This window comes from Thermoactinomyces sp. CICC 10523 (genome assembly GCF_016055105.1).
In the GTDB taxonomy this organism is placed as follows: domain Bacteria; phylum Bacillota; class Bacilli; order Thermoactinomycetales; family Thermoactinomycetaceae; genus Thermoactinomyces_A; species Thermoactinomyces_A daqus.
Map to the genome: position 1 here is coordinate 115,344 of NZ_JAECVX010000003.1, position 115,343 is coordinate 230,686.

Here is a 115,343-nt window from a genome sequence, read left to right on the forward strand (position 1 = left end):
TCAATCTGTTGCTGGCAACGTTCTTCACCCCGAAAATGCCCACAGTCTTACCGGAACTGGAGCGGCCGGTGCAAATCGCGCATCAGGGCGGGGCATCACTCGCTCCGTCCAATACGATGACAGCCTTTGATCTGGCACATGCGCTTGGCACACCGGTGCTGGATCTGGATCTTCATATGACGAAAGACGGGCATCTGGTAGCCATTCACGATCCGACCGTCAACCGGACGACAAACGGAACGGGTTCGATTAGCAACCATACCCTGAAAGAACTCAAAAATCTGGATGCCGGCTACAAGTTTACCGATTTGCGCGGGGAACATGCCTATCGCGGAATGGGTGTCACGATCCCGACATTGGAAGAGATTTTTCAAACCTACGGCCCCGATTCCTTTTTCAATATCGAGATTAAAGATGATAATCCCGCCGGACAGATTCCGCAAATCGAGCATAAGCTGTGGATGCTCATTCAAAAATATCATCTCGAGCATAAAGTGATCATCAATTCGTTTGATGATGACATCATCCGCTCTTTTAAACAAATATCGCACAGACAGGTCGCACTTGGCGCCAGCCGGGCCGAAGTGAAGCGTTTTGTGATTCTCAGCAAATTGCACTTGTCCGGTTTTTACCGACCGCAAGCCAATGTTCTGGAGATTCCCGTGGAAAACAGCGGCGTCAATTTGCGGGACAAACACTTGATCGAGACGGCACATCGCTTCAACATGCAGGTTTATTATTGGACCATCGACGATAAAAAAACAATGCGGGAATTGCTGAATTTGGGAGCAGACGGCATTTTGACCAACCGTCCGGATCTGTTAAAAGAAGTGGTTGAGGAACAAAAGAAAAAAAGACAGGGGGGCAATGCTGTTGTCAAATGATTTCTTGGCGGCGATGGGAAACTAACGCCGCCAAATCCATATTTCCCCGCGCTCCCATTTGGCGTAAAGCCATCGCTTCAGCAAAAAAGCCACTATTCGGCGCGTATAGGGAAAAATGAGGAAGAAACCGAGAATATCGGAAAAAAATCCGGGCGTCATCATCAGAACGGCTCCGGCAAGGATCGACGCTCCTTCCAGCAGTGTTTCCCCGGGTGGTTCTCCATTTTGCAGTTGCTTCTTCAACAACTGAATCGTCGCCCATCCTTCCCTCTTGGCCAAATATCCCCCGATGATCGCTGTCGCGATCACGCACAGCACGGTCGGAAATGCACCGATCCACTCCCCCACTTTGATCAGTCCCCACAATTCGATGACAGGCACAAGTATGATGGCAAGCACAATGAACCAAAACACCATTCCTCATCCTTTTTTCGGATTGTGCATCTGAACCAGCAGCTCATAAATCTCCGGAAATGCACGTTTTATGTTTACTCTTTTCATCTCTTTATTCACCCACAGGTGTGTCGTCGTCCCCTTCGCCAGCTTTACACCGGTCTCCTTATTTGAGATCTCGTACGAGAAAACGACTTTGGGACCGGATAACTCCTTCATCTCGGTACGGATCAAAACCAGGTCATCATACTTGGCTGAATGCATATACTTACAATGGATGTCCACCACGGGCAAGAGCAGACCGTTTTCTTCCAGCTTACGGTAAGAGGAACCGAATTGGCGGATCAGTTCCGTTCGGCCGATCTCAAACCACACGAGATAGTTCGTATGGTACACGACACCCATTTGATCCGTCTCCTGATAGCGAACCCGCAGAACGGTTTCATTACAAGGTACATTTGCATACTCTTCCATTAAGTATTCCCTCCAACCAAATGAAGTATCAGACAAAAGCATTCACAGAAAAAAGGAATTGGTTTGTGAGCGAAGCATTCCAGCCATTGCCATCAGTTTTTTTCCAATTATGACTTTTGTCTTATTGCCCCAGATCGCCACTCTTTTTATAATAGTCAATAGCCGATGGGTTAAAACCGGGTTGTACACATATTTGCCCGCCCGACTTCACATAATGAGAACAGCCAATTCCTTTTTTACAGATAAAATCAATTCTGAAAAAAGTGCAACCTAAGAAAGAAAGGAGCATCGTCATCATGAAACTCAGAAAGAGAAAACAACGGCGCAAAAGACTCCGTTGGTGGATCTACCCCCGTTTAGGACTGCTGTAAACCCCATTGATTCCGCACTTATTCGAAAAGCGCTGGATGTCTCCAGCGCTTTTTTTATTATAGCACGTTGGCTTTACCGGAATAGATTTGACCGCGATCCGCATCCACCGTGACCATGGTCTCGGCAGCCAACAGGCTGGTTGCATTTTCCACGCCCACGACCACCGGAATTCCGAGGCTGACACCCACAACCGCCGCATGGGAGGTCAATCCACCTTCTTCCGTAATAATCGCGGCGGCCCGTTTGATTGAATCAATCATGTCCTTATCCGTGGCGCAAGTAACCAGTATCGCCCCATCGACCATTTTTCCCTTCAGTTCTTCAGCCGTATTGCCAACGACGACCGGCCCGGTGACCACTTGCTTGCCGATCCCTTGTCCGCTGGCGAGCACTCCGCCGATCACATGCACTTTCATCAAGTTGGTTGTACCGGATTTCCCGACCGGCACGCCGGCGGTGATCACCACCAGATCCCCTTGTTTTACACACCGGTTTTCCAGGGAAGCGGATATGGCGGTGGCAAACATTTCGTCCGTTGTCGGCGCTTCCTTGCCCAAAACAGGGTATACGCCCCAGACGAGAGAAAGTTTTCGGATAATATCTTCATTTGGCGTAACAGCGATAATCGGGGCCAACGGCCGGTATTTGGAAACCATCCGTGCAGTGAAACCCGTTTCCGTCGCAGTGATGATAGCCGAACAATCCAAGGTATGAGAAGTATGTACAACCGCCTGGCTGATCGATTCGGTGATCGTATTGCCGATTTCTCTCGTCCGCTGCCGGAACAGTTCCCGGTAACGAAGGGAGGATTCGGTGCGCAGAGCAATTCGTGCCATCGTTGTTACCGCTTCAACCGGGTATTTTCCGGCAGCCGTTTCACCCGAAAGCATAATGGCATCCGTACCGTCCAAAATGGCGTTGGCGACATCGCTCGCCTCAGCCCGGGTGGGTCTGGGGTTGCGCTGCATCGAATCCAGCATCTGCGTGGCCGTGATCACCGGTTTGCCCAGCTGATTGCATTTGCGAATCATCTCTTTTTGCACGACCGGCACTTCTTCAACCGGGATTTCCACTCCCAAATCCCCGCGCGCCACCATCAGCCCGTCGCTCACTTCCAGGATGGCATCGAGGTTTTCGATTCCTTCCTGATTTTCGATCTTGGAAATGATCGGGATGTTCGCACCATGCTCTTCCAGTATCCGGCGAATCTCCAGGACATCTTGCGGTTTGCGCACAAAAGAGGCTGCTATAAAGTCTACTCCCTGTTCGATTCCAAATAAAATGTCTTCTGCATCCTTTTGCGTAATTCCCGGCAGATTGATTTTGACCCCCGGGATATTTACGCCTTTGCGGCTTTTTAACGTGCCACCGTTTTGGATCGTGCAGTGAATTTCCGTTCCCTCTACAGCATCCACGGTCAATCCGATCAAACCGTCATCGATCAAGATCAATGAACCGACTGCGACATCCTGCGGCAAACCTTCATAAGAGACGGAAATCCGGCTTTGATCTCCCAAAATATTCTCTGTGGTCAAAGTGATTTTTTCGCCGGCGACCAGCTCGACTGCAGGTACCCTCAGATCGCCGGTCCGAATCTCCGGACCTTTCGTATCCAGGAGGATGGCCACATTTTTCCCTTCTGCTTTGGCCGCTTCGCGGATATTTCTGATCCGTTTTCCATGTTCTTCGTGCGATCCGTGTGAAAAATTGAGGCGTGCGACATTGAGGCCGCTCGAAATCAGCTTGCGCAGAATTCCAATCTCTTCACTGGCCGGGCCAATCGTACAAACAATTTTCGTCTTTCGCATCATCCTTTTTCATCCCCTACTCACTAAATGGATAAAATTTTGGCTAAATCATACAATTGCAAATCAGGCTTGTGTTTCATGGAAAAGGCTTTGTCAAAGTCGATTCCCACAACCTCATTATTCCGGATCGACACCATTTTGTCTTTTTTCCCTTCCAACAGAAGCTCAACGGCTTTTGCTCCCATCCTGCTGGCCAAAACCCGGTCAAATGCCGTCGGGGAACCGCCTCGCTGCACATGGCCCAATACGGTTACCCGCGTTTCACATCCGGTGATTTCTTTGATCTTCTCTCCAATCTCGATGCCGCTTCCAACCCCTTCCGCCACAATGATAATGCTGTGTTTTTTCCCGCGTTCATTGCTGTGCTTCAAACGCTCCACAATCTCGTTCAAATCATAAGGTGCTTCAGGAATCAAAATCGATTCCGCTCCGTCGGCAAGCCCCGCCCAAAGAGCGATATCACCGGCATCCCGGCCCATCACTTCAACCACATAAGTCCGCTCATGCGAATAAGCCGTATCACGAATTTTATCGATACAGTCAATCACGGTATTAATCGCCGTATCAAATCCGATCGTAAAATCCGTTCCAGGAATGTCATTATCAATCGTTCCCGGAACTCCGATGGTGGGAAATCCGAGAGCTGTCAATTTTTTCGCTCCCTGAAAACTCCCGTCCCCGCCGATGACAACCAATCCGTCAATCTTGTTCTTGCGCAACTGTTCAACCGCTTTTTTGCGCCCTTCCTCGGTTTTAAATTCTTCACAGCGGGCACTGTATAAAATCGTTCCTCCACGATGGATAATATCACCGACATCCCCGAGCGAGAGAAGTTTCAGATCACCTTGAATTAGTCCCGTATAACCACGATAAACCCCAAAAACTTCCACACCGTGATAAGCCCCGCTTCGTACAACCGCCCGAATCGCGGCATTCATTCCGGGGGCATCGCCACCGCTGGTCAAAACAGCAATCCGTTTCATGATGTATCACCTCTATTAAAAGAATATCCCATCCCTAAGGGACAAAAAATGTCCATGCGGGACAAAAAGAAAAACCGCTGATCGGTTTTTCAACTGGTGAACAAAGTTCCAAAACAGGAGTCCGTCAGGTCTTGGTGCTTCTCTTTGCTCCGGTTTCTTTTTTCACAAAGGTCGCTGCAGAAAAGCACCAATCCCCTCCCGTTCCAAACTTGTCCACAGCCTCTGTTTTTTACTTTGCCACCAAGGAAGTGAATTCTCCCATACCAGCGTATTTTTTATAACGATCCTCCAACAGTTCGTCCGGCGTCAATTGCAAAAGCGACTGCAAATGTTCATTTAACGCCTGTTTGATATAGTTTGATTGTAACATGGGATCTTTATGAGCTCCACCTTTTGGTTCGGGAATAATCTCATCGATTACCCCCAACTCTTTCAAGTCTCCTGCCGTGATCTTGAGGGCTTCGGCGGCTTCCTGGGCTTTGGCGGAATCCCTCCACAGGATCGCGGCTGCTCCTTCCGGGGAAATGACAGAATAATAGGCATGCTCCAGCATTAGCAGGCGATTTCCCACTCCGATCCCCAGAGCTCCGCCGCTGCCTCCTTCCCCGGTAACCACGCAGATGATCGGAACGGTGAAGCCGGCCATCTCCCGGAGATTGCGGGCAATCGCTTCACTTTGTCCGCGCTCTTCCGCCTCCACCCCGGGGTGAGCGCCCTGAGTGTCAATGAAACAGATAATCGGGCGTCCAAACTTGTTGGCCTGCTGCATGAGGCGAAGCGCCTTGCGATACCCTTCCGGATGCGGCAAGCCAAAATTGCGGGCGATCTTGTCTTTGGTATCCGTTCCCCGTTCATGTCCGATCACGGTCACCGGTCTCCCGTTGAACTTGGCGATTCCTCCGACAATCGCCGGGTCGTCCCCGTACAGCCGGTCCCCGTGCAACTCGATAAAATCGGTAAAAATCGTATGGATATAGTGCAATGTCGTGGGACGGCTCGATTGCCGGGCGATCTGCACTTTTTGCCAGACCGTCAGGTTCCCGTAAATCTCATCTTCCAGCCGCTGCGCTTTGGCTTCAAGCGTGTTGATCTCTTCCGACATATCCAGTTGTTTTTCGGAAGCAAACTTTTTCAGTTCCGCAATCTTGTCACGCAACTCCACCAACGGCTTTTCAAAATCCAAGTAGCCATTTTTCATTTCGCTTCCCTCCCATATGCGTGAAGCTCCAGAATTTTCATGAGCGTATCACGCATCTGGTGGCGCTCCACGACCAGATCTAATTGTCCGTGTTTAAGCAAAAATTCGGCTGTCTGAAAGTCCTCCGGCAACTTCTGGCGCACCGTCTGTTCGATGACGCGCCGCCCGGCAAACCCGATCAGCGCCCCCGGTTCAGCAATATTGATATCCCCCAGCGAGGCAAAGCTGGCAGATACTCCTCCGGTCGTCGGATTGGTCAACACGGAAATGTACAAACCCTTTTCCCGATGCAAACGCTCCAGCGCCGCACTTGTTTTGGCCATCTGCATCAAGGAAAGGACCCCTTCTTGCATCCGGGCACCACCTGAAGCGCAAAACAGAATAAACGGATAGCGTTTCGTCGCCGCACGATCCGCCGCACGCGCAATTTTCTCGCCGACAACCGATCCCATGCTGCCCATGCGAAAGCGTGAATCCATCACACCGATCACGGCCGGATAACCGCCAATCGTCCCTTCTCCCGTAACAACTGCTTCATTCAGATTGGTTTTTTCCATATCTTTTTTCAGTTTGCTCATATAATTGGGGAACTGAAGCGGATCTTTGGATAACAAATCCCGATCATACTCAATGAAATGCCCTTCATCAACCAGGGAGGCGATTCGCTCCGGAGCGGAAAGCGAAAAGTGATAACCGCACGCTTTGCATACCTTCAAGTTCTTTTCCAGTTCCTTGGTGATCAGAATGGTGCTGCACCGCGGGCATTTTTGCATAATCCCTTCGGGGACCGCCTTTTTGACTTGCTCAGAAGGGATGGTTGCGTATTTCTTTTGCTTTCTGAATAAATCTCTTAACACAATAACACCTCATCTGAGTTTGAACTTAACCGATCATTTCAAGCACAGCTTCGCCTTTCAAATCCCGATTCTTTTATGCTCCCGTCATTATATCTCATTCCCTTGATCCGATTCAACGGAGCCATAAAAGACGTTAATGCGCGCATTCCATCAAGGAAAAAATCCGTTCAAACAGCATCATCGCTTCAAGCTCCTGCCGTTTTTTGAAAGCCAGGACAATTTCATGATAGTATCTTAACATTTTGTGCGCAAAATACTCCTGTTCCATCCACCCTTTTTGCCCGATTGCTTCTTCAAAATGAACAATCGGATACCAGATCCGGGTCAGCAAATAATTGTTAGCCATCCTGATAATCTGCGCATGAAAATCCCGTACTTCTTTTTTCGGATTGTTTTGCTTTTCAAGCAAGTGCTCAATTCGAGCCAATATTTTTTCCAGTTTGTCGATCTGCTCTTTCGTCGCTTTCCTCACCGCCATCCGAACCGCGCCGGTTTCGATCAGCATTCTCGTTTCCGTCAGATCCCCTTTTGACCGCTGGTCGCGCAAGATGAACCCGGCCAGCAAATCGACGAGGTGATGGGCATGATAAGGCTCCAAAAAAGTTCCTTCCCCCCGTTTGGTGCTGATGAGTCCCAACAGTTCAAGCGAGCGCAGTACCTCGCGCACAGTTGAACGGCCGGCGCCAAGGCGTTCGGACAACTCACGTTCGGATAGCAAACGATCACCAGGCTGAAGCCCGTCCTCTTCGATCAGTTGCTGAATTCCTTTGAAAATCTCCTTGAATTTGTTTGATCCGGTTTCTTGTTTCCTCACTTGGAACTTTCACCCTTATGATACAAAAGAACTTGTCAGGCGTATCGTTTTTCTGTAGATTTCCTCAGGATCCACCTGAATCCGGGCTTCTCCCGTCTCCATTGCCACCCTGGCCACTTCGGCAGCCACTTTGGCCGCCACACGCGGATCAAATGGCTTCGGAATCACGTAATGGGGAGACAATTCATGTTCTTCAATCAAATCAGCAATGGCGTAAGCAGCCGCAATCTTCATCTCTTCATTAATGCCTTTGGCTCTCACATCGAGAGCACCTCGAAAAATACCCGGAAAAGCCAGCACATTGTTAACCTGATTGGCGTAGTCCGAACGGCCGGTTCCAACTACCGCAGCGCCCGCTTCCATTGCTTCTTCCGGCATGATCTCGGGAACCGGGTTGGCCATCGCGAAGATAATCGGATCATTGTTCATCGAGCGGACCATTTCCGGGGTGACGGCCCCTGCCACGGATACCCCGATAAAGACGTCGCTTCCTTTAATCGCTTCCGCCAGATCACCGGTAATCCTCGTGCGGTTGGTTACTTTTGCGATCTCTTCCTTGATCGGATTCATCCCGAAGGATCGTCCTTCATAGATGGCTCCCTTGCTGTCGCACATGATCACGTCTTTGACGCCCATGCGCCGCAGCAACTTGATGATCGCAATCCCCGCTGCACCGGCTCCGCTCATGACAACGCGAATCTCATCCATCTTTTTGCCCACGACTTTCAGGGCATTGATCAATCCGGCCAATGTGACGATCGCCGTACCGTGCTGGTCATCATGAAAGACAGGGATATCGAGTTCCTTTTTCAGCCGTTCTTCGATCATGAAACAAGCCGGAGCGGCAATATCTTCCAGATTGATCCCCCCAAATGTCGGGGAAAGCAACTTTACAGTCTCCACAATTTTATCGATATCGGTTGTATCCAGACAGAGCGGAAAGGCATCGACACCTGCAAACGCTTTAAATAATACGGCTTTGCCTTCCATCACCGGAATGGCTGCGTGCGGACCGATATTTCCCAGCCCCAGTACTGCGGTTCCGTCCGACACAACTGCCACCAGATTTCCTTTCGCTGTGTAATCGTAAACGGTTTGAGGGTTGGTATGAATCTCCCGGCAAGGCTCAGCCACTCCCGGAGAATAAGCCAGGCTCAAATCGTGGGCCGATCCCACCGGAACTTTGGATTGAACGGTGAGTTTTCCGCGCTTCTCACCATGCAGCTTCAAAGCTTCTTCCCGCAAACTTGACAAAAAAATCGCTCCCTTTCCCGACTGTTGGTGGTCAGACCACCAGCATGTCCCATTATATCAAATTTAGGCAACTTAAAAAACGGAACGAACATGCGCTTTTTCGCTTTCTACATACGATTCCTCCGTCCGATGCCGGATCCCTGCTTCGTTCACTTTATCTTCCAAAAAAAAGAACACAGCGAAACCGGCTGTGTTCTGTCGAGGAGCAAGCTTATTTCAGAGTCACGGTCTCCGTTTGGTTGTTCCATTCCAGCTGCAGCTTCAACTCCTGAGGCTTGTCCTCCGCTTGTTGCGCAAAACTGACCGCTTCATATTGCCCGTTATCCCCCAAGACAAAATTTCTTGTATCGGCCACTTTTCCATTTTTCAATAGTTTGTATGTAACATTGCCAACCATCACCGCGTCGGAGCCCAGATAGCGAATGATCAGTTTCTTCTCAAAGACGGAGTCCTTCATCTGATATTGGAATACGGCAGACCAATGCTCACTTTTTCCGGACAAACTCCCCTTGCCCCCCTGTCCGGAACAAGCGTTCAACAACATGAAACAAAAGATCAACAGGAACCAAGCCACTCTCCATCGTAATATCATGTCATCAACCTCTGCTTTCCCATTAGCCGCCTTAATCCAAATTCCGGTTATATTAGCAAATCCTTAATTAAATTTATCATCTCCGCCAGATCGGTTCTATCATTTCTTCTCAAACTTCCATACGGCAAATTTTGCCACCCGCCCGATCGGTCGACGCTATTGTTCCGGTACAGGGCTCGTCCAACGATAGTTCTGACGCGCTGGAGATTATTTTTTCATCATGGCGACCATGGCATCATGGAATTTCATCAATTCCTTTTCCAGCCAGGAGTCAAATTCGAATATAAGTCCGCGAACATAGGCCGCTGCCTCTTCCTCGTCCCGGGTACGAAAACCCAGATCTTGATCCATCCAGATTTCCCACGCGCCGTCGGCCCATTTTACGGAGATCTGCACTCCATAGGCAACATCAAAAAAACGCCAAACCCCTCCTTCCTTGCGCACATGCTCCAGATAAGAAGAGAGCCGGGTGCGAAAGCGTTCATATACTTCTTCCAGAACCTGTTTCATTTTTGCTTCCTCTTCAATACGCTCTTCCATCTCCTCTTCCCCGCCTGAGATGATGAGATCGCTCTTTTCCTTCGCAAACCGCACCAGATACCGGCAACCTCCAAGCGGATCAACCAGTTCCCGCTTTCCTTCTTTTCGCATCAGCGATGACCATGCTCCATTCATGATGCAATCCTCCTCTTTCTATTTTCAGATAATAAGGAATGATACAAAATTAATCAATCCTCTTTATTATAAACAAGTAAGGATCACGAAAAAACAGACATCTTCTTGCACTTGGTTTAAAAACAAGTCGTTTTCAATTGAGTTGATCTCAATCTTCCCGCCTTTGATCTCTGCTGTTCTCCGCATCTTTTTTCTTCAGCAGCAAACTGGCATCGTACCTTTTGATATTCGGATTCTGGTGCGCAATCCGGGCTGCGGCAGCAGCGGCGATCCCTGCAACCAGATCATCGAGAAAGACATGAATCTGCTCCCCGTGATTATTCAGCTTTTTCATAATGCCGACCTTATTTTTATCAAGGTATCCGAAACTGGTCAAGCCGATTGTTCCATAAACATTGGTAATGCTTAAAGCCAGAATTTCATCGATTCCGTAAAGAGGTTCGTCCGCTTCCATAATCGTTTGAAACGGTTCGGGCAGCTGCTTTTGCTCTGCCAGCATATCAAGGGAAACCCCGGTGATAATCGCATGCTGAACTTCTCTTTTGTGCAAAACGGCATCAACATTATCCACGCATTCGTCCAATGTCAGGTTCTTATTGTATGGCCGCTGCAAATCGTAGACGATCCGTGCGATATCTTCCGTCGTCACTCCGCGTTTTTCCAGCAATACAACTGAGTGTTCATAAAACACAGTTTCTCACCTTCTCAGAAAAAGGCCCTTTGTCTCCTTGAAGAGCCGGTTTAAACCAATATATGCAGGCCGGATTTGGAACTTGCCCGGACAATTCCTTCCCTGACCGGCTGTCTGATGACCTTTTTTACCTCCGACCGTTTTTTCGCAGAATCAGGTCGTGGTGCCTCCCGGATCCCTCCTGCATTTCCAACCGTCGCTCCGCGGGGCACCACTTCCCTTCATCGCTCGCTTAACTTTCATCCCTTTTCGCGATGCGGACGCTTCCTTCTCCCAAAAGCTGTTCCAACTTGGCCAGGCTCCCCTTGTTCACCGAAAGGCCATAGCGATCCGGTGGCAATGACAAAACCTTTTTGCTCCGCTCATAATACAAATAGACAGGCATTGTCCCGCGATACTGGCCAAGGATCTTTTTCAACTGATGAAGTGACTGCGGATCTTCCCTTTCTTGAGAAATCCTGAGATAAACGACCTGCTGCTTCGGCAGGCGACCGTCAGACAAATCTGCGATTTTAGCGGCGATCACTTTGACAGACTCATCCTGGCGGTCAACGCTTCCCCACACCAAAACCGGCTGATCTTCCTTCAGCCAGGAGCGCCATTCGGCAAACCGCTGCGGAAAAATAACGATCTCCGCCCTGCCGCTGCGATCTTCCACTGTGAGGAAAGCCATCATCTCTTTCCGTTTGGTCTGGACCAGCTTCAGATGTGTAATCCATCCGGCCACTGTCACTGATTGGCGATCCCGGCATTCCGGCAATTCATTTAAACGATGGGTGATCGTCCGTTCAATCATCGGTTGCCAGCGGTCAAGCGGATGGCCTGACAGATAGATTCCGAGCAGTTCGCGTTCCGCCTCCAGCTTTTCTTTTTCCGTGTAGGGAGAAACGGACTGAACCTCCGACAGCAATTGCTCGAAGGTAATCTGATTCCCATCCTGAAACAAGCTGATCTGATCCTTGCCCTGCCTCTTTCCGTCACGGCTGGCTATTTCGATCACATCATCCAGTGCCGCCAGTTTGTGCGCGCGGTCACCAGGCAGGCAATCGAGCGCACCGCAACGGATCAGCGCATCCATCACCCGTCGGTTGCATAAGCGCAAATCGACCCGGCGGCAAAGATCGAGCAAATCGGCAAATGGCTTTTCTTCCCGTTCCTTCAAGATATTCTCGATCGCCAGCGTCCCCACGTTTTTGACGGCCGCTAGTCCGAAGCGAATCGCCCCGTTTTCCACGGTAAACGAAACGCCGCTTTTCTGTATGTCCGGCGGCAAAACGGGAATGCCCATTCTCCGGGTCTCATCGATGTATTCTGCCAGCTTGCTCTGATTCCCGACGACTGTCGCCAACAGCGCCGCCATAAATTCGAGCGGATAGTGCCTTTTTAAATAAGCCGTCTGATAAGCCAATACGCCATAGGCGGCGGAGTGGCTGCGGTTAAACCCGTAATCGGCAAAGCGGACGATCAGGTCATAAACGCGATGACCGACTTCTTCGCTGTATCCCCGATTGATACAGCCTTCGACAAATGCCTTTCGCTGCGCGGCCAGGAGATCTTTCTTTTTCTTGGAGACAGCCCGGCGCAAAAGATCGGCCTGCCCCAGGGAAAATCCGGCCATCTTGGCGGCAATTTGCATAATTTGCTCCTGATACACAATAATCCCGTACGTATTTTTGAGAATCGCTTCCAGATCCGGGTGAGGGTAATCCACTTTTTCCAGTCCTTGTTTGGCACGGATAAAGCGCGGAATCTGCTCCATCGGACCCGGCCGGTACAGTGCCAAAACAGCGATCAGGTCTTCAAAGTTGGACGGTTTCAGTTCCCGGAGCACTTTGCGCATGCCGGCCGATTCCAATTGGAAAACACCGGTGGTCTCCCCGCTGGCCAGCAATTCATAGGTTGCCGGGTCATCATATTCCGTTTGCGCGAAATTCACCTCTGTCCCGCGACCGGTCCGAATCAGCTGCAACGCTTTTTCAATGACCGTCAGATTGCGCAGCCCCAGAAAATCCACTTTCAACAGCCCGATCCCTTCGAGGACTTCCATCGGATACTGGGTCAGCGGGATGCCGTCCGTTCCTTCCTGCAAGGGAACATGGTTGGTTAACGGCTCATTGGAAATCACCACTCCCGCGGCATGAGTGGAGACATGCCGGGGCATTCCTTCAATTTTGCGCACGACAGAAAAAAGCTCGCGTATTTCGGACTGCTGTACCATTCGCTTTAACTCCGGCTCCATGGCAAACGCGCGCTTCAGCGTCATGCCCGGTTGGGCGGGGATCAGCTTGGCAGCCTGATCGACCGCCTTGTACGGCAACCCCATCACCCGTCCCGCATCGCGTACTGCTGCCCTCGGTGCCATCGTTCCAAAGGTGATGATCTGCGCCACCCGGTCAGCTCCGTATTTGTCGACAACATAGCGAATGACCTCATCGCGGCGTTCATAATTAAAGTCGAGGTCAATATCCGGCATCGTCACCCGCTCCGGATTGAGAAAACGCTCAAACAGCAACTGATACCGGATCGGATCGATATCTGTAATTCTCAGCACATAGGCTACCAGGCTGCCCGCCGCCGAACCGCGCCCCGGCCCGACAGCTATTCCCGCTTCATGCGCAAACCGGACGAAATCCCACACGACCAGAAAGTAGTCATTAAATCCCATCCGGTCGATGATCTCCAGCTCATAATCCAGTCTCGCTTTCGCTTCCTCCGTAACCTCCCCATACCGCTCACGCAATCCGTCGAGACAAAGCATCCGCAAATAGTCTTTTGCCGTCATGTCCCCGGGTACTGGAAAACGCGGCACCAGGCGCATTCCCAGTGGAATTTCCACCTGACAGCGTTCGGCGATCCGGGCCGTGTTTTCCAGCGCTTCCGGTACATGAGAGAAAAAGCGTTTCATTTCTTCTCCTGATTTCAAATAAAAGGAATCACTGGGAAACCGCAACCGGGATTCATCGGCCAATTTCCGTCCGGTGCCGATGCAGAGCAAACAATCGTGCATGGCATGATCTTCCCGGCGGACATAATGGACATCATTGGTGGCAACGAGCGGAATCCCCATTTCCCTTGACCAGGCGATCAATTGCCGGTTTACTTTCTGCTGTTCCGGCAGTCCGTGATCTTGAAGTTCAAAGAAAAAGCGGTCCCGGCCAAAAATATCCACATACTCCTCGATCAGAAGACGTGCTTTTGTCAGGTCTCCCTCCAAAATCGCCCGGGGAATTTCCCCGCTCAGGCAGGAACTGGTGGCAATCAGTCCCTCGGAAAACCGGCGCAACAATTTTTTATCGATTCGCGGTTTATAATGAAATCCATGCAGATGAGCCTCCGTGGTCAAACGTAAAAGATTGCGGTAACCCTCCGTCGTTTCCGCCAGCAACAGCTGGTGACAGATTTTTTGTTCCCGCGGCGAAGGACGATCGCGATAGTCTCCGGATGCCATGTACATCTCACAACCGATAATCGGCTTGATTCCTTGGTTGAGACACGCTTGATAGAAAGGAACCACTCCGTACATCGCACCATGATCCGTAATCGCCAGTGCGCTCATTCCCAATTTTTTCGCTTCGCCGACCAGTTCCTCGATCCGTCCGGCACCGTCCAGCAAGCTGTATTCCGTATGAACGTGCAAATGCACAAATGGATCCATTGCCCCGACCTCCCATCTTCCTTCTATTATAATGGATCTCCATCTGCGAACGTATGTTTTATTCCTCCCATATTGAACCCGGTCAGAGTCATCAATCTCCAACTCTCCTCATACGATTTTAAAAGAATCCAGAGAAGGACGGGTTGCTTATGGAACAGGAATTTTGGGCCACCACGATACTCGATTTCCTGATTGCCCTCGGAGTCGTGCTCGGCGGCGTGATCCTTGGGGGGATCGGCGCCTTTATCACCGACGAATATCCGATGTTTCGAATGGTCCGCCTGGCTGAACAGCTGAAAATCTGGGCGATGGTGGCGGCAATCGGCGGAACGTTTGATACGATCAAAAACTTTGAGATCACGATTATGGGCGGTCAGCTCAACCTCGCTTTTCAACAATTAATCTTCATCATCAGTGCTTTTTTGGGCGCACATGCCGGCACGCTCCTGGTGCGTTGGCTGATTCAGGGCTGATGGGTGAGTGAGACAATGGCACGCGAAATCTATCGCGGAATTGTCAAAAACAAACGTTCATGGGTGATGTTTTTCATCGGTATCATCTTTGGCGGAAGTATTTTTCTTTTCCTCTACGGACAGAAAATCGACAGTCTGTTATCCGAACGCAATGCCATCTACTATGCCAACAATCAAAAATACAAAGAAATCCTGAAGCTGCAGGAAGAGATCGAGAATCTGACACGAAAAGGCGAAAAAAGGGAGGAAAAAGAAGACCGCATTGAAAAAATCATCGTCGAAGTCAACAGCGATCAGCCCTATATCACCGATGCCGTCAAGACACAGGTGGAGGAAAAACTTTCTCCGTTTCTCAATAAATCAATGCAATGGATCAGCAACAATCCGGACATCATCGAGCTGATTCTGGACAAACAGCCGATCGTGATCGATGGCGCCCAGAAAAGCAAAGTGGAAATTCACTTGAAATATATCTCTTTTTACCGCTCTACGTTGAAGATATGGATTACTGCTTCGGATCTTTCCGGAGAAGAGATCCCGGAAACGGACGGTTGATACCATGCGGGTCTTCCCCCTTCAGTCGTCCGGCCTGTTCAAAATCTTTTTTTTGCGGTAATATTAAATGACAGGAAAGGGGGGGACCACCATGATCATAAGTCCAAAAGCGCTCGCCAGAGCCAAAGCGGAAAAGCTGAAAAAAGGCTACACTGCATTTGTTGAAACCGAAACCGTTGCACATTTCCTCAAAAAAGAAATCGAAAAACAAAACCTCCGTGTCGTTGTCGATCGAACCCCTCATGGATGCTGGTTTACCCCGCTTGAGCGAGAAGAGTAACACCGGTCACTGCTTATGGGGCGCATGAGCAGTTGCCATGCTCCCCAAACTGTTTTTCCATACGCTTTTTTGGGAGGTTATCCTCATGCAAGTAGTCGGAATTTTGCTCATTTGCCTGATCCTCATCACGATTTTCGGCACTTTTTTCAACAGCATCCTGCAACGGCGCAATGAAGGAATGATCAAGCGCCTGTACCAAGCACGCATGAATATCAACATGGGTGTCATGTTCATCTCCATCGCCGCGTTGCAATTAACATTGCCCGGCTCTTCCTTCCTACGTTATTTCCTGCTTTTTCTTGTCATCGCAGCAGGCCTGATCAACCTCTACTACGGAATCAAATACCGCCGCTACTATACCGAAATGATCAACAAGCAATCCGAAGCCGCTCAATGAAAAAGCGCAAAAAGAAAAGCCGCTCTCAAGCAGCCTGAGAAGCCGGCTTATTTTATCTTTCAATCGTATGGGCCGTAATCAGCGCTTTGGCGACGATCTGGTGATCCAAAACCATTTCCACATCGAGTTTGGCCTGTTTTCTCCCCAAATCGAGGATGCGCGGCACCAGTTCAACTATGCTGTCGATCTGTACTGGTTTGAGAAAATACAAGGTGAGATTGTGAACAGACAAGTCCCCCCGCCTCTGTTTGCGCAGGGTCCGAAGCGCCGTTTCCGTAATGAGGGCAGTGCAAACCCCCGAGCTCAAGGTTCCCAGCGAATCGGTCATCTGCGGGGTGATTTTCCCCCGATACACCGGCTGGCCGTTTTTCATCAGTTCCTCAAACGAACGAAAGCTGAGTTCCTGAAATGTTTCACCCACCTGCGGCTGTTTTTGCATATATTGGAGCGATTTGATCACATCCTGGCGGCTGATCACACCCAAGAGACGACGCTGATCATTCACCACCGGCAACAGTTCGATCCCTTCCCACACCATTTCATGTGCGGCCGAAGCGAGCGATGTCTTTGGATTGGCCACAATCGGGTTCCGGGTCATCACTTTTTCCACTTTATCATCTGAAACAAAACCCATCACATCTTTGGCCGTGACCATACCGACCACACGCATCGATTCATCGACCACGGGGTAACGGCTGTGACCGGTTTCCCGCACCAACTGATGAAACCGTTCAACATTGTCATGCACCGTCAGGTAAACCGGAGACGGCTCTTTGCTCATAACATCCTCGACCACCAGGATCTCCTTTTTGATCAGCCGGTCGTAAATGGCCCGATTAATCATCGCAGCCACCGTAAACGTGTCATAACTGCTGGATATGACCGGAAGTTCCAGTTTATCGGCCAATGCTTTCACTTCATCCGTGGCATCAAAACCGCCGGTGATGAGAACGGCTGCTCCGCGTTCCAGGGAAATGCGATGAACGTTATCCCGGTTTCCCACGATTAACAGATTGCCCGATTCCACATACCGCATCATTGCTTCCAGCTTCATCGCCCCGATGACAAAGCGGTTCAGTGTTTTGTGGAGTCCGGCTCTCCCTCCCACAACCGTGCCGTCAACGATGTTCACCACTTCTGCAAACGTGAGTCGTTCAATGTCGGAGCGCTGCTTTTTTTCAATTCGCACCGTCCCGACCCGTTCGATTGTATTGACCAATCCCTGCGCCTCGGCATCCTTGATCGCTCTGTAAGCAGTTCCGTCGCTTACGCCCAAATCCTTGGCGATGCTTCGCACCGAGATTTTTTCCCCGACTTCCAAATTGGCAATGTATTGCAAAATCTGCTCATGCTTGGTCGTCACATTCTCCCCTTCTTTCCTCCGCCTTCGTTGGTCTGTTATACCATATTATATAACAAACGGAGGGACAGGAAAAAGAAAAGGAGCTGACCCGTTGGTCACTCCCGATAATTCTTTTTAAAACAGATGTTTTTATTGTAAAGAAACAGATTTGACCCGCCTCATTTTCATCTGCTCCTTTTTCCACTTCCGCTCCGCAGCCAGCCATTCCAACCGTCTCTCCGCTTCCATCCTCTTCCTTCTTTGTTCTTGCATCCTGCGCATCTGCCGGGCATTGGCTATGATATAGAAAAGCATTAAAATAACCCATGTCAACGCAAATGCATCCGCCAGCGGCGATCCGGACCCCATGGTCAATTGGGAAATGCCGAACAAAAGCAGCAGAATCCCGCTCACCACAAGCACGCCGTGCTTCATAACCACCCTTTCCTCCTCCCTTGTGACAAGCTCTTTTTAAACATGTACGCAGGAAACTTCTGTTTCATGCAAAAAATGGCTGCAATTGCAGATATGATTACTAAAAACCACAATGCCGATGAAACACATGCGGCATTGTGGAGTGGAAAAACTGAACAAGAATAGAAGGATTCAGGATTGACCGGTCTTTTTCAAATATGCTTACAAAAAAGCCCTGTCGTCCTCATCCTCGGGAACCAGTCTTAAATACTGATACTCCCAAATAATTTGCTGTTGATGCGGATTTGCTCCCGAAAGATCGGTATAGTCAAAATCAATCTTGAATTTTCCGGAGTTATCAAGGATGAAGGTCAGATTGGTCCATGGTTCATGTCCTTGTGACTGATATTCAGTCCACAGTTCTTCCAATTCATCAAGCAACTGATGTTTTAATTCGGCAAATTTCTCTTCAGACACGTGAAAAAGCTCCGGGATATCCAGACTATAAACCGGTTCCCTGCGTTCACTCGGATAGTAGAAGAAAAACGATTTGCTGAATCCATCTGCGACTTCCCCGTACAAATAAACCTTTTCCCATTCCTCCGGGATCATTTCGATTACCGTTTCCGCCATTTGCTGATATAATTTCCCCAAACGGGTGTCATCCATCTCATTTTCCTCCCGGTGTATTTTTAAACCTGGCTTCAACCCATCTGCCAATCAGTCCATAAATTATCCATTTTTTTCATTCTGCTTATTCAATCATTCATTGGAACCGCTTTATCAACACTGTCGGAACTTCTGAGGATTCGCCGGCGATGCACGCCTCGCACAGGCCGGGCAATCCGCCGGTGTTGTTGCACTTTGTTAAATAAAAAATGACCCCGAAAGCGCCGGACAGGTTCATGCCCTTCTCCCTGCCCAGGCACTTTGAGGTCGTGAGCGAAGCTAAATCCGGCTCAAAATTTCCGACCGCTTGATCTTTTTGTCACTGCCTGCCGGATAATTTTCGAGCAAATGCTTTTTCAACCGTTCAGCCCACTCTTCTTGATATCCATCCACTTCTCTTATTCTTTCCATAAACTGATCAATGGATTGATCACTTTCGCTTTCCAAGAGTTGGGGAACATACTCTGTCTTTTCATATTGATAAGCTTGCCAGATCACGTAACATACCGCTTCAATGATCGAAAACAGGACGGATTTGGCTTGCGGATTTTCTTTTACCCCGGGATATCCTTCAATCAAAATTAATCCGTCATCTTCATCATCAAATCTCTCATAAAGGTCATCTGCACCGTACTTCTTCTCTTCAACCCATTCCCAGCACATGTCTGTCATTTCTCTTACCAGAGGGTACCATTCGTATTTTTTGGTTTGATCAATGATTTTTTCAGTCAAGGTCAATACATAAGCAGCTTTGGCATCTTCATTGATCTTCTCGTACCACCCCATCATAACTCCCCCTTTACTACGGCTTGTACGGATATTGTTTACCATTTTTCACTATAAAGAAATGCTTTTTTGTCACTTTTGCTCCTTGATTAACTTCACTTGAAACAACAATCTCAAGATTTGGATACCGCTTGCTGAGTTGACTCAGAATTCCGTCCATCGCATTCGGATTCTTCCCGAGTCCCGATTTGCACGAAGAGCATACTCCCGTTGGATTGGATTGATGAATATAGAGTTTCCCTTTCACATCAAGCCGATTTGGAAACTTCGCATCAACCTTTTGAACAAAATCATTGATGACCATCTCTTCAGCATGATTTTTGGCCTTATCCAGTCCAAACGGTGATTTAATCGGTCGGTTTGGCATTAACGTATCCAGATCCGGCAAACCAGCCTCTTTCAGTACTTGAGGAGAAGCACCTTCAAATACTTCTTTTTCCAATCCTTTAATATCGGTTCTGCCTACTGCGACGGTCTCTGTTTTAGGCACATTTAATTTGTTTCGATAGGCGGCCAGATCATTTTCCAGCAGTTTCGTATTAATGCATGATGTTGCTACGGCAAAATAGCCACGCTCCTGATTCAGTGCCACACAATTGGTCGCACTTTTAAAGAGGTTTTTTACAATCGGCGTTTTGGCCAGCAATGGTTCCAGTGAGGAGGCCGCCTTATTGACCGCCGGTTCGGCAAAATGGAAAAGTCCCAGCATTCCGGCTCCGAAGACCCCGGAGAAGATCATCATTTTCCAGTTGATCTTCCGGCCGTGCAGGAGATCGTCGGCCATACTGGTTCCTGCACCTTCAACTGCATTGACAAATCCGGCCCGGGTAAAGATTTTTTGCATCGGCCCGGGAAGTTTCCCGATCAGTTTGCTTCCCCCGCGCATCAGCGGACCCATAAATCGGGATTCAGCCAGTCCGGTCAGCAGTTTCTGCCCAACTCCTGTGGCCAGGGCTCTTGATGCTCCGCCGGCGATGCCCGCCCCGCACAGTCCAAGCAATCCGCCGATGGCCGCATCCATAAAAGTGTGTTTATCGATTTTCCCGCCATTCAGCCCGGCGCTGATCAAAAATGATAAAGCTGCACCGCTCAATACGGCAGCTCCCAGCGGCGGGGCGACAAAGCACAAGACCACCCCGACAATCACCACGGCCGCACAAGCGATGTACTCTTTATACTTGACAATCCAATTCCAGGTGGCGGATAACGCATCCACTACAACTTTGGCGATCTTGTCACACACCTTGCAAATCCAGTCCCAAAGCTGTGAGGCCTTGTCTTTCGTCCAGTTCCAGGCATCGGAAGCCTTGTCCGAGGCCCAATTCCACGCGCTCTTAAAAGGTTTGGTCACCGAATGCCAAAATCCTCCCTCATCTTTCTTTTCAGGCTGGGGAGGCAGCTGCGTCTTCGACGGCGGCGGATCTTCCTTTCCTTTATCAAAATGGTCATTTACCTGCGGAACCTGAAAGCTTCCGGCGGCATATGCCTGACTGCTGTAACATCCTGCACCGACAATGAAGACCAGAAGGAGCAGCAGGAACCCGTAAAAAAATTTACTCCTTCTGATGTAATTAACATTTTTCAAAATGATATCCACCACCTGAAGGGTTATTTATTTATATGAATATATTATGTCAACAGCCAATTGATGGAAAGGTCTAATAATATGATAAAATAATAAATTTCTATCCTCTTTGAACAAAAATACTTTTTCACCCATCATTCCAGGGATTCAATTCAGGAAAGCTCATTTTTCATCCTTAAATTTCTGTTCACATATGGCAAAAATCCTCGCTATTCTGCGCCAAGTGTTAAATACAAAATAACCCCGAAAAGCGCCGGACAGGTTTATGCTCTCCCTGCCTCGTCTCTTTTCGGGGATCATGATCGAAATTAAATCTGACTCAAGAGTTCCGACCGCTTGATCTTTTTGTCACTGCCTGCCGGAACATTTTCGAGCAAATACTTTTTCAACCGTTCAGCCCACTCTTCCCGATATCCGTCCACTTCTCTTATTTTTTCCATAAACCCGCTGTTTGTATATTCGTCATTTACCCCCTCAATAGGTTGCGGAACTTTATGTTTCTTACGTTCAAACACATATGCTTGCTTGATTGTATAAGAGGCTGCATGAAATACACACCAATAAACGAACTCGTTTTGCCGGTCACCTGTGAAAGGATCCTCTTCACAGGAAATAACGAACAGCCCCTCATCTTCATCGTCGATCGTTATGTAAAGGTCATATCCCTCATGCTTCTTTTCCTCTACCCATTCCCAGCACAGGTCGATGGATTCCCTGACCGTTGGATACCAATCATAATCGGTTAATTTATCCAATACTTTTTCGGATAATGCTAAAAAATAAGCAACTTTTGCATCAGCATTGACATTCTGATACCATTTTTCCAAAATCGATTGCCTCCCTGTTAAGCACGGTACTTGTTCTCACGACAGCGATCGTATTCATATCAGCATTCACCTTCAAAAATGACAAGGGTGTACCACTACTGCTCCCGGCAGCAGGGAGAAAAATAAACATAAAAAAAAGAGACGGTTTCCGGGGCCGTCTCTACCAAAGGGGGTTTTCATCCTGTATTTATTTTAGTCGATGATTTTTACAGGATGATTACAGGAGATTTACAATTCCATATCTTATAGTTCGAGGGATTCTCCGGCTTTCAGCGCCGCGCCTTTGATTCCTTTTTGCTCCAATTTTTTCACGAATGCCTCTCCATCCTGCTGAATCGCCGGGAACGTATTGTAGTGCATGGGAATCACTTGTTTTGCCCCGACCCATTCAGCGGCAATCAAGGCATCATCGGGGTCCATGGTGAAGTTGCCGCCAATCGGAAGCATGGCCAGATCAATCGGCTTTTGCATCCCGATCAGTTTCATGTCGGAATACAATGCGGTATCCCCGGCGTGATAAATCGTTTTGTCTCCGAGCGTCAGCACAAACCCGGAAGCAGGCCCCATGTAAATGATTTCTTTTTTCTCATCCAACACCAGCCCGCTGCCATGCAGGGCATTGATCAACTTGACGCTTCCAAATTCAAAGGAGAAGGTTCCGCCGGTTCCCATCCCATGGGTATTTAATCCCTGCCAGCCGAGCCAGACGGAAAGTTCGTGCGGGGCGATGACCGTGGCACCGGAGGCCTTGGCAATCTCGACTGTATCGCCGACATGATCATTGTGGCCGTGTGTCAGCAGGATATAATCCGGTTTCAAGTTCTCCGGTTTTACTTTCGCCAAGGGATTCCCGGTAATAAAAGGATCAATCAGCAGACGGTAACCGTTGTGTTCGATTTCAAAACAAGCATGACCATGGTATGTAACTCTCATTTTCTTACTCTCCTTATTTCATTTCTTTGCCAAAAATATCTTCTACAGGCTCCATGATAATGCGCTGCAAATCCTGAAGCAAGATCATCAGTCTTTCCTCCGCCTGGAGATAGGCAGTAATGGCGGGCACTCCCTGGATGGCAGTCGACAACTTTTCCATTTCTTCCGACTGCTCCGGAGACGGTTGTTTCCCCTGAAGATAAAGGGTTTGCATCTGAAGGCGTTTCTCCGTAAATTTGTCCAGCATCTCGCGAAACTTGGGATTCTCCTCCAATTTCCGCTTTGCTTCCTTCACTTCCAGATACTGCTGTGAAGCCCGGATGCTCCGCGCCAACTGATGGGCGTGGTCGTACGGATTAACCATGTGCATTCCCCCCTTTCTCTCATCCTACCATTTTCTTATCCCAGATTCATCCGTGAATGCCAAGCCTGTTTTTTTCACCCTGCCAAACATGCCTACATACGATGAATTAGTCATTTCAGGCGGAAGGGGATAGTCATGGGGGGCCAAAAAGTACAAATTCAAATTGTTCCCGAAAGCCAATTTCCAAGGAATATCAATATGGTTATGAGCCGAATGCTGGCAAAAAAGCTGAAAATAGAAACCAACCCTTTTTGGGTGACGTTTGGTTCCGCAACAGCCAAAGGAGCGATTGCCTTTACCAACAAAACAAACAATTTGGTACGGATGAGTTCCCGGCTGGCCTCACAATTGAAAATGATCAACCAACCACTGATTCAAGCACGGTTTGACTCCCGCTCTTTCCGCTTGCGGTTTGGCCCTTTATTTGGAATTTTAATCAATGCCGAACCACAGGGCAAACAGGATCAATTATTCGGACTGATGACTCGCTTTTTGGAAGAATGCTGCGCCGCGGGGCAATCGCAAGGCGTCCGCGTCGCCATCTTTTCCCCGGAACAGCTAGATCTCAAATCTTGGGAAACCGGCGCTTGGGTTCGCGAGAAAGGACGATGGATCTTCACCAGGCTTCCTCTTCCCGACGTGATCTACAACCGGATTACCTCCCGCAAGCTGGAGCAGCAGGATCAGATTCAAAATAAACTGTACCAGCTGAAAACGCATTTTCATATTCCGGTCTTCAACGAAAAATTCCTTAACAAATACCAAGTATATCAAATCCTGATCAAAGATGAACGCACCCGGGAGATGCTTCCGGAAACCTATCCATTTCGCGTTTCCAGATTTAAAGAACTGCTTCAGCGCTATCCGACTGTTTATCTCAAGCCAAATAACGGCAGCTTGGGCAGCGGGATCATCAAGGTGAGCAGATCCGGCGGCAAGTGGATTTGCCAATCCTCCACGCCCGGCGGTACATTGACGCGCACGACCAAAACTTTAGCCGAGATGTGCAAACTGATGGCCCAAAGGATCGGACGTCAACCCTATCTCGTGCAGCAAGGGCTGTCCCTGGTGAAATATGATCAGCGGCAAATGGATTTTCGCGTTTTGGTGCAAAAAAACAGAACCGGAGACTGGCGGGTCACTTCTTCCGTCGCGAGAATCGCCAACAGCCAGCATATTGTCTCCAATCTCGCACGCGGAGGTACCGTGCGCAAAGCAGCGGATGTGCTGAAAGAGCTGAACCATATTCCCGGCAAACCGACAGACAGGGAGATTAAAGCGACAGCACTGGAAATCGCCAAAACATTTGAGTACCTGGCGGAAGGGCACTTCGCCGAACTGGGAATTGACCTGGCCCTCGACACAAAAGGAAAAATTTGGCTGATCGAGATCAATTCCAAACCTTCCAAAACCGATGACACCATGGTCAATCCTACGGCCAATACCCGACCTTCTGTTTTGCGCCTGATCGAGTATGTGCACTTTTTGACGGAAACCGCGGGCGGACCCCATTCCCCTCCTTTTTCTCCGAAACCGGTACGAAAAATACGCGGGAGGGGTCCGACATGAAAATGGACATAAGCAAAAAGGTGTTAGGAATCATCGTATGTTATGGAAAAACGGAAAAGATGCCGCCCTTTTCAGAAGCTCCTTTTTTTTCGCAACTGGCAGTGGAAGGTGAGTCTCTGGGAATTGAGGTTTGCGTCTTCAATCCCCAGCTGGTTCATTGGAAGACGCGGACCGTTCCCTGCTGGATTGTGGAAAACGGCAGATGGAAAATGGCGGTCAAACCGCTCCCATCCCTGATCTATGACCGATGTTACTACCATACGACCGAACATTATTTAAGATATAAACCCTATGTTCTGAAGCTGGCAAATGACCCGCATATCCGCTTATTGGGGAGGGCGCTCGGCGGCAAATGGCAGACATATGAAATATTGAAACAGCATAAGGAAATCGCTCCGTATCTCCCGCACACGATTTTTTACCGATCAAGCCATGATGTGCTCGCTTTTCTGCAAAATCAGCCAAGCGCCCTGATCAAACCGAACGGCGGCAGTCACGGGCGGGGAGTCGTGGCGATCACGAAGCATCCCCCGGGCTATTTGATTCAGGGACGCACGCAGGCCAATAAATTGTTTTACCGCCAGTTGAAAACCGTGCAGGAACTGGAAACCTGGATCCAAAACTTCATCGGCCGCACCCGGTATATCATCCAACCGCTTCTGCCGCTGATGACACCGGATCAAAGACCGTTTGATGTCCGGATCTTAGTGCAAAAGAACGAGGAACGGAACTGGGAAACAACGGGAATGGCAGTTCGGACGGGCAAACCGAATTCCATCACCTCCAATCTTCACGGAGGAGGGCAAGCTGTCGCATTCAGACCCTTCCTCCAAAAACACTATGCACAAGAAACCATTTTTAAAATTCAAGAAACCATTCAATTTTTGAGCTCGATCGTCCCCCGTTTTATCGAACAACAACACGGGCCGCTTGTCGAGCTGGGAATCGATGTCGGAATCGAACCAAGCGGGCGCATTTGGATCTTGGAGGTGAATTCAAAACCCGGCCGCGCTGTTTTCCTCAGAACCGGCGAAATCAACATTCGCCGTCGCGCTGTCCAACTCCCTATTCGTTATGCCCATTCTTTACTTAAGAACACCTAGGAGGGTCACTATGAAATCAATCATATGCCAAACCCGAATCCATTCCAAAACACCTGCAAAAGCGATCGTGATCAGCCAGGCTCTGATGGAGCAATGGGGTTGTATCAATGGGCAGTCCATTAAGGTGGAAGTAGGCAATAAAACGGTTATTACCCGTGTGGCAAGAGGGAAAATGAGTGGGCAGCAAATTATTTTCTCGCCCGCTCTTGCCAAACAACTCACTCTCCCTTACCCCGGACAAACCCGGGCCCTTTTTTACAACAGAACCCTGAAAATCGGCCCGGTGATCGGCATCCTGACAACCGGATTCACCGGGAACGCCGCCCAGCCATTTGGCGGACGATCACAACTTTTCCTCAGTTTCATTCGAGCGGGTGCAAAGGAAAAACCTTTCATCTATGTGTTTACCCCCGATATGGTCGACTGGCAAAACCGGACCGTTTCCGGATGGTATTGCATTCCGAATAAAAGCGGGGGCATGCGCTGGATTCGCCTGCTTTCGCCTTTTCCCGATGTTGTCTATGAGCGTGTTCCCAACAGGAAAGCAGAGTCTCTTTCCCATGTCCAATCCTGTCTCTCCCGCCTGAGGGAAACCAATCAGAGCAAGATTTTCAACCAGGGCTTCTTCAATAAATGGTTCATTCATCAATGTTTGAGCACCCATCCGGAGAGTTCCCAGTATATTCCGGAAACCTATCTCTCCCCTTCGATTCAAACCATTAAAAAGATGCTGGAAAAACATCAGATGATTTATTTAAAGCCGAGCGGAGGAAGTTTGGGGCTCGGAATTTTTCGCATCACCTATCATCCGCGGGAAGGTTACTTTTGCCGCTTTCATCAGGGAACCAAAAATGTGCTCCACCGCTTCAACTCATTGGAAAAACTGATTCGCCACTACTTTGGCAGCAACGAGTCTGAACGGTTTAAACGATACCTCGTACAGCAAGGCATTCGCCTGATCAAACATAACGACCGTCCCGTTGATTTTCGCGTGCACATGCATAAAGACGGGTCCGGAGAATGGAAGGTGGTGGCGATCGGTTCCAAAGCGGCGGGCTTTGGCTGTGTAACCACCCATGTACGAACAGGCGGTTCGATCATCCCCACCGATGAACTGTTAAAGAAAGTTTTTCACGAAAATGCAAGCTATATCGAAATGTCGATTAAAGAATCGGCGATTTTGATCGCCAAGGTTCTTGAAGATCAGATCAATGGTCCGCTCGGCGAATTGGGGATGGATATCGGAGTCGACCGCAGCGGAAGAGTATGGCTTTTTGAAATCAACGCCAAACCCGGCCGCCATATCTTTCTCCATCCGTCTCTCAGGGAAGCAGGGCGCCAATCTGCCAAGTATATAACGGATTACTGTCTAAAGTTAGCCAATTTTATCTGAGAAGGAGGGGGCATAAGTGAAGGTGCCAGAAGCAGGTTGGTTATCCATCCAACATAATCGCGGACAATATTTTTTCATTCCGCTGAAAGGTCACCAAACTTCGGAGTTAAAAAGTCCGCTTCCCGCCATTGTCGGAGCAAAGACACCCGGGCAACTCATCATCAGAAATTGGTCTTCCAAGCAGCACCTTCCCGTCTTCACCCCGGCAAGAGTGAAGAAAACATCCGATCATCGCTACCAAGTGGGACCGTTTGTCGCCATTCTGGCTGCTGACGGAAAACAGCCCTTTTACGGAAATCAGAATAACTTTGCCGACATTATCCGAACCGGACGCACAATGGGCGTCAGCGTTTATGTCATGACCCCCGCCGGGTTCAGGCACAACCAACAGAATCCCCATACCGTCAGAGGATTTCTGTTGGATCATCGCAGCCGCAACCTGCGCTGGATTCCGGCCGAACTTCCGATGCCCAATGTCGTTTACAACCGCATTCCCACGCGGACCGAGGAGCAGAAACCGGAAGTGCAGCAAGTTGTAAAACAATTGATGAACACACCCGGCATCCATTTTTTCAACCCCGGTTTTTTTGACAAATGGTCACTCTACCGGTTGCTCTCCGCCTCTCCGCGGCTGCGCCAGTTCCTGCCGGAAACAGCCATGCTGGAAAATCCGGCCGGTCTGAAACAGATGCTCGAACGCTATCCTTCCATTTATTTAAAACCGGCCAACGGCAAAGCGGGAATCAAAATGATGCGCGTCAATAAAAAGCCGGACGGCTTTGAACTCCACTATCAGTCGGTGTCGGCGAAAAAACGTTTTTCAATCGCATCGCTGCCTGCACTTTGGAATCATGTGCAACAGTTGAAAAAACCCGGCAACTATATCCTGCAGCAGGGAATTCCCCTGGCACAGTATCATGGCAGGCCTTTTGACGTGCGCATGCTGCTGCAAAAAGACGGTCAGGGAAACTGGGGATTAAGCGGCGCCGGCATTCGCGTGGCCGGTGCAACGGCGATCTCCACCCATGTTCCGATGGGCGGGAAAATCGAATCACTTGATCAGGTATTCCAGGCCGCATTTGGCGACAGGAAAAAAGAAATGAGGGAAAAGATCGAAAATATCGGTTTGGAGTTGGCTTCTTTCATCGAGACGAAACAGGCCGGCCCGCTCGGAGAGATGTCGATCGACCTCGGGATCGAGCCGAATGGGAGAATGTGGTTTTTCGAAGCGAATTCCAAACCGATGAAATTTGATGAACCGGATATCCGCATCCGCTCCCTGCGCCGAATCATCCAATATTCCCTGTATCTGAGTGAGTTTTCACAGGCAGTGAAAGGAGGAAGATGATGATTATCCGCCAGTTTGAACCACAGGATATCGAAACGGCCAAGGTTCCCGTCATCCGGTTTATGAAACGGTACGGAGATGGGCGAATTACCCATCGCGCTTTGCGCTGGTTTCAACGTTTATCCAAGCAAAACATCCCGGAAGGCACATATGTGGCGGCTGCGCTGGACAAAAAGAAATTGATCGGCGTGATCGTGTTCGGTCATTACGGACTTCAGGAATCCTTCATCGCAGTGCATCCGCAGTATCGCAAACGCGGTGTCGGGGAAGTTCTGCTCAAAAGCGCGCTGGCCAAACTCCCCAAAATTTACACGCGGGTCGCCTGTGATAATATCCCCAGTCTCAAGCTGTGTTTTTCCTGCGGATTAATCGCTTTTAAACTGATCAAAGGGCCGACGGGAAAACCGACGCTCTGGCTTGCCGGCGGGGACTATTCGACGGAAGACGTCATTCGGATGGAATATATCGCCAAAATCTCCCCCAGAGCAGAAGAAAAAAGAAGCGGATCGTAATGTCCGCTTCTTTTTCCATTCATTTCAAGCTTACTTATCCGGGATGACGCGTTTGGCTGTAATATATCCTTTATCCAGCCACGGTGTGCTCAGACTGTCAAAGCGAACGCCGCCCGGACCCCAAGTATGCAGGATTTTATTGTCTCCCACATAAATGGCCACGTGTCCAATTTTGCCGTGGGAGTGGCTTGTGGAAAAGAACAGCAAGTCCCCTTTTTGAATTTGGGAACGCGGAATGGTTTTTCCCACGTGTGCCTGTTCACGGGAAGTACGCGGCAAATGAATTCCGTTTTTCCCGTAAACGTATTGAACAAAGGAAGAACAATCAAACGTGGAGGTTACTCCGGAAGGAGACCCTAATCTGTAAGGGGTGCCCAAATATTGTTTACCCAATTTAATAATGTTGTCCGCCACTTGCAGACGATGGCCATTTGATTGTTCTTTCTCTGTTCCTTGTACCGGCTTGTTTTGCACCGGCGCCTGCACAGGAGTTTGTGCAGATTCGTTATTGGATACAGGTGTAAACGTTTTATCTTTAACTTCCGAAGAATTGGAAATTGCTCGGCTATTATCGAATACCCACTCTAAACCGACTTTGCTGAAAACAGAGCTGAGAAAACTGGAATTTTCCGATGTTGCATTCAACGTGGCAGCATGGGAAATCCCCGTCGGAATCAATCCGGTAACCATTAAAGATGCAGCAACTGTCCAAACTGTTTTCTTTATGCCTTTATTATTTCGCATCAAATCCCCCTCTGCAAATAAAATTTTTATTTGTTAACGGCATGTCCTATGGTAACATAGATCAACACGAGATGATTATGTAAAAACTTCCATTGTCAGGAAAATCCGATAACGGCGTTTGTCGCGAAAAATGTCCCATTTTTTTCTATTGACATGTTTCCATCTCCCCGCCCGGTGAATATACCTAGAAGAGGAATTTGCATAAGAAAGGGGCCTGGAAATTGAAAAAGCGAAGATCATCCTCATCCAGGAAAACAGGGACAACATCCCCTCACCTGCGCGATGAAATCATTCTGGAAGAGCTGATCCGGCTCGAACAGGAAGAACTCAGGAAAAAAAAGGCGTCAGCCCGGCCAACGCAGCAACCGGCAGAATCAAATGAACCGGAAGAGAGTTTGAAGAAGCCCGAATATAATGAACCGCCGTCCCCATCGATTAAAGAGACGCGCAATGTGACCGGATCCGAATCCTTTATTTACACGGATGATCTGACCAATTATTCCGTAACGAGAGAAAAAATCGCCAATCAGGCTGTCGATGGCAGTAAAATCAAAAAAGGTTCCATCAGCGCGGACCATATCGAACAAGATGCAATCATCGAGGCCAAGATTGCCGCAGGAGCCGTTACCGCTCCCAAAATCGCGGAAAAAAACATCAAGTCATCCCATCTCGACGATGATATCATCGGGGAAGAAAAAATCAGAAAAGAAGCCATCACTGCGAGACACATCAAAGACAATTCAATTCCCGGCACAAAACTGGAAGACCAGAGTATTGGTGAAAGCAAAATCAAAGACCGGGCGATTCTGGGCAAGCACATCGGACTCGGCCACATTCAGAGCGAACATCTGGCCGACCAGTCGGTCAGCGGAGAAAAGATCAAAAGCGGTGCGATCAGTACGAATCACTTGATGAATCAAATTATCAACAATCCCAAAATCGCCGATGGGGCGATCACGGAAGCCAAGATACAAAACGGCAGCATCAGCTCCGACAAGATCGCCGGCGAAGCAATCACCTCCGACAAAGTAGCCAAAGCGGCCATCCGTTCCCACCACATTGCCGATGAAACCATCCAATCCCACCATCTGCAAAACAAAGCGATCACCAGCAATAAATTGGCCAATTCTGTCATTATGTCAGACCATTTGCGCGATCAAATCATCGGGTCTCATCATATCGGGCCAAGTGTGATTCAAGGGAAGCATTTGGCTGATGATTCCATCACCAGGGATAAAATCGCCCCGGCAAGCATCGACGCCCATCGGATTCAGGATCAGGCGATCAAATCGAATCACCTGGCTCCTCGCAGCATTTCAGAACAGCATTTGCAAGAAAACAGTGTCAACAAAACGCACATCAAAGAGGCGAGCATCGGGGAGCAACATATTGCCAACAATTCGATTCCCGGCACAAAACTGTTGGATCATTCCATCACGACCTCGAAGCTCTCACCCGAGTCGATCTCCTCGGATAAAATTATCGATCAGGCGATCAGCACCAATAAAATAGCAGATCGAGCCGTAAACTCAGGCAAGCTCGCCCCGAAAAGCATTCAAAGCGAACACATCGAAGAGCGGGCGATTTTGCATAAGCATATTGGCGCGGAGCAGGTAAAAACCGAACATCTCTGCGACGAAGCAATCACTTCAAACAAGCTGGCACGGGAAGCGATACTGGGCAAACACATCGCCGCCGACACCATCACCGCATCCCACATTTCACCGTATGAAATTACGGAAAATCATCTCGCCGACCACTGCGTCACCTCGTCAAAAATAGCTCCGCAATCGGTGGAAGGCGGGCACTTGGCTGAAAACGCCATCCAGAGCCGTCATATTCAAAACGGGCAAATTTTAACAAACCATCTCGCACCCAAAGCAGTCAATTCCGAGCAACTGGAAGAAAGATCGGTGGGATCAGGGCATATCAAAGAACAAGCGATCTTATCCATGCATCTCGCTCCGGAACAAATTGAGGAAGAACATCTGAAACGGCAAACCATTACCTCCGCCGTCATTCAGGATCAGGCGGTCACCGGGGATAAAATCGCCCCTGCCGCCATTAAAGCAGAGCATGTACAGGAACAAGCCATCCGCTCCTCTCATCTTGCATCCGAACAAATACAAAAAAGACATTTGTCCCCCGGAGCAATTCAATCCAAACACTTGGAAGCAGAGGCGATCCAAAGCCGGCACCTCGGAAAACAGATAATCCGGGGAGAGCATATCGACATCCAGCAAATTAAAACACACCATTTGGAAGCGGAATCAGTGACGTCGGAAACACTGTCACCGGAGTCAGTCCAGTCAGTGCATCTTGCAGAAAACGCGGTCAGGTCAAAACATATCGGAGAAGAACAAATCCATGCACATCATTTGGCGAAAAACATCATCCATCAGGATCATATTCAGGAACAGGCGATCACCGGAGATAAAATCGCCAGTCATTCAATACAGGCAAAACATTTGGATGAAAAAACGATCCTCTCCCATCACATCGGAGACGGACAGGTGCAAAGCCATCACCTTGAACCCCGGGTAATCGGCTCCGATCAACTGGCAAACGAAGCGGTACAACCAAAACACATCACAGAAAAAGCCATTCTTTCCACTCATATCGCGGAGCAGCAAATTCAAAGCCACCATCTGGAAAAAGATTCGATCACCTCGGAATTACTCGCATCCGGAGCAGTCGAAACGAGACATCTCGTGGAAAATATCATCAGCAAGGAGCATATTGCCCCGGGTCAAATCGACGGGCAGCATCTAAAACCTGAAATCATCACCAATGTTCACCTGCAAAACCATTCGATCAATTCAGACAAAATTGCTCCAAACAGCATCCAAGCAAATCACTTAACGGAGCAGGTAATCAACGCTTCCCACATCGGGGACGAACAGGTGCAGAGCCATCACATTAAACCCCAGGCAATCGGCTCCGGCCAACTAGCAAACAAAGCGGTACAACCAAAACACATCACAGAAAAAGCCATTCTTTCCACTCACATCGCGGAGCGGCAAATTCAAAGCCACCATCTGGAAAAAGATTCGATCACCTCGGAATTACTCGCATCCGGAGCAGTCGAAACGAGACATCTCGTGGAAAATATCATCAGCAAGGAGCATATTGCCCCGGGTCAAATCGACGGGCAGCATCTAAAACCTGAAATCATCACCAATGTTCACCTGCAAAACCATTCGATCAATTCGGACAAAATCGCTCCAAACAGCATCCAAGCAAATCACTTAACGGAGCAGGTAATCAACGCTTCCCACATCGGGGACGAACAGGTGCAGAGCCATCACATTAAACCACAGGCAATCGGCTCCGGCCAACTGGCAAACGAAGCAGTGCAACCAAAACACATCACAGAAAAAGCCATTCTTTCCACGCACATCGCAGAGCGGCAAGTACAAAGCCACCATCTGGAAAAAGATTCAATCACTTCGGAATTACTTGCATCAGGAGCAGTCGAAGCCAGACACCTCAGGGAAAATCTCATCGGCGAGGAGCATATCGCCCCAGGTCAAATCGACGGGCAGCATCTTAAACCTGAAACTATTACCAACGTTCATCTGCAAAACCATGCAATCAATGCAGACAAAATTGCTCCAAACAGCATCCGGGCAAATCATTTAACAGAGCAGGCAATCAACGCTTCCCACATCGGAGATGAACAAGTGCACAGCCGCCATCTCGGCGCACATTCGGTTACCTCTGCCCATATTCAAAACGAAGCCATAACTGCGGAAAAAATTGCTCCCCTTTCAATTGGAACCCTGCACTTTAGCGAACAATCAATTCAATCCGCCCACATCGGCCAACGCCAGATCGAAGGACACCACATCGCAAAACAAGCGATTTCACCGGAACATTTACAAGAAGAAGCGATCCGTGCCGGACACCTGACTTCCCAATGCGTCACCTCCCGCCATATCGATTATGAACAAATCAAAACGAAACATCTGGAGGATGAAGCGATAACCGCCCAAAAAATCCGCTCCCAGGCAGTGGAATCGCATCATATCGCCAAGCAAGCCGTTCAATCGGATGCCATCGCTGACGGAGCTGTTACGGCTGAGAAGATTGCCGACGGGGCAATCGGTCCGGAAAAACTGAGTTTTGCTTTGCCCGGGCCTGCTGCCGCCATTTCCGGATCTGCTCCGTTTGAGATTGCGGCCGGGAAACCGGAACAAACCGTACACATCCATCTTAACGGTCATATTCCCTCGCCCTACATTGTGGTGGCCATGACAAACCAGCCCTATTGCTTTGCGACTCTCTCCGATTTGCAGGAAGACAGCTTTGTGCTTCGCGTGCACCAAATCAAGGAAACACAAGAACAAATTAGAGGCACGGTCTTTTGGATCGCCAATCCGGTACAATCCTTTTCCGGCTCTCCCGCTGAGATCCCGATTGAACAGGTTGAAACAAAAACAGAAGACACACTGCAGATCGCTTCTTGCCGAAAAACGGATTCTCCCGCCTCAACCCATGATGAAAACCCGTGGGACTAAACAAAAAAACTGCTGATCAAAAACACGATCAGCAGTTTTTTGTGTGCTCCGCTTAAACGAACCGCCTGGTGCACTTTTTCCCGTTATAGCAAAATATGACCCGGCGTTCGTCAATCACCGTTTCCAGATGAACCGGCCGCCCCCAGAGAGCATAAACATGGGGCAGTGTTTTTTCCAGATATTTAATGTCCAGCTCAATTCCTTCATACCGGTGAATCAGATATAATTCGCCATTTTGCAGATAATCCCCATCCTGCACCAGAATCACGGGATATCCTCCGTTAATCCGGCTTGCCACCAATTGATCCCGTACATTTTCCCAATCCTTATCCGTGACCTTCCATTCATTCCCCTGACGGCTGAAAACATAGAGATCCAGGTCTTCCACCAAATCCTTGGTCAGGTAATTGCGCAAGAACGATTGATCGGACTCCAGTTCACGCACTTCAAAAATCTTTTGACGCCCTTGTCCCGGTTTGCGTCCCAATTGCTTCTGTTCCTGTTCCGTCGGATTGTCCCAGCGCCTTTCAATGTCCTCAAACAACTTGAGTCCCAAATGATAGGGATTAATTGAGGTTTTCGATGGCGAAAGGACGGAAGCATTCAACTTGGCGAACTCAATTGCTTCTTCCTCATCCAGATCCAGTTCCCGCATGATGCGAATATGCCAGTAGGAGGCCCAGCCTTCATTCATGATCTTCGTTTCCAATTGCGGCCAAAAATAGAGCATTTCTTGACGCAAAATCGTCAGAATGTCCTGGTGCCAATCCTCAAGGATTTTGCTGTTTTCCATGATAAAGAGCAGCAGATCTTTTTCCGGTTCCTCGGGGAAACGCTTTTTGCGGGGCTTCGGCTTGGCAGGAGGTTCGGCGATATGGTCCAACTTCCACAGATCATCGTAAGGGGAGGTGCGGTTTGGCTTCGGGGTATCAGGCGTTGATTTTCGTTTTCCTTTCCGGTGCAACCTGGCATCGATCAGGCTGGGATTGATATGCTCCTGAATGGCCAGTACGTGATCCAGAAATTCCTCCACCACTTCTTTCCCATACTCAATCTCATACTGGCGAATGCGCTCGGCACTGGCAGCCATCGTTTCAACCATGTCACGGGAGGTATTGGAAAAGCGGATATTATTTTTGAAGAAATCGCAGTGAGCAAGAACATGAGCCACAATCAGCTTGTTTTGCGTCAAACTGTTCCCCTTCAACAAAAAAGCGTAACAGGGATCGGAGTTGATCACCAGCTCATAGATTTTGCTCAGATTCAGGTCATACTGCAATTTCATCTTGTAAAAAGTTTTGCCAAAGCTCCAGTGGGAGAAGCGCGTCGGCATTCCATATGCTCCAAATGTATAGATAATATCGGCAGGACAGATTTCATAACGCATGGGGAAGAAATCGAGGCCAAATCCTTTTGCGATCTCCGTAATTTCTTCAATCGCCCGCTCCAGCTTTTTCAGATCCTCTTTCACTCGGCATCCCTTCCTTCCCTTGAAATGACCTTTCCCCGAGCCCGTGAAACTATCATCGGAAATCGGATCTGTTGGTGCGGTAACGAGAAAGATCTACACCCTAAGGAAACAGCCTTTGATAATGAGTGTCAACAACGAATCCTTAAAACTATTTCATTCAAAAGGGAAAGGTTTTGGAACAGCATCTTACACAGGATGAAACCTAAAATCGGGTATAGAAACGCTTAGTTTAATTATAAAGAATATTTGTCCATTTATCAAATTTCACATGCGCATTGAGGCCGATATTTACATAAAATAAATTGACAATCTCCGGTATCAGACGTTATACTAACTTCGATTCAACAGCATATGGAAAGCTCTTATCTCTATTAGGTGAGGTTCCTGTTCGGAGATACGCTACTGCCCAAAAATGTCGAGAGACACCAATGGGTCAGCAGGAAAGATCGGAATGAAGGTCTTTTCTAATGTAGCTGGTTTCGCGCAAACCTATGCCGTTCAGTGCCAAAGCTCAATGAGGGGGATAAGCGATCGGGCCTGGAAAGTGCGGGCTCAATTTGTGTTGAAACCCTCTCCGCCAAGAGTAAGGGTTATTTTTTATATTCGCAAAAAGGAGGGATTCACATGGATAACGCTTTGCTGAAACAGCATGAGCCTCAATCCGTGCTGGCAAATGCAGATCCGCCGGCAGAATTGTTGCACCAGCTGCAACCCTATGATCTGTCAGAAATGCTCAGGGAAATGGATGAAAAGAAAAGGCTCAAATGGATTGCCGCCCTTCCATTAACTCTAGCTGCCGAGGCGTTGGAATATCTGGAACCGGAGTTGCAGTATGAAACGCTCAACCACCTGGACGGCAATCTGGCTTCCATGCTGCTGAAGCAGATGTCGAGTGACATGATCGTAGACATGCTGCTTGCCGTCCATCCATTGCAGGCGGAAAAGATGCTCAAAATGCTGCCGGAGGACTACCGGGAAAAAATCAATGCTCTGATGCGCTATCCGGAATATACAGCAGGGAGCCTGATGACCGTCGACTACGTGTCCGCCCGGGCACATTGGACCGGAGAACAAACGCTCCGCCACATTCGCAAGGTGGGAGGAGAAGCCGAGATCATCTCCTATATCTATGTAACGGGAATGCGCGGCGAACTGGTGGGAATCGTTTCGCTTAAAGAAATGATCCTCGCCCATCCGCAGACCAAGCTGGCGGATATCGCCAAAAAGGATGTCATTTCCGTTCCGGCGGATATGGAGCAGGAAGAGGTTGCAGCCATCCTTTCCCGCTATGGTTTCTACGCACTTCCCGTCGTTGACCGGCAAAACCGCCTGATCGGGATCATCACCTATGACGATGTCGTCGAGGTAATTCAAGAGGAAGCGACAGAAGATATCCAAAAACTAGGAGGAAGCCAGCCGCTCAGCGAACCTTACTTTAAAACATCCGTCTGGAGCCTGTACCGCAAACGGATCGTCTGGCTGTTTATCCTCTTTGTCGGCGGGGCCTATACTTCGACCGTCCTGGAATCGTACCAAAGCACACTGGATAAAGTGGTTTCCCTTTCCTTCTTTATTCCCTTGCTGATCGGTACCGGCGGAAATACAGGGTCACAAATCATCTCCACCCTGATCCGCGCACTGGGAACGGAAGAAGTAAAGTTTCGCGACTTGTTTCGCGTGATCCGCAAAGAACTGGTCACCGGATTGCTGTTAGGCATTTCCTTGGGAATCATCGGCTTCTTCAGGGCCGAACTGATGGATGTGTCCGTTGCCATCAGCATGGTGGTCTCTCTGGCAGCCCTGTTTATCGTTTTGTGGTCTTCCTTGGTTTCCGCAGCATTGCCGCTTGTGCTGCACCGCCTCAAAATCGATCCGGCCGTTGTATCGGGACCGCTCATCAGCACATTGGTCGACGGAACCGGTTTGATTATCTATATGAGCATAGCAAAAGCGGTTTTGCATCTCTAAACTTCTAAGGAATCGAGGTTGATGAATCCTTGAGTACTGAGCAGAAGATGAAGGCAGGTACGGCTTGACATCTCCCGCTGGAACAACGGAGCATGTTCAAGGAGTATCTGCCTTCTTAATTATTTCCCCCGATCCGTCTCCTTCTTCAGAATGCCTCATCTTCGATCTGAAACACGATCTCCTTTCACCATTTAAACTCCGCATCCGGCAATTCCGGTTCCAACAGTGCATTACGCCGTTTTTTTCAAAATTGCGCGCACAGGACTGCCGTCTGCCCCCTCGAGCTTAAGCGGCAGGGCGATCAGCTCATAATCCCCGGCATCCGCACGACTGAGATCGACGCTTTCCAAAATATGAATGCCCGAGAGACAGAGAGCGTGGTGGGCCGGAAGCTCCTTGCTGTCAATGGGATCAACGGAAGGAACATCGATGCCGAGCAGTTTCACCCCTTTTTCAGCGAGCAACGGAGCCGCATCAGGGCGCAGGCAGCAAAAGGAATCGGGAAAACGGTCCGGATCTTCCCAGGAATCCGTCCGAATCAGCAACCGTTCAACTCCCGTCAGATCATGGGCCGCCAATTCTTCCGCACCAATGCTCTCATACCCCGGCAAATGAAGCACTCTGGCCTTTCCCACAAAGATATCGGGTTCCAATTCATGCACCTTTTTGCCTGCTTCGGAAAAATGATACGGGGCATCAACATGGGTTCCCGCATGGGTGCTGAACACCACTTTGCCCACATTGACAGAACCGCTCTGTTCCTTGGTCCATTCCAGATTGAAAGAAAAAGGGGTATCCCCCGGCCAAACCGGCATGCCACCCCGCAACGTCCGCGATATATCAATCCATTTCATCTATGCGACTACTCCCCTCTCCTGTTGGAATCGTTCGTATGTTCGCTCCTCCATAATCCGCTTCAAGCGGTCAACCACATCCCATACATCGGCAAATGAAGTATATAAGGCAACGGGAGCAAGGCGAATCACATTGGGGGATCGGAAATCAGGAATCACTTTTTCCGCCTTCAACGCCTTGGCGATGCGCACCGCTTCCACATGTTCCAGAGCGACATGACCGCCGCGGCGCTCCTCCTCGACGGGGTTGCCGATGGTAAAGCCCATGCCGTCGAGTCTCACCCGAATCAGCTGCATCAAGTACTCCGTCAAAGCGAGCGATTTTTTCCGGATCCGCTCCATTCCCGCTTCAGCAAACATTTCCAGCGAACCAGACAGCGGTGCCATGCTCAGAATATGCGGTGTCCCCGTTTGGTACGCACCTGCACTCCCGGCAGGTTCAAATGTGTGATCCATGTCGAACTGCCGGTCCTTTCGCGAACCAAACCAACCGGCCAAACCGGGAGAGTGTGAATGATGCTTCTCATGCACATAAAGTCCGGCCACCCCTCCCGGGCCGCTGTTCAGATATTTATAGGTGCACCAAACGGCAAAATCAACCTGCCACGCATGAAATTGATGCAAAACGGCGCCAATTGAATGGCAAGCGTCAAATCCGATCAAAATCCCCTTTTCACGGGCCGCTTCTGTCAATTGCTTCACATTCAGCAATTGCCCGCTGCGATATAAAACGGTCGGGAGCAAAACCAACGCCACTTCCTCCGTCATGGCGGAGATGATCTCCTCTTCGCGCAAATACCGCCCGTCCTCGCTTTTGATACGGATCAGATTCTGTTCAGGATCCAATCCTTTTAACCTGATTATACTTTTTATAGCATAAATATCGGTGGGAAAATCAAGTTCATTCGCGACGATTTTTGTCCTGTTTCCGCACGGACGGTAAAAAGTGGCCAGCAATTGGTGCAGATTGGTCGTGGTCGAACCGGCCGCCACCACCTCGTGCGGCTTTGCCCCGACCAGCGGCGCCATTTGTCCTCCCAATTGCTCGGCCAAATAAAACCAAGGCTTGTCACCTTCTGTCCAGCCATCGATACCAAACTGCTTCCAGGCTTCAACCATGTGCATAACCGCCCGTTCCGCCCGTTTCGACAAAAGCCCGAGTGAATTCCCATCCATATACAACACGCCCTCAGGGATATAAAATTCCCTCCGGTAGGAGCGAAGCTCATCACGCTGATCCCGTTCCTCCGCATACTCCCTCGTCTGGGAAAATGACAGTTCCATACGGCTCCTCCTCACTATAATTTGGTTCTGACATCCCATAGTTCGGGAAAAAACCGGTGATCCAACACTTTTTTCAAATAAGGAACCCCGGATGACCCGCCCGTACCCGGTTTATGGCCGATAATCCGTTCCACCGTCTTCATGTGCCGGAACCGCCACTGCTGCAACCAGTCTTCGAGATCAACCAGCTTTTCCGCCAGTTCGTAGAGATCCCAATAGCGATCCACATGGCGGTACACTTCCAGCCAGGCAGCCTCAACATCAGGGCTCGGCTGGTAAGGCTGGCTGAAATCACGTTCAAGCACACGGGACGGAATGTCCAATCCCTCTCTGGCCAGCGCCTGAATAGACACATCGTACAAACTCGGGGAATAAAGGGCACGGGTAAGTGTGTCCAACAGCTCGGGGGAATTTTGATAAATTTGCAAAATGCGCTGATCCTTACGGCCCAAAGAAAATTCAATCAGGCGATACTGGTAAGATTGAAACCCGGACGCCCGCCCCAAATGATGGCGAAATTCCATATACTCGGCAGGAGTCAGTGTAGACAAAACATCCCAGGATTGAATAATCTGTGACTGAATCTTGGACACGCGCGCCAGCATTTTAAAAGCGGAAGATAAATCCCCCCGCTGAATATTCACAATCGCCGCTTTCAATTCATGCAGGATCAGCTTCATCCATAACTCGCTCACCTGATGGATAATGACAAACAACATTTCATCGTGGTGGCCGGATAACAATTTTTGGCTGGACAATAAAGACTGAAGCTGGAGGTAATCGCCGTAAGTCATATGTTCACGAAAATCAAGATGAATCTGTTCGGCATCAGGGTGTTGTTCGGGCATTTTCTCCCTCCGTCCGCTTTTTCTCGAATTTTTTTGCAAATCAAGTGAATGCTTTCCTGATATTTCGTATGAAAGCGCTCCCGAAACCTATTATAATAAAAAACATTACCCCTTGAAAAAATAAATTGAATAATGGGAATCATATCCATTAAAATAGGGATGGACACTCATTTATTCCGAAAGTTGGGACGGAGACATATGAACAAACTGCTGCTGTACACCACATGGGATTACTGGAAAAGCTGGAACGAAACCGGGCATGCCATCCCTGCGTGGACCGAAGATCACACCGGAGAATTCGAAATTTTGGTTGAATTCGACTGGAGTTCAATCGGGGAAATAACCGACAACGGCATGTTCATCATCAGCAAAAAGAAACCGGACATGTTCAGCCGGATTTATCTTTATACCAAATGGGAACTGTTCTGCCTGTGGCAACACGGACAAATACTTGAACTCGATCTCTGGACAAAAGATCACGTGACCAACTTTGAAGTGCTTTGTAGTTTCGCCTTTGACGAAATTCATGAACATACATATGGGGGCATGTTTATTGCCAAGAGAAAGGAAAACCCCTATTACTATCCCATTGTAAAAGAGGTTTGATATGTCTGTCAGCCGTTTTATTCAAGAAATCGATGCGATCAAAAGGGACTTGAAGGAATGCGAATGGCAAATTTATTATCACCAGGATGAGATGCAGCGGGCCCACCGTCAGGGAGAAAGCGAGATCGAACGCTACCACCGGCAGGAACAATTGCGCTGGGAACGAAAGATGCGCACATACATAAGCGAATTAATCCGGGCTGAACAGAAACTGGATGAGGCCAAAGCGGAAGAACGGGAGCGGCTGGAACTGGAAAACCAGGCAAAAAGGGAAGGAAAAAGCCGTAATTCCTGGTATTAGGCAGCACCGGGCCCGCATCCTCTTCGCATCAGGGGCTTTTCGAACTTTGTTTTTCCTTTTGGGTTAGGAAAAGAGCAGATGGTGGAATATTATTTATGACTTGTGCCAATATCCACATAATGAACCAATCATCCAGGGAGTGAGCTTATGAAGCGGGTGCCTTACGTTGCGAAATGGTGTTTATGCATCTTGTTAACCTTATCATTTGTGGCTGCCACCGGTTTTGTTTCACCCTCGGCTGATCCCGTTCCCCAAAAAGCGGCAAAGAAGTCGGACGGTTGTCCGAATATTGCTGATCTGGTCAAACCCGGGCCGGATGCGGCAGATGAAATTCAGGCGGCTCTGCCGAAATTGATCCGCAAAACCTATGGCAAAGACCCCCATTACAAGGTATGGGAAGCCAAACGGATCATCTCCCTCGCCGATCCTGATTCGTCTCCCTATTCTGACATAGCCAAACAGCAATGCGGAGAAGAGGTCGCGAACCAATCCTGGCTGGTCGATCTTTTCTTTCCCGAGTTTCTTCCGAGCGCAAGCCTCTCTCAAGGGCAAATCTTTGTGGCCAAAACAAAAAAAGGCTGGGTCGCTTGGTATCGCTATCATTAAACAAAAGAGCCGGTGGGAAGTTTTTCCCGCCGGCTCTTTTGATCTTGACCGAATGATCGGAATCGTTCTGTGCAAACTAAATCTGGAAACATTCACCTACAGGAGGAAAAAACATGTTTCGGAAAACAGCCGGAGAAACACTCGTCGATCTGCTCATCGAATGGGGAGTGGATCACATTTACGGGATGCCCGGAGATTCGATCAACTCGGTCATCGAGCCGCTCAGAAAAGCGCGTGACAAGATAAAATTCATTCAGGTTCGCCATGAAGAAGCGGGTGCCCTTGCTGCGGCAGCTTACGCCAAATTGACGGGAAAGCTCGGTGTTTGCCTGTCGATCGCCGGTCCGGGAGCCATCCATTTGCTCAACGGATTGTATGACGCCAAATTGGATCGCGTTCCCGTCCTGGCCATTACCGGCCAGGTAGAATCGGATCTGCTCGGAACAGACTATTTTCAGGAAGTGAATCTTGACCGCCTCTTTGATGATGTCGCCGTCTACAATCAGCGAATCATGTCAGCGGAACAGCTTCCAGCCGTCGTCAATCAGGCGATCCGCACCGCATATGTGAAAAAAGGCGTGTCCGTGCTGACCATTCCCGATGATATTCCCACTTTTGAATTGGAAAAAAAGGCGCTGGTCACCAGTACCTCTTATTCCGTTTCTGAAATCAGCCCTCCGTTGTCCGAATTGGAAAAGGCGAGGGAAATTCTGGATCAGGCCAAGCGGCCGGTAATATTGGCGGGAAAAGGCGCACAACATGCCAGTGATGCCTTGATCTCCTTTGCCGACAAACTCGCCTCCCCGATCGTTCTGTCCCTTCCGGCAAAAGGAACCATTCCCGATGAACATCCTCTGTGTCTGGGGGGATTGGGGCTGATCGGCACATCTCCCGCTTATCATGCCATGCAGACCGCAGATACACTGATCATGGTCGGCACTTCTTTTCCTTTTACCGGTTTTTTGCCGGAAGATGCCAATACGATTCAAATCGATATCGATCCGGCACAGATCGGCAAACGGTATCCGGTTGATCTCGGACTTGCCGGCGAAGCAGGAAAAACTCTCTCCTGGCTGACGGAAAAAATCAAGCGTCATGAAGATCGCTCTTATCTCGAAGAGCATCAAAAGATGATGAAGGAATGGTGGGAACGGCTAAAAAAACAGGAAGAGCAGGAAGCATCTCCGATGAAACCGCAAACGGTGATCAAAGCATTGCAGAAGATCGCCCACGATGATGCAATTCTGTCCGTCGATGTCGGGAACGTCACCGTCTGGGTGGCCCGCCATTTTCGCATGACCAGGCAAAAGTTCATCATCTCCAGCTGGCTGGCAACGCTCGGATGCGGACTGCCGGGGGCCATCGCCGCCAAAATTGCCCATCCCGAGCGCCAAGTGTTTGCCATCTGCGGCGACGGCGGCTTCGGGATGACCATGAACGATTTTGTCACTGCTGTAAAATACGACCTGCCCATCATCGTCGTTGTGTTAAACAACCATAAAATCGCAATGATCAAGTTTGAGCAGGAAGTAAAAGGAAACCTGGAATACGGAACCGATCTCCACAATCCGAACTTTGCGCGATACGCGGAAGCTTGCGGCGGTGTCGGATTCCGGGTGGAGAAGAGCGAAGATCTGCTCCCTGCCTTTATGCAGGCGAAAGAACTGAACAAACCCTGTATCATCGATGTCGTTGTCGATCCGGACGAAGCACCGATGCCCTCTCATATCACTTATGCCCAAATGTCCGGTTATGCCCGACACATGATTAAAGCCCTGTTTGAACAAGGAAAACTGGAACTTCCTCCTCTTTGAAAAACAGAATCTGCTTGAGACTGTTGCAAAAGATGACAGTCTCAAGCTCAATATCCTGCAACCTTTCCCGTCCTGCCGCTCATCATTGAAGTTCTTTGGCCAGTAGTTGCAATAATCCGACAAGTGTTACACTTTTCTCTTTCCCCATTCGCAAAAATGCTTGCGCCACCGCATCGTTCTTGATATCTGAACGCATTCTGCTGATGAGCTCATTTCCGCGCTCTGTCACCTGAAGCAACTTGCGGCGCCGGTCTTTCAAATCCGGAATCCGCACCACCAAATTTCTTCGTTCCAACAGGTCGATAATCGGAATCAGGGTTGGCGGTTCAATCGAAAAACTTTCCCCTAATTCCTTTACTGTCAAGTTCCCCTTGCTCAAACGAACCAAAATGGCATATTGGTGAGCCGTGATCTCTTCTCCCTGTTCCCTGAGCCGTTTCTCCAACTGTTGCTTGCTCATTTTGATAATCGTTCCAATACTCGCCAGGAAGGGCTCCGTAAGTTCCAACAACTCCTTTTCTTCCATCTGCTTGCTCCTTTCCACTTTATTAGCTATACGAATTATTCGCCTGTAAAAAGTATCACAAGCCGGAACGGCGGGGACACCAATCCCCTCCCGCTCTAAGTACTTCCCGTTCCCAGGTAGTTCCCGAAACGAGGTGATCGGTTTCTGTCCGTGATCTTGCATCCATATAAAAAGATAATGACACCAGTTTTAAAATACCATATCTTCGCCCGGATCACTATGTACGAACCAAAAAAAGGGGCAACATCACTTTTGATGTGCCCTGTCCTCAAGATATCTCCTCAGAAAATAATCAAAAACGGAACAAAAAACCCGAACGGGATAAAAAATGGTACAAAGAGTCTCACTTCTGCCTGACCGGAAGAACCCCTGGAACCGACGCGGGCCGGCAGAAACATGATTCCATTTTTGCGGACCTCGTCAATCGTCCCATAGAGTTTCTTTCCGTTCTTCAGCCGCAACATGATCGGTTTGCCAATGGCCTGGGTTAACTGATCATTGGGAATATACCGGTAACGAACCATCAGAAACCCTCCTTAACTCCAAAAAATTCAAGCAACCTATTCTATGAATGATTTGGAAAAACGGTAACGGCAAATGAAATAAATCACGATATAAGCAAAAGAGAATCATTGATATAATTCAACCCGGCTCTTTCTTCATATTTCTTCCTGTCTGGAACAATAGAGTCAATACTCAAAAACGCACAAAAAAACAGCGGCATCATCAGCCGCCAGCTTTTTGACAAGATCCCAAAACATGAATCCGCCGGGTAAGGGTGTTTTTCTTTGCTTCCGGTTCCTCCGTCACAAAGGTTGCTGCAAATAAACACCCATCCCTTCCTATTCGGTTTGTCAACATCCTCATTGTCATCATCAGTTGCTGTTTTTCAGTATGTTTAATGGAAGATAGCTTAAATCGAGAGGAAAACTTAACAAGCCGGCGGCTCTCCACCGCTTAAGAAACGCAACATTCCTTTCACCTCCCTTCAAGTCTGCTGTCTCATCCTCCTTCGATGGCTGCACTGAGCTGTGTATGCGCAAAATGGCAATGGCCGATGATTGGCAATCCGGGGCGAAAACGAGCTGTAAACAAAAGCATGATCCTTATTTTTATAAAACGGATAAGATTCAGCGGAGACAACTCCCCTTGTTCCTTGCCCGATCTGGTCTGCCAGTTTCATACCGCCATTTCTATGTTTAATAATTTTTAAAATAATTATACAAATGCCCTTTCGCTTTGGCAATACTTTTTATTTTAAAAAAACAAAAAACACCGACATCTTTAACCCTGAAACGGTTTGATTATTGACAGCCGTTTTATTGAAAAAAGAGGATTTACTCTGATATCCATCTGATATTGACATTATTTTTTTAAAAGATAAGAGTTTTCTCATCTATTTTGAGAAAAAGCGCCGGGCAACCACCCGAGCGCTTTTTGTGCGGAAACAAAAGGTTATTCGTCGAGAAACATCGCCCGAAACTCCGGGTCGCTCTTCACCGCGTCAAATTCCATCACCTGGTATTCAGCCACCCCGTTTTTAAAGAAGGGATCTTGTTCAATAATTTGTTCCACTTCTTCCCGTTTCTTCACCCTGAACAGGATCAGCCCGCCTGTTGGCGGAACCATCGGACCCGATGCGATCAATTGCTTCTTCCGATAGCATGTATCAAGATAATCCCGATGTGCCTGCCGATGCTTTGCCACCTCTTCCGTCGTCAGCAAATAGTGAAGAATGGCGAGAAACATATTTCATCCTCTCCGTTCGCCTGTCGAAATTTAAAAAAGTGACTCAAGTACTATATTGCCAGATTTGAAGGGGTATTTGTATTCTTATATAGAAATTTAAATCAAAATCATTAACATTGTCACCAGGAATCGTGGAAAGGAAGGAAGGAATTTGGGAATCGCACTGATCACCGGAGCCTCAGAGGGGATCGGAAAAGAACTCGCTTATCTCTTCGCCAAAGACGGGCATGATCTGGTGTTGGTCGCGCGCAATGTCGATCAGCTCAACAGGGTCGCCACCGAGATCGAAGAGCGTTATCAGCGAACGATCCACATCATCACCCAAGATTTAAGTCAGCCGGATGCTCCGCGCCAAATCCGCAATACGTGCGTAAGCCTCGGTCTGCAAATCGATTATCTCGTCAACAATGCCGGATTTGGATTGTATGGTCCGTTCGCCGAGCAACCGCTTGAAGACCTGATGCAGATGATCAATCTGAATATCAAGGCGCTGACGGCATTAACCCATTATTTTCTGCCTGATCTGCTCACCAGCAAAAGCGGCGGCATTTTAAATGTCGGTTCGATGGCCTCCTTTGTGCCCGGGCCATTGATGGCCGTTTACTACGCCAGTAAAGCCTATACGCTCTCTTTTACTGAAGCGCTGGCCCATGAGCTGAAAGAGAGCGGAGTCAAGGTAACCGCCTTGTGCCCCGGGCCGGTTAAAACCCGTTTTGCCATGCGGGCAAAGATGCACCAATCCCGGCTGACGGAGAAAAACGCCCTTGACGCTTTTACCGTCGCCAAGGCGGGATATGAAGGTTTGCTAAGCGGAAAGCCAGTCGTGGTTCCGGGAGCGGTGTTCCGGTCTCTGTTGTTCGGAACGCGCTTTTTGCCGCGAAACTGGATCGCATCATCCGTCATGCGCATCCAGCAGGATCGAACACCGCTCCGTTAATCTCTTTTCAGCGACATCGCTTTGAACCAGCGTTGTCGCTGTTATTTACCGTATTTTTTCACATAGTGGGCCAAAGTTTTTAACGGCCACACATAGGGATAGCTGTGATAATAAACATAAAATTGCCCGGCAAGCCCGGCCCCGACAGGGTATGTCCACTCCCTTCCGCGCCGTTCCAAAAGGGCGAACATCCTTTCCATCCCTTTTTCGATCTCAGGAGTCGGCCGGTCATGGCAAGCGATCAGCGCATCCAGTGCCCAGGCCGTTTGCACCGCAGTCGAATAGGGAAGGGAAACGAATCTGCCTTTCACATCGCTCGCACACGATTCTCCCCATCCTCCATCCTCTTTTTGCTTGCTCAAAAGCCAGTTTTTCCCTTTTTGAATCATCCGGTGCTCGGGTGGCACGCCAACGGAGGTGAGCCCGGTGATGGCCGCCCACGTTCCGTAAATAAAGGTGACACCCCAGCGCCCAAACCAGGAGCCGTCTCTCTTTTGATTGTGATAAAACCAACTCCAGGCACGCCTTGCTTCGGGCCGGTCAATCGTCCATCCGAGCTCCTGTCCGAAAAATCGCAGAGTGCGTCCGGTCAGATCCGCACTGGACGGGTCTCCCCAGACTGTCTTCCCGTCAGGATAAGGCATGAGCCGGAGCCACCTTTTATTCGTATTTTTTTCAAACGCCGGCCATCCTCCGTCATTGTTCTGCATAGAAATGAGCCACCTGACCCCGCGATCCCATTCTGTGCGGTAACGGCCGGACCGAACGGAAGGCGCGAGCGCACTTAAACTGGAGGAAGTATCATCGACATCGGGATTGATTGTGTTGAGATCGGAGAACCCCCATCCCCCCGGGGCCGCGTACGGGTTTTTGATTGACCAGTCTCCCGGGGATGTCTGCTGTCTGGATTTGAGATAATGAAGGCCTCGCTTAATGGCGGGATGGCTGATTCCCACCCCTGCTTCCTGAAGGACATGCAGGATCAGTGATGTATCCCAGACCGTCGAAGTCGTTTCCTGCAAATGGGTCCCATCCCCGAGCGGGAAGGCAAACTGCGCCAAACCGTTCATCGCTTTTTGAATCACCGGATGACGCCGGGAGTAACCCAGCGACAGAAGGGCAAAAATCATTAAAAACGTCGTGGTCATATAACTGTACAGAGTTCCGTCTTTTTCAACCCGGCTGAGCATAAAGGACTCACCCCAGCGCAAGGCTCTTTCATGCAACCGCCGGCGCAGTTCCGAACTAATCGAACTTTCGGGGAACAGCTGCTCCGCAGTCCAAACATATTCCGCTTTTCTCCCTGAACGGCGTTGAACCGGAAGCCATTCTTCCACTTCGTCAAACCCGTCGAGTCTTGTCGCATATTCGCGGTCTGCGGCGATGAGAATCGGTGCCAAATGCACCCGGGTATATCCGACAAAATCAAAAAAGGAAATCGGTCCCGAGGGTGGAAGCAAGAAAAATTCAACAGGCAACTTGATAAAATTGTTCCAACTGAAGTGCGACAACAGGGCCAGAACAACTTTGGTCAGGGAACCGGCGTTCCCCGCTCCCCCATTTTCCATTATATACTCCCGTGCTTTGCGCATCGCCGGATCATCCGGCTGTTTCACTTTCGCATACAGAAGGGCCAAACAGGCATCCACCGTGGTCGAAAGGTTTCCCTCCGGCTCATCTTCGTACAGTTTCCAGGTTCCATCCCCCGTTTGCCGGGAGAGAATACGTTCAATCAATAACGGTTCGAGCGGATCTCCCCTTCTTTTAAGCACCCGGTTTAACAACAAATAAAATGAATCGCACATCACCCCGCTTTCAAAACAGAAACGCCAGCTTCCGTCCGGACTCTGCTTGCGGAGCAATTCATCTGACAAGCGCCCGATCCATTTTTTTGCGCGATCGATATGCTCTCCGTGCATCCGCCAAAACTCCTTTTAAAAACGAATTTCAGGCATGTTGATTTGTATCAGATCGGAAGGAGAAACGAGGAGATTTTTGAGTCCCGGGCTCTTCTTTCGCTGACTCAGCAGCGATAAACCGCTCTGTTTCAAAAATCCCGCCATGAAACCATACATTGGTTGATCAACATACCTGACGTGATTTCTTTACAAAGATATTCATGGAATCAAATCACATGATCCCAACTGAATAAACCGGCAAAGAGAGCACAAAATATCATTGGGCAAGTTGAAAGGAGGGGAATCCAGATGACGGTAGGTACAAAAATCAAGCAAACGATCGCCAGCGCGGAATCGGTAGCAGCCAACCTGCGTTCTTTTGCCCTTGACACCAACAACCAACAAGCAAAGCAAACATACAACCAATTGGCGCAAAACGTTGACACAGTGGTTCAACAACTGAAAGCGCGCGAACAGGAAATTATGAGCGAAGAGCCGCAATACAACCAACAATAATAAAAAATCGGAACCGAACACGCTTTTTCGGTTCCGATTTCCTGCTTCATCCACGCGGCTTAAACAGGAGCGCCGCCAAAAAGCCAAAAATGATTGCCGCTGAAATTCCGGCACTTGTCACTTCAAAAATTCCCGTGATGACACCGACCAAACCATACTTATTCGCTTCCATCATCGCACCGTGAACCAATGCGTTTCCAAAGCTCGTGATCGGCACTGTCGCCCCGGCGCCGGCAAACTTGATCAGCGGCTCATATAGACCCAAGCCGTCCAGAATCGCTCCGACTACCACCAGCGTACTCGTCGTATGGGCGGGGGTCAGTTTTAATCCATCCATCATCAATTGACCGATCACGCAAATAATCCCCCCGACCACAAATGCCCAGAAAAAGATCATTTTTTCGGGTCTCCTCCCTTTTCAATCGCCACAGCGTGAGCGATACAAGGTATCGTTTCTTTTTGCTGATAACTGATCGGAGACAACAGAGCTCCGGTTGCCACGATCAACACTTTGCGCAGTTCTCCGTTCTTCATGCGGTTGAGGACATGTCCGTAAGTGACGCAAGCGGAACAGGCACAACCGCTCCCCCCCGCCTGAACGGGCTGTTGCTCATCGTAAATCATCAAACCGCAATCCCCAAACTTCTCTTCCGGCAGTTTAAGGCCATGCTTCACCAACAAATCCCCGGCAATGCGATGACCGATCTTCCCAAGGTCGCCGGTTAAAATCAAATCGTATTCGTCTTCGGAAAGCCCCAGATCACGAAAATGGCCCTCGATCGTATCGACAGCCGCCGGAGCCATCGCCGCCCCCATATTGAACGGGTCACTGATCCCCATATCAACGACACGGCCAACTGTTGCCGCTGCCACGTAGATTTCATCTTTGGTCTTTTTGGAAGTGAGGACAGCCGCACCTGCTCCTGTCACCGTCCATTGTGCGGTCTGAGGTTTTTGCCCTCCGTATTCCGTCGGGTAACGGAATTGCTTTTCAACCGCAGCATTGTGACTGGCTGTGCCCACCAGAACTTTGTCGCCAAACCCGCTGCTGACAATCAACGCGCCGAGCGCCAAACTCTCCATCGAAGTGGAACAGGCCCCAAACAAACCGAGATAAGGCACAGCCAAAGTCCTTGCCGCAAAGCTGCTGGAGATCACTTGGTTCATCAAATCCCCGGACAAAAAAAACTGGATGTCGTCCGCTTTCATCCCCGCCTTGTCCACAGCTTTCTTACACGCCTGTTCCAACAACATCTTTTCCGCTTTTTCAAAACTGTCCTGCCCCAGCCACAGATCGCCGTGCAAAAAATCAAAGTCCTCTGCCAGCGGTCCGTTCGCTTCAAACGGGCCCCCGACAGCGCTGCTTGCTGCAATATAGGGCCGGTTCTCAAACACCCATGTTCTTCCCTGAATCACTCAGAATCCTCCCAAACTTTTTATGATCACTTTGATTGTGCTGATCACAAATGCGGAAAATACCCCAAATACAATTACCGACCCTGCCAGTTTAAACATATTGCCCCCGACCCCCAGAACGTATCCTTCGGAACGATGTTCGATCGCCGCTGAAGAGATCGCGTTGGCAAATCCGGTCACCGGAATGATGGTTCCCGCCCCGGCCACTTGTGCAATATGGTCATAAACCCCGAATCCTGTCAAAAGGACTGAAATAAAAATCAAGGTTGCTACAGTCGGATCTCCGGCTGTTTTTTCGTTAAACCCGAAAAAATGAATGTAAAAAGTGGAAATCAATTGTCCGAGCAAACAAATTGCCCCGCCAATAAAAAAAGCACACAGGCAATTCTTTAAAATAGGGCGTTTGGGTTCGCGTCCTTTCACAAACTGATGATATTCCTGTTGAACAGGGGTTAGCTTTTTTCTCGTTTCTTTTAACACTGCGCTCACCTCATCTTAACGTTCCCTTTATCTATTAAGTAATTTTTGGTAAAAACCAAAACGTTTTATACCTGCATTGGCAAACCAGGACATAAAATACGCAAAAAAAGTCCAAAACACAGTCCTGGTAAAGATTCTTTCCTGTCGGCCCATTCCGATGATAAAACGAAGCAAGATTGCGCGAATTGCGTGGAACCACGACCTGATCAACATGGACTTTCAGGGAAAAATAAAAGAAGACCCGAACAAGGCCTTCTCTTGAAACGCTCATATTTGGCAAGGGCATGCAATCCTGTTGGTTTTTGTGGTAGAATGTTGCTCTCCGTTTGCCTCCAACTTCCCAGTTATTTTAATTTTAATTAAAAACGTTGTATTAAAGAATATTTTTCTTCTTTATCTCAAGCAAATATATCATAAGAACGGCCGGCCAAAATGCGAACCCCTTTTTCCATCTCGACCTCGATTAAATCCATCAAAGGAAGCTGAATCTGTGTTCCGTCCGCCAGGTGCAGTTTGATCGTTTTTACCCTTCGCTCCGGTTTATGATCAACATAGCAGACAACCCGGATGCCTTCGTTAACCTCCATTTGGTTCTCTTTGATTTCGTTTTTGAGCAATTCGATTTGCGAACGTTGCTTCAAATCTGACAAAAACGGTTGCACCTGTTCCATTTGTCCTTCCACCAGTACCTTTAACATTTGCTTGTCCCCTCCCAAAAGTCGCGTGAGCTTTTATGAAATAGGCAAGGAATTGTTGGCTAAAACCTCTTGATTACAGTTTATAAATCTAAATACTCATTTGCAAATTAATAAAAAATCACGCTGAAAAGAAGGTATTTTGAACATATGTGCCAAAATAGATAAATATCTGAACAAAACAACGAATATGTTCATCCATTTTTTGCACATATGTACAAAAACGGTATGATTTCCCTCTCAATCAACCAAAAAAATTTTTTAAATTGGGAGGTGAACCTTTTGTTACCGCTGGATCATGAGAATGCGGGCAAAGTGATTCGCAAGAGAAGAAAGGAACTGGGGTTAAGGCAGAGCGATCTGGTCGATGATGTGGTCAAATTGCACTCCATCCGCAAAGCGGAAAAAGGGGAAGTCGTCAACGATGACATCTACATGCGCATTTGCGAAAAGCTGGACATCGATTTGCAGCAACTCCTGGAAACTTATGAAGATGAATGCGACAAAGAAGAGCGCCTGCGGTTTCTCTTATTTGCGATTGAACATGATATCGATCTCGTCGGCCCCGAGGAAGGTTTGGAGCAGCTGAGAAATATCGAAATCGCAAAAGATTCACCGCTTCAAACCTTTGTCTATTTTCTGAAAGGAAAATGTTATGACCGCAAAACGCAGTGGAAAAAAGCGCAAGCCCAATACATGAAAACGCTCAGTCTCTTGAACCAGTTTCCCGAACTGGAAGACAGCAATCTGAAAGCCTCAACGTACAACGAATTGGGACGGTGCTGTTATTATCAGAACAATCTGGAACAGGCGCTCAATTATATTGAAAAAGGACTGGAATCGTATAATAAAAATGGTGAACGCGACTATATTATCTACCATTTGATGATCAGCAAAACGATTTATCTGGAAAAGATGAGCCGCAACGAGGATGCTTTTCGCACATTGGAATTTTTATGGGATCATATCGGCGAAATCGACAGCATGGAAATCCGCTTGTCGATGTACGAAGTTCACTCCGTGCTGCTGGCCAAGCAGGAACTGTACGAAAAAGCTGCGCAAGCGGCCACCCGCGGCATTCAACTCGCGCGAATCGACCAGAATGTGGATCGTTCGTTTGAGCTTTGGACGGCGTTGGGTGAGAGCTATAAAAACCGCGGTGATTTCTTTAAAGCCGAGATTTGTTTTCGCACCGCGCTGAAATTGGAGAAAAAAATCAGAAAAAAGAACATGCTGGTCTCTACCTATACACAACTCGGCATGCTGTACTTAAAGTCAAAAAAAATCTCCTCTGCGCAAAGCGCATTGCTGAAAGCGGTGCAAATCGGGCAAAAAACCAATGACGCCCTTAAGTATTGCAACGCACTGGTCGCTTTGGGCGATTGCTATATGAAACAGGGCAAGGATCTGGATGCCCGCTCCTGTTTCCAACAAGCGCTTTCCTTTGCGGAAAAGCATGGTTTGAAAATCCATCTGCCCGATATCCTGGTCAAATTGGCAAAATGTTGCGAGAGAGAAGACCCGGCTACTTATGAAAAGTACAAAAACCGCTTCTTCCAGTATTACGTGCAAATGATGTTTGAGAAAGGAGGCGAAAAAAGTTGAAACACCTCTTTGACGGCGAACCGCCAGCCTGCTGACTCGTTGATTCCAATGAAACCGTGAACGGGATGCAGCGTTTTGCGCTGCATTTTTTATTTTTTCGACAAAAACCGCCAAAACCGGTTGGAATTTGCCCTTACTTTTCAATCTTATCCACAACTTTTGTAGAAAGTTTATAACTAAATGACAGAAATGTCAATCTCCTCAGGCGATTTTTTGGGACATGTTTCGATTTTGTTCGACAACCAGAAAACCTTCGTAATTTCTTCTCCATTCCTGCCTATATTATATACAGGCAAGGTTTCTCATTTGCCCAAAAAGAGGTGAAAAACAATGTTAAACATTTATATTTCCGGAGAAGATGGCGTATTACAGGAAATAAACGAATTTGCCAAAGGTGCATGGGTTCACCTCACCGCTCCCGATGAGGAAGAAATTCAAAAAGTGGTGCAGTCGCTGGGAATTCCCGCCGATTTTATCCGTGATCCCCTGGACGAGGAGGAGCGGTCACGCATCGACAAGGAAGGAGACAATCTCCTGATCATAGTGGATATTCCCATCCTTGAAAATGAAGGAAGCAGGGATGAACAATATATTACGATCCCCCTCGGAATGATTGTAACCCCGGACCTGTTCATCACTGTCTGTCTGAAAGAAACACCCATTGTCCAGCAATTTATCACCAACAAGATCAAAAATTTCTATACTTATATGAAGACACGGTTCATCCTGCAACTTCTTTACCGGATTTCAACCTATTATTTAACCTATTTGAAACAGATAAACCGCAAAACGAGCAAACTTGAGAACAAATTGCAGGAATCGATGCAGAATCAAGAGCTGTTCTCCATGTTAAGCCTGGAAAAGAGCCTGGTCTACTTTACCACCTCGCTCAAAACAAACAATCTCGTCACCGAAAAACTGTTAAAAAACCAGTACCTGAAGATGTATGAAGAAGATCAGCATCTGTTGGAAGATGTCATCATCGAAAACAAACAGGCGATGGAGATGACGGAGATCTACAGCCATATTTTAAGCGGAATGATGGATGCGTTTGCCTCGGTCATCTCCAACAACGTGAACCATGTGATGAAGGTTCTCACCTCGTTTACCATCGTGCTCACCTTCCCGACGATGGTGGCCAGTTTATTCGGAATGAATGTCCCTTTGCCCTTTGAACATTATCGCCATGCTTTTTTGATCATTTTGCTGTTATCTTTATTGTTGTCATGTATTACGGCGATGATCTTCTGGAAAAAGAAATACTTCTAACTGACAAAAAACGGGATCATACCGCCTTTTTCGTGAACATAAACTAGGAGGAGAAATTCAAGGAGGTCAAAGCATGATTCCTTTTGACCCGGCTCATTACTCCTATCAATATCAGATTTATCCGTATGTACCTTACTGCCGCCTGAAGGAACTCCCACATTTCCGTGTTCCCCATTCCAATCCACATCGGGGTCGTCCTCCCCGTCCCAATCCCATTTTCCCCCGGCGTCCTTCGCGTCCGATCCGGCCGCCTCGTCCCATTCCGCCGGGTAATCCGCCTCCTTTCACTCCCTATCCATATTGGGATCTGTATTGATCGCCCAGGCTCTGGGCTTTTTTATCTTCCCTCTGTTGCGAAAGCAAAAGTAGTCGAGATCATCCACGTCAAAGTAACTGTTCCTTTCATGGACGGAATCGGCGACAAGTTCCTGTTTCATCATTGCCAAGACATCCAATCGGTTTTCGCGAACATTTCGCGAAGCAGTCCAAATTCTGCCGATGTCAAATTGGAAAAATATATTTTGATTCGGCATCGCCATCCTCCTATCGTCAATCTTTTTATGATCAAGCGATATGTAACTACATGCTTCCACTCCGGGGGTAAACTCCGGTTATATGGCCACCCGGATTCCAACGTTGTCTCTTTTTCCCTCAATGGAGTGCAAGCAAGTAGAAAAAATTCATTCTCGATGATGCCGTTAACAAATGACATTTCAGACAATACTCCTTGATGAATCTTAAAAAGTAAGTTTGCGTTGCGTCATCGGCGTATCAAATACATCAGTGTCGAATGTAGGCGTGCAAAACAGATTGACGGCAAAGTCGCCATTGTTGAAACTAGCTGTGTTGTTTGTTTGCAAGCTGTCATTCTGGACCAACAGATTCAGCAGGTTATTCAGATTCAGTTCTCCGCTCGAAGAGGTGCTGTTAAATTTCATCAACGGTAAAAACAACATTGTGCATCCACCCTTTGATTTCCTTTTGCTCCCCATTAAATATACGTGCAGGCCGGGGGCGGGACAGATTCCGATCCGGTTGACACAATGGACGGTTACCAACATCATCTTCGGCAAAGCCGCCTACATACATTTCTCCTGAAACTCCTGCATGGTTTTAAAGAGTAACTTTTGATTGGGTGATCGGCGTATCAAATACATCAGTGTCGAACGTGGGCGTCCAAAACAGATTCACGGCAAAATCGCCATTGTTGAAACTAGCTGTGTTGTTTGTTTGCAAGCTGTCATTCTGGATCAGCAGATTCAGCAGGTTATTCAGATTCAGCTCTCCGCTCGAAGAGGTGTTGTTAAATTTCATTCTCGGTAAAAACAGCATCATCCATCATCCTTTGTTTTATTTTCAGTTGAAACGAAGCATTTCCCGCTCTGACCCGCAGGCCTAAATAAGCTTGACTTCCGCTATCGGCGTGTCAATCAGATCCTGATCACAGATTGGTGCATTAACCACTTGAATCGGTGCATCCCCCGTGTGGCTATTGACCGAATTGCTCTTATTGAAGCTGTGATGATAGGCCAGAAAATTCAAGCCATAAGACAAATTCACCTTGGCGGTTGCCGACACGTTATTTACTTTAAACGGTCCAACAATAATCGGCTGGATCATCGTGATCTTCCTTTCGCAAACTAGACGATCTTGATCTGGGAAATGGGAGTATCCATAAAATCCTGATCATAAATCGGCCCGTACATCAGGGACAATACCAGATCACCCAGGTTGTTACTGGAGATATTGTTCTTCTGAAAACTTTCCTGGTTCAGCAAGAGATTGACCGGAGACATATTAAGCTGTCCCGAACTGGAAATATTGTTCAATTTGATCAAAAAGGGCATCCCTGACCCTCCCCATTTTTTAGTAAGGCTTTACTTCTCCCATCACTGAATCCAGCACATCCGGGTCTATGATCGCTCCGATGTGGGTAATCCGCAGCGCATCACCAACTGTCGAACTGGCTCCGTTACTTTTCGCGGAACTCTCGGAAAAGAGAGACACCGTGCAAGGAGCCACATTGATATTGGCTGTTGACGTAACAGAGATGATCTCCGCACTTCCAACGTAAATCGCCATTACTTTACCTCCCAATCATTCATTTATCGGTGGATCAGTACAGGGTGGTCATTCGTATCCGGATCAATGACCGGGTTTGCCGCTTTAATCACTGCACCATCTCCCGCCGTCGAAACCCCTGTATTTGCTTTTTGAAAGCTGAGTGGCAAAACGGATATGTGCGTACCGATCGTCACTGACGATGTCATGGAGACCGAGTTTATTTTTAATACGCCAACCTTGATGTTCAAAATACTTCCTCCTTAATCATTTGCCACAAGCCTACTTTAATGTATGAGTAATCCGGGCATGAGTGACTCAATCCCGTAAAAATTACAGGGGTTGCTCTTTTTCCGAAGCCCTGAAATTGCGGGATTACACTTGCTCCCATAAAAAATAATGACCCCTTTCTGACTGCCAGTCACACTGCATGGCCGCCTGCTGTTCACCCAGGGGTCGGTCTCCGTTGTTCTCTCTGATGATCGGCTTATGCCCAGTATATTCACGACGAAAATCATGTGTCACCAATGAGAATCGATTCTTTTCACGAAAAATCAATTCACCTTCATTCACCTATTGAATACGGTATTAAAAACGAAATGAGGTGCTTGTTATGTATTATTATTCATATTCTTCTTTCCCTGCCTTGCCCCCGCACACTCCCGCTTATGATGATGGCTACTTCCAACCGGCTGCCCACACCAGTTTATTCCCGTTTTTCTTTCCCTTCTTCGGGTTTCCCTTTTTCGGCCCGTTCATTTGGAGAACCTGGTGGTGGTAGGAATCCATTGGGGCAGGGGGCTTCTCTCTGTCCCCGGTTCCTTCGGCGCAAAGGCGGCCCGCTGAAAAAGCACCCATCCCCTGCCAAATGAAGTTGGCCGACAGCCCCAAACCACTTCTGAATGCTTTTTTTCAGAAGAGGTTTTTCTGCCTTCTTTATTTATAAAAATAAATATTGTATCATAAATAAAAACTGATTATTGACAAGTCCGGCGGGGCCGGGTGGACGAAAAAACCACCATCCCTTGCCGCTCAATTTTCCCAACAGCCGGATAAATGAAAATTTTTATTTTCCAATTCTCGTTCGTTCTGCGGGAGGAACCATGACAAGAGAGAAATTAAAAGCCGCAGCCTTGAAGCATTTTGCCAAAAGCGGATACGAAGGGACATCCCTCGCGGCAATCGCCAAAGAGGTCGGAATCAAGCCCCCGTCCGTTTATGCTTTTTTCTCAGGCAAAGATGATTTGTTGCTGACCGTCTTCGATGAAGCGATGGAGGAACTTCAACATGAACTGCTCCGGGCTGGCGGGCATTTGCATGGTCACAACATGAAAGAAAAATTGTTTTCCCTTCTTAAAAGCTTTGTCCACTTTCAGATGCACAATGAACAGAAGATCACATTTATTCGCCGGACTCTCCTGTTTCCACCCGAGCACCTGAAAGAGCGACTGAGCGCCAAATATTCGGAAATGAACAACCTTCTTTCCAAAACCGTTCACACCATTTTTGCAGAAGATCCCTGCGGAGGACATGACCCGGATATCCGGATGCAAACCTATCTCTGTCTGCTGGATGGAATTTTCCTTCATATGTTTTTGAATGACGATCACAACCAACTCTGCGACAGAATACATAATATTTGGAAAACAGCGTGGAGCGGATTGGCCGCCAGCGGAGACCTTTGACGCCGGCAGCAAAAACCGCTATACTGTTCAGAAAAAAATCAAAACTTCTCAGGGAGAATGTCCATGGAAAGCGGAACTTCTTTAAAAGAACATTTGCGTCAGCTTGAGGAAAAATTATTACTGCCCGAGGTCCGCAGATCCCGGGAGGAACTTTCCAAATTGCTCGCTGATGAATTTTTTGAGTTTGGAAGCTCAGGCACAGTCTGGTCCAAAGAGGAGATTGGAAGCGAAGGGCTGAGTGTAAGGAAAATGAGTTTGTCCCATTTTGAAGTGCATCTTTTGGCTCCGGATGTAGCTTTAACGACTTACCGCGTGAAAGATGAAACGCGAAAAATGGATACACTGCGCAGCTCTGTCTGGAAACTGAAAGAGGGAAGATGGCAAATGATCTTCCATCAAGGAACACCGACAAGCCCTATGAGTGATGAACCGTAAACCCCGTCATGACAAGTCGATTCTTTTGCTCCCCTCCATCTCCGATGGCCGGTCAGGGGGGGCCAGCTTGCCCGGGCTTTTATGCCAGGGTGTGCCGGCAGGTCATGATCGCTTTGATGCACCTTTTTGGGGAGCTAGCTCTTCCCATTTAAGCACCGGCTTCGGCGGGCGGTAAGAAAACAGTTTTTTTACCAACGGTTCTGCATCGCTCTCACAGACAAACAAATCGAGATATTCCGGCCTGATAAAACCGTCATCAATCCCTTTCTCCACCAACTGTAAAAGCGGATTAAAATATCCGGCCGCATTTAACAGTCCGATCGGTTTTTGATGAATTCCCAATTGTGCCCAGCTCAACACCTCAAAAATCTCCTCAAAAGTGCCGTACCCGCCGGGAAGAGCGACAAAAGCATCGGAGAGTTCCCCCATTTTCGCTTTGCGCTCATGCATGCCTTCAGTCTCGTAAAAATGGGTCAGATGGTGATGCTTCAATTCTTTCCGCGATAAAAAAGCGGGCATCACTCCGATTGCGATACCGCCATTTTCCAAAACGGCATCTGCGACAATGCCCATCAATCCCTTACTGGAACCTCCATAAACCAAGCTCAAACCCGATTTGGCCATCACGAGCCCGAGTGATTTTGCTGCATCCCTGTACTCGGGATTCCTGCCGGGATTGGAACCGGCGAAGACACAGATATTTTTCACCTTTGTCCCTCCTGTTTTTATTCCCATCTGTTCATTTCCCTTTTTTCAACACTTTTTGCAACTGCTCCCGCAGCAGTTCTTCCGTCATCGGGCCCGAATGATGATAAAAGATCCTGTGTTCCCGATCCAGAATAAAGGTTTGCGGAAAAGCCTTGGCAAAATAGGAATTGCCGACATCTCCGCTTTGGTCCAGCAAAACCGGAAGTGTGATGTGATTTCTCTTCACAAACCGGCCGATGGCAGCTTCATGCTCGGTATATGCGGCGTCGATCATATAAAAGTTTACTTGATCTCCCATCTGCGCATACACTCGTTGAAAAGCGGCCATCTCCTCCTGGCAATAATCACAGTAGGTCGCCCAGAAGTTGATCACCACCGGTTTCCCCTTGCTCTGGCCGAGTCCCGCTTCGCCACCTCCCCATTTGGGAAGGGTAAAATCAGGCGCTTTTGTACCTGTTTTCGGGACATGATCCTGAATGTAGTCGCTGACAGTATAAACAGGGGTCTGACGGCTTTTCGCTTCCCCCGTCTCTTTTTTTTCTATGTAATGCCAAAAAGCTCCGCCCAATAAGGCTACCAGCAGAACCCACGCAAACACGCGCACGCTTTTCATCTCTCTCACCTTTTGCCAAGTTGATCCGTTCCGTTCTTTCATTCTACCAAATTCTTCACTTTTTTCGGAATCGGAAACTGAAATCCCCGGGCTTGATTCATAACAAAATAATCAAATTATTCATAATAAACATGAATTTTATATTATAATAAAACTATCATCCCTGGAAAGGAGGATTCCTTATGCTGATCCGTTCCAAATGTTCGGTTTGCGGCAAAGACGATTGTGAGTGCAAATAATCATGAGCGCGAAATGAAAAGAGCGCCCCGGGATCTTGGGGCGCTCCGCTTGTTTGCCATGTTTCAGGATCTTGGTGCTTCTCTTTGCTTCTATCAAAGTGCATTGGAGATCAGGCCGCGAGGCACCCATCTTGCCGGATGACTCAATAGCCGGACACGGTCCCTCACTCCCCGGCCCGGATTTTCTCCTGTCAGCAATCAACCTGCTGCAACCTCTTTTTTCGGTTCCATCTTTTCCGTTTCGAGGGCAACATCTTCCTTCGTCGCTTTTTTCAGATGATCCTTGCGCACGTCACGCAGGAAAATACTTAAGACAAATCCGACCACGGCAAAACCCATCGACCAGAAAAAGGCGTCATTGACTCCCATTACAGCTGCTTGCTGGTTAATTTGCCCGAACAAGAGCGTCGCCAGCGTCTGTTTTGCTTGCGCCATCGGAATTCCAAGGGCATCCGTCAATTTCATCACATGCTCCTGAAAAGTTTGTGCAAATCCGGGGTCCATCAGGTTTGCCGATTCCGTCATTTTACCGAGGTGGAATGTCGTGCGCGTACTGAAAATGGTCGTAACCACACTGATCCCAATCGAACCGGAAATTTGGCGCAAGGTATTGGACATCGCCGTTCCGTGCGCATTTTTTTCCGCGGGCAATTGGTTCAATCCCGCTGTCATGATCGTCATCATCAAAAGCGACATTCCAAAGGAACGAATCATGAACAAGATGAGAATATGGAAATAATCCGTATCCAATGTCAGCTGGGTAAATCCATAGGTGGTCAGAGCCGTAATCAGCATGCCAACAATCGCCAGCGGACGCGGACCGATCTTGTCAAACAAACTCCCGGAAATCGGGGACATAATCCCCATGATCACCGCCCCCGGCAACATGAGCAGGCCGGATTCGAGCGGAGTAAAACCGCGCAAGTTTTGCAGATAGATCGGAGTCAGAAACATCCCGGCGTACATGCAGATCGTTACCAGCGCGCTGATGACACTGGACAGTGAAAAGGCATCGTATTTAAAGACGCGGAAATCCAGCATCGGATGTTTGGAGCTGAGCTGCAAAATAACGAACAGGGCGATCAAGACGATCCCGACGATGACCGAGACGTCGACCACCGTATCATCCCAGCCTTTGCTTCCCGCTTCGCTCAACCCATACAGGAGCAGTCCGAAGCCGGCGGTGGAGATAATCGTTCCCCACAAATCAAACGGCGGTTTGGACCGCGGCTTTGTATCTTTTAGCAAGAACGAAGCAAAGATGGTGACAAACAAACTGAGCGGCACGATGCCGTTAAACAACACGCGCCAACTGTAATGCTCCATGACCCATCCCGACAGAGTGGGACCGACGGCGGGAGCAAACATCATCCCGAGACCAAAGATCCCCATTCCTTTCCCGCGCATTTCCGGCGGAAAGATCGACAAGATGATCGTCATAACGAGCGGCATCAGGATTCCTCCGCCGACTGCCTGAATCAGGCGGCCGATCAGCATCACACTGAAGGTAGGCGCGATTCCGCACAGGAACGATCCAACTGTAAAGAAGATCATGGCTCCCAGGAATAAGGTCCTTACCCCAAACCGTTCAATCAGGTAAGCAGACATCGGAATCAAGATCCCGTTAATCAGCATGTAGCCTGTGAGGAGCCATTCCGCTGTTGTCGCGCTGACGTTAAATTCATTGATCAAGTGAGGAATGGCGACATTGAGCAAGGTTTGGTTCAAGATCGCCAGAAATACCCCCAACATCAAGATGGACAACAAGGGAATATGACGGGCAATCCCTCCCTGGGCCTCCGCTTCATTTCGCTGAGTCACAAGTGCCCCTCCTTTCTGTTTCTGCCAACGATCATTTATGAATCTTCACTTCTGCGTTCATCCCGGGAACAAGCCCGTTTGGATAATTGTCCATCGAAATTTTCACAGGAATCCGCTGTACCACTTTCGTATAATCGCCACTGGCATTGTTTTGCGGAATCAAAGAGAAAACAGAGTTGGTCGCCTGACCGATCTGCTCGACCTTCCCTTTGATCCGGGTATCAGAATTTGCATCAACAGTAATATCCACTTCTTGACCGACACTGATATCTTTGATCTCCGTTTCTTCGACATTGGCAAGGATATACAACTTGCTAAAATCAACGACATCAGCCAACGCTTGACCCGGAGCGACCATTTGCCCGACCAGTCCTTTGTTTTGCACAATCGTTCCGTCAATCGGAGCTTGAATATCGACCGTGTTCGACCCAATGTTAACTTTTCCGAGCGCCTGTCCTTTGGTCACTTGATCTCCTTCATTCACTTTCCATTCGGTCAACTTTCCTGCGCTGTCAGCAGCAACAGGTACAATATCTCCCATCACTTTCGCATCATCGGTTTGAATGAAATTGGTTTCGTTGTAATAGTAGTAGTATCCGCCGATCCCAAGTCCGACAATGATAATAAAAATAACCGCATTGATCAACAATAACTTTCCTGTCTTCATGAAAGTTCTCCTCTCACCGGAAAATTTTCTGCTCTCCTATTTGTGTATTTGTACGGACGCATTCATTCCAAGAGCGATGTATTTCCCATTCAAATCATCAATCGAAATTTTGACCGGAACACGTTGCACTTCCGGCGAATCCGTCGTTTTCGCCGTCAATGCAGATGACGCCTGAAGGACATTTCCGGCAGAATTGCCGATTTCCACCACTTTTCCGTGGAAAGAATCACCAGGATAAGAATCCAGTGAAATGTCGACGTCTTTGCCTTTGCTCACATCGTTAATCTCCTGTTCATCGATATAAGCGGTAATGTAAGCATTGGACAAATCGGCAATCATGGCGAGCGGCTGTCCTTGTGCCACCACTTCTCCCGGCACGACATCGGTTTGCAAAATCACCCCGTTGATCGGAGACGTAATCTTATCAACTGCCGGTTGCTCTGCCATCTTTGCCTGATCCAGACCGGAGAGCTTGACAGCATCGGCCGAGCTCGTTGGATCGATGGCCATCTGTTCGTCTCCCAGCAATTGATCCGCTGAGACCTTATCTCCAGATGACAGCTTCCAGTCTGTAATCCTTCCTGTCTGTTTGGCATATACGGTGGTGAGGTCTGCCTGGACTTGCGCATTATCAGTGCTGACATATAAGGAATTTTGATACCAATAATAAGCCCCGGCTCCGACCGCCGCCACCAGAAAGACGATCACGATGATACTGATTGCAATACGCTTCATGCGGCTTACTCCTTCTTATAAATTTGGCTCGCTTTCAATTATGGTCGCCAGCTTTAACAATGTATCCGTTAAACTGGCAACCTCTTTTGGTTTTAAGCGGTCGACATATCGACGCAACTGGCGAATCTGGTTCGACGAAAACTGTTGAAACATTTCCTGATCCTTTTCCGTCAGGCTGATCCAGACGATACGCCGGTCATGTTCATCCCGCTCGCGCTTGACCCATCCGCTTTTTTCCAAACGATCGACAATCCCGGTGATCGAACTGGTCGATGTTTCCAATTTCTTGCTCAACTCGCCGAACGATTGCCGGCCGTCCTCCCGCAAAACCTGGATCACCCGAGCCTGAGGTATCGTCAAATGGCAAGTTTTTAACTCTTCTTGCAAGATCTTGCGATAAGCCTGAAAACAACTGTGCATGGCATTGATGAGTTCTTGAATCTGTTCGTCGCTTACCAAAGATGGTCACTCCCGTTAACATTTAGGGATCGAAAATATTCCTCATACGAACGATTAATATAATAAAATTTAATGAGGTTAAATGTCAACACCAAAAACAATTAGGTTTGTGAAATATTTTTTAAAGCTTTCATAATAAAATTTCATTCGGTTTATTTTTTAGCATACAAAAAAGGACTCTGAAATGAAAAACTCGTTCCAAAGTCCCATGGTCTTTCCGCTGATAATCTCTTGTATCCTCTTTCCGATTGAAAATTCGTTTGCTCAGGCGTGCGGGAATGTTTTTCCCCTTTCGCAGACTGACCGTTTTTTCAGGATAGCAGCAGCCCTTTGAAAACTGAAGATGCAGGGCTGTTAAAATGAAACGACCTGCAACGTAAAAATCTCCAACCATTCCGTTCATTGAAGTTGCGAAAAGCAGCGAAAGCCGTCAATGTCTAAGAGGGATAAATATAGGGATTTTTGGGAGGAGATACAAACTTCACAGACTCTACTTTAATCACGGGCGTTATTTCCCCCTCAATCTTTTCCGTCTTCAGCGTTCCCTCCACTTCAACCCAACGGTCCTTTTTCAGAGAATCGGCATGATTGTCTTCAGCCAAGATTCCCACAACCGCCGCGTCGGCCACGCAACAGCTAACCGCCATCCGTCCGGGAACAAACTGGTTGGATTTAAACGATTCGTCCCGGTAGACAAAACCCATGGTCCGGATTTTCTTTCCTTTGAATTTCTCGGGATACAGCAAAATCACGTTCAGCCGTTCAAAATAATTTTGATCGTTGAAAGTAATTACCGGCATTTTTACCAATTCAGCCGCTTCCTTTTTGTATTGCGCCTCCCAGCTCTCCTGGCCGTCGGAGAGAGTCTCGCTTTGGCCTTTGTCGGTGCTATTTTTCCCATCGTTATTCTGATCAGACTGGCTTTTGGTTAACACTTTCTGATCCGGTTGCGAAGATAAGTAGGTAAACATTTTATGATTGGCAATGCTCCCATCCAAAACCTTCGGCGGAAACAGGAAAAACATAAAAAGGGGAAAAATGACGAATCCATATCCCCAAAATCCTGTTCTATGTATATCTTTCTCTTTCAGATTCCATAATTGAATCAAACCCAGGACAAGCAATAAAAAGATACTGATCGCCACCAACCACTTCAACCGCGGGTTAATAAACAGGTCGATGTTTTTCGTGACGAGAAGGTATAAAAGCATGATCGCATTCCCGATGAGAATGGCAGTGCGAAGGATTGCGGTCATTCATCCGGTCTCCTTTCATTTAGACAAACAGCAAGATTGACAGAATGGTCAGGAGCGTGGTTCCGCCCCAAAAAAACCAAACGACAGAAGAGCGAAAGCTCCCGATCATCATCAGTAAATTTTTCAAATCCATCATCGGCCCGTATACGAGGAAACTGAACAGGGGAGCGTTTCCTAAAATTCCCCGAAAAGAAGCGGCCACAAACGCATCCGATGATGAACAAATGGACAGTCCGAATGCGATTCCCATCATCACGATCACAGCGATCCCCTCATGTGCAGCAACCGATTTCATCACTGACAATCCAATAAACGTTTGAAAGCAGGCTGCGATGAAAGCGCCGGCCACAAAATACTTTCCCATGTCAATAAATTCAAAGATCGCATGATAGAACGCATGACACAATCGCGCTTCCAAACCCCGATGGTCATGGCAGTGATCATGTGGATGAGCATGATCGTGATGGCAGGAATGATGGCAGTCTGCTTTTTGCAGATTTCCTTTTAAAACATCGGTCTTACTGAAAAAAAGCAAAAACATAATCCCCATCGCCACGGCAATCCCCGCCCCCAATCCGAGACGCAGGAAAACCATATCCCAGTTGTTTCGGAAAGCAATATAGGTAGAAACGGCGGTAACAGGGTTCACAATCGGAGCTGCCAGTAAAAACGTAAATGCGGTATGAGCCGGAAGCCCTTTTTGGATCAAACGACGGGCGACTGGCACAATTCCGCATTCGCAGATCGGAAGAAAGATTCCAAGACACGCCGCCAGAGGGATTGATAAGAGCGGGTTTTTGGGGATCCACTTCCAGATGACCTCTTCATCCACAAACTCATGGATCAAGACGGAGACAAATACCCCCATCAAAATAAATGGCAAACCTTCAATAAAAATGCTGAGAAAAATGGTGGACAGGTTTTGCAACTGAACGTTATCCGTAATTGCAAATTTCGCCATCAAACTTCCGAGTTCCATGATCTGACCGGAAGTTAAAAAGTAAAACAGGGCGATAAAAACGAGAACTCCCGTAATCTCAATGTAGTAATTTTTCAGCCACATTCTGATTGTTCCTCCAGTCTGAACGCGATCCGGCATGTTGATTTGTCATCATATTGGAATTTTATGATGAGCTAAATCAAAATTATTACGATTTAATTCCCGCTTTCAATATCATATCAAAACATCAACCCTTTATAAATCAATAATTGTTTCAAAATCAGGATAAATTCAACCGAAGAAAAAATCAGGCTGATTCTGATTTCTGCCCCGCTCAAAACAAACACGATCCAAAGATGAACTCTTTCCCGCTCGCAAAAAAATATAAAAAAAGACGGTAACGTCCTTTGCGTCACCGACTTTTTATATCACGTCAGGCTGTTAAGGTTATTCTTTCACAGGCCGCTTGGAGGGCTCTGCCACCTTGACCAGCTGTTTGCCCAGATTTTCCCCTTTGAACAATCCGAGAAAAGCATCAATGGTATTCTCAAAACCTTCCACAATATTTTCTTCATATTTCAATTTGCCCTGCTTCAACCATTCAGCCAACTGGTTGGTTCCTTCATCGAATCGGGCTGCATAATCGGATACGATAAACCCTTTCATCAGCGCCTTATTGATCAGCAGCAAGGGTTGTATCCTCGGCCCGATATCGGCCTTTTCCAGGTTGTACAAGGAAATTTGGCCACAGACCGGAATACGGGCGTGGGGATTCAACAGTCGCATGACCGCATCGGAGATTTCGCCCCCGACATTGTCAAAATAGATATCCACACCCTCCGGGCAAGCTTCTGCCAACGCTTTTTTCAACTCTTTCGTCGTCTTGTAGTTAATGGCGGCATCAAATCCAAGCTCGTCGAGCAGGTATTGAATCTTCCTGTCTGAACCGGCAATCCCCACAACACGGCACCCTTTAATTTTGGCAATTTGGCCAACCGTCATACCAACCGCCCCTGCCGCACCGGACACAACAACGGTTTCCCCCGGTTTCGGCCGGCCGATATCAAGCAACCCGAAATACGCGGTCAGCCCAGTCATGCCCAGAATCCCCAAGGCCGTGGTAACCGGGGCGATCGTTTCATCGATCTTTCGCAATTGCGCACTATCCACCGTTTGCATCGTTTGCCAGCCATAATTGCCGATCACGAGATCCCCTTCATCCAGTTCGCTTGCCCTGGACTGGATAACCTCGCCGATCACCCCTCCGGTAATCACTTCATTGAGCGGATATGGAGGAACATACGATTTTTGGTCATTCATCCGTCCCCGCATATAGGGATCAACCGATAAGTATAAGGTGCGAACCAATACTTCACCCGTTTTCGGCTCCGGCACAGTCCCTTCAACCATTTTGAAATCGTCTTTTGCCGGCAGTCCTTTCGGCCTTTTTACCAATAAGATCTTTTTGTTTGCCAACGCTTCGGCCATACTTTCGCCTCCATCGCAAATTTGGTTCAAGAAAACATCATTTTTTCGGCACATTTTTTCACAAAAGCAAACCTGTTAACCCTTTTCCCGGTCCACTTTTGATCTCAAACCAAATTTCCGGCCTCAAACAGTAATATCTCTTTTTGCAAATGCCCACCATGAGATTATGTGGAAAAGAATAAAATAGACCAGTAAAACGATGACGGAAAAAGTGGCGCTCATGCCCGGATAAGGCGGTTGTCCCCCTGAGAGATACTGTGTGAAATCCATATTGGCAAAGAGGAGATATTTTCCCCAGGCAAAGCCGAACATATTTAAAAACTCAATCAGAACGGCCCCGGCAAACACCAGAAAAACCGAGAGGCCGATCGCCACTGAACTGCTGCGCGTCCAAGCGGATAGCATAAAAGCGAGTGTCGCCATCATCACAATTTCCACAAAATAAAGGGAATATGTGGTGATCAGCTCCTTGATCAGGGGAACCGGACTTCCGTAAGCGGAGGTGACGCCGAAAAAGACCGCTCCAAACAAAAAGGAGCAGACGATGAGCGTTACCACGAAAATCACGGAAAACAGCAACACGGTAACATACTTGGCCCAAAGGATTTTTATACGTCGCGCCGGACGGATCAGCAGCATTTTCACCGTTCCCCAGTTAAACTCGCTCGACACGATGTCTCCGGCAATCACCACGGTCAAGATTTGCGCGATCGGCAACAGGTGTGAGTCAAACTCGAAAAATCCCCATAGATCCTCCGGCCTTCCCGAAGCCTTTTCCATATACTTCAAGACGAAAGCGGAACAAAAACTGACCACGATATAGAATCCGAGCATTACATAGGTTCTCGTCCGCTCAAATTGTTTCATCATTTCATTTTGAATCAAGCGAAAAAAATCAGGCAATCTCATCACCTTCTGTCATTTCCAGATACTTGTCCTCCAGCGATTGATCCATGGTCCGAATTCCGTAAACTTTTATTCCCGCTTCCGTCATTCTGGCGTTCAGTTCGGCGATCTGCTCCCGTTTCAGCTCGATCTCAAACCCTCCCGGCACTTGAGCCCATTCTTTGTTCCAGCTTTTCTTTTTAAGCAGCTCAGGAATTTTTTCAACCGAATCAACTTCAAAGTGAACCTTGAACATCCCGGCCTTCTGATTTTCAAGTTTTCCAACCGATCTTATGCCTGCCAGTTTCCCCTGGCGAATGATTCCCACCCGGTCACACATCAGCTCCATCTCGGACAGAAGATGACTGGACACAAGAACGGCGACATTTTCCTTCTTGGCCAGTTCGCGCAAATAATCGCGCAGTTCGCGGATTCCGGCAGGGTCCAGACCGTTAGTCGGCTCATCCAGGATCAACAACGAAGGGCGGTGCAGAATCGCTTGTGCCAGACCCAAGCGCTGGCGCATCCCCAGGGAGTACGTCTTGACCGGATCATGAATGCGATTTTCCAACCGGACCAGGGAAACAACTTCATCGATCCGCTCCTGGTCTACACCCGGTGTCATCCTGGCAAAATGAACCAAATTCTTGTACCCCGACATGAATTGATATAACTCCGGATTTTCGACCACCGCTCCAATCCCGCGGACCGCTTGTTCAAATTGCGTTTTAATGCTGAAATCATGAATCATAATATCTCCCTCGGTGATTCCCATCAATCCGACGATCATCCGGATGAGGGTCGTTTTTCCGGCACCGTTGGGACCGAGGAGCCCAAATACTTCTCCGGCATAAACCTTAAAGGAGAGGTTTTCGACAATCGTTTTATTATGTATTTTTTTCGTGACATTGTTCACCTTCAAAACCGGTATCCGTTTCATAACGCCCTCCCAAGACAGCATCAACCTTACATCAGGTGTTTATCATAAAACATTATTGACTGAAAGCCTTGCCACCAGACAAAACTCTCCATCCAATTGTAACAGATTTGTGCTGTCCGGCCCAAAGTCTTTCACATTGATTGTATCAGGGACTCCTTTTTAAAAAAGAACCATTTTCCTGCGTCATTGTCCCCGTTTTTCGCTTCCGTCAACAATAAAAAAAGATGATGATTGTCTGCGCGTTCATGTGAATTTCCGGTTTCCGTTCATGAAAACAAGGGAATTGCTGTATGATGGCGAACACACAAGTTTAAGTTGCCTATTCCCAAAAGCAGGAGTTGATGGATATGAAAATCGTCGCCCTTTACGGCAGTTCCCGAGAAAGTGGAAATTCGGAACAACTGGCCGATTATGCCCTGGACGGGCTTCAGGCGACCAAGATTTACTTGCGGCATAAAAAAATCCTTCCCGTTGCTGACGGCCGCCACTCGCCCGAAGGATTTCACCCTGTTGACGATGACTATGAAAGCATCATCACCCAGGTAATAAATCATGATGTTATTTTCTTTATTACTCCGCTGTATTGGTACGGAATGTCCGGGTTGATGAAAAATTTCATCGATCGCTGGTCGCAAAGCCTGCGCAACACGAACTACGATTTCAAAGGAAGCATGAAGGATAAACAGGCATTTGTCATTGTCACCGGAGGAGATTCGATAAACGTGAAGGGACTTCCTCTCATTCAGCAATTCCAGCTGATTTTTGACTTTATGTCGATGAAATTCGGCGGATATATCCTCGGTGTCGGAAATAAGCCGGGCGAAGTGATGAATGATCAGCACGCCTTACATCAGGCGCGGCTATTGAACCAACAACTGCAAGCTGTGCAGTCTTAAGCGGCAAACGCCACCCCTTCCCTGCAAAGAGGTGGCGCTTCGCCATTTATTTTGTTTTTGACTCCTGCTTGCGCAGATCCTTCACGATTTTCCCGCCTTTAATAACCATCACGATCTGATCCTGATTTTCAAGTGCACGGATATTTTTCAGCGGATCAACCCCGGTCAAAACAAAATCCGCCCATTTTCCTTTTTCAATTGTGCCCACCTCTTCCTCCCATTGCAAACAAGCTGCAGCCATCTGCGTCGCAGCCACAATCGCTTCCATCGGGGACATGCCGATCTCGCAGAGAAGTCCCAATTCGCGCAGATTCTGGCCGTGGGCCATCACCCCGGCATCGGTGCCCATCGCGATTTTCACGCCGGCGCGAAAAGCCTGTCTGATGCTCTCCCGATGAATTTCAATCACTTCTTTTGATTTGCGGATGGCATGTTCCGGCATGGTTCCCTCCTGCTCCGCCATCTCCAGAACAGCCAGCGGGGCGAGCAGCGTGGGAACGAGATACGTCCCCTGTTTCAGCATGAGCTCAATGGCTTCATCATCCAAGAAAATCCCGTGCTCAATCGAATGAACACCGGCACGGACGGCATTTTTAATCCCCTCGTTCCCCTGGGCGTGAGCCATCACTTTGATTCCCCGGCGAAACGCCGCTTCCTCAACCATCACTTCCAGCTCCGCCTGGGTAAATTGGGTAAATTCCGGATGGTCAGTGGGGCTCATCACCCCTCCGGTGCTGCAAACTTTGATGAAATCGGCCCCTGCCCGCAACACTTCGCGCACTTTTTTGCGAACCTCATCGGGCCCGTCGCAGACCCCCAGCGGGTTTCCCGGATATCCGCCAAAAAGGGCCGGCGTTACATCCACACCCGAACGCTGCCAAAAATCGAGGTGTCCCCCCGTTATGCTTAAGGGAGTTATGCTGATTTTCATCCGCGGGCCGAGAACCAGCCCGTTTTCCACAGCCATCTTCACCCCGGCATCGGCGCCGCCTGCATCCCGCACAGTGGTCACACCCGCCGCAACCGTGGCTTTCATATTCCGGATCGAATCATAAAATTTATAAGAAAAAGGGGTGTTCAAACTATTAGCGAAATTGACCGGGGACATCATAACATGAACATGGGCATCGATAAATCCCGGCAATAAAGTAAACCCATCCGCATCAATCGTCCGCACCGGCACATCGGGAATCCGAATGCGATTCACATGCCCGACCTCAGCAATGCGTCCATCCCGGACCAGCACGGCCATCTCTTTCTTCGGTTCACCCCCTTTTCCATCAATTAAGGTCACATTTTTAATCAGGATAGCCTCCACGTTGATCCTTCCTTTCTGCTCAGCCGGAATCACGGATAATTTACCCTAATAGAAAGAAAATAAAATATAATAATTCAATTAATAAATAACACCTCTCCAAACTGGAAGAGGCGTGCCTTATTATTGAAAAAATTCAATTTTTCCTGTTGGTCTTGGTGCTTTTCAGCTTCTGTCTTCTTTCTCACAAAGTGCTGCAATAGAGCATCAATCCCGCTTCACCCTATTTGGCAACAGCCTTGTACATATCTGCTGCTCCAAATCAGCATGTCTGGCTCGGGCTTTTCGGTGGCCGATTGCGTTCAACCAGGCATACCGCAGGCAAATGGCATCCGGCAAAAGCGGGGGCACTGGTCAGGCAGGGAAACGGGCGGCTGGATGGCGGCTTGCTTTCCCCGCCGGCGATCCTTGGTCGCGGCCAGTACATGAAGGATCGCGTCAGCCTACCCCCCGGCGGAGACTTCGGATCAGCGGTGACGGCAAGAACTTTGCAGCCGATCCGTCTCGCTTTTTCCTCGATCATCAGTACTGATTGTGTCTTCCCGGAAACAGTGATGACGAGATCCTCTGCGGCAATGGCGGGAGCAATCGTCTCTCCGACGACATAGACGTTCAATCGACATGCCATCTTCTTGATCAGTGAAGTCCCCGCTTCAATCCAATCCGTTTCCGCTTCCACCCGGGCAGCGATCCTGACCGCCTCGCCTGCCGTCATTCATCTGATATTCACCTTTCATGTTTCTCCTCTTTTTTGCTTACAGCCAGGGTTAAAACCACCGACAGCAGGAGGGCTGCCGCCATGAAGATATAAGAAGCATTCGGACTGCCGGTCGCACCGTTCAAATACCCGACAACGTATGAACCGACAAAGGAACCGAGCGCTCCCATGCTGTTGATCAACGCCATCGCCCCGCCGGCGACATTGCGCGGCAAAATCTCGGGAACAATTGCAAAAAAAGGACCATATGGCGCATACATCGTACCGCCGGCAATCACGAGCAAAACGTAGGAAAGCCAAAAGTCGGAGTTACCCAAGAGATACGATCCGGAAAAGGCGAGGGCTCCGATGAGCAGAAGCGGCCACACAAATACTTTCCGCTTCATCAGGCGGTCGGAGTAATATGAGACGACCAGCATAAGAATGACAGCGAGCAGATAGGGAACGGAGGAAAGCCATCCTGTCGCGACGATCCCCATTTTTGACGCCGATTTTAAAATCGATGGCAGCCATAACACAAATCCATAAACACCGATGCTCCAGCAAAAATATTGCAGGGAGAGCAGTATCACATTTTTCGATTTAAACGCTTCCCAATAGTTTTTGGCCGGCTGTACTGTCTGCTGCTCTTGCTCCAATGCTCGGGAAATCCCGGCTTTTTCTTCTTTGGTGAGCCATTTGGCCATCTCCGGTTTGTCGTCAACCAGTTTTACCCAAACAAAGGCCCAGATCACCGCCGGAAGCCCTTCAAGGATAAACATCCAGCGCCAATTGAACACATCGACCAAATAGCCCGAAACAACGGACATCCACAAAACCGTCACCGGGTTCCCCAGGATGAGAAACGTGTTGGCGCGGGATCGTTCCTCTTTGGTGAACCAATGGCAGAGAAACACGAGCATGGCCGGCATTACAACGCTTTCGGCAACGCCGAGCACAAAGCGAATTACCAGCAGCGCTTTTACATCAGTCAGAAATCCAGTCGCCGATGCGCACAATCCCCAAAGGATCAGCGTCCAAAAAATCAGCTTTTTCGCACTTCTCTTTTCGGCATAATGCGCACCGGGGATTTGAAAAAAGAAATAACCAAGGAAAAATAAGGCCCCGATCAGCGAGGAAACTTCCTCTGTGATATGCAAATCTTCGGCCATCCCGCCTGCCGCTCCAAACCCGTAGTTGGCGCGGTCGAGGTAGGCCAGGCTGTAAGTGATGAAAACGATCGGAATCAAGCGATACCAGCGGCTTTTGGCCAAACGATTGTTTTCCATCTGATTCACTCCTCAGGTGCGCAGTCATGGTGTGCAGACATAGGACTCCGGCTGCTCCCGTACGGGCAATCCATCCTGGTTCCCCTGACTCATTACTGCCAAGCCCCGATGGCATTTGCCCGCAAAACCGCTTCACGGATCGGCAAACCCTCCAGCATTCCGCTGATGGACACCGACGTCAAATCCGTCTCCCTCTCCTACTGTATCGACCACTTGCGAAACAGGAAATCCTGTAACTTCCCCTTCTTCCGTCACCGTACGATCATCAGCGCCTCTTGCCCCCAACTTGATCACAACCAATTTCACCTCCTTATCAAGATAAAATGCTGCCAGATCACGCGGGCCGGTATAGCCGGTGAGGATCCGGGCAGATCACCCGATTCCGGAAATAAACCACCTCGGGGTCACCGCTGCCCGCCTTGGGTTTCAACTGAAAACCGGTCGGATGGTCCGGATCGCCACCATGGAAATATCCACGTTTTCCCATCACAAACTCTCCTTGATCCATTGTCCAAACGGATCATTCCCCACTTCGCTCACCCGGCCGGCACAATATCCCAACCGGAACAGACCGACGGGGACATTGGTTTCCGCCCCGGCCACCCCCGGCGTAAACTGCTTACCCGATGAAGCGCTCCGGCTTTACCGGCCGCAGACATTCCCATCGCTTCGCCAAAGGTTACGACATCCGGCATAATCCAACTCTCATTCCCACCTTTTTTGAAATCGGTTTCAAAAAAGGGCGAAAACAGGCAATCTTTCTAGTCCCTCACTTCCGGCGTAGAGCCGCGCACCAGCAATTGACCGGAAAAAGCGATATTTTGCGCCGGCGACCGATCCCCGTCAATCCGCTCCAACACTCTTTTCATCGCGGTCACGCCCATTTCATAAGTAGGCTGTGCCAGGGTCGTGATTCCGGGGCCGATCAGCGGTGCCCATTCCATATCATCAAATCCCAAAACGGCCACATCCTTGCCAATCTCGATTCCTTTCTCCTGAATCAGATGGATCGTTTTTAACAGAATCACCCCGTTTGCCGCAAAGACGGCCCGCTTTCCCTTCGGCGCCTTTTGAAAAAACTCATCCAACAGAAGGGAGAATTCGCGCAACTCGCGTAAATCAATCTCATGAACTTCAGCGGAGACTTCACGATCGGACAACATGTTTTGAAATGTGCGCACCCGTTCCTCCCGCGAACTCACGCCGGCAATCGATTCGCTGAAAAGGGCGATGTGCTTATACCCCCGGGCGAGCAAGTGGTTGACACCAGCAGCCATCGCCTGTTCATTGTCAAGCGTCACGGTGTCAAATCCCAATTCAGGCACTTTTCGGTCGACCAGGACGACGGCTGTTTTCTCTGTCGCCAATTCTTGCAAAAACTTGTTGTTGCGTCCGGTCGTATTGATGATCAAACCGTCGATCCGGTGGGATTGCAGCATAAAAATGTATTCACGCTCTTTGGCCGGATCGTTATCCGTATTGCAAACCATCAGGCTGTATCCGCGCTGCTTGCAGACATCCTCGGCCCCGCGCAAAATCGCGGTGGAAAAAGGATTGGTAATATCAGCGATCACCATGCCGATCAGGTAACTGCGATCCCGTTTCAAACCTCTTGCCATTTTGTTGGGACGGTAATTCAGCTCAGCAATGACTTTTTCTATTCGGTTCAAGGTGCTGTCAGACAGCATATGGTACTTTCCGCTTAAATAGCGGGAAATCGTCGTTTTTGACACACCGGCCAGTCTTGCTACATCTGAAATGGTGGCACGGTCCGATTGCTTCTTTTGTCTCTTATTTTCCATCTTTACAGTCCCTCATGCCAACTGCTCATTTATTTTTGAAACCGGTTTCATTATACCAAATTATCTTTCTTTTCACAAGTCCTCGAAAAAAACAGGATATTGATCTGTTAACCACAGGTTGATTTACATCCACTTGGAAAAAGTTTTTTGAATCTCCTTCCTTGCAAGGCAGCAAGGAAGACCAGATCTGCCCGCTTGCAATCCCCTGCATCATATCCCTTTATTTTCCAATTAACACTGCTTATCTATTAAAATACATTCTATTTTATTCGTATACCTCCCCAGGCTGATCAAACTGTTTTTCATCATATGACGCAAAATCCGAACATTATTTTCTACAGCGACCTTTTCTCCTTCTTATGCGTGTTAAATAAAAATAAATCATCACTCAAAAGGGTTAATTTTCGCCTTTAACCCTGGTATATTTCGGTTTTCTAAATAACAATTTTTGTAAATAAAAGGTTTTAATTTGATTTACAATTCATTTTTATGCGATACTATTATCAGTGAATTAATCTACTAGTATATCCTGCTATAGTTGGAGGTAGCCATATGAAAGGGATGAAGAGAAATATTGGAACATTTGCCCTTATGATGACCGGCCTCGGTTCGATTATTGGATCCGGCTGGCTCTTTGGAGCATGGAAAGCGGCCTCAGTTGCCGGACCCGCCGCGATCTGGGCATGGGTCATTGGAATGATCGCCATTATGTTCATCGGCTTGACCTATGCCGAATTGGGCGCGATGTTCCCCGAAGCAGGCGGAATGGTACGTTACGGCCATTATTCACACGGATCATTTCTTGGGTTTATATCCGGCTGGGCCAACTGGATCGCGATTGTTTCCGTCATTCCTGTGGAAGCGGTTGCTTCGATACAATATATGAGTTCCTGGCCTTGGGCATGGGCAAAAGCCCTGTACAACGGAGAAACGCTTTCCCCGGTCGGGCTGGTGCTCGCCGCCTGTTTGGTCGTTGTCTATTTCCTGATCAACTACTGGACGGTCAAGCTGTTTGCCCGTGTTAACACGGCCATCACCGTCTTCAAATTCCTCATTCCCGGACTGACGATTATCGGGCTCATTTACGCCGGTTTTCACGCTAACAACTTCACTCATGCCCCCGGCGGTTTCACTCCGAACGGCTGGGCAGGCGTGCTGACGGCTGTGGCCACATCGGGAATCGTTTTTGCCTTTAACGGATTTCAAAGTCCGATCAATATGGCCGGAGAAGCAAAAAATCCAAGCCGTTCCGTTCCAATCGCAGTCGCCGGTTCGATTCTCCTGGCAGGAATCATCTATGTCTTGTTGCAAACCGCTTACATCGGTGCAGTGCCGGATCATCTGCTGGCCAAAGGCTGGGGTGTCCTGAACTTTAGCTCTCCCTTCGCCGATCTGGCCTTGGCTCTAAACCTGAACTGGCTTGCCCTCCTGCTGTTTGCAGATGCATTCGTTTCTCCGTCCGGTACGGGTATGACCTATACGGCAACCACGGCCCGGATGATTTACGGTATGGAACAAAACGGTTATTTCCCACGTATATTTGGAAAAATCCACCCGGTTTACGGCGTTCCGCGACCGGCGATGTGGTTTAACCTGGCTGTTTCGTTTTTATTCCTGTTCATTTTCCGAGGATGGGGATCACTGGCTGAGGTTATTTCCGTCGCGACGCTGATCTCGTACGTAACCGGCCCGATCTCGGTCATGGCATTCCGCCGCATGAAAGACGTAAATGTTTCACGTCCTCTCAAAATCAAAGGCATGCCGGTAATCGCGCCGCTGGCGTTTATCGTTGCATCGCTGATCCTGTATTGGGCGACCTGGCCGCTGACCGGTCAAGTCACCCTGATCATGATCATCGGATTGCCCGTTTATTTCTACTATCAAGCCAAAAACAACTGGAAAGACTTTGCTGCCAACTTTAAAGCCGGCCTCTGGCTGGTCGTCTATCTGATCGTGATGATGGGAATTTCCTATCTGGGCAGCAGCAAATTCGGCGGAACCAATCACATCCCTTACGGCATGGATATGGTTGTCGTCGTCATCGCAGCTCTGATATTTTATTTCTGGGGCATCCGCAGCGCTTTGCCTTCCTATCAAGGCAAACAGGATGAGCAGAGCAACGAACAGATGAAAATCGCCAACTGATCCTCGTTCTTTAAAAACTGACTGTCCACCTGGCTGGGCAGCAGTTTTTTTATAAACGCAGATTCTGTTCACATTTGAAACCGTCACTGCTTTCGTGATGCAAAGTTCCGTCATGATCTTGAAAGTCTCAAGCATGCAAACCCATGCAGTATCAACACGGACAATAGCCCCTTTCAATGACTTACGTCAGAAAATTACAGTTGACAATTCAAGTCCCAGTTGATGCCGAACCGGTCGGTCAGCTTCCCGTATTTCGCCCCCCAAAAAGTGTCCTGAAGCGGCATAAGAACTTCTCCGCCTTCAGCCAAAGCGTTGTACACCTTTTCAATCACATCCGCTTCTGTCAACTCCAATGTCAGACTCACCTGATTTCCAAAGTTGACAGATTGGTTTCCGATCGCATCTGAGAAATAGATCGCTTGATCCGCCACTTTGAGATGACCGTGCAGAATTTTGTCCCGGTCCTCTTCAGCACAAGGGATATCCGGTACATCTCCATAGCGTCGAAGGGTAACGATTTCCCCGCCAAAAACATCCCTATAAAAATACATCGCTTCCTCACTGTTTCCCCGCAAGTACAAATAGGGATTAATTTTTGCCTGAATCACCTGTCCATTCGACTTCCTTTCCTCATGTAATGTTGGAACGCATTTTCATGAACGGTTATATTTATCCAGTCTTCACCTCTATTCGGGATTATAATCCGGAACATATGTTTCGTAACCCTGTTTTTTGAGGGTGAAGAGCATTGTGAACGATTGAAACTTTCCTGTACTCCTACATACAAAAAGAAGCCGCCCGCAATCCGGACGACCTCTTCTGATCAACCATCCTAACAACGGACGGAAAGAGAAGAAAGGGCTTCTTCATCGGCAATAATGGTCACATGTTGATGCATTTTTAAAACAGATGCCGGCAGTTCTTCGGTCACCTCGCCGTAAATGAGCCGCTGCAACACTTCCGCTTTTCTTTTGCCGACGGCGAGCAGCAAGATCTCTTTACTCTTCATGATCGATGCGATCCCCATCGTGACGGCGAAGGCCGGGACTTCCTCCAGGGAAGAGAAAAATCGGCTGTTGGCGATCCGGGTCGATTCTTCCAATTTAACAACATGCGTAAAGGAGTGAAATGAAGTTCCCGGTTCATTGAAACCGATATGCCCGTTGATGCCAATCCCCAGCAGTTGCAGATCAATTCCGCCGCTTTGGTCGATCATTTGCTCATAACGTCTGCATTCCTCTTCCAGATTTTCCGCCATGCCATCGGGTATATGGACATTTTGCGGGGGTATGTCGATAAAATCAAACAGTTTTTTATTCATATAGGTATGATAGCTTTGCGGATGATCAGGCGGCAGCCCTACATATTCATCCAAATTAAACGTGGTGACGTGCTGGTAGGTAGTGCCGTTTTGCCTCGCCTCTTCCACCAGTATTCGATAAACCCCTTGTGGTGTGCCACCAGTCGCCAGACCCAAAGTCAGCTTTTTCTGCCCTTTGACCTTCCTTAAAATGAGTTCGGCTGCCTTATGGCAGAGATCATGATAATCTTTTGCCTTGATCAGCTGCATCGCGGCCCCTCCTTCCGTTATGAAAACTGCCACTTTCCCCTTTACCTGGTTCAATGTCCGGTTCGATTTGCAACAGACATCATCAGTTTTTGAAAAAATGGATCATTTATATGCAATTGGTTATTTATGGTGGCTATGCTTTCATTTTTATATTATCATTTAGTCATATAGTTGTATATACCAATATGTATGCAATATTTCCCGATAAAAAAGAAGCCCCATTGCGAGCTTCTGTCTTCCCCAACAGCCTTGAGATGAAGCTGATTGCACCGCCTCTTCCGCCAGGCTTCTCCGGGATTCCTCCCGGGGTGTTTAATGCAATTCAGGATGCTGAAGCTGTTCCGTTTCCACCTGAATCGTCGTATGGTGAATCTGAAAATGTTCGGCGATCAGCCGGATTGCCTGTTGCAAAATCTGTTGCTGGTCAAACTGTTCCTCGACCAGCAAGTGGCAGGAGAGCGAATCGAGCTCGGAGGTAATCGTCCAGACATGCAGGTCATGCACATTGATGACCCCGGGAATGCTCCGCAAAATTTTGTCCACCTCATCACAATCGACCGTTACCGGCGTACCTTCCATCAAAATGTGCAACGAATGGGAAATCACACCCCAAGCTCCTTTCAAAATGAGGACCGCAACCAAAATACTGATCAGGGGGTCAGCGTAATACCAAGAAAAAAGGTAGATCAGCACCCCGGCCGCGATCGCTCCCAGAGAACCGAGGGCATCTCCCAGAACATGAAGATAAGCGCTGCGCAAATTCACATTCCCTTTTACATCCCCTTTGCTCAGTAAAGCCCAGGCGCTCAGCAGATTGGCAACAAGCCCGACGGCCGCGATCAGGATCATCGGGCCGCTGGAAACGCGGGCAGGATGGAAAAAGCGCAAAACCGCCTCCCAAATAATCCATCCGGAAATGATGAACAACAACACTCCGTTAAAAAGTGCCGCCAGGATTTCAAACCGGTAATATCCATAAGTTTTGCGCGGGGATGGAGGCCGAACGGCAAACCACAGGGCGGCAAAGCTGAGGAAAAGGGTAGCGGCATCGCTGAGCATATGTCCTGAATCGGACAACAAAGCCAAACTATGAGTAAACAATCCGCCGAAAAATTCGAGCAACATAATGCCAACGGTAATCAGCAGAGCGATGAGCAATCCTTTTTTGTTATCTGCCCGCTGATGGCGATGGTGCAAATGCCCGTGATCGTGGTCTCCATGTGTATGAACATGCATGGCCCAGTTTTCACCTCATTTTCCGTCGCAGGTCGGTAGTTTTTGGCCTCTTCTGCCTCCCTGCGTTCCAAATCGTCTGTAAAAGGACGAGAAACTCCCGCAACAATGTCGGGAGTTTTTTATCTCCGGGTCTGTACCGTCTGGTCACTTTGCTCTTTGCAGTCGCAGCGCGTTTAACACAACGGTTACGGAACTGAACGCCATGGCGCTTCCCGCGATCCAGGGAGCGAGAAATCCAGCCGCGGCAACCGGAATCCCCAGTGCATTATATGCAAAGGCCCAAAACAGGTTTTGTTTGATATTGGAAATGGTCTTTTTGCTCATGCGAATGGCGTCGACGATACCGGTTAAATCCCCACGCATCAGCGTAATCTCTGCGGTTTCCATCGCCACATCGGTTCCCGTTCCGATCGCCATGCCAATATCGGCCGTTGCCAATGCCGGGGCATCGTTAATTCCATCCCCGACCATCGCTACTTTCCGCCCTTGTTTCTGCAAATTTTTCACTTCTGCCGCTTTTCCTTCCGGGAGGACTTCGGCGATAACGTGCTCAATTCCTGCCTGTCGGGCAATGGCTGCGGCCGTCCGTTCATTATCCCCGGTGATCATGATCACATCGAGTCCCATCTCTTTCAAGGCATAAACTGCTTGCCGGGATGTTTCCTTGATCTCATCGGCGACCGCCATCACCCCGCATAATTTCCGGTCAATGGCCGCAAACATCGCCGTTTTCCCTTCCTGCTCCAAACGTTCCGCCAATTTCAGACCATCAGCCATCTCCACTTCGTGCTGATTCATCAGGCGGCGCGTTCCGACCAGCACTTCTCTCCCCTCTACCCGCGCCTTGATGCCAAATCCGGCGATCGCTTCAAAATCAGCAGCTTCCACCAACGCGATTCCGCGTTCGCGCGCCCCGGCAACAATCGCCTCTGCCAGCGGATGCTCGGAGAAGTTTTCCGCGGAAGCGACAAGGCGCAAAAAGTCCCGTTCTCCCACACCAAAGGGGATGACATCGGTCAGCACCGGCTTGCCGACGGTGACGGTCCCGGTTTTATCCAGAATGACGGTGTCGATGAGATGAGTGGTCTCCAGATACTCCCCGCCTTTGAATAAAACTCCCAACTCCGCAGCCCGTCCGGAACCGGCCATGATCGAGGTGGGAGTGGCCAAACCCAATGCGCACGGACAAGCGATGACGAGAACAGCGATCATTTTTTCCAAAGCCGAACCAAAATGGCCGGGAGAGACAAGGAAATACCAGATGAGGAAGGTCAGCAGGGCAATGCCGACGACGATCGGAACAAAGATGCCGGAAATGGTATCGGCCAATCGTTGGATCGGGGCCTTGGAACCCTGCGCTTCTTCCACCACTTTGATAATTTGCGCCAAGGCCGTTTCTTTTCCCACCCGGGACGCCTTGATTTTTAGCAGGCCGTTTTTGTTGATCGTCGCCCCGATCACCTGATCGCCCGGAGCTTTTTCCACGGGGATGCTTTCACCGGTCAACATGGATTCATCAACGGCTGAACGCCCTTCCAGCACTTCACCGTCAACCGGTATTTTTTCACCGGGTCTGACGAGAACAAGATCCCCTGCGGCCACATCTTCCACCGGGATTTGCATCTCTTTCCCGTCACGGATGACCGTTGCCGTTTTTGCTTTCAAGCCCGCCAATTTTTTGATCGCTTCGGAAGAACGCCCCTTGGCTTTCGCCTCAAACAGCTTTCCAAGCAAGATCAGCGTAATCAGGATCGCGCTCGTCTCAAAGTAGAGTTCTACCGTTTTGTGCGGATCAAGTGACCATAAGACCACTTGGTACAAGCTGTAGAAATAAGCTGCCGACGTACCGAGCGCCACCAATACATCCATGTTTGCGCTCTTGTTGCGCAGCGCTTTGTATGCCCCGATATAAAACTGTCTGCCGATGAGAAACTGCACGGGAGTAGCCAAAATCAGCTGAAACCAAGGGTTCATGAACAGATGCGGCATCCATATAAAGGAAAGAAAGCGAAAATGGCTTATCATGCTCCAAATGAGCGGAAGGGATAAGACCGCTGACAGGATAAGCTTCCACGTTTGGCGGCGAATCTCTTTTTGTTTGCGCTCTTCTTGCTCTCCCCCCGTATTCGCTTTTTCTGTTGCATGATAACCGAGCGCCTCGATCTTTTTGATGATGTCGGCAAGTTGGACTTCGGCGGGGTTATATTCGACCGTGGCCAACTCCAAGGCAAGATTGACATTGGCATGGAGGACACCGCTTAAGCGACGCAGCCCTTTTTCAATGCGGGCAGCACAGGCCGCGCAGGTCATTCCGGCAATGGACAACTCCTCTTTTTCCGTCAGAACCTGATAACCGAGATCAACAATCTTCTTCCCCACAGCTTCCGGGGAAACCTTGTGCGGGTCATAGGTGAAATCGACCCGTTCCAGGGCAAAATTCACATTGGCATTTTGGATTCCTTCCAGGCGCCGGATGCCTTTTTCAATCCGGTTCGCACAGGCCGCACAAGTCATTCCGCCAACTGCAAACGAACCCTTTTTTTGTTCTGCCGCTTGATCCCCCACGTCCTTCACCTCCCTCCGCTTGAAGCCGGGGAAATCCCCTTTGGCGCTTACGAACGGACAACATCATATCCTTGATCTTCAATCGTCTCGATCAGTTGCTCCACATTCACGGCACCATCCTCAAATTCTATATCAACCAGACCCTCATTCAAGAGCACCGTGACTTCGCGAACGCCATTCAGTTTCCCGACGCTGGTTTCAACTGCATTGACACAATGGTTGCAGGACATGCCGTTTACTTTCAGTGTAACTTGAGCCATCGCTATTTCCTCCTCATTCAGGTACATTGATTTTAGGTAACGACAAAAGATTTTTGAGTTGCGCACTCATGGTAACTTGCAGACTTAACATTTCCTTTGTCAAAATCCGGCGTTTGGCCAATCAACATACCTGTTCTTTATTAACATTCTTCACATTCAATATACTATACCCCCCTACTGTATTTCAACAGGGAGCGGGGAAAAAGATATCAACGTATACACAGATTTTCCTTCCATTTCCTCTATCTTCATTATTTCTTCATATTTCACTTTTATGATGAAATCACGGGAGCGGATTTGTTCGACATGCTCCGCTCCCATCCCGTCCTTCAACTTCTTTTTATATATTTCGCCAATCACGGCTTTGCTGAAGAAAAGTGGAGGAATTGCTGATGAAGAAAAAAGGAGTTATTCTTCTTTCCGTTTTTGTGGCCGTCGTCGCGATCATCGCCATTGTCGCGGCGGTGACCGTCACCCTTTCCGGGGAAAAAGACAGCGCAAATCCGACTCCGGCACTGGCCGTTCCCAAAGTTTCCAAAGACGCGCAGGGAAGGCCCCTGAAGGAGTTTACCATCACGGCCAAACCGGCGAATTGGACGCTGCAACCGGGGATTCAGGTTGATGCGCTGACTTATGACGGAACCGTTCCCGGAAAAACAATCAAAGTCACTCAGGGAGATCATGTCAAAGTTCAACTGATCAATCAGATGAACGAACCGGTCACTATTCATTGGCATGGTTACCCGGTTCCCAACGGAATGGACGGTGTGGCCGGTCTGACTCAAGCTCCGGTAGCTCCCAAGCACAGCTTTACGTATGATTTCATAGCCAAAGTTCCCGGAACTTATTTTTACCACTCCCACTATAACAGTTCCACCCAGGTGGATCGAGGGTTATATGGAGCCTTCATCGTCCTGCCCAAGAAAGAAACGGTAAAATACGATCACGACTATGTTCTGATTTTGGATGAATGGATGTCCTCGCAAACGAAAATGGAGATGGATTACGCTTCAATGGACATGGAAGGCATGGATCATTCGAAAATGAATATGGATCACGCTTCGGCGGACATGGGAGACATGGATCACTCGGGGATGCACATGGAAGGCACGGATCATTCAAAGATGAATACGGATCACGATGAAATGATGAAAATGATGTACGATCTCTATTCCGTCAACGGAAAGACCGGGTCCGCCATCCGGCCGCTGAGGGTGAAAAAAGGAGAACGGGTTCGGTTGCGCTTCATTAATGCCGGTTATCAGACCCACATGCTGCACCTGCAAGGACAAAACTTCAAAATCGTTGCCGAAGACGGCAATGCGATTCCAAATCCGGCGGAGGTAAAGGATCAGCTGATTCCGGTCGGAGCGTCCGAACGGTATGAAATCAGCTTTGTTGCCGACCACAGTTTTGCCATCGACCTTCATGACAGAACCAAGGGAGCCAAATCCTTCCTGCTTCCCGTCGAAGTGGAAGGCAGCCAGACAACCGTAAAAGCCGATCACGAAAAAAATCTGCCTGTTTGGGATTTGGCCAAATACAATCAGGATCAGACGAAGTCCCCCGTCTCTTTCCGGTCTTCGTACACGCTCCACCTCAACACGAAAACGGAAAACGGGGTGCAAGTCTATACGATCAATGGCAAAACATGGCCAAACACCGATCCTCTGCCGGTCAGGGCCGGGGAACAAGTCGAGGTCACCCTGATAAATGAGGGAAAATCCGTCCACCCGATGCATCTGCACGGTCACAAGTTTCTCGTGCTGTCGGTCAATGGAAAACCCGTTTCCGGCCAGGTTTACAAGGATACAATCCAGGTGAACCCCGGGGAAACGGTTGTGATCACCTTTAAGGCGGACAATCCCGGTGTCTGGATGTTCCACTGCCATGATCTGCACCATGCAGCCATGGGCATGATGACCGATGTAACATACCAGGGCTACAAAGGGACTGATCCGGACAAACGCAAACAAGTGCACGAATAGAAAACCGGCTCCTTTTTCGGAAAATCGGGGAAGAAGACCCATGCAACGCAAAAAGGAGTGGATTCCCCCACTCCTCCGACATGCAACCGAAAATATGGGACGAATCGGTATGTGCCGGTTTGTCCCTTTTTGCTGCTTATTTCGGCAAAGAGAGCACCACCCTCGTTCCACGTCCCTCCTCACTTTCGATGCAAATCTCTCCCTGATGGGCTTCAACCAGCTTCTTTACGATCGTCAAACCGATGCCTGTCCCTTTGCGCCGTCCTCCCGCCCGATCGCCACGATAAAACCGCTCAAACACCTTGGGGATTTCTTCAGCAGGGATCCCCATCCCCGTGTCCTCCACCACCACGATGGCCTGCTCCTCCCTGTTTGTCACCCTGACGGTGACTGTTCCCTCCGGAGGGGTAAAATCAAGGGCGTTGGACAACAGATTGAACAATATTTGCGTGAAGCGGTAGCGATCGACGGACACGACCACCGCCTCCTCCCCGGCAAATTTCAGATTCACCTTCTTCTGCACAAACGGCGTTTCCATCGTTTGCAGGAATTGCCGGATGATCTCCACGAGATTTTCCGGCTGCCGGTTCAATTTGAATTGCGGTGAATCCAGCCCCTGTAATTGTTCCAAGTCGCCGACCAAATGAATCAGCCGTTCAATTTCTTCATAACAAGCATGGAGACGTTCCGGGGTCGGGCTCCAAATCCCGTCCTCAAAAGCTTCCATATGGCTTTTCAGCGTAGCCAGAGGGGTTCTTAACTCATGGGCCAAGTCAGCGGTCAAATTTTTGCGGAATGCCTCCTGTTTTTGCAGTTCCTCCGTCAGGTGATTGAGCGCCTGCCCGAGTTCGGCCAATTCGTCGTTTCCCGAGACGGCGATGCGGGATGTCCACTTGCCCTGTTTCATCCGTTCGGCCACTTCCTTCATCTTGATCAGGGGCGCACTGATGCGCTTGGCCAGATAGAGACTGATCATGACAGCCAGTGCGATCGTGCCGATCATCGTCCACAAGGTTGATTGGACCAATGCCTGCTGCAGATGATAAACAAGCAGCACCGTGCCTGGATCAAGCTCCGGGTACTCACGCAGATACATCGAAAAGTGATAACGGATTTCCAGCAGCAAAAAGAGGATGGCCAAACCGATCATCCCGCAGGCAACACCGATAAACGCTCCGGTCAAACGCCTTTTCATCGGCTTCGCTCCCTTGGCGCAAACCGGTATCCAAATCCGTAAACAGTCTGAATGTATTCCGGCGTCCGCGGGTCGGATTCAATTTTGTGGCGCAAGTTTTTCACATGTTGGTCAATGGTCCGGTCATCTCCGTGGTAATCATAGCCAAAAGCCTTGATCACCAATTCTTCGCGGGAAAAAGGACGGCCGGGGTGACGGGCCATCACGGAAAGAAGTTTGTATTCAGCCGGCGTGAGGTGCACCGTTTTTCCCTGCTTCCACACCGTCTGCGCCCCGGAATCGATGACCAGATCGCCACCGTTGAAGGTGACTCTCGTCGCCAGCAAATCCGGTCCCGACCTGCGCAAGATGGCCTTGACGCGGGCAATCAGCTCCCGGGGGCTGAACGGCTTGATCACATAATCATCCGCCCCGAGCGCCAAGCCTTTGATCCGGTCTTCTTCACCGACCTTCGCCGTCAGCATGATGATCGGCACCGGCGACTGTTCCCTGATTTGTTGACACAACGTTTCTCCCGGCACATCGGGCAGCATCAAATCGAGAATCACAAAATCGATCGCTTTTCCGGCAAACAGCCGCAAACCTTCCGTGCCCGTTGCCGCTTCCCATACAGTAAAACCCTCGTTTTGCAAATATGAGACGATCACATCCCGAATTTTTTGTTCATCCTCGATCACCAAAAACTCTCTCATCTCGATCTCTCCGTTTCGACCGGTTCCGGTCGCTTCTAACCGCCCCGGCTCTTGAATACGTTTTAAAAAGTATGATGTGGACACTGAGGGGTGAGCAAAACCATGCCATTCCGCCGCCGTTTGTTCTACCGAAACCATCTCCGGTTTAAGCGGCCCTTTCACTTTCCGCTGCCATCGATCCGGTTCCCGTCCTTCTCTCTTCCCCGAAGAAACAAAATCAGCAAAAAAACGCCGGCGCCATTTCATTTCCGTTTTCATCCCCATCCGGTGTTTCGCCTGAGGAGAGCATCCATTCCGATCATGATTATCATTCTGTTTTCCTTCTTGATTTTCTCTTTGTGGAATCTCGAGCGGGAATTGGAGCCCATTTTGAGGGCCATCGCCCAGGAGGAAGCGAAAAAAATCGCCCAGCACGCTTTCTCCAACGGCATCGAGCAAATGCAGAAAGCCTTGAACGGCCGTTTGCAACCGATTGCCACCCTGCAGACAGACCATCAGGGAAAAATCGCCGGAGTGAGTTTTAATACGCAAACCGAAGCAGCCATATACAAAATCGTCTCGGAAAAGTTACTTGAAGAGTTGGACAAAACCCGGGAGTACAGCGTAAAGTTATCGCTCGGGGAAATCACGCAAAGCAGCATCCTGTCCGATTACGGCCCCGAACTTCCCTTAAAATTGTGGATTGAAGGTTCTCCGCATGTGACATTTTCATCCGAAATCGTATCACGGGGGATCAATACGGCTCAAGTCAATATCTATCTCAACGCTGACATCGAAGTGAAAACGCTTTTGCCGCTCACTAAGGACCGGCTTCATTTAAAATTCAACCAGCCATTGGCCCAACAAGTGATTGTCGGCGATGTTCCTGATTTTTATCCGATCGGAATCGATACGATAAAAAAATGAATCCCTTTAAAATAATTTTCACTTTGTCAACTGGAAACATTTACTTTATACTAAATTTAGAAGACTTATTTGGGTGAAGGAATTTTTGAAAACGTGCGGCACTTATCACCCGTCGGAAAAATCTTCTCCGACCTCTTCCAAGCCCGTGCAAAAGCTGCCTGATATATCAAAGAGAAATCGTTTGAGGTGATCATATCTTGCGTTTTCGCCATGTTGGCCTGCTCGCAGTACCTTTTTTATTGCTGAGCGGATGTACAACACAAGCGCCGGAACAGGCGGGCAGCGATTCATCGCAGCTCGAGAAAACCACAGTCCCGGTCACGATTCAACTGGTTGACCCGAAAGGGAACCCGCTCACCCAACAACCCGTCGGAATCGAATTGAAGGATACGCCAAAAGGGCGTGTCACTCCGACGATCTCCAATCTCACTGATCAAGCGGGAAAATTCGAAACCGAAGTAACCCCGAACAAAACATACAAACTGGAAATCAATAACCAGGGCAAAATCGTGACCAAAGAGTTTAAAGTGACCCAAGCCAACAAAACTTTGGTCATTTCTGTGGAAAACGGTTCCTGAGGAAAAATGAAAAAAGCCGCTATCTCGCAGGAGATAACGGCTTCTTTTTTATTTCGCATCTATGGATGGATCACATCCACATCCGAAGCCCGGACAAAGGCGAACCGGTGGTTGAAATGAATCCGGTAAAACTCTTGCTGTCCGCAAATCATTTTATGAGTGGCATAGGGATCATCGGTGAAGACCTTTGCGTAATAATAATCGCCTTTCACTTTTTCCTCGGCCACATAGACTTGCCCTGCCGGGATTTTGTACTGCAAGGGAATCAGGGCTGCGGGGGTAATTCCCGCGGGATAAGCGGCATCCTCCGGATAGGCTGCCCCATAGACGGGAATCTCCTGAACTCCTTTTTTCGGCGCAATCAAAGTTCCTCTGCCCGGCACCGTATTTTGATGATGCGGATTATAAAACCAGGCTTTTTGCCCTCCGTACCAGATGGCATCCCAGTCCCCCTTGTGCTCCGCCAAGTAATACGTTTGTCCGGTGACCGCTTTGTCCCCCCAGTCGAGCCCTTCCCGGGTCCCCGGTCCATTCAGCGCCGGATCATCCAGCAACGGTGCATCAAAGCTCGGCTCTGAATAGAGGTAAACGAAGTTGGAAGGCTGCGGGTTCACTCCATCAATCGGGGGCCGGTTGGTTTGGAAATTGGGTTTGATTGTGACCACATTTTTATTTCCGAACTTCGGGATAATCGGGGCCCCCAGAAGCTCCATGTAATGGTTCCAATCCCAAAACGGCCCGGGGTCTTGATGCATGGAAGACTGGTAGTTCGGTGACAGACCGGGAACTTCGTCATGACCGAAGATATGCGCCCGATCGAGCGGAATGCGGTATTTAAGCGCCAAGTAGCGCACCAGTTTGGCCGAAGAGCGGTAAAGCTGTTCGTTATACCAGGCTGCCCCTTCCATGGCATAACCCTCATGTTCAATTCCGATGCTGTGTGAATTGATGTACCAGTTGCCCGCCTGCCAGGCGATATCCTTGTTTTTCACCATTTGGGTCACTTCGCCGTCCTGGGAGCGGATCACGTAGTGGGCGGAAACAAATGCATCCGGATTGGCAAACAGTTTAATCGTATCCAAATAGTTTTCTTCTGTATCATGAATGATGATATAGCGGATTTTCCCGCCGAAATCGGGGCGATCTGCCAGATCATAGTTACTGTAATCTCCGGGAGCTTCACTCCGCTGTATATAAGCGGCCGGAATAAAGCGACAGGAAAGACCGGAGGGGCAGTCAGCTCCCGTCCAATCGGCATTCTGCAAATGAAGGGATTTCACTGTTTGCCGATTCGGCTCAACCTTCTCCGGCCGCAGTTTCACTTGTTGCCCGCTCGTCGTTGTCCGTTCGACACCTTGATTGATGGTATCAAAAACCTGATCGGCAAAATCGAGTGCCACATCCGCCTCTGATGAACCGCTGTACTTCGCCACTGCCCCATACCAATCGCCAATTTCGGACGGAACCTCTCCCGTCGTTTGTCTGGCGTACTGTGCAAGGAGCGCTGCGGCTCCCCGGATGTTTTGCCTGGGATCCTGCTTCAGCCGTTCCGGGCTCTCTCCGAGTAACGCTGCCGCCGTCTTCAGCGTATGCAGCCCCAGGTTTTGGCTCACCTCTTTCACCGTCAGCCGAGCCGCTTCATCTTTGCCGTTACGGCGCAATTTAGCGGGGTCAACATCAGTCAAATGCATAAGTCCGTACCCGCCCGACACACTTGGCTTCCCGTCATGCTGTTCAAAAAGGGAAACATTATAAGAGACGGACAGCAAGATCTCCTCCGGCACTTTAAACTCCCGGGCCGCGCTGGCGAAATCATCCTGAAGTTGACGGTCATTGCCGGTTTGCGCATAGACTTGAAAAGCGGAACTCTTCCCGGCCAAACTGCTTCCCCACGGAACCAGTCCGGCTGTCAGGCCCGCCACTGCCACTACTGCGATCAGCCTTCTGAGACGGCCTTTTTTCTCAATCGACAATCAAATCCCTCCTTGACGCAGGGGACAGATCCGATCAGGCATGCCGGAACACTTTCTCCAAAATCACGCCCATCGAATGCCTGTCACATTCATATGATTAACTATATTTCTTTCTACAACAGGCATAAAAAAACCTACTTTATTTTGCCCACGAAGCGATATGGATTTGGAGGGAGAGATTTTCAGAAGGGGGCCTCATACGCGGCCAAACCCGGGAATTTAGAAAAAACCTCTGCCGGAACAAATGCTCCAACAGAGGTTCGCTCACTCATGAAGAGAAGAAATGGTGATGGTGACGATGATGGCGATGACGGCGGTGAGAAGAAGACGAGTGACTGTGACTGTAGCTGTGACTGTAGCTGTGGCTGTGACTGTGCGAGTGTGAATAAGAGTGATAATGGTAATGGCGGCGATGGCGCCGGTGTTTCTTCCATGAGGAGGAAGAGAAGAATCCGCAGTAATACTTCAGGATCTCCAGGTCCCTTTCCACTTTCTCCTTGAACTGCGCACTGTCACGGGTAAAGAAAAAGCGGCCGGTATCGACAATTCTGATCCGGTTGTCTTGATCCACCATCATATTGTTCAAGTGTAAATCACTTGGAATAATCCCTTTCTTGTAACAATCTTCCGCATATTTTTCCAGTTGCCAGTAATACCGGTCAGGCAGCTTTCCACCCGCTTTCACCATTTCACCCAACGTGTGACCGGACACTTTCTCGACAACCAAAAATCTTCCCTGCCGTTCTTTATAATAAAGCGTGGGAAAAGCAGAATAGCCCCGCATGTAATTCAATACCCGATCGTCATCGTTTTCGCTGTAATTTTCCTTGAACACCTTGACTGCATATCCCTCATAATCATACACTTTGCCGCTTAACCCCTCACCGAGCAACGGGTAACTTTCTTCAATCGCTCCCGACAATACCATCTCGGATAATGTTTCGATTGCCTTGCAATCCAATGAAAACGGCTGCTTCATCCTGTTTCCTCCCTATATGTTTTCCAGAGTCTATTTTCACTTTTTCTCGCAGCTTGAAACCTCTGACAGAAAATATTCATGCTTCCTTTTCTAAAATATTCGCTCCATCGCCAATCATTCCAGGGGCCCAAAGGCATTCTCCCCTGCAAGCTTCTTCCATTCAGTGAGAAATTCTCTGTCTGTTTTCAAGAAAGAGTTGTGAAACGGCAAGATATTGGGATAATATTGGTCGTAGTCTGGAAAAGAGGAGGTGAATGCCGTTACCAACCATCGGTGTAACGGTATCACAGATGAGTGTTCATATTGGAGCAAAACAGGGTGAAATTGCCGAAAACATTCTGCTGCCCGGAGACCCGCTCCGCGCAAAATATATCGCGGAAACTTTTCTTGAGGAACCTTCCTGCTATAATCAGGTGCGCGGGATGCTCGGTTTTACCGGTACATATAAGGGGAAACGAGTCTCCGTACAGGGAACCGGCATGGGAGTGCCCTCCATCTCCATCTATGTAAATGAATTGATTCGCGAATACGGCGTGAAAAAACTGATCCGTGTCGGAACCTGCGGTGCGATCCAAAAAGACGTTAAGGTTCGTGACGTGATTTTGGCCATGACATCCTGCACCGACTCCGCTGTCAACCGGCAAACGTTTCCCGGATTTGACTTTGCCCCTTGCGCCGACTTTGATTTGCTGAACAAGGCTTATCAGGCTGGTGTGGAAAAAGGGTTGCACGTTCGCGTCGGAAATGTGTTAACCTCGGATACCTTCTACCGTGACAGCATGGAGCCGGTCAAAAAACTGGCTGATTACGGTGTATTGGCTGTCGAAATGGAAACGACCGCCCTCTATACTCTGGCCGCCAAATACGGCGTTCACGCCCTGTCCGTCCTTACCGTCAGCGATCATATTTTTACCGGTGAAGAGACGACGGCGGAAGAGAGACAAACAACTTTCCACGATATGATGTTGATGGCGCTTGAGGCCATAACCAGAGACTGACTGATTCCCTGCCGAAAGGCGGGGTTTTTTATATGCTCTGCCAGTTCCGTCAAAAAAGGGAGCATTATTGCGGAAGAAAGGATTGATCGCGCCAATCGGGCTGAAACGCCTCCAGAACGCTGTTGATGACATTCGACAAAATGAGAGAAACGGCGAAAAATGAAATAAATACTCCGTTGCGAATATTTAATGGAGTATATATTACAAACGAGGTGGAAATCATGGATCATCACGCCCTCCTTCTCTCCAAAACCAAACGCTCTGCTGAAGCCTATCGGGAGGCGGCAAGATGGATTCCGGGCGGAGTAACGGCAAACATCAAATACTTTGAACCGTATCCGATCATCATGGAATCTGCTGACGGCCCCTATCTGTACGATGTTGACGAAAATCGCTATATTGATTACAACTTATGTTACGGAGCGTTAATCCTGGGACATGGCCATCCCAACGTCAAAAACGCGCTGCAAACACAACTGGAGAAAATCGGAACCACGATCTTCGGCACTCCCCATCAGCTGGAAACGGAGATGGCCCGCACGCTGGCCGGCCTTTACCCGGGGATCGACCAGGTTCGCTTTACCAATTCGGGCCTGGAGGCGACTTTGTTGGCCATTCGTCTAGCCATGGCCTGGACAGGCCGAAAAAAACTGGCCAAATTTGAAGGCCACTATCACGGCGCTTACGATCAGGTTTTGATCAGCGTCAATCCGCATAAACGGAACCGGCATGAACCCCCTTCCCCGGCTCCCGACTCAAGGGGCCTGCCGGAATATTATACAAAAAACACCATCATTCTGCCTTTTAACGATTTGGAACAAACGGCGGAAATCCTCAGCAGACACCGGCATGAAATTGCCGCCGTGATTCTCGAACCGATTCAGGGAGGATTCATTCCGCCGGAGCTTCCGTTTTTGCAAGGGCTGAGAAAATTAACCGGTGAGTACGGGATTGTGCTCATCTTTGACGAGGTAAAAACCGGGTTTCGCATCGGCATATCCGGAGCGCAGGGATTATACGGGGTTGTGCCCGATTTAACCGCCCTCGGAAAAGTGCTGGGAGGCGGTTTTCCGGTCGGAGCCGTCGGCGGCCGGCGGGAAATCATGGAATTATGCTCACCTGCAGGCGGCACTGACATTTTGACCACCCAGTCTGCCGGCGCTGCTTCTCAGGGCAAACCCTTGTTTCACAGCGGTACGTATAACGGCCATCCATTAGTCCTCAGCGCCGGGCTTGCGACCATTCAGACATTGGCCGAGCCCGAACTTTACCGGCAGCTGGAGGAGAACACCGCGCGGCTTAAAGCCGGATTTGAGGAAATTGCCGTTCGCCATGGAATCACCGCCCGGACAGTCGGTGTCGGGAGCATCTTCAACCTGGTGTTCACCGACCGCCCGGTGCGCCAAATTCAGGACGTATTGGCCTCAAATCTGTCGCTGCGCAAAAAACTGGATCAGTATTTGCTGGAGAACGGGATTTTTATCAAACCCCTCAATCGCTTCTCCATGTCGGTTGTCCATACCGAAAAAGTGGTGGATGATACACTGGAACGATTTGAAAACGGGGTGAAAAAACTGAAAGGAAAGGCGTGATCGTTTGCCGGAACACAGCGACATCTTTGCCAGAATCCGTGCGCAAAGCGGCCGGATGAGCAAAGCCCAGCGGCGGATCGCAGCATATCTTGAAGCCCATCCGGATACCGTTCCTTTTTTAACCACGGCCAAATTGGCAAAGCAAGCGGGGGTCGGCGAGGCGACGGTCGTTCGCTTCGCCTCTGCCCTCGGCTTTTCGGGCTTCACGGAAATGCAGCAGCATTTGCAGGAGCAGCTCCGCAGACGGGTGACAACGGTGGAGCGGCTGGATTTGAATGCGGACCTCTATCCTGAAGAACAACGGATTGCCTACGAAGTGCTCACCGATGATATCGCCAACCTGAAACAAACGATGCAGATGCTGGATGCGGAAACCTTCAGCGAAGCGGTAAAACGGATCCATCAGGCCGCATCGGTCACCATTGTCGCCCTGAGAAGCTCGCATTCACTCGGTTCCTTTCTCGCATTTTACTTCCAGTTACTGCGAAAAAACACGCAGTTCATCACTGATTCCGATACCATGTTTGAAAAGCTGGCCCACCTGAACAAGGAAGATCTGGTGATCGGCATCAGCTTTTCCCGGTATACAGCCAGAACGGTGGAAGCGATGCGCTTTGTGCGGGAACGCGGGGTTCAGACTCTGGCCATCACTGATGCCCATCATTCCCCCCTCGCCGCGGTCTCCGATCTTAGTCTCATCGCCTCGAGCAGCCTGCCGTCCTTTCTCGATTCTTTCGTCGCTCCGCTCAGCCTGATCAATGCATTGTTGACGGCGGTGGCAAGAATGAACCGGCAGGAAGTAACCCGGCATTTGGAGAGAATGGAGCGTTTGTGGGAACAGGAAGGAATCTATCATTCTGATGAAAAGTGAGCTCCGATGCGTTGAACGACCATGACGGCCGGGAGATTGTCGGAAGATTTTCCGGTCTCAAAAAGAACGCCCTCCCCCCAAAATCCTGTCAAACCCGGTGTGCTCATTAAGATAATAAAAAACCTTTCAAGGAAAATGGTCCTTCCCTTGAAAGGTCCGCTTGTTGACAAAACCTCAAAAAACAGGAATCCCTGGGTCCGGGTGCTACTCTTCACTCCCGTCTCCTTCACCGCAAAGATCGCAGCGAAAAAGCACCCGTCCCCCTCCATTTTTTCAGTTCCCCCATCGACGTGAATTCTCCTTGTTTCCGCGATCCGCCAGAATAGCGATTGTTATTCCTCAAGGCGGTCCAATACCTCTTCCAAAAGAAAATTGTTTTCAAAAGTGGCTTCTTGAACCTCAACGATTTTTTGTGTTTGATAGTATCCTGCCTGGGAAAAAGGATCTCCCTTTAATAGTTCCTCGGCTTCTTTTTGTGATTCAGCTTTGAGAATCATTAAAGCTGTGCCGTCTACACAAGGACCGCAAAATGGTAATTTTCCTTTTTTCTTTTAATGAACGTAAATACTCAACATGCCCAACAACAAGTTCTTTGGACATGAGATGCTTTTGCTTGTCAGAAAGATGGACGTTAAATTGTTTGCTCATTTAGGCCTCTCCTTTAAATAAGGATTTGGTCATGAAACCGGGTCAGCAAACACCGGAGTGGATCAATTGAATTCCGGCCTTGACACATGTCAGTTGCTCTTCGAAAAATATTCCCGGGTATCTTTGCGTATATGTTTGGGCAAGACGCGATCAAGCTCTTCATTTAACCAGGCCAGTGTTTTACTGCGCAAGTAATCACGCATTTTTTCTTCCGCAGAGAGCATAACTGAATTGATGGTGCAAAAGGAGGGAGCAGAGCAACAGTTTTCCCTGTACAAATATCCATTGTCTTTAATGTTTTTACATTGGAATATAGGCTTTGAACCTTCAACTGCTTCAATCACATCCCAAAAGGAAATATCCTCCGGCTTCCTGGATAACCTATACCCTCCCTTTACACCAGGTACAGAACTGACAATCCCAGCCTTGGATAATTTACCAAAAACTTTGGAAAGATATGTCTCAGAAACCCCTTGGAATTCTGCCAAATCCTTTATCCCAACACTTTTATCGGAAGGAACATCGATTAAATAAACCAGACAATGTAAAGCATATTCAACACCGACACTATACTGCATATTTCTTCACCTTCTTTTGATTTTAAAGATTAATCCAGTTGTATCTTAGAAATATGTAGAGTCTTAGTCAAATAAAAGAAATCGATGCGATTAAATGATGCTTCATTTGACAAAGATGATGAAAGTCTTTATTATGGATAAATGTAATCGGCGATTAACTAAGTCCATAATCAGGGACTGAAATTCATTTTATCGGAGGAATAAAAATGAACAAAACGCTTATTATCAACGCACATCCAAAGACAGATGATCCTTCTTCAGTGAGCTTGCAGGTTCTCAACCACTTTTTGAAAGCTTATAAAGAATTCACAAACGGAAGCGAAGTAATTGAACAGATTAACCTGTACAGTGAAGACGTGCCCATGATTGATAAAACAGTTTTAAGCGCATGGGAAAAGCAGCAAAAAGGACAGGAGCTAACCAGCCAGGAGCAACAGGTAACAGAACGCATGTCGGAGATCTTACAACAATTCAAAAGCGCAAATACGTATGTCATCGTTTTGCCTTTGCATAATTTCAATATTCCATCAAAGTTAAAAGATTATATGGATAATATCATGATCCCACGTGAAACGTTCAAGTATACCGAAAACGGATCAGTGGGTCTGCTTAAAGACGGACGAAGATTGCTCGTGATCCAAGCAAGCGGAGGAATCTATACAAATAATGATTGGTATACAGAAGTTGAATACTCTCACAAATACCTGAAATCAATGTTTAATTTCCTCGGGATCGAAGATTATCAAATCATCCGTGCACAAGGAACTAATATATTGGAGCCAAACGAAGTATTGCAAAAAGCATTTAAAGAAGCTGAAGAAGCTGCTTTCAGATTGGCATCTAAATCAAAACGGTCCTGAAGGAAAAGAGATATAAGCGGTGTCGGGCAGGGCGGCCCGTTCCCCCTCTAAAAACCGTGCACACGTGTTTCACCGAACACGGCTCAGGCCTCTTTAAACGTCCCGTATTCTGGATGCAAGAGACTCGGTTCCCTTGTAAATCGGAACTGCCAAAAGATCACCAGACGGTGTGATAATTGTGCCATCCAGTAAGTCTGGTGATCTTTTCTTATGGTCAATCGGCATCAGATCGCGCGAAAAAACATCAAACCAGCCGGACCCCGCACTTTCAGCCAATCCCCGTCCTGAATCATCGCCGGTCAGATTAAAAGTGGGCAAAACTTCAGCCGTTTCAGTTCGCGATCGCTCATTTTCGGAAGCAATGCTCCTTTGATGTTTGCACGGCCTGAAGCTGTTCTGCCTGCGCCTTTTTTATTCCGGAAACCGTTCAGAAGAAGGATCTTCATCCGGTTGGCGGCATAACAGAACAACCGGCAGTCCCCTGCCCGTAATGCGCCGGTAAAACCGTTCTACATGACGATCGATCTCCCGCTGCCGCGCCATCTGCAAAACAGCCGGATTGGCAAAAATCACTTCAATCTTCGCACCATTGATCCGCCACTCCGCTTGCCCGAACCAGGTGGCCGCTGCGGGTGTAACCAGTTTCTGCAAATTTTTTTGAATAAAATATTTGTACTTTTGCAACACGACCGGATGCTCAACCGCGTCATACTCAAACCGGACGGAGACGCGAATGGCCGGATGAAAATGTTTTTTTACCCTGGACCGGAACTCCTGCCAAATATCCGGATCGAGAGGTTCAACAAGATGCAAACAGAGTTGCCAGGTTCGTTTCTCCTGATCCACGATCACTTCTTTGATATAACCACCATGAAAATGCCGGTTCAGCCAATCTTCAGGCAATTCCGTCTCGCGAAAAAGGTTGATCAGCGCCTTCTTTCCTTTCACCTCTCTCAACCTCCCGGTCTTCTTATAACAGAGAGTTTATCAGAAAAAAAACGGCGGAACCAGATCAGTTTAAAATATTGAAACAACAAGGAATAGCCGAAAAGATCAGGTTGACGTCCATGTTGGAATACCTTAAAATCATTTCGATTAACGAAAACTTTCCATTTCTAACAAATTACTTGTTCAGCATCATCTGATTTAACCATGAGGGAGGTTTCAACATAGATGAGCAAATCGCTCGGCAGTTACGACACAACCCTACTGAAATCCACCCGATCACGCCGAGCTGGAATGATCTTTCTGCTGGGATCTCTTGTCTCCTTCGGCCCTCTGTCCATTGACATGTATTTGCCTTCGCTGCCCGTTCTGGCCAAGGGGCTTCACACCAGCACATCGCTCTCCCAGCTCAGCCTGACATTCTGTTTAATCGGGCTCTCGCTCGGGCAATTGGTCGCAGGCCCGCTCAGCGATACGCGCGGCCGGCGGCTTCCGCTTCTTTGCGGGCTCGTCCTTTATACCGTTTCATCCCTGTTATGTGCTTTCAGCTCTTCGATTTGGGTCTTGATCCTGCTCCGGTTGATCCAGGGACTGTCGGGGGGTGCGGGCATTGTCATCGCCCGTGCCATCGTGCGCGATCTCTACTCAGGTCCGGAGTTGACCAAATTCTTTTCTCTTCTCATGCTGGTCAACGGTGCGGCCCCGATCCTCGCTCCGATCATCGGCGGACAGTTGCTAAACATCACCTCTTGGCGCGGGGTATTCATCGTGCTGAGCATTGCGGGTGCGATCATGATGCTCTCCACTTTGTACACCCTGCCGGAAACACTGCCTGTCGATCGCCGGGCCAAAGGCGGAATCAAAAATACCCTGTCCACCATCCGCAATCTCGCCGGTGACCGTCTTTTCATGGGCTATGTGCTGGCGCAAGGAATGGTGACCACCGCCTTGTTTGCCTATGTTTCCGGTTCTCCGTTTGTCCTGCAAGACATTTTTGGCGTCTCGCCGCAAATGTTCAGCCTCTTCTTTGCCATTAACGGCTCCGGCATCATCATCGCCAGCCAGGTCACCGGGAGACTGGCAGGGCGGGTCGGCGAAGCAAAGCTGCTCCTCATCGGGCTTGGCATAGCCGCAACCGGCGGGGTTCTGCTGCTGGCCGCCATTTTGCTCGGTGCCGGTCTGGCAGCCATTTTACCTCCCTTGTTCATGGTGGTCTCCAGCGTCGGAATGGTTTCGAGCGCAAGTTTTTCTCTGGCGATGCAAAACCAGGGAAAAGCAGCAGGCAGCGCTTCGGCATTGCTCGGATTGCTCTCCTATGTTTCCGGCGGAATCGCTGCCCCGCTCGTGGGCATCGCCGGTAACCATTCCGCCGTGCCTATGGGAATCATCATCGCTCTGGCCGAAGCCGGCGCCGTTCTCAGCTACCTGCTCCTCATTCGCAAGCGGAAATCCTCCTGATTTGCCAATCCCGTTATTCCTCCCTCTGTGGCTGGAAAAACGGGATTTTATTTTTTAAAGAGCAGAATGACTTTTATCTGAAAATGAATTACCATAAACGAAAACACCCATACACTGAGAGGAAGCTTTATGAGAATCATCATTGCACCCGATTCGTATAAAGGCAGTTTGCCGGCCAAAGAAGTGGGACTCACCATTATGAAGGCGTTTACATCGGAAATTCCCGAGGCTGAGGTAACGGTGATTCCGATGGCGGACGGTGGTGAAGGCACGATTGACGCAGTGGTTTATGCCACCGGCGGTAAAACACAATCCGTCGAAGTGGCAGGACCGCTCCTCAAGCCTGTCACGACCTGCTACGGCGTGATCGACAAACAAATGGCAGTCATTGAAACAGCCAATATCGCCGGCTTGCCCATGGTGCCCAAAAACGAGCGAAACCCGTTGCACACTTCAACCCTCGGCATCGGGCAAGCGATCAGACATGCCTTGGATCAAGGCTACCGGCGCTTTATCGTCGGACTGGGGGGAAGTGCGACCAATGACGGGGGAATGGGCATGCTTCAGGCGCTGGGAGCCACTTTCCTCGATGCACAAAATCAACCGCTGCCCCCGGTCGGAATCTCGCTCGATCACGTTGTCAAAACCGACCTCAGCGGATTGGATCCCCGTCTGTTTGAAAGTGAAATTCTCGTCGCCAGCGATGTGCAAAATCCGCTGTGTGGCGACCAGGGAGCAACCAGCGTCTTCGGTCCGCAAAAGGGGGCAACCCCCGAACAGCTGAAACAGCTGGAACGGGGCATGCAAAAGTATGCGCGGTGCCTCGAAACACTGACAGGCAGGTCACTGCAAACGGTTCCCGGAGCCGGGGCTGCCGGCGGTCTGGGATTTGCTTTCCTCCTGTTGCAAGCCAAAATAAAAAGCGGGGCAAAGCTGATCGCAGACCTGGTTCATTTGGAGGAAAAAATCGCCGGAGCTGACTGGGTGATTACCGGCGAAGGAAAAACTGACTTCCAGACCCAATACGGCAAGCTTCCCGTTTTCGTGGCGCAATTGGCGCAAAAACACGGTGCCAAAGCACTCCTCCTCTCCGGCAGCATCGAACCGGGAGCCGAAGCTTTAAGCAGCCATTTTGTCAGTCTGCACTCCATTCAACGAAGACCGCTCTCTCTGGAAGAGGCCATGGACCAAACCGCTTCCCTTCTGATGGAAACCGCCCGAAACCTGGCGCGCCTGATCAAGGTTTGTTCCTGAAAATCCGGCACAGCAAACAGGAAAACCCGCCTTCCCGATCACATGCCGGGCGGCGGGTTTGTTTCAGTCAGATGGATCGACTTCATCTAAAGACAAAGTTGTGACCTCTGTATAATCGCCCCGGGCAATTTCCTCTTTCGTCGCTTTCTTCTCCAATTCCTCATGATCGTTTAACCCGGGAGCGATTTTGTTCGCTTCTTTCTGCTTTTCCTTCATTCCGATGCCTCCTTTTGAATCCTTAGTTTGCGCGATGATTGCCCGGAAAATTCATTTTGCGATCAGCGGTGAAAATCGTGGTAATATAAAAAAAAACGATTTTACCACACAAAAAACGCAAAAATTACAGTATAGGAGACACCCAAGAGATGGAACATTTAAACATTGGCATGCTTCTGTTTTTGATCGCATCCGGCTTTTTGGCCTCGTTTATCGACTCCGTGGTGGGGGGAGGCGGCCTGATCTCCATTCCCGCCCTGATGATGACCGGGCTGCCGCCCACCGTCGTGCTGGGAACCAACAAACTGGCGGGCACGATTTCCTCTCTGACCAGTACCATTACATATATCCGTTCCGGGAAAATCAATTTTCGACTGGTCAAATATCTCCTTCCTTTGTCGTTCGCCGGTTCGATATTGGGCGTTTATACTGTCAAGCAAATCTCTTCCGATTTTTTAAGACCGTTGATCATCATTTTCTTAATCCTGGTTACGTTTTATTCTTTGCTGAAAAAGGAGTGGGGGCGGGAATCGAAGTTTGAACAATTTACGGTCAAGACCGGTATTTTCATTGCCATGGCCAGCTTTGCCATCGGTTTTTATGATGGTTTTTTCGGTGGGGGAACCGGTTCTTTTCTCATGTTTTCGTTTTTGCTGCTGGGGTTTGATTTCATCCAGGCTGCGGCAAAAGCCCGGTTGCTCAACTTCACCAGCAACATAGCCGCACTCATCTTTTTTATCTGTCTACATGATGTCAATTTTGTCTATGGAATTCCCATGGGAACAGCCATGCTGTTGGGCGCGCTGGTCGGCTCAAATGTCGCTCTGCGCAAAGGGGCCTCCTATGTCAAAGTGCTGTTTGTCTCGGTCACCATTCTTCTGATCGGCAAACAAATTATTGATTATCTGTAAAAGAGATCGAAAATCTATGATGAGGATTCACCATTGCCCACGAACGGGCGATCTTTGCAAAACAGGCGCCGAACTTGCGGGAAGAATCTTTCTTTCGCATTCGGCGCCTGTGTCCGCTTCCGTATAAAACGGCTTTATTCCTTGATTTTCAGAAGTCTCATCGCATTCAGAGTGACGATCAGGGTGCTGCCCATATCGGCAAAAACGGCCATCCACAGCGTTAACCATCCCGGAATGATAAGCAGCAAAGCGAGAAGCTTGATGGCAAAAGAGATGGTGATGTTTTGCTTGATAATGCCAAGCGTTTTGCGGCTCAGCCGGATGGTAAACGGAAGTTTTCGCAAGTCATCTCCCATAAGCACAATATCCGCTGTCTCCAATGCCGCGTCTGTTCCTGCCCCGCCCATGGCAATGCCGACTGTTGCAGCAGCCAAGGCCGGGGCATCATTGACGCCGTCTCCGACCATTGCCACCCGGTTTCCGCTGTTACGGACCGCTTTGATCCGCTCCAATTTTTCCTCAGGCAAAAGCTCCGCTTCAATTTCCCTGATCCCCAACCGGTTGCCTATGGCGTCGGCTGTCTCGCGGTTATCCCCTGTCAGCATGACGGTTCTCCTGATTCCGATCCGGTGCAACCGCTCTACCGCTTCCCGGCTGTGCTCACGAAGTTCATCGGAAATGGCGGCCAGTGCCAAGGCTTTCTCTTCATCAGCCAGCAGCACGACCGTTTTCCCCTGTTTTCGATAGCTTTTCACCTTTTCTTCAATGTCAATCGGAATGCCGTTCGGCAGGATTTCTGCCAACCAATCCGGACGGCCCGCATAATAGTGCTTTCCGTCCACTTTGGCCCGGACGCCTTTTCCGGTAACCGATTGAAAATCTTCTGCTTCCCCAACCAAAACTGCCGACTCCTTCGCTTTATCCAGCAGGGCGGCGGCCAGCGGGTGCTGCGAATGACGTTCAATCGAGGCGGCAATTTGCAAGTGGGCCTGTTCTTGGCCGGTGAAGGAAATAAAATCTGTAACCACCGGGCGCCCCCGCGTCAGGGTTCCGGTTTTATCAAAGGCGATGGCCGTCAAGGAGCCCGCTTCCTCCAAATGGATTCCGCCCTTGATCAGAACTCCGTTTCGTGCCGCGTTTCCAATCGCCGTGACGATGGCTACCGGAGTGGAAATCACCAGAGCACATGGGCATCCGACCACCAGAAGCGCCAGCGCACGGTAAATCCAGACAGACCAAGCCCCGTGAAAAAACAGCGGCGGAATCAGGGCGACGAGCAGGGCAAGGAGCAAAACGGCCGGGGTGTAAACTTTGGCAAACCGGTCGATGAACGCTTGAGAAGAAGCCCTTTCCGCCTGTGCTTCCTCCACCAGATAAATGATTTTGGAAAGGGTGGTGTCCCGAACCTGCTTGGTCACCTTGATTTCCAGGTAACCTTCTTCATTTATGGTGCCGGCAAACACCTCATCTCCCGCCGATTTGGCGACCGGAATCGATTCACCGGTAATGGGGGCCTGGTTGACAGCGGAGGAACCCGACACAACGACCCCATCCATGGCGATTTTCTGCCCCGGCTTGACCAGCAGAATATCCCCTGTTTCGATCTCATCGACAGGCAGGGTGATCTCAGCCTGATTGCGCCGCACGGTCGCCTGTTTCGGGGCCAAATCCATCAGCGAGCGGATGGATTGCCTCGCCTTGTCCATCGAGTATGACTCGAGAATTTCACTGATGGCAAACAGTACGACAACTGTCGCTCCTTCGCCCCATTCCCCGATGGCGGCAGCCCCGACGACGGCGATCGTCATCAGCGCTTTCATATCAAAATCGAGGCGGATCATGCTTTTGATCCCATTCACAAACAGCCCGGCGCCACCGATGAGCATGGAGATCACCATAGTCAAAATCGCAAAGGCGCTCGTTTCACCATACAGATCATCGGCAGCATAACCCAGAAGGAGAAAGATCAGCGCGAAAAATAACCGCTGATTCTCCCGCTTTTTCCAAACCGGAGTCCGTTCCTCCTCTTCACGCAGACCGTCCGGGACCAGCTTCAGGTTTTCAAAGGCCCCTGCTTTTTCCAATTCCTCAAGCGAGGCGGTTCCGTAAACAGTCAGCTTCGATGCACCGAAATTGATCCGGGCATCCTCCACGCCTGGCAGGGCCTTGACGTTCCTTTCAAATTTGGCGGCACATCCGGCGCAGGTCAAACCCTTGACCCTGTACATATGACAATTATCGTTTTTCCCCATTCTCTCCCACTTCTTTCTGATGCAAAAATGCGATCTCGATCAACTGCCGTACATGGTCATCATCAAGCGAATAAAAAACGAGCTTCCCTTCCTTCCGGTATTTGGCCAGTCCCATGTTTCGCAGCAAGCGCAAGTGATGGGAAGCGGTCGCCAGAGAAGATTCAATAATATTGGCAACATCGCAGACGCACAGCTCCCCCTCCTGCATGAGCGCATAAGCGACCTTCAAGCGGGTCGGATCGGCCAGTGCCTTGAACAGTTGCGCCGTCTCCAGCGGATTCACCGCTTGCAAATGCGCTTGCACCCGCTCCACTTTATCGGCATCAAAACAATAGATCTCACAGCGGTCTTCACTCATACCATGCACCTCGCGCCACAATCTGACGGTTATTTTCTTATATTACAATACTCAAACAACCATTTGAATAATTGATGGGAAATTTAAAATTTCTTTCGCAAAGTGCATTGCAAAATGCGCTGACCTTCCTCCTCCATGCACTTCGTATCGTCACTCAAAGATCCCCCGCGACCCTCACATCCTTGCCGGAATCATCTCAGAATGTGCCGATGTTGTCTGCAAGAATTTTTTCGTCTTGTCAGACCTCTCAATTCTGTATATGATAATGATAATCGTTATCATAAATTGATTCATGATCGCTGGGAGGCAAAACATGAGTAAATCAATCACTCTTCGTTCGTTGACCGAAGTGATTCGGGAGCGGCGGACCGTACGCCAGTTCCGCCCTGATCCGGTTCCGCTGGATGTGATGAAGGAGATTTTGGAAACTGCCAATTGGGCCCCCTTTCACAAGGAAAAAGAGCCATGGCGCTTCCTGCTGGTGCACGGAAATCGCAGGGAGGAAATTATCGCATTATCCATGAAAGTTTACTCCCATCTGCCTGCTCCGACTTTAAAAGCATTTGAAACGTACTTGCGCACCGTCCCCATCTATTTATTCGTCATCATGGAGGAAAGCGAAGAACGACAGCAATGGGAAGATGATCTCTGCGCGACTGCGGCCCTGATTCAAAATATTCAACTTCTCGCCTGGGAGAAAGGGCTTGGCATGGTATGGAAAAGTTATTACGGCACAGATCTGGGGCGGGCTTACCCGGAGAAACTGGGGCTCAAGCCGGGCGAGAAACTGGTTGGTCTCCTTCTGATGGGATATTTTGATCAAGCCCCAAAACCAAAACGCCGCACTCCGCTGTCCGAGTTATTGACGATCCGGGGGGATTAGCACCAAGGCCGCACCCTTCTCCCGGGCTGTCATGGCCTGACTTTCATTGATAATGATTTTCATCTTCATTTTTTCCGAACTCCCCCTTTACTTTCATCCGGCTCAATGGTATATTGATCTCAAATAAATGATAATGATTATCATTATCAATTGGAGGGATCATCTTGAATCAGAGTCTGGTCCTGCGCAATGACCACTATCTCGCCAATCAGGAGCGGCGGGAATCAAATGCCCGCTCCTATCCCCGGCGGATTCCGATCGCCATCAAAGAAGCCAATGGCATTTTTGTCAAAGATGTGGAAGGAAAAGTTTATTATGACTGCTTGTCAGGTGCCGGAACCCTGGCATTGGGGCATAATCACCCCGTTGTCATCGAAGCGATCAGGCAAGTGCTCGACAGCCGGCTCCCTTTACATACACTCGATTTGACCACTCCAGTGAAAGACGAGTTCATCGAAGAGTTGTTTGCCAGCCTGCCGAAATCATTCGCTTCGCGCGCAAAAGTCCAGTTTTGCAGCCCATCCGGTGCGGATGCGGTGGAAGCGGCGATCAAGCTGGTTAAAACGGCAACCGGACGGCGAACCCTCTTCTCTTTTCACGGTGCTTTTCACGGCATGACGCACGGTGCGCTCAGCCTGACCGGCAATCTCGCACCAAAACAACCGATCGCCAATCTGATGCCCGATGTCCATTTTCTCCCCTATCCCTATGCCTACCGCTGTCCGTTTAACCTCGGCGGGACACTCGGTGAACAGACGGGCATCCATTACATCAAACGCGTGCTGAACGATCCGGAAAGCGGAATCGCCCCTCCCGCGGGCATGATTATGGAAATCGTGCAGGGCGAAGGCGGCGTCATTCCCGCGCCGGACAATTGGGTGCAAAGCGTTCGCTCAATCACCCGGGAGCACAAAGTTCCGCTTATCGTCGATGAAGTCCAAACCGGATTTGGCCGCACCGGCAAATTATTCGCCTTTGAACATGCCGGCATTATTCCGGATGTGCTCGTTTTGTCCAAAGCGATCGGCGGTTCCCTGCCCCTGGCCGTTGTGGTCTACGATCAATCTCTGGATCAATGGTCTCCTGGTGCTCATACGGGAACATTCCGGGGTAACCAAATGGCCATGGCAGCCGGCATCGCCACCATCCGCTTTATCCGCGACAACCGCCTGGAGGTGAATGCCGCACAAATGGGAGAACGGCTGATGTCCCGACTGAAGTCGATTCAAAACGAGTCGACCTGCATCGGGGATGTGCGCGGCAGAGGCTTGATGATCGGAGTGGAAATTGTCAACACGCAGCGCGAACCCGATTCTCTGGGAAGCTACCCGGCCTATCCCGAACTGGCCCGGCAAATTCAGCGGGAATCCTTCAACAGAGGATTAATCCTGGAGTTGGGCGGCAGACATGGCAGCGTTGTCCGCTTTTTGCCGCCATTGATCATTACCGGGGAACAAGTGGAGCATATCTCCGCCGTTTTTGCCGAAGCCGTGCAAGCGGCCGAGAAGAAAATGGCCGATTGAACAGGAGGAAAAAACAGAGGATGCACGAGAAAGCAAAAACAGATACAGAGCGGTTGTTTCTCAATGGATCTCGGCAATCGGCGCGGGAATACCGGTTGGCGATCTCCAATGCGGAAAAGATCCTGTTGGAACAGTTTGCCAATGCACGGCAACCCTTCAGCGGGCGCTCAGTCCAAGAGCTTTCCAACCGGATCGGTGACCTGGAGCCCTGCCCGGAACATGGCCGTGATTTGCTTGAAGTTTTGGAGGAAACAGGAGAGGTCATTCTGAAAAATTTGCTCGCGGTCCATCATCCGGCTTGTGCCGCCCATCTTCACTGTCCGCCGCTGATCCCTTCCCTTGCGGCGGAGGCGATCATCAGTGCCGCCAATCAATCGATGGATTCATGGGATCAAAGCGGTGCTGCCACCTTGCTGGAAGAAAAGCTGGTCAAATGGCTGTGCCGGCTGTTCGGCTACACCGGCCAGGCGGACGGAGTTTTTACCAGCGGTGGCACCCAGTCCAATTTGCTGGGTCTGCTGTTGGCAAGGGACTGGTACATCAAGGAGCAGTTCGGCCGGAATGTGCAAAAGGACGGACTGCCCCCGGAAGCGGAGCGGATGCGCATCCTGTGCGCCAAAACGGCCCACTTTACAGTGCAAAAATCAGCTGCCCTGCTGGGATTGGGGGAAAAAGCGGTTGTCAGCATCGAAACGGATGAACACCAGCGCCTGTGCCTCGACGATCTGGACCAAAAACTGGCCAGACTCCGTTTCGTGGGATTGCTCCCGTTTGCCGTGGTCGCTACGGCCGGCTCCACTGATTTCGGCGCAATTGATCCGTTGCCCGCTTTAGCCGACAGAGCAAAGCAATACGGCCTCTGGTTGCATGTCGATGCCGCTTACGGCGGAACAGTGATGCTGAGTGATCAACATCGAAGCAAGCTGGACGGGATTGAACACGCCGACTCCATGTCCGTCGATTTTCACAAACTCTTTTACCAGCCAATCAGTTGCGGGGCCTTTCTTACGAAAAACGGCCGCCATTTTGAACTGATCAAGTCAAATGCGGATTACTTGAATCCGGAGGAAGATGAAGATCAGGGCATCCCGAATCTCGTGGGCAAATCGCTTTCGACGACCAGGCGGTTTGATGCACTCAAACTGTTTATTTCGATGCAGACCATCGGCCGTGCCGCCTTTGCCAGAATGATTAACCATACGATCGAATTGGCGCAGCAAACAGCAAACCTGATCGCCCAAGATTCGAAGCTGGAATGCATCAATCGGGAGCCGGCCCTGAACGCCGTTGTTTTTCGCTACATCGGAAATGAAGCGGAGCAGAGCAGGCAAAACAAACTCAATCGCGAAATTCGCCGTTCCCTGTTATGGGAGGGAAAAGCCGTGATCGCGCAAACGAAGGTGGACGGCATGCACTGTTTAAAGCTGACTTTGCTCAATCCGCGCACCACCCTCGACGATGTCAAGTTCATTTTGGAGGAAGTCAAACGAACCGGCTCGCTGCTGGAACTGAGGAAAGGAGAACGATCGCCATGCCCGACAAAACTGCAGAACAAGCCAGTATCGAAGCATTTTTAAACTGTTATCTGAGGGAGACGGGAAGATATGAGCTGGTAAAAAAGGAGCAAAGCCCCTATCGCTCGCTTTTCGCCGAGTGCCCGTCTGATCAATTGATCATCTGTCCCCTCCCGCATCATGGGTTTAACATCATCGCTCCCGTAAAATATTGGTCGTTGACCGGCCGCCATCTTTTCCACTTCCCGCTCTATTACACAACCGCAAACGGTGCTTCCCACCAACTGGATCTGGTGACGCTGGCAGCACTGGTAACCAAAGAACTGGCCATTTTCCGGAATGCAACCGGCGGTCAGAGTGAGCTTGTTTACCGTGCCTTGCAAAGCTCTGACAACATCAAATCGTTCATCGCTTCCCGCCAGGCGGACGCGCATGAGCTGTATGAACCGCAATTTTCCTTTTTGGATGCAGAGCAGTCATTGATCTTCGGCCATTTGCTGCATCCGACACCGAAAAGCCGGCAGGGCCTCTCCGAACTTGACCAGGCACTCTATTCTCCGGAACAAAAAGGGAAGTTTCCCCTTCATTATTTCCGTGCCCACCGTTCGATCGTCAAAGAGGATTCCGCCCTGCCCCAAACGGCGACACAATTGATCAAGGAAGAGCTGCAAAACGACCCGGAGCTGGACGAAACCTTTAAAAACACCTGCTTGCAAGAGGACGATTACGCGATCTTGCCGCTTCATCCTTTTCAGGCAGAGCATTTGCTCCGCCGCCCGGAGGTGCAAAAATTGCTCCGGCAAGGCCTGATTGAAGATTTGGGAGTCATGGGAAGAGCTTATTCCCCCACCTCGTCACTTCGCACTCTCTATCATCCGCAGGCCCGCTTTATGCTGAAATGCTCACTCCATATCAAAATCACCAACTCCCTGCGGCTGAACCAGCGGAAGGAGCTGGAACGCGGAGTGGAGGTCTCACGCATCTTGCAGAGCAGGATCGGCAAAGAACTGGCGGAACAATTCCCCCGGTTCCAAATAATCCAGGACCCGGCTTATATCACCCTCGCGATCCCGGGCAGCAAAGAGTCCGGTTTTGAAGTATGCCTTCGCGAAAATCCGTTTACCGCCGGTGCGGATGAGAATGTCACGCTGATCGCCGGACTGGTCCAGGATCCAATCAAGGGTGGGAAAACAAGGCTTTTCAACATCATCTCAGAACTGGCCGAAAAAGAAAAACGAACCAATCGGGAAGTCAGCCTCGACTGGTTCCGCCGCTACTTAAATCTTTCACTGCGGCCGTTGATGTGGCTCTATCTCCGTTACGGCATCGCTTTGGAAGCACACCAGCAAAACAGCCTCATCCGGCTTTATCAAGGATATCCGCATCAATTTTTCTACCGGGACAATCAGGGTTACTACTACTGTGAATCCACCTATCCTGCACTCAAGCGGATTTTGCCCGGAATCAGAAAAAAAAGCGAGACGGTGTGCGCCGATGCCGTCGCCGATGAGAGATTTTGTTACTACTTTTTCATCAATCATTTATTCGGGCTGATCAACGTCTTCGGAGCATCCAGTCTGATCGGAGAACAGGAATTGTTAAACGAACTGAAGCATGAATTAAGCCGTTTTCTGCCGTGGAACCGCCGGCCTTCCACCTTGCTTGACAATTTGTTGCACAATGAAAAACTCTCCTGCAAGGCAAATCTGCTCACCCGTTTTTATGAAATGGACGAATTGGCGGGGCCGCTGGAAAGCCAATCAGTTTACGTACAAATCGCTAATCCGCTGTCGAAGGTGGTGGAAAAACGTCATGAGTCTTCAGCCGGAATTTGAACAATATGATTCCTCAATCAACAAAACCATCTCATTTCGCAAGGTCTCTTTTGAACATGACCTGAACATGCTCTTTGTCTGGATGCATCAACCGCATGTGATTCCCTTTTGGAACCTGAATATTCCGTTCACAAAATACAAGGAACATTTGCACAAGTCTTTGCGCGATCCGCACCAAACGCTCAGAATCGGTTATTTGGACGGTGTTCCCATGAGTTACTGGGAAACATACTGGGCCAAAGATGATATTGTCGGCAAACACTATGATGTGCATCCCTGGGATCAGGGAGTGCACCTGCTGATCGGTCCGCCTTCCTTTTTGGGCAAAGGATATGCCTTGCCATTATTAAGAACGATCATATCCCGATTATTCCAATGCGAAAAAACAGAAAAAGTGATAGCCGAACCGGATTTCCGGAATGAAAAGATGATCCACATTTTTCAAAAATGCGGATTTGAAAGGCAAAAAGAGATCGATCTCCCGGATAAACGCGCCTTGCTCATGTATTGTTACCGGGAATCGTTTTTCAGGAGGTGGGAGGATGCCGCGCGTTCATGAACATCCGTTGTTCGATCTGATCGGTGTTGGAATCGGCCCTTTTAACCTGGGGCTGGCGGCCATGATAACCAAAGTGCCCGAAGTGAAGGCCGTCTTTTTTGAGCGAAAGCCTTCCTTCAACTGGCATCCCGGGTTGTTGATCGAAGGAACCACCCTGCAAGTTCCCTTTATGGCCGATTTGGTGACCATGGCTGATCCGACAAGCCCATACAGCTTTCTAAACTACCTGAAAGAGCAGAATCGCTTGTACCAGTTTTACTTTTTGGAGCGGTTCCACATTCCGCGCCGTGAATACAATCACTATTGCCGATGGGTGGCCGGGCAGCTGCCTTCCTGTCGCTTCGGCTCTGAAGTTACCTCGATCGAATGGGTCAAGGCGGAGCCGCATGATCACTTTCGTGTCAAAGTGACGGAAAGAAGCACCAGTCAGCAGTCGGAATACCGGGCGAAAAATCTGGTTTTGGGAGTGGGCAGCGTTCCCCATATCCCGCCTGACCTGCATAATCTGCCCGGGGACGATGTTTTTCATTCCGGCGAATTTTTGAACCGGCTTGATCGTTGCCGACAGGCCTCGTCCATCACGGTGATCGGGTCGGGCCAGAGTGCCGCGGAGATTTTTTACACCCTTTTACAGGAACAGAAAGACCATGGATACCGGCTGGATTGGCTTACCCGGTCGGACGGCTTTTTTCCCATGGAATACTCCAAGCTGGGATTGGAGCATTTTTCGCCCGATTACACGGAATATTTTTATTCGCTGCCGCAGGCGAAACGGGACAGCCGCCTTCGTAAGCAGGATTTGCTGTATAAAGGCATCAGTGCCAAGACGATTGCCGATCTCTATGATTTGCTCTACGAACGGACTGTCGCCGGAGAATCGCCTCCGGTTCGCCTGCTCGCCCAAACGGAAGTGCAGGAAATCACGCCTGTGTCCGGCGGGGGAAAACGCAGATATCAGTTAAGCTGCCTGCACCGGGAACAGGATCAACGGTTTCAGCACGAAAGCGAAGTGGTGATCCTGGCAACGGGCTACACCCGCCAAATCCCCGGATGCCTCTCCGCTCTCCATCCCCTGCTTTGCTGGGATGATCAGGGAAGATATGTGGTAAAAGCGGATTATCGATTGGAGCTGACGGAAAAAACGGATTGTGCCATTTTTGTGCAAAACGGCGAACTGCACACCCACGGAGTCGGCGCTCCGGATCTCGGGCTGGGAGCTCATCGCAATTCCGTGATCATCAATACTTTGACGGGACAAACCGTTTATCCCGTTTTCCGCAAAAACGTGTTCCAACAGTTCGGGCTCCGGTCTCCTGAGCCGGATGCTCCCGTCCTCTCTGACAGAAAAGATTCATCTCTTTTCAGCACGACCCGGGGATGAAGGCTTTGGCAAACTCATGAGGATTGTGAAAGCACCGCCCCTGACAAGAACAAACTTTCACTGGCCAATGCGGAAGGAGTGTCTCGCATGAAAGATCAAACCACAATCGTACCCTCGGTATTCAATCCGAAATCCTGGGAAATCGTCTCACGCAATCTGCTGACCAAGATGATCTCCGAATTTATGTATGAAGAAATCATTTCGCCGGAATTGATTGAGCAGGCGGGAGAGTTCGGCACCTACCGCCTCTCCCTGAAAAACGGGGTGACCTACACCTTTTCCGCAAAAGAACGCCCCTTTGGCAGTTACCGTGTCGATTCCGGCAGCATCATGCGGCATGAAGCGGATGCAATCCATCCGGCAGTGAGTCCGATTCAGTTTCTGCTCGACATACAGGATACGGTCGGCATGTCGCCTGAGACCACCGGACATCTGATTCGCGAATACAATCACACCTTGATGGCAGACGCTCATCTCCTCCATAAAAAACAAGATCAAAAAGCCGACGTGACCACACTCGATTACGCGGAATTGGAAGGAGAAATGGAAGGCCATCCCTGGATTACCTATAACAAAGGACGCATCGGGTTCGGCTATGATGATTACCTTGCCTATGCACCTGAACAAAAGCGGCCCGTCCGGCTTTCCTGGATCGCCGTCCACCGTCAAAAGGCGGAATTTCACGCCGTATCCGGCCTGAGCCATGAGGATTTGCTGAAACAAGAGCTCGGTGAACAATTTGCCCGGTTTCAACGGCAGCTGGCAGAGCAGGGAACCGATCCCCAGGAATACTTCTTCATGCCGGTTCACGACTGGCAGTGGAATCATTATATCGTCCCGTTATTCGGTGAAGAGTTGGCCAACCGCTCGATCATCTTTCTCGGAGAAGGAGAAGACCGGTATCTGCCCCAACAGTCGATCCGCACCTTTGTCAATATCAGCCATAAGCGGCGGCATCATCTCAAATTGCCGATGAGCATTCTGAATACGCTCGTCTACCGTGGTCTTCCGGGAGAACGAACCGTTCTCGCCCCCAAGATCACGGAATACATCAAAGGAATCTGGGAGAAAGACCGGTTTTTAAAAGAGGAATGCCGGATGATCCTGCCCGGGGAAATCGCCAGCTTAAACTATGATCATCCCTATTTTTCCAAACTGACCGGAGCTCCTTATCAATACCTGGAATTACTGGGCGCGATTTGGCGCGAAAGCATCTATTCGTATGTAGAGGAAGATGAAAAACCGGTCACGCTCGCTTCGCTCCTTTATGTGGACGGGAAAGGCAATCCCTACGTTTCCTCCCTCGTGAAGCAGTCGGGATTAACCCTGGAGGAGTGGTTGAATCGCTTATTCTCTGTCCTCCTTCCTCCCCTGCTCCATTATTTGTATCGTTATGGGGTTGTCTTCTCCCCTCACGGGCAAAATACGATTCTCGTGCTGAAAGATTCCGCTCCCCGTCGCCTGGCCGTGAAAGATTTTGTCGATGATGTCAATGTCAGCCGCCATCCGCTCCCGGAATTGTCGGATCTGCCGGCAGACTTTAAAGAGGTATTGCGCAGCGAGCCGCCGGAAGGACTCTGCCAATTTATTTTCACCGGTTTGTTTATCTGCCATTTCCGCTATCTGTCCGATCTGCTCGAAATCCATCATCAGTTCCCGGAAGCAAAATTCTGGGGCATGGTCCGGGACACGATCATCCGCTACCAGAACCGTTTTCCGGACTGGAAAGAGCGGTATGAGCTGTTTGATCTGCTCAAACCCAAGTTCACCAAACTCTGCCTCAATCGCAACCGCATGCTTGATTACGGATATTCGGACGGCGATGACAGGCCGCATGCTTCCGAATACGGCCAGGTCAGCAACGCTCTGGCCATGGAATATTCCTGCGACTGACCAGAAAAAACCGCTTTTCCGCGATTACCGGGAAAGCGGTTTTTTTAATGGTTCAAGTCATCGGATCTTCCCCGGACCCGGAACTCAACGATTTAACCGACTTGATGTTGATCCGCATCATGCAGGAAATGGCAACGGCAAAATCGGGCATACTACCGTTGATTTTGCATGATTTACAAAACCATCACAGATACTGTCAGGTTTAATCCCCCCTTTTACCGTTTCATCCACATCATCCCCGTCAGGAGGTGTTGGCTTGTTCATCCTGTTGTTTAGCGCTGTCATTCCCGCCGTCTTGTTGATGATCTGGATCTACAAGTGGGATCAACTCCATCCGGAGCCGAAACGGCATGTGTTGCGCTTATTTGTAATGGGAGCCCTTGTGCCGCTGCCTGCCGCTTTGATCGAACGGCATCTGCTGATCACCAAAGCGTTAAGCCCCAATCCGCAAAGCCTGGTTGGCATTTTGCTGACGGCGTTCTTCGTGGC

General features: G+C 49.2%; 116 protein-coding genes and 1 riboswitch (2 of these 117 cut by a window edge). Of the genes, 42 read left to right on the plus strand and 74 right to left on the minus strand.

Annotated elements, in window-relative coordinates:
* Positions 1 to 884: the 3' portion of a glycerophosphodiester phosphodiesterase family protein gene (locus I8U19_RS05650; RefSeq protein ID WP_052154215.1), read on the plus strand. The gene continues 61 nt to the left of window position 1, outside the view; only the last 884 of its 945 coding nucleotides appear in the window; the start codon falls outside the window, past its left edge; the stop codon is at positions 882 to 884.
* 21 nt (positions 885 to 905) lie between these two features.
* Here the strand turns inward: I8U19_RS05650 and I8U19_RS05655 are convergent, their stop codons facing one another.
* The 12 genes from I8U19_RS05655 to I8U19_RS05710 all read right to left on the minus strand — a co-directional run bounded on the left by I8U19_RS05655 (position 906) and on the right by I8U19_RS05710 (position 14,650).
* On the minus strand, positions 906 to 1,298 hold the full coding sequence (locus I8U19_RS05655; RefSeq protein ID WP_052154214.1) for an FxsA family protein: 393 nt from the start codon (positions 1,296 to 1,298) through the stop codon (positions 906 to 908).
* 6 nt (positions 1,299 to 1,304) lie between these two features.
* Complete coding sequence (locus I8U19_RS05660) at positions 1,305 to 1,751, minus strand: acyl-CoA thioesterase (protein ID WP_198055409.1); 447 nt, start codon at positions 1,749 to 1,751, stop codon at positions 1,305 to 1,307.
* A 428-nt stretch (positions 1,752 to 2,179) separates the two neighbouring features.
* A complete protein-coding gene (gene pyk / locus I8U19_RS05665; RefSeq protein WP_198055509.1) occupies positions 2,180 to 3,931 on the minus strand; it encodes a pyruvate kinase in 1,752 nt (583 codons plus the stop codon).
* Between the two features lie 23 nt (positions 3,932 to 3,954).
* Positions 3,955 to 4,914, minus strand: a complete 960-nt coding sequence (gene pfkA, locus I8U19_RS05670; RefSeq protein ID WP_033101110.1) for a 6-phosphofructokinase — start codon at positions 4,912 to 4,914, stop codon at positions 3,955 to 3,957.
* A 229-nt stretch (positions 4,915 to 5,143) separates the two neighbouring features.
* Entirely contained in the window at positions 5,144 to 6,112 is a 969-nt protein-coding gene (locus tag I8U19_RS05675) for an acetyl-CoA carboxylase carboxyltransferase subunit alpha (RefSeq protein ID WP_033101109.1), read from the minus strand.
* The gene (gene accD / locus I8U19_RS05680) at positions 6,109 to 6,969 is read right to left on the minus strand and encodes an acetyl-CoA carboxylase, carboxyltransferase subunit beta (RefSeq protein WP_033101108.1); all 861 of its coding nucleotides are present in this window, start codon (positions 6,967 to 6,969) and stop codon (positions 6,109 to 6,111) included. Before accD ends, I8U19_RS05675 begins: the two co-directional genes overlap by 4 nt.
* 133 nt (positions 6,970 to 7,102) lie before the next feature.
* Complete coding sequence (locus I8U19_RS17610) at positions 7,103 to 7,783, minus strand: FadR/GntR family transcriptional regulator (protein WP_198055410.1); 681 nt, start codon at positions 7,781 to 7,783, stop codon at positions 7,103 to 7,105.
* Positions 7,784 to 7,798: 15 nt separating this feature from the next.
* Entirely contained in the window at positions 7,799 to 9,037 is a 1,239-nt protein-coding gene (gene ystJ / locus I8U19_RS05690) for an NADP-dependent malic enzyme (protein WP_198055411.1), read from the minus strand.
* A 211-nt stretch (positions 9,038 to 9,248) separates the two neighbouring features.
* Positions 9,249 to 9,629, minus strand: a complete 381-nt coding sequence (locus tag I8U19_RS05695; protein ID WP_160173855.1) for a hypothetical protein — start codon at positions 9,627 to 9,629, stop codon at positions 9,249 to 9,251.
* Between the two features lie 207 nt (positions 9,630 to 9,836).
* The gene (locus tag I8U19_RS05700) at positions 9,837 to 10,304 is read right to left on the minus strand and encodes a hypothetical protein (protein WP_033101104.1); all 468 of its coding nucleotides are present in this window, start codon (positions 10,302 to 10,304) and stop codon (positions 9,837 to 9,839) included.
* Between the two features lie 148 nt (positions 10,305 to 10,452).
* Positions 10,453 to 10,995: a phosphatidylglycerophosphatase A family protein gene (locus I8U19_RS05705; RefSeq protein ID WP_198055412.1), complete on the minus strand. Its 543-nt coding sequence runs from the start codon at positions 10,993 to 10,995 to the stop codon at positions 10,453 to 10,455.
* 232 nt (positions 10,996 to 11,227) lie between these two features.
* Positions 11,228 to 14,650, minus strand: coding sequence for a DNA polymerase III subunit alpha (locus I8U19_RS05710; protein ID WP_033101103.1), 3,423 nt, complete (start codon positions 14,648 to 14,650; stop codon positions 11,228 to 11,230).
* 149 nt (positions 14,651 to 14,799) lie between these two features.
* On the opposite strand from I8U19_RS05710, the gene I8U19_RS05715 reads away from it, so the two are divergent.
* The 4 genes from I8U19_RS05715 (at position 14,800) to I8U19_RS05730 (ending at position 16,355) form a co-directional block, all read left to right on the plus strand.
* A complete protein-coding gene (locus tag I8U19_RS05715; RefSeq protein WP_033101102.1) occupies positions 14,800 to 15,123 on the plus strand; it encodes a YtrH family sporulation protein in 324 nt (107 codons plus the stop codon).
* A gap of 15 nt (positions 15,124 to 15,138) precedes the next feature.
* Positions 15,139 to 15,678, plus strand: coding sequence for a sporulation membrane protein YtrI (locus I8U19_RS05720; RefSeq protein WP_033101101.1), 540 nt, complete (start codon positions 15,139 to 15,141; stop codon positions 15,676 to 15,678).
* A 91-nt stretch (positions 15,679 to 15,769) separates the two neighbouring features.
* A complete protein-coding gene (locus tag I8U19_RS05725) occupies positions 15,770 to 15,958 on the plus strand; it encodes a YtzJ family protein (protein ID WP_198055413.1) in 189 nt (62 codons plus the stop codon).
* An 85-nt stretch (positions 15,959 to 16,043) separates the two neighbouring features.
* On the plus strand, positions 16,044 to 16,355 hold the full coding sequence (locus tag I8U19_RS05730; RefSeq protein WP_033101099.1) for a YtpI family protein: 312 nt from the start codon (positions 16,044 to 16,046) through the stop codon (positions 16,353 to 16,355).
* 52 nt (positions 16,356 to 16,407) lie between these two features.
* Here the strand turns inward: I8U19_RS05730 and I8U19_RS05735 are convergent, their stop codons facing one another.
* The 8 genes from I8U19_RS05735 to I8U19_RS05770 all read right to left on the minus strand — a co-directional run bounded on the left by I8U19_RS05735 (position 16,408) and on the right by I8U19_RS05770 (position 23,275).
* On the minus strand, positions 16,408 to 17,718 hold the full coding sequence (locus tag I8U19_RS05735; protein ID WP_033101098.1) for a DRTGG domain-containing protein: 1,311 nt from the start codon (positions 17,716 to 17,718) through the stop codon (positions 16,408 to 16,410).
* Between the two features lie 129 nt (positions 17,719 to 17,847).
* The gene (locus I8U19_RS05740) at positions 17,848 to 18,138 is read right to left on the minus strand and encodes a hypothetical protein (RefSeq protein WP_198055414.1); all 291 of its coding nucleotides are present in this window, start codon (positions 18,136 to 18,138) and stop codon (positions 17,848 to 17,850) included.
* A gap of 195 nt (positions 18,139 to 18,333) precedes the next feature.
* Positions 18,334 to 18,780: an antitoxin YezG family protein gene (locus I8U19_RS05745; RefSeq protein WP_033101096.1), complete on the minus strand. Its 447-nt coding sequence runs from the start codon at positions 18,778 to 18,780 to the stop codon at positions 18,334 to 18,336.
* Between the two features lie 279 nt (positions 18,781 to 19,059).
* The gene (locus tag I8U19_RS05750; RefSeq protein WP_033101095.1) at positions 19,060 to 19,566 is read right to left on the minus strand and encodes an Imm6 family immunity protein; all 507 of its coding nucleotides are present in this window, start codon (positions 19,564 to 19,566) and stop codon (positions 19,060 to 19,062) included.
* Positions 19,567 to 19,582: 16 nt separating this feature from the next.
* Positions 19,583 to 21,151 (minus strand): hypothetical protein, encoded by a 1,569-nt coding sequence (locus I8U19_RS05755; RefSeq protein WP_052154211.1) that lies wholly within the window; start codon positions 21,149 to 21,151, stop codon positions 19,583 to 19,585.
* A gap of 308 nt (positions 21,152 to 21,459) precedes the next feature.
* A complete protein-coding gene (locus tag I8U19_RS05760) occupies positions 21,460 to 21,978 on the minus strand; it encodes an Imm6 family immunity protein (protein ID WP_198055415.1) in 519 nt (172 codons plus the stop codon).
* Between the two features lie 243 nt (positions 21,979 to 22,221).
* Positions 22,222 to 22,911 (minus strand): metal-dependent hydrolase, encoded by a 690-nt coding sequence (locus I8U19_RS05765; protein ID WP_033101093.1) that lies wholly within the window; start codon positions 22,909 to 22,911, stop codon positions 22,222 to 22,224.
* 13 nt (positions 22,912 to 22,924) lie between these two features.
* A complete protein-coding gene (locus I8U19_RS05770; protein ID WP_198055416.1) occupies positions 22,925 to 23,275 on the minus strand; it encodes a YlbF family regulator in 351 nt (116 codons plus the stop codon).
* Between the two features lie 198 nt (positions 23,276 to 23,473).
* Here I8U19_RS05770 and I8U19_RS05775 point away from each other — a divergent pair, with 198 nt between their 5' ends.
* The 5 genes from I8U19_RS05775 to I8U19_RS05795 are packed head-to-tail and all read left to right on the plus strand — an operon-like array spanning position 23,474 to position 29,200.
* Positions 23,474 to 24,844, plus strand: coding sequence for a YheC/YheD family endospore coat-associated protein (locus I8U19_RS05775; RefSeq protein WP_181735390.1), 1,371 nt, complete (start codon positions 23,474 to 23,476; stop codon positions 24,842 to 24,844).
* On the plus strand, positions 24,841 to 25,947 hold the full coding sequence (locus I8U19_RS05780) for a YheC/YheD family endospore coat-associated protein (protein WP_081943856.1): 1,107 nt from the start codon (positions 24,841 to 24,843) through the stop codon (positions 25,945 to 25,947). Before I8U19_RS05775 ends, I8U19_RS05780 begins: the two co-directional genes overlap by 4 nt.
* 10 nt (positions 25,948 to 25,957) lie before the next feature.
* Positions 25,958 to 27,340, plus strand: coding sequence for a YheC/YheD family endospore coat-associated protein (locus tag I8U19_RS05785; protein WP_198055417.1), 1,383 nt, complete (start codon positions 25,958 to 25,960; stop codon positions 27,338 to 27,340).
* 16 nt (positions 27,341 to 27,356) lie between these two features.
* Positions 27,357 to 28,688 (plus strand): YheC/YheD family endospore coat-associated protein, encoded by a 1,332-nt coding sequence (locus I8U19_RS17615; RefSeq protein WP_198055418.1) that lies wholly within the window; start codon positions 27,357 to 27,359, stop codon positions 28,686 to 28,688.
* On the plus strand, positions 28,688 to 29,200 hold the full coding sequence (locus tag I8U19_RS05795; RefSeq protein ID WP_052154208.1) for a GNAT family N-acetyltransferase: 513 nt from the start codon (positions 28,688 to 28,690) through the stop codon (positions 29,198 to 29,200). The genes I8U19_RS17615 and I8U19_RS05795 overlap by 1 nt, the downstream gene beginning before the upstream one ends.
* Positions 29,201 to 29,230: 30 nt before the next feature.
* On the opposite strand, the gene I8U19_RS05800 is transcribed toward I8U19_RS05795, so the two are convergent.
* Positions 29,231 to 29,944, minus strand: coding sequence for a C40 family peptidase (locus tag I8U19_RS05800; protein ID WP_198055419.1), 714 nt, complete (start codon positions 29,942 to 29,944; stop codon positions 29,231 to 29,233).
* Positions 29,945 to 30,165: 221 nt separating this feature from the next.
* Between I8U19_RS05800 and I8U19_RS05805 the strand changes: the two genes are divergently transcribed.
* Positions 30,166 to 34,464 (plus strand): WIAG-tail domain, encoded by a 4,299-nt coding sequence (locus tag I8U19_RS05805; protein ID WP_198055420.1) that lies wholly within the window; start codon positions 30,166 to 30,168, stop codon positions 34,462 to 34,464.
* 52 nt (positions 34,465 to 34,516) lie between these two features.
* Here the strand turns inward: I8U19_RS05805 and I8U19_RS05810 are convergent, their stop codons facing one another.
* A complete protein-coding gene (locus I8U19_RS05810) occupies positions 34,517 to 35,935 on the minus strand; it encodes a SpoVR family protein (RefSeq protein WP_198055421.1) in 1,419 nt (472 codons plus the stop codon).
* Positions 35,936 to 36,295: 360 nt separating this feature from the next.
* Positions 36,296 to 36,464: riboswitch (M-box (ykoK) riboswitch) on the plus strand.
* A gap of 95 nt (positions 36,465 to 36,559) precedes the next feature.
* Here I8U19_RS05810 and mgtE point away from each other — a divergent pair.
* Positions 36,560 to 37,903, plus strand: a complete 1,344-nt coding sequence (gene mgtE, locus I8U19_RS05815) for a magnesium transporter (protein WP_033101088.1) — start codon at positions 36,560 to 36,562, stop codon at positions 37,901 to 37,903.
* A 230-nt stretch (positions 37,904 to 38,133) separates the two neighbouring features.
* Here the strand turns inward: mgtE and kynB are convergent, their stop codons facing one another.
* Genes kynB through kynA form a run of 3 tightly spaced genes read right to left on the minus strand, consistent with a single transcriptional unit; the run spans position 38,134 to position 40,889 of the window.
* Entirely contained in the window at positions 38,134 to 38,757 is a 624-nt protein-coding gene (kynB, locus tag I8U19_RS05820; protein ID WP_033101087.1) for an arylformamidase, read from the minus strand.
* On the minus strand, positions 38,758 to 40,041 hold the full coding sequence (gene kynU, locus I8U19_RS05825) for a kynureninase (protein ID WP_198055422.1): 1,284 nt from the start codon (positions 40,039 to 40,041) through the stop codon (positions 38,758 to 38,760).
* 14 nt (positions 40,042 to 40,055) lie between these two features.
* Complete coding sequence (gene kynA, locus I8U19_RS05830; RefSeq protein ID WP_033101188.1) at positions 40,056 to 40,889, minus strand: tryptophan 2,3-dioxygenase; 834 nt, start codon at positions 40,887 to 40,889, stop codon at positions 40,056 to 40,058.
* A gap of 198 nt (positions 40,890 to 41,087) precedes the next feature.
* Between kynA and I8U19_RS05835 the strand changes: the two genes are divergently transcribed.
* The 4 genes from I8U19_RS05835 (at position 41,088) to I8U19_RS05850 (ending at position 44,216) form a co-directional block, all read left to right on the plus strand.
* A complete protein-coding gene (locus tag I8U19_RS05835) occupies positions 41,088 to 41,495 on the plus strand; it encodes a hypothetical protein (protein WP_198055423.1) in 408 nt (135 codons plus the stop codon).
* Position 41,496: 1 nt separating this feature from the next.
* On the plus strand, positions 41,497 to 41,796 hold the full coding sequence (locus tag I8U19_RS05840) for a hypothetical protein (RefSeq protein ID WP_033101084.1): 300 nt from the start codon (positions 41,497 to 41,499) through the stop codon (positions 41,794 to 41,796).
* 147 nt (positions 41,797 to 41,943) lie between these two features.
* Positions 41,944 to 42,402, plus strand: coding sequence for a hypothetical protein (locus tag I8U19_RS05845; protein ID WP_198055424.1), 459 nt, complete (start codon positions 41,944 to 41,946; stop codon positions 42,400 to 42,402).
* A gap of 113 nt (positions 42,403 to 42,515) precedes the next feature.
* Positions 42,516 to 44,216, plus strand: a complete 1,701-nt coding sequence (locus tag I8U19_RS05850; RefSeq protein WP_198055425.1) for a pyruvate oxidase — start codon at positions 42,516 to 42,518, stop codon at positions 44,214 to 44,216.
* An 82-nt stretch (positions 44,217 to 44,298) separates the two neighbouring features.
* On the opposite strand, the gene I8U19_RS05855 is transcribed toward I8U19_RS05850, so the two are convergent.
* From I8U19_RS05855 to I8U19_RS05865, 3 genes are all read right to left on the minus strand, one after another.
* Positions 44,299 to 44,742, minus strand: coding sequence for a MarR family winged helix-turn-helix transcriptional regulator (locus I8U19_RS05855; RefSeq protein ID WP_052154205.1), 444 nt, complete (start codon positions 44,740 to 44,742; stop codon positions 44,299 to 44,301).
* A 281-nt stretch (positions 44,743 to 45,023) separates the two neighbouring features.
* Positions 45,024 to 45,266, minus strand: coding sequence for a hypothetical protein (locus I8U19_RS05860; protein ID WP_033101082.1), 243 nt, complete (start codon positions 45,264 to 45,266; stop codon positions 45,024 to 45,026).
* Between the two features lie 931 nt (positions 45,267 to 46,197).
* Complete coding sequence (locus I8U19_RS05865) at positions 46,198 to 46,491, minus strand: YciI family protein (protein WP_198055426.1); 294 nt, start codon at positions 46,489 to 46,491, stop codon at positions 46,198 to 46,200.
* 151 nt (positions 46,492 to 46,642) lie between these two features.
* Between I8U19_RS05865 and I8U19_RS05870 the strand changes: the two genes are divergently transcribed.
* The gene (locus I8U19_RS05870; protein WP_198055427.1) at positions 46,643 to 47,428 is read left to right on the plus strand and encodes an SDR family NAD(P)-dependent oxidoreductase; all 786 of its coding nucleotides are present in this window, start codon (positions 46,643 to 46,645) and stop codon (positions 47,426 to 47,428) included.
* A 41-nt stretch (positions 47,429 to 47,469) separates the two neighbouring features.
* Here I8U19_RS05870 and I8U19_RS05875 read toward each other — a convergent pair whose 3' ends face one another.
* Positions 47,470 to 49,347 carry a terpene cyclase/mutase family protein gene (locus tag I8U19_RS05875; RefSeq protein ID WP_198055428.1) on the minus strand — a complete coding sequence of 626 codons (1,878 nt, stop codon included), beginning with the start codon at positions 49,345 to 49,347 and terminating at the stop codon, positions 47,470 to 47,472.
* Positions 49,348 to 49,635: 288 nt separating this feature from the next.
* Between I8U19_RS05875 and I8U19_RS05880 the strand changes: the two genes are divergently transcribed.
* Complete coding sequence (locus I8U19_RS05880) at positions 49,636 to 49,842, plus strand: DUF1657 domain-containing protein (RefSeq protein WP_198055429.1); 207 nt, start codon at positions 49,636 to 49,638, stop codon at positions 49,840 to 49,842.
* Between the two features lie 46 nt (positions 49,843 to 49,888).
* On the opposite strand, the gene spoVAE is transcribed toward I8U19_RS05880, so the two are convergent.
* The 4 genes from spoVAE to I8U19_RS05900 all read right to left on the minus strand — a co-directional run bounded on the left by spoVAE (position 49,889) and on the right by I8U19_RS05900 (position 52,436).
* Positions 49,889 to 50,239 carry a stage V sporulation protein AE gene (gene spoVAE / locus I8U19_RS05885; protein ID WP_033101076.1) on the minus strand — a complete coding sequence of 117 codons (351 nt, stop codon included), beginning with the start codon at positions 50,237 to 50,239 and terminating at the stop codon, positions 49,889 to 49,891.
* Positions 50,236 to 51,258 (minus strand): stage V sporulation protein AD, encoded by a 1,023-nt coding sequence (gene spoVAD, locus I8U19_RS05890; protein WP_198055430.1) that lies wholly within the window; start codon positions 51,256 to 51,258, stop codon positions 50,236 to 50,238. Before spoVAD ends, spoVAE begins: the two co-directional genes overlap by 4 nt.
* The gene (spoVAC, locus tag I8U19_RS05895) at positions 51,259 to 51,738 is read right to left on the minus strand and encodes a stage V sporulation protein AC (RefSeq protein ID WP_033101074.1); all 480 of its coding nucleotides are present in this window, start codon (positions 51,736 to 51,738) and stop codon (positions 51,259 to 51,261) included.
* A 398-nt stretch (positions 51,739 to 52,136) separates the two neighbouring features.
* On the minus strand, positions 52,137 to 52,436 hold the full coding sequence (locus I8U19_RS05900) for a hypothetical protein (protein WP_033101073.1): 300 nt from the start codon (positions 52,434 to 52,436) through the stop codon (positions 52,137 to 52,139).
* Positions 52,437 to 52,715: 279 nt separating this feature from the next.
* Here I8U19_RS05900 and I8U19_RS05905 point away from each other — a divergent pair, with 279 nt between their 5' ends.
* The gene (locus I8U19_RS05905) at positions 52,716 to 54,038 is read left to right on the plus strand and encodes a helix-turn-helix domain-containing protein (protein ID WP_033101072.1); all 1,323 of its coding nucleotides are present in this window, start codon (positions 52,716 to 52,718) and stop codon (positions 54,036 to 54,038) included.
* Between the two features lie 330 nt (positions 54,039 to 54,368).
* Positions 54,369 to 55,307, plus strand: coding sequence for a magnesium transporter CorA family protein (locus tag I8U19_RS05910; protein WP_198055431.1), 939 nt, complete (start codon positions 54,369 to 54,371; stop codon positions 55,305 to 55,307).
* A gap of 284 nt (positions 55,308 to 55,591) precedes the next feature.
* Here I8U19_RS05910 and I8U19_RS05915 read toward each other — a convergent pair whose 3' ends face one another.
* The 7 genes from I8U19_RS05915 to I8U19_RS05945 form a co-directional block, all read right to left on the minus strand.
* The gene (locus I8U19_RS05915) at positions 55,592 to 55,840 is read right to left on the minus strand and encodes a hypothetical protein (RefSeq protein ID WP_198055432.1); all 249 of its coding nucleotides are present in this window, start codon (positions 55,838 to 55,840) and stop codon (positions 55,592 to 55,594) included.
* A gap of 204 nt (positions 55,841 to 56,044) precedes the next feature.
* On the minus strand, positions 56,045 to 56,263 hold the full coding sequence (locus tag I8U19_RS05920) for a hypothetical protein (protein ID WP_152568548.1): 219 nt from the start codon (positions 56,261 to 56,263) through the stop codon (positions 56,045 to 56,047).
* Between the two features lie 157 nt (positions 56,264 to 56,420).
* On the minus strand, positions 56,421 to 56,639 hold the full coding sequence (locus I8U19_RS05925) for a hypothetical protein (RefSeq protein WP_033101069.1): 219 nt from the start codon (positions 56,637 to 56,639) through the stop codon (positions 56,421 to 56,423).
* Between the two features lie 63 nt (positions 56,640 to 56,702).
* Positions 56,703 to 56,927 carry a spore germination protein gene (locus I8U19_RS05930; RefSeq protein ID WP_198055433.1) on the minus strand — a complete coding sequence of 75 codons (225 nt, stop codon included), beginning with the start codon at positions 56,925 to 56,927 and terminating at the stop codon, positions 56,703 to 56,705.
* Positions 56,928 to 56,947: 20 nt separating this feature from the next.
* Positions 56,948 to 57,154: a hypothetical protein gene (locus I8U19_RS05935; RefSeq protein ID WP_198055434.1), complete on the minus strand. Its 207-nt coding sequence runs from the start codon at positions 57,152 to 57,154 to the stop codon at positions 56,948 to 56,950.
* Between the two features lie 19 nt (positions 57,155 to 57,173).
* A complete protein-coding gene (locus I8U19_RS05940; protein ID WP_033101067.1) occupies positions 57,174 to 57,389 on the minus strand; it encodes a hypothetical protein in 216 nt (71 codons plus the stop codon).
* A gap of 23 nt (positions 57,390 to 57,412) precedes the next feature.
* Positions 57,413 to 57,619 (minus strand): spore germination protein, encoded by a 207-nt coding sequence (locus tag I8U19_RS05945; RefSeq protein WP_033101066.1) that lies wholly within the window; start codon positions 57,617 to 57,619, stop codon positions 57,413 to 57,415.
* An 852-nt stretch (positions 57,620 to 58,471) separates the two neighbouring features.
* Between I8U19_RS05945 and I8U19_RS05950 the strand changes: the two genes are divergently transcribed.
* Both I8U19_RS05950 and I8U19_RS05955 read left to right on the plus strand, forming a co-directional pair.
* Positions 58,472 to 59,053 (plus strand): TetR/AcrR family transcriptional regulator, encoded by a 582-nt coding sequence (locus tag I8U19_RS05950; protein WP_198055435.1) that lies wholly within the window; start codon positions 58,472 to 58,474, stop codon positions 59,051 to 59,053.
* A 63-nt stretch (positions 59,054 to 59,116) separates the two neighbouring features.
* Positions 59,117 to 59,488 carry a nuclear transport factor 2 family protein gene (locus tag I8U19_RS05955; RefSeq protein WP_033101064.1) on the plus strand — a complete coding sequence of 124 codons (372 nt, stop codon included), beginning with the start codon at positions 59,117 to 59,119 and terminating at the stop codon, positions 59,486 to 59,488.
* Between the two features lie 102 nt (positions 59,489 to 59,590).
* On the opposite strand, the gene I8U19_RS05960 is transcribed toward I8U19_RS05955, so the two are convergent.
* The 11 genes from I8U19_RS05960 to I8U19_RS06010 all read right to left on the minus strand — a co-directional run bounded on the left by I8U19_RS05960 (position 59,591) and on the right by I8U19_RS06010 (position 70,239).
* Positions 59,591 to 60,196, minus strand: coding sequence for an LOG family protein (locus I8U19_RS05960; protein WP_198055436.1), 606 nt, complete (start codon positions 60,194 to 60,196; stop codon positions 59,591 to 59,593).
* A gap of 31 nt (positions 60,197 to 60,227) precedes the next feature.
* Positions 60,228 to 60,809, minus strand: coding sequence for a TlpA family protein disulfide reductase (locus I8U19_RS05965; RefSeq protein WP_198055437.1), 582 nt, complete (start codon positions 60,807 to 60,809; stop codon positions 60,228 to 60,230).
* Positions 60,810 to 61,246: 437 nt separating this feature from the next.
* Positions 61,247 to 62,800: a DHA2 family efflux MFS transporter permease subunit gene (locus I8U19_RS05970; RefSeq protein WP_198055510.1), complete on the minus strand. Its 1,554-nt coding sequence runs from the start codon at positions 62,798 to 62,800 to the stop codon at positions 61,247 to 61,249.
* A gap of 100 nt (positions 62,801 to 62,900) precedes the next feature.
* Positions 62,901 to 63,536, minus strand: a complete 636-nt coding sequence (locus I8U19_RS05975; RefSeq protein ID WP_198055438.1) for a biotin/lipoyl-containing protein — start codon at positions 63,534 to 63,536, stop codon at positions 62,901 to 62,903.
* 36 nt (positions 63,537 to 63,572) lie between these two features.
* Positions 63,573 to 64,271: an HlyD family secretion protein gene (locus I8U19_RS05980; protein WP_198055439.1), complete on the minus strand. Its 699-nt coding sequence runs from the start codon at positions 64,269 to 64,271 to the stop codon at positions 63,573 to 63,575.
* A 15-nt stretch (positions 64,272 to 64,286) separates the two neighbouring features.
* Complete coding sequence (locus I8U19_RS05985; protein WP_052154201.1) at positions 64,287 to 64,730, minus strand: MarR family winged helix-turn-helix transcriptional regulator; 444 nt, start codon at positions 64,728 to 64,730, stop codon at positions 64,287 to 64,289.
* 437 nt (positions 64,731 to 65,167) lie between these two features.
* Entirely contained in the window at positions 65,168 to 65,986 is an 819-nt protein-coding gene (locus I8U19_RS05990; RefSeq protein WP_033101057.1) for a TIGR03943 family putative permease subunit, read from the minus strand.
* A 19-nt stretch (positions 65,987 to 66,005) separates the two neighbouring features.
* Positions 66,006 to 67,049, minus strand: a complete 1,044-nt coding sequence (locus I8U19_RS05995; protein ID WP_081943851.1) for a permease — start codon at positions 67,047 to 67,049, stop codon at positions 66,006 to 66,008.
* 324 nt (positions 67,050 to 67,373) lie between these two features.
* Positions 67,374 to 68,414 (minus strand): NADP-dependent oxidoreductase, encoded by a 1,041-nt coding sequence (locus tag I8U19_RS06000; RefSeq protein ID WP_033101056.1) that lies wholly within the window; start codon positions 68,412 to 68,414, stop codon positions 67,374 to 67,376.
* Positions 68,415 to 68,537: 123 nt separating this feature from the next.
* On the minus strand, positions 68,538 to 69,317 hold the full coding sequence (locus I8U19_RS06005; protein ID WP_052154200.1) for an ABC transporter permease: 780 nt from the start codon (positions 69,315 to 69,317) through the stop codon (positions 68,538 to 68,540).
* Positions 69,310 to 70,239: an ABC transporter ATP-binding protein gene (locus tag I8U19_RS06010; protein ID WP_033101054.1), complete on the minus strand. Its 930-nt coding sequence runs from the start codon at positions 70,237 to 70,239 to the stop codon at positions 69,310 to 69,312. Before I8U19_RS06010 ends, I8U19_RS06005 begins: the two co-directional genes overlap by 8 nt.
* A gap of 347 nt (positions 70,240 to 70,586) precedes the next feature.
* Between I8U19_RS06010 and I8U19_RS06015 the strand changes: the two genes are divergently transcribed.
* Positions 70,587 to 71,135, plus strand: coding sequence for a flavodoxin family protein (locus tag I8U19_RS06015; RefSeq protein ID WP_198055440.1), 549 nt, complete (start codon positions 70,587 to 70,589; stop codon positions 71,133 to 71,135).
* Positions 71,136 to 71,181: 46 nt separating this feature from the next.
* On the opposite strand, the gene I8U19_RS06020 is transcribed toward I8U19_RS06015, so the two are convergent.
* The 7 genes from I8U19_RS06020 to I8U19_RS06040 all read right to left on the minus strand — a co-directional run bounded on the left by I8U19_RS06020 (position 71,182) and on the right by I8U19_RS06040 (position 76,238).
* A complete protein-coding gene (locus I8U19_RS06020; protein ID WP_198055441.1) occupies positions 71,182 to 72,453 on the minus strand; it encodes a metal-dependent hydrolase family protein in 1,272 nt (423 codons plus the stop codon).
* Between the two features lie 259 nt (positions 72,454 to 72,712).
* Positions 72,713 to 73,165: a phosphoheptose isomerase family protein gene (locus I8U19_RS06025; RefSeq protein ID WP_198055442.1), complete on the minus strand. Its 453-nt coding sequence runs from the start codon at positions 73,163 to 73,165 to the stop codon at positions 72,713 to 72,715.
* Between the two features lie 11 nt (positions 73,166 to 73,176).
* Positions 73,177 to 74,436: an MFS transporter gene (locus I8U19_RS06030; RefSeq protein WP_198055443.1), complete on the minus strand. Its 1,260-nt coding sequence runs from the start codon at positions 74,434 to 74,436 to the stop codon at positions 73,177 to 73,179.
* Positions 74,437 to 74,568: 132 nt separating this feature from the next.
* Positions 74,569 to 74,730, minus strand: a complete 162-nt coding sequence (locus tag I8U19_RS17855; protein ID WP_370589204.1) for a hypothetical protein — start codon at positions 74,728 to 74,730, stop codon at positions 74,569 to 74,571.
* 40 nt (positions 74,731 to 74,770) lie between these two features.
* Positions 74,771 to 74,923: a hypothetical protein gene (locus I8U19_RS17860; RefSeq protein ID WP_370589203.1), complete on the minus strand. Its 153-nt coding sequence runs from the start codon at positions 74,921 to 74,923 to the stop codon at positions 74,771 to 74,773.
* Positions 74,924 to 74,972: 49 nt separating this feature from the next.
* A complete protein-coding gene (locus I8U19_RS17865) occupies positions 74,973 to 75,131 on the minus strand; it encodes a hypothetical protein (RefSeq protein ID WP_407701821.1) in 159 nt (52 codons plus the stop codon).
* A gap of 66 nt (positions 75,132 to 75,197) precedes the next feature.
* On the minus strand, positions 75,198 to 76,238 hold the full coding sequence (locus I8U19_RS06040; RefSeq protein WP_198055444.1) for a LacI family DNA-binding transcriptional regulator: 1,041 nt from the start codon (positions 76,236 to 76,238) through the stop codon (positions 75,198 to 75,200).
* 552 nt (positions 76,239 to 76,790) lie between these two features.
* On the opposite strand from I8U19_RS06040, the gene I8U19_RS06045 reads away from it, so the two are divergent.
* The gene (locus tag I8U19_RS06045; protein ID WP_198055445.1) at positions 76,791 to 78,383 is read left to right on the plus strand and encodes an APC family permease; all 1,593 of its coding nucleotides are present in this window, start codon (positions 76,791 to 76,793) and stop codon (positions 78,381 to 78,383) included.
* 194 nt (positions 78,384 to 78,577) lie between these two features.
* Here the strand turns inward: I8U19_RS06045 and I8U19_RS06050 are convergent, their stop codons facing one another.
* The 5 genes from I8U19_RS06050 to copZ all read right to left on the minus strand — a co-directional run bounded on the left by I8U19_RS06050 (position 78,578) and on the right by copZ (position 84,014).
* Complete coding sequence (locus I8U19_RS06050) at positions 78,578 to 78,991, minus strand: VOC family protein (RefSeq protein WP_198055446.1); 414 nt, start codon at positions 78,989 to 78,991, stop codon at positions 78,578 to 78,580.
* Positions 78,992 to 79,215: 224 nt separating this feature from the next.
* The gene (nagB, locus tag I8U19_RS06055) at positions 79,216 to 79,953 is read right to left on the minus strand and encodes a glucosamine-6-phosphate deaminase (protein WP_033101050.1); all 738 of its coding nucleotides are present in this window, start codon (positions 79,951 to 79,953) and stop codon (positions 79,216 to 79,218) included.
* A 312-nt stretch (positions 79,954 to 80,265) separates the two neighbouring features.
* Positions 80,266 to 81,189: a cation diffusion facilitator family transporter gene (locus I8U19_RS06060; RefSeq protein WP_033101049.1), complete on the minus strand. Its 924-nt coding sequence runs from the start codon at positions 81,187 to 81,189 to the stop codon at positions 80,266 to 80,268.
* Between the two features lie 144 nt (positions 81,190 to 81,333).
* Entirely contained in the window at positions 81,334 to 83,754 is a 2,421-nt protein-coding gene (locus tag I8U19_RS06065; protein ID WP_370589763.1) for a heavy metal translocating P-type ATPase, read from the minus strand.
* A 47-nt stretch (positions 83,755 to 83,801) separates the two neighbouring features.
* Entirely contained in the window at positions 83,802 to 84,014 is a 213-nt protein-coding gene (copZ, locus tag I8U19_RS06070; RefSeq protein ID WP_198055447.1) for a copper chaperone CopZ, read from the minus strand.
* 392 nt (positions 84,015 to 84,406) lie between these two features.
* On the opposite strand from copZ, the gene I8U19_RS06075 reads away from it, so the two are divergent.
* Positions 84,407 to 86,002 (plus strand): multicopper oxidase family protein, encoded by a 1,596-nt coding sequence (locus tag I8U19_RS06075; protein ID WP_198055448.1) that lies wholly within the window; start codon positions 84,407 to 84,409, stop codon positions 86,000 to 86,002.
* 136 nt (positions 86,003 to 86,138) lie between these two features.
* On the opposite strand, the gene I8U19_RS06080 is transcribed toward I8U19_RS06075, so the two are convergent.
* Entirely contained in the window at positions 86,139 to 87,197 is a 1,059-nt protein-coding gene (locus I8U19_RS06080) for a sensor histidine kinase (RefSeq protein ID WP_198055449.1), read from the minus strand.
* On the minus strand, positions 87,194 to 88,135 hold the full coding sequence (locus tag I8U19_RS06085; RefSeq protein WP_370589201.1) for a response regulator transcription factor: 942 nt from the start codon (positions 88,133 to 88,135) through the stop codon (positions 87,194 to 87,196). Before I8U19_RS06085 ends, I8U19_RS06080 begins: the two co-directional genes overlap by 4 nt.
* A gap of 21 nt (positions 88,136 to 88,156) precedes the next feature.
* Between I8U19_RS06085 and yunB the strand changes: the two genes are divergently transcribed.
* A complete protein-coding gene (gene yunB / locus I8U19_RS06090) occupies positions 88,157 to 88,795 on the plus strand; it encodes a sporulation protein YunB (RefSeq protein WP_309485156.1) in 639 nt (212 codons plus the stop codon).
* A gap of 197 nt (positions 88,796 to 88,992) precedes the next feature.
* Positions 88,993 to 89,373, plus strand: coding sequence for a hypothetical protein (locus I8U19_RS06095; RefSeq protein ID WP_198055450.1), 381 nt, complete (start codon positions 88,993 to 88,995; stop codon positions 89,371 to 89,373).
* A 59-nt stretch (positions 89,374 to 89,432) separates the two neighbouring features.
* On the opposite strand, the gene I8U19_RS06100 is transcribed toward I8U19_RS06095, so the two are convergent.
* Both I8U19_RS06100 and I8U19_RS06105 read right to left on the minus strand, forming a co-directional pair.
* Entirely contained in the window at positions 89,433 to 91,346 is a 1,914-nt protein-coding gene (locus I8U19_RS06100) for a peptidoglycan recognition protein family protein (protein ID WP_198055451.1), read from the minus strand.
* A 268-nt stretch (positions 91,347 to 91,614) separates the two neighbouring features.
* Positions 91,615 to 92,325 carry a BUD32 family EKC/KEOPS complex subunit gene (locus I8U19_RS06105; RefSeq protein ID WP_198055452.1) on the minus strand — a complete coding sequence of 237 codons (711 nt, stop codon included), beginning with the start codon at positions 92,323 to 92,325 and terminating at the stop codon, positions 91,615 to 91,617.
* A gap of 290 nt (positions 92,326 to 92,615) precedes the next feature.
* On the opposite strand from I8U19_RS06105, the gene deoD reads away from it, so the two are divergent.
* From deoD to I8U19_RS06120, 3 genes are all read left to right on the plus strand, one after another.
* Complete coding sequence (gene deoD, locus I8U19_RS06110; RefSeq protein ID WP_198055513.1) at positions 92,616 to 93,323, plus strand: purine-nucleoside phosphorylase; 708 nt, start codon at positions 92,616 to 92,618, stop codon at positions 93,321 to 93,323.
* A gap of 221 nt (positions 93,324 to 93,544) precedes the next feature.
* On the plus strand, positions 93,545 to 94,915 hold the full coding sequence (locus I8U19_RS06115) for an aspartate aminotransferase family protein (protein WP_198055453.1): 1,371 nt from the start codon (positions 93,545 to 93,547) through the stop codon (positions 94,913 to 94,915).
* A gap of 4 nt (positions 94,916 to 94,919) precedes the next feature.
* The gene (locus tag I8U19_RS06120) at positions 94,920 to 95,786 is read left to right on the plus strand and encodes a MurR/RpiR family transcriptional regulator (protein ID WP_033101043.1); all 867 of its coding nucleotides are present in this window, start codon (positions 94,920 to 94,922) and stop codon (positions 95,784 to 95,786) included.
* Positions 95,787 to 96,118: 332 nt separating this feature from the next.
* Here I8U19_RS06120 and I8U19_RS17620 read toward each other — a convergent pair whose 3' ends face one another.
* The 3 genes from I8U19_RS17620 to I8U19_RS06135 all read right to left on the minus strand — a co-directional run bounded on the left by I8U19_RS17620 (position 96,119) and on the right by I8U19_RS06135 (position 97,012).
* The gene (locus I8U19_RS17620) at positions 96,119 to 96,283 is read right to left on the minus strand and encodes a YciI family protein (RefSeq protein ID WP_198055454.1); all 165 of its coding nucleotides are present in this window, start codon (positions 96,281 to 96,283) and stop codon (positions 96,119 to 96,121) included.
* Positions 96,267 to 96,434, minus strand: coding sequence for a hypothetical protein (locus I8U19_RS06130; RefSeq protein WP_198055515.1), 168 nt, complete (start codon positions 96,432 to 96,434; stop codon positions 96,267 to 96,269). The genes I8U19_RS17620 and I8U19_RS06130 overlap by 17 nt, the downstream gene beginning before the upstream one ends.
* 89 nt (positions 96,435 to 96,523) lie before the next feature.
* A complete protein-coding gene (locus I8U19_RS06135; protein ID WP_033101041.1) occupies positions 96,524 to 97,012 on the minus strand; it encodes an RrF2 family transcriptional regulator in 489 nt (162 codons plus the stop codon).
* 206 nt (positions 97,013 to 97,218) lie between these two features.
* Between I8U19_RS06135 and I8U19_RS06140 the strand changes: the two genes are divergently transcribed.
* A complete protein-coding gene (locus tag I8U19_RS06140; protein WP_198055455.1) occupies positions 97,219 to 97,872 on the plus strand; it encodes an FMN-dependent NADH-azoreductase in 654 nt (217 codons plus the stop codon).
* A 411-nt stretch (positions 97,873 to 98,283) separates the two neighbouring features.
* On the opposite strand, the gene I8U19_RS06145 is transcribed toward I8U19_RS06140, so the two are convergent.
* Positions 98,284 to 98,820: a PolC-type DNA polymerase III N-terminal domain-containing protein gene (locus tag I8U19_RS06145; RefSeq protein ID WP_033101039.1), complete on the minus strand. Its 537-nt coding sequence runs from the start codon at positions 98,818 to 98,820 to the stop codon at positions 98,284 to 98,286.
* A gap of 225 nt (positions 98,821 to 99,045) precedes the next feature.
* On the opposite strand from I8U19_RS06145, the gene I8U19_RS06150 reads away from it, so the two are divergent.
* Together I8U19_RS06150 and I8U19_RS06155 are read left to right on the plus strand one after the other, a co-directional pair.
* Positions 99,046 to 100,275: a multidrug effflux MFS transporter gene (locus I8U19_RS06150; protein WP_033101038.1), complete on the plus strand. Its 1,230-nt coding sequence runs from the start codon at positions 99,046 to 99,048 to the stop codon at positions 100,273 to 100,275.
* A 129-nt stretch (positions 100,276 to 100,404) separates the two neighbouring features.
* Positions 100,405 to 101,529, plus strand: a complete 1,125-nt coding sequence (locus I8U19_RS06155; RefSeq protein WP_198055456.1) for a glycerate kinase — start codon at positions 100,405 to 100,407, stop codon at positions 101,527 to 101,529.
* Positions 101,530 to 101,592: 63 nt separating this feature from the next.
* Here I8U19_RS06155 and I8U19_RS06160 read toward each other — a convergent pair whose 3' ends face one another.
* Positions 101,593 to 101,745: a hypothetical protein gene (locus I8U19_RS06160; protein WP_181735391.1), complete on the minus strand. Its 153-nt coding sequence runs from the start codon at positions 101,743 to 101,745 to the stop codon at positions 101,593 to 101,595.
* Between the two features lie 149 nt (positions 101,746 to 101,894).
* On the opposite strand from I8U19_RS06160, the gene I8U19_RS06165 reads away from it, so the two are divergent.
* Complete coding sequence (locus tag I8U19_RS06165) at positions 101,895 to 102,656, plus strand: sulfite exporter TauE/SafE family protein (RefSeq protein WP_198055457.1); 762 nt, start codon at positions 101,895 to 101,897, stop codon at positions 102,654 to 102,656.
* Positions 102,657 to 102,790: 134 nt separating this feature from the next.
* Here the strand turns inward: I8U19_RS06165 and I8U19_RS06170 are convergent, their stop codons facing one another.
* Both I8U19_RS06170 and I8U19_RS06175 read right to left on the minus strand, forming a co-directional pair.
* Entirely contained in the window at positions 102,791 to 104,908 is a 2,118-nt protein-coding gene (locus tag I8U19_RS06170; protein WP_198055458.1) for a heavy metal translocating P-type ATPase, read from the minus strand.
* A complete protein-coding gene (locus I8U19_RS06175) occupies positions 104,892 to 105,266 on the minus strand; it encodes an ArsR/SmtB family transcription factor (protein ID WP_033101034.1) in 375 nt (124 codons plus the stop codon). The genes I8U19_RS06170 and I8U19_RS06175 overlap by 17 nt, the downstream gene beginning before the upstream one ends.
* Before the next feature lie 313 nt (positions 105,267 to 105,579).
* On the opposite strand from I8U19_RS06175, the gene I8U19_RS06180 reads away from it, so the two are divergent.
* The 8 genes from I8U19_RS06180 to I8U19_RS06215 all read left to right on the plus strand — a co-directional run.
* The gene (locus I8U19_RS06180) at positions 105,580 to 106,149 is read left to right on the plus strand and encodes a nitroreductase family protein (protein ID WP_198055459.1); all 570 of its coding nucleotides are present in this window, start codon (positions 105,580 to 105,582) and stop codon (positions 106,147 to 106,149) included.
* Between the two features lie 164 nt (positions 106,150 to 106,313).
* Positions 106,314 to 107,672: an aspartate aminotransferase family protein gene (locus I8U19_RS06185; protein WP_198055460.1), complete on the plus strand. Its 1,359-nt coding sequence runs from the start codon at positions 106,314 to 106,316 to the stop codon at positions 107,670 to 107,672.
* Positions 107,673 to 107,692: 20 nt separating this feature from the next.
* Entirely contained in the window at positions 107,693 to 109,249 is a 1,557-nt protein-coding gene (locus I8U19_RS06190; RefSeq protein WP_198055461.1) for a pyridoxal phosphate-dependent decarboxylase family protein, read from the plus strand.
* Entirely contained in the window at positions 109,204 to 111,021 is a 1,818-nt protein-coding gene (locus I8U19_RS06195; protein WP_198055462.1) for an IucA/IucC family protein, read from the plus strand. Before I8U19_RS06190 ends, I8U19_RS06195 begins: the two co-directional genes overlap by 46 nt.
* Positions 110,999 to 111,580 (plus strand): GNAT family N-acetyltransferase, encoded by a 582-nt coding sequence (locus I8U19_RS06200; protein WP_052154193.1) that lies wholly within the window; start codon positions 110,999 to 111,001, stop codon positions 111,578 to 111,580. The genes I8U19_RS06195 and I8U19_RS06200 overlap by 23 nt, the downstream gene beginning before the upstream one ends.
* On the plus strand, positions 111,564 to 112,961 hold the full coding sequence (locus I8U19_RS06205) for a lysine N(6)-hydroxylase/L-ornithine N(5)-oxygenase family protein (protein ID WP_198055463.1): 1,398 nt from the start codon (positions 111,564 to 111,566) through the stop codon (positions 112,959 to 112,961). The genes I8U19_RS06200 and I8U19_RS06205 overlap by 17 nt, the downstream gene beginning before the upstream one ends.
* Before the next feature lie 87 nt (positions 112,962 to 113,048).
* Entirely contained in the window at positions 113,049 to 114,854 is a 1,806-nt protein-coding gene (locus I8U19_RS06210) for an IucA/IucC family protein (RefSeq protein ID WP_198055464.1), read from the plus strand.
* A gap of 256 nt (positions 114,855 to 115,110) precedes the next feature.
* A protein-coding gene (locus tag I8U19_RS06215) for a PrsW family glutamic-type intramembrane protease (RefSeq protein WP_033101030.1) crosses the window boundary here: on the plus strand, positions 115,111 to 115,343 show its 5' end (the start). 427 nt of this gene lie beyond the right edge of the window; 233 of the gene's 660 nt are visible here — the first part of the coding sequence; the start codon lies at positions 115,111 to 115,113; the stop codon falls past the right edge of the window.

What these genes read in the sequence shown, in the direction of transcription:
- I8U19_RS05710 (WP_033101103.1), bottom strand. Translation starts at nt 14,650, where the DNA reads ATGGATCCATTTGTGCATTTGCACGTTCATACGGAATACAGCTTGCTG.
- I8U19_RS05845 (WP_198055424.1), top strand. Translation starts at nt 41,944, where the DNA reads ATGAAGCGGGTGCCTTACGTTGCGAAATGGTGTTTATGCATCTTGTTA.
- I8U19_RS05865 (WP_198055426.1), bottom strand. Translation starts at nt 46,491, where the DNA reads ATGTTTCTCGCCATTCTTCACTATTTGCTGACGACGGAAGAGGTGGCA.
- I8U19_RS06200 (WP_052154193.1), top strand. Translation starts at nt 110,999, where the DNA reads ATGAGTCTTCAGCCGGAATTTGAACAATATGATTCCTCAATCAACAAA.
- I8U19_RS05920 (WP_152568548.1), bottom strand. Translation starts at nt 56,263, where the DNA reads ATGTTGTTTTTACCGTTGATGAAATTTAACAGCACCTCTTCGAGCGGA.
- deoD (WP_198055513.1), top strand. Translation starts at nt 92,616, where the DNA reads ATGAGTGTTCATATTGGAGCAAAACAGGGTGAAATTGCCGAAAACATT.
- I8U19_RS05725 (WP_198055413.1), top strand. Translation starts at nt 15,770, where the DNA reads ATGATCATAAGTCCAAAAGCGCTCGCCAGAGCCAAAGCGGAAAAGCTG.
- I8U19_RS05965 (WP_198055437.1), bottom strand. Translation starts at nt 60,809, where the DNA reads ATGAAAAGCGTGCGCGTGTTTGCGTGGGTTCTGCTGGTAGCCTTATTG.
- I8U19_RS05880 (WP_198055429.1), top strand. Translation starts at nt 49,636, where the DNA reads ATGACGGTAGGTACAAAAATCAAGCAAACGATCGCCAGCGCGGAATCG.
- I8U19_RS05915 (WP_198055432.1), bottom strand. Translation starts at nt 55,840, where the DNA reads ATGCCGAATCAAAATATATTTTTCCAATTTGACATCGGCAGAATTTGG.
- nagB (WP_033101050.1), bottom strand. Translation starts at nt 79,953, where the DNA reads ATGCAGCTGATCAAGGCAAAAGATTATCATGATCTCTGCCATAAGGCA.
- I8U19_RS05975 (WP_198055438.1), bottom strand. Translation starts at nt 63,536, where the DNA reads ATGAAGACAGGAAAGTTATTGTTGATCAATGCGGTTATTTTTATTATC.
- I8U19_RS06170 (WP_198055458.1), bottom strand. Translation starts at nt 104,908, where the DNA reads ATGGGGAAAAACGATAATTGTCATATGTACAGGGTCAAGGGTTTGACC.
- I8U19_RS05765 (WP_033101093.1), bottom strand. Translation starts at nt 22,911, where the DNA reads ATGAGAGTTACATACCATGGTCATGCTTGTTTTGAAATCGAACACAAC.
- I8U19_RS06015 (WP_198055440.1), top strand. Translation starts at nt 70,587, where the DNA reads ATGAAAATCGTCGCCCTTTACGGCAGTTCCCGAGAAAGTGGAAATTCG.
- I8U19_RS05780 (WP_081943856.1), top strand. Translation starts at nt 24,841, where the DNA reads ATGAAAATGGACATAAGCAAAAAGGTGTTAGGAATCATCGTATGTTAT.
- kynB (WP_033101087.1), bottom strand. Translation starts at nt 38,757, where the DNA reads ATGAAATGGATTGATATATCGCGGACGTTGCGGGGTGGCATGCCGGTT.
- I8U19_RS05910 (WP_198055431.1), top strand. Translation starts at nt 54,369, where the DNA reads ATGTTAAACATTTATATTTCCGGAGAAGATGGCGTATTACAGGAAATA.
- I8U19_RS06190 (WP_198055461.1), top strand. Translation starts at nt 107,693, where the DNA reads ATGCACGAGAAAGCAAAAACAGATACAGAGCGGTTGTTTCTCAATGGA.
- I8U19_RS05840 (WP_033101084.1), top strand. Translation starts at nt 41,497, where the DNA reads ATGTCTGTCAGCCGTTTTATTCAAGAAATCGATGCGATCAAAAGGGAC.
- I8U19_RS05940 (WP_033101067.1), bottom strand. Translation starts at nt 57,389, where the DNA reads ATGGCGATTTACGTTGGAAGTGCGGAGATCATCTCTGTTACGTCAACA.
- I8U19_RS06195 (WP_198055462.1), top strand. Translation starts at nt 109,204, where the DNA reads ATGCCCGACAAAACTGCAGAACAAGCCAGTATCGAAGCATTTTTAAAC.
- I8U19_RS06165 (WP_198055457.1), top strand. Translation starts at nt 101,895, where the DNA reads ATGGAACATTTAAACATTGGCATGCTTCTGTTTTTGATCGCATCCGGC.
- I8U19_RS17620 (WP_198055454.1), bottom strand. Translation starts at nt 96,283, where the DNA reads ATGATTCTCAAAGCTGAATCACAAAAAGAAGCCGAGGAACTATTAAAG.
- I8U19_RS06150 (WP_033101038.1), top strand. Translation starts at nt 99,046, where the DNA reads ATGAGCAAATCGCTCGGCAGTTACGACACAACCCTACTGAAATCCACC.
- I8U19_RS05745 (WP_033101096.1), bottom strand. Translation starts at nt 18,780, where the DNA reads ATGGATGACACCCGTTTGGGGAAATTATATCAGCAAATGGCGGAAACG.
- I8U19_RS05955 (WP_033101064.1), top strand. Translation starts at nt 59,117, where the DNA reads ATGGAAAGCGGAACTTCTTTAAAAGAACATTTGCGTCAGCTTGAGGAA.
- I8U19_RS05855 (WP_052154205.1), bottom strand. Translation starts at nt 44,742, where the DNA reads ATGGAAGAAAAGGAGTTGTTGGAACTTACGGAGCCCTTCCTGGCGAGT.
- I8U19_RS06075 (WP_198055448.1), top strand. Translation starts at nt 84,407, where the DNA reads ATGAAGAAAAAAGGAGTTATTCTTCTTTCCGTTTTTGTGGCCGTCGTC.
- I8U19_RS06180 (WP_198055459.1), top strand. Translation starts at nt 105,580, where the DNA reads ATGAGTAAATCAATCACTCTTCGTTCGTTGACCGAAGTGATTCGGGAG.
- I8U19_RS05860 (WP_033101082.1), bottom strand. Translation starts at nt 45,266, where the DNA reads ATGGTTCGTTACCGGTATATTCCCAATGATCAGTTAACCCAGGCCATT.
- I8U19_RS06040 (WP_198055444.1), bottom strand. Translation starts at nt 76,238, where the DNA reads ATGGAAAATAAGAGACAAAAGAAGCAATCGGACCGTGCCACCATTTCA.
- kynA (WP_033101188.1), bottom strand. Translation starts at nt 40,889, where the DNA reads ATGCCCGAACAACACCCTGATGCCGAACAGATTCATCTTGATTTTCGT.
- I8U19_RS06030 (WP_198055443.1), bottom strand. Translation starts at nt 74,436, where the DNA reads ATGGAAAACAATCGTTTGGCCAAAAGCCGCTGGTATCGCTTGATTCCG.
- mgtE (WP_033101088.1), top strand. Translation starts at nt 36,560, where the DNA reads ATGGATAACGCTTTGCTGAAACAGCATGAGCCTCAATCCGTGCTGGCA.
- I8U19_RS05675 (WP_033101109.1), bottom strand. Translation starts at nt 6,112, where the DNA reads ATGAAAAATGGCTACTTGGATTTTGAAAAGCCGTTGGTGGAGTTGCGT.
- I8U19_RS17865 (WP_407701821.1), bottom strand. Translation starts at nt 75,131, where the DNA reads ATGCCGGATGTCGTAACCTTTGGCGAAGCGATGGGAATGTCTGCGGCC.
- I8U19_RS06105 (WP_198055452.1), bottom strand. Translation starts at nt 92,325, where the DNA reads ATGAAGCAGCCGTTTTCATTGGATTGCAAGGCAATCGAAACATTATCC.
- I8U19_RS05800 (WP_198055419.1), bottom strand. Translation starts at nt 29,944, where the DNA reads ATGCGAAATAATAAAGGCATAAAGAAAACAGTTTGGACAGTTGCTGCA.
- I8U19_RS05660 (WP_198055409.1), bottom strand. Translation starts at nt 1,751, where the DNA reads ATGGAAGAGTATGCAAATGTACCTTGTAATGAAACCGTTCTGCGGGTT.
- I8U19_RS06000 (WP_033101056.1), bottom strand. Translation starts at nt 68,414, where the DNA reads ATGGCCGAAGCGTTGGCAAACAAAAAGATCTTATTGGTAAAAAGGCCG.
- I8U19_RS06210 (WP_198055464.1), top strand. Translation starts at nt 113,049, where the DNA reads ATGAAAGATCAAACCACAATCGTACCCTCGGTATTCAATCCGAAATCC.
- I8U19_RS06085 (WP_370589201.1), bottom strand. Translation starts at nt 88,135, where the DNA reads ATGAAATGGCGCCGGCGTTTTTTTGCTGATTTTGTTTCTTCGGGGAAG.
- I8U19_RS05950 (WP_198055435.1), top strand. Translation starts at nt 58,472, where the DNA reads ATGACAAGAGAGAAATTAAAAGCCGCAGCCTTGAAGCATTTTGCCAAA.
- I8U19_RS05785 (WP_198055417.1), top strand. Translation starts at nt 25,958, where the DNA reads ATGAAATCAATCATATGCCAAACCCGAATCCATTCCAAAACACCTGCA.
- I8U19_RS06160 (WP_181735391.1), bottom strand. Translation starts at nt 101,745, where the DNA reads ATGAAGGAAAAGCAGAAAGAAGCGAACAAAATCGCTCCCGGGTTAAAC.
- I8U19_RS05930 (WP_198055433.1), bottom strand. Translation starts at nt 56,927, where the DNA reads ATGATCCAGCCGATTATTGTTGGACCGTTTAAAGTAAATAACGTGTCG.
- copZ (WP_198055447.1), bottom strand. Translation starts at nt 84,014, where the DNA reads ATGGCTCAAGTTACACTGAAAGTAAACGGCATGTCCTGCAACCATTGT.
- I8U19_RS05775 (WP_181735390.1), top strand. Translation starts at nt 23,474, where the DNA reads ATGGTTATGAGCCGAATGCTGGCAAAAAAGCTGAAAATAGAAACCAAC.
- I8U19_RS06130 (WP_198055515.1), bottom strand. Translation starts at nt 96,434, where the DNA reads ATGAGCAAACAATTTAACGTCCATCTTTCTGACAAGCAAAAGCATCTC.
- I8U19_RS05700 (WP_033101104.1), bottom strand. Translation starts at nt 10,304, where the DNA reads ATGAATGGAGCATGGTCATCGCTGATGCGAAAAGAAGGAAAGCGGGAA.
- I8U19_RS05970 (WP_198055510.1), bottom strand. Translation starts at nt 62,800, where the DNA reads ATGTTGGGGGTATTTCTGGCGATCTTGAACCAAACCTTGCTCAATGTC.
- I8U19_RS05935 (WP_198055434.1), bottom strand. Translation starts at nt 57,154, where the DNA reads ATGCCCTTTTTGATCAAATTGAACAATATTTCCAGTTCGGGACAGCTT.
- I8U19_RS05980 (WP_198055439.1), bottom strand. Translation starts at nt 64,271, where the DNA reads ATGAAGCGTATTGCAATCAGTATCATCGTGATCGTCTTTCTGGTGGCG.
- I8U19_RS06140 (WP_198055455.1), top strand. Translation starts at nt 97,219, where the DNA reads ATGAACAAAACGCTTATTATCAACGCACATCCAAAGACAGATGATCCT.
- I8U19_RS06060 (WP_033101049.1), bottom strand. Translation starts at nt 81,189, where the DNA reads ATGCATGTTCATACACATGGAGACCACGATCACGGGCATTTGCACCAT.
- I8U19_RS05835 (WP_198055423.1), top strand. Translation starts at nt 41,088, where the DNA reads ATGAACAAACTGCTGCTGTACACCACATGGGATTACTGGAAAAGCTGG.
- I8U19_RS05750 (WP_033101095.1), bottom strand. Translation starts at nt 19,566, where the DNA reads ATGGGGTGGTACGAGAAGATCAATGAAGATGCCAAAGCTGCTTATGTA.
- I8U19_RS06025 (WP_198055442.1), bottom strand. Translation starts at nt 73,165, where the DNA reads ATGACGGCAGGCGAGGCGGTCAGGATCGCTGCCCGGGTGGAAGCGGAA.
- I8U19_RS17860 (WP_370589203.1), bottom strand. Translation starts at nt 74,923, where the DNA reads ATGGGAAAACGTGGATATTTCCATGGTGGCGATCCGGACCATCCGACC.
- I8U19_RS05720 (WP_033101101.1), top strand. Translation starts at nt 15,139, where the DNA reads ATGGCACGCGAAATCTATCGCGGAATTGTCAAAAACAAACGTTCATGG.
- I8U19_RS05925 (WP_033101069.1), bottom strand. Translation starts at nt 56,639, where the DNA reads ATGCTGTTTTTACCGAGAATGAAATTTAACAACACCTCTTCGAGCGGA.
- I8U19_RS05900 (WP_033101073.1), bottom strand. Translation starts at nt 52,436, where the DNA reads ATGTTAAAGGTACTGGTGGAAGGACAAATGGAACAGGTGCAACCGTTT.
- I8U19_RS06175 (WP_033101034.1), bottom strand. Translation starts at nt 105,266, where the DNA reads ATGAGTGAAGACCGCTGTGAGATCTATTGTTTTGATGCCGATAAAGTG.
- kynU (WP_198055422.1), bottom strand. Translation starts at nt 40,041, where the DNA reads ATGGAACTGTCATTTTCCCAGACGAGGGAGTATGCGGAGGAACGGGAT.
- I8U19_RS05695 (WP_160173855.1), bottom strand. Translation starts at nt 9,629, where the DNA reads ATGATATTACGATGGAGAGTGGCTTGGTTCCTGTTGATCTTTTGTTTC.
- I8U19_RS05770 (WP_198055416.1), bottom strand. Translation starts at nt 23,275, where the DNA reads ATGGTTAATCCGTACGACCACGCCCATCAGTTGGCGCGGAGCATCCGG.
- I8U19_RS06010 (WP_033101054.1), bottom strand. Translation starts at nt 70,239, where the DNA reads ATGAAACGGATACCGGTTTTGAAGGTGAACAATGTCACGAAAAAAATA.
- I8U19_RS06205 (WP_198055463.1), top strand. Translation starts at nt 111,564, where the DNA reads ATGCCGCGCGTTCATGAACATCCGTTGTTCGATCTGATCGGTGTTGGA.
- I8U19_RS05730 (WP_033101099.1), top strand. Translation starts at nt 16,044, where the DNA reads ATGCAAGTAGTCGGAATTTTGCTCATTTGCCTGATCCTCATCACGATT.
- I8U19_RS06115 (WP_198055453.1), top strand. Translation starts at nt 93,545, where the DNA reads ATGGATCATCACGCCCTCCTTCTCTCCAAAACCAAACGCTCTGCTGAA.
- I8U19_RS05795 (WP_052154208.1), top strand. Translation starts at nt 28,688, where the DNA reads ATGATTATCCGCCAGTTTGAACCACAGGATATCGAAACGGCCAAGGTT.
- I8U19_RS06045 (WP_198055445.1), top strand. Translation starts at nt 76,791, where the DNA reads ATGAAAGGGATGAAGAGAAATATTGGAACATTTGCCCTTATGATGACC.
- I8U19_RS06155 (WP_198055456.1), top strand. Translation starts at nt 100,405, where the DNA reads ATGAGAATCATCATTGCACCCGATTCGTATAAAGGCAGTTTGCCGGCC.
- pyk (WP_198055509.1), bottom strand. Translation starts at nt 3,931, where the DNA reads ATGCGAAAGACGAAAATTGTTTGTACGATTGGCCCGGCCAGTGAAGAG.
- I8U19_RS05715 (WP_033101102.1), top strand. Translation starts at nt 14,800, where the DNA reads ATGGAACAGGAATTTTGGGCCACCACGATACTCGATTTCCTGATTGCC.
- I8U19_RS06135 (WP_033101041.1), bottom strand. Translation starts at nt 97,012, where the DNA reads ATGCAGTATAGTGTCGGTGTTGAATATGCTTTACATTGTCTGGTTTAT.
- spoVAE (WP_033101076.1), bottom strand. Translation starts at nt 50,239, where the DNA reads ATGATCTTTTTCTGGGCATTTGTGGTCGGGGGGATTATTTGCGTGATC.
- I8U19_RS05875 (WP_198055428.1), bottom strand. Translation starts at nt 49,347, where the DNA reads ATGCACGGAGAGCATATCGATCGCGCAAAAAAATGGATCGGGCGCTTG.
- pfkA (WP_033101110.1), bottom strand. Translation starts at nt 4,914, where the DNA reads ATGAAACGGATTGCTGTTTTGACCAGCGGTGGCGATGCCCCCGGAATG.
- I8U19_RS06080 (WP_198055449.1), bottom strand. Translation starts at nt 87,197, where the DNA reads ATGAAAAGGCGTTTGACCGGAGCGTTTATCGGTGTTGCCTGCGGGATG.
- I8U19_RS05990 (WP_033101057.1), bottom strand. Translation starts at nt 65,986, where the DNA reads ATGACCGCAATCCTTCGCACTGCCATTCTCATCGGGAATGCGATCATG.
- I8U19_RS05850 (WP_198055425.1), top strand. Translation starts at nt 42,516, where the DNA reads ATGTTTCGGAAAACAGCCGGAGAAACACTCGTCGATCTGCTCATCGAA.
- I8U19_RS05995 (WP_081943851.1), bottom strand. Translation starts at nt 67,049, where the DNA reads ATGTGGCTGAAAAATTACTACATTGAGATTACGGGAGTTCTCGTTTTT.